Below are 113,170 nucleotides of genomic sequence, written 5' to 3'. Positions count from 1 at the left end.
GGACTTCACTGGCGGCACGCTGATCGAGCTGTCCTACGAGAAGCCGGCCAACCTGGAGCGCATCAAGGAAGAGCTGGGGCAGGCCGGTTACCGCGATGCCGTGGTGCAGAGCTTCGGCGCCACCACCGACGTGCTGGTCCGCCTCGCCGGCGAAGACCCGCAACTGGGTAACCAGGTGGCGGCTTCGCTGCGCAAGATCGACGCCGACACCCAGTTCACCGTCAAGCGCGTCGAGTTTGTCGGCCCGCAAGTAGGTGAGGAGCTGCGTGACCAGGGTGGCCTGGCCATGCTCCTGGCGCTGGGCGGCATCCTGCTGTACCTCGGCTTCCGCTTCCAATGGAAGTTCGGCGTCGGTGCGGTGGCTTCGCTGATCCACGACGTGATCGTCACCCTGGGCATCCTGGCGTTCTTCCAGGTGCCGTTCGACCTGACGGTGCTGGCGGCGGTGCTGGCGATGATCGGTTACTCGCTCAACGACACCATCATCATCTTCGACCGCATCCGCGAGAACTTCCGGGTGCTGCGCAAGGCGGACCTGATCGAGAACATCGACGTGTCCTGCACTCAGACGCTGCTGCGTACTATCGCCACTTCCTCCTCAACGGCGCTTGCCCTGCTGGCGCTGCTGCTGTTCGGTGGTGACAGCCTGCATGGTTTTGCCCTGTCGCTGCTGGTGGGCGTCGTGGTGGGGACTTACTCCTCCATCTACATCAGCGCACCGGTGCTTATTTGGCTGAAACTGACCACTGAGGACCTCATTCCGCCGGCCGCGACTGCCGAAGTGGATGAGCGCCCCTGACAGCAGGTGTGCTTCATCGGAAGGGCCCGCGCAAGCGGGCCTTTCTCGTTTCTGGCTTTGTGAAAGGCATCCCACTGGCTGCTTCGCTGGTTGGTCTGTAGGAACTTGGGTGAATGCGTGTAATCCAAGGCAGGGCATAGGGCGAAAGCCCGGAGTGAAACCAGGAGGTCCATGTGAACAAGTCGATGCTCGTCGGCGCAGTGCTGGGTGCGGTCGGTGTAACCGCCGGTGGTGCCGTCGCAACCTACAGCTTTGTGGGCAATGGCCCGGAATACGCCGAGGTGCTCGCGGTACAGCCTGTCAAGGAGACCATCAAGACCCCGCGCGAAGTCTGCAAGGATGTCGCCGTGACCCGCCAACGGCCCGTCCAGGACCAGCACCAGATCGCTGGCACCGTGCTCGGCGCGGTGGCGGGTGGCCTGCTGGGCAACCAGGTCGGTGGCGGCAACGGCAAGAAGATCGCGACCGTGGCTGGCGCCGTGGGCGGCGGTTATGCGGGTAACAAGGTGCAGGAGCATATACAGAACAGCGACACCTACACCGCCACCGAAACCCGCTGCAACACCGTGCACGAGACCAGCGAGAAGGTGGTCGGCTATGACGTTCAGTACCGGTTGGACGGTCGTGTGAACCAGGTGCGCATGGATCACGATCCGGGGGCTCAGATCCCGGTGGGCAAGGACGGTCGCCTGATCCTGTCGCAACGCCAGCCGCTGCAGCAGCAGGCCGGCGTCAACCAGTAACCGCTGGCTCTAGCCCATGAAAAAGGCGCCTCGAGGCGCCTTTTTCGTTGCGGTCGCGGTTCAGCGCTTCAGCGAAGGCGGCAGGTGCGGCTGAATAGCAGTCAGCACGGCCTTGAAGCACTTGGTGTTGCCTGCCACGACGTGGCCTTTTTCCAGGAAGTCGTGACCGCCGGTGAAGTCGCTCACCAGGCCGCCTGCTTCCTGTACCAGCAGGGCGCCTGCTGCCATGTCCCACTCGGACAGGCCGAACTCCCAGAACGCATCGAAGCGGCCTGCGGCGACATAGGCCAGGTCCAGGCTCGCGGAGCCGGCGCGGCGCAGGCCTGCGGTCTGGCCGACCAGGCTGCGGAACATGTTCAGGTAGTTGTCCAGGTGGTCGAGTTGGCTGTCACGGAAGGGGAAGCCGGTGCCGAGCAGGGCGCCTTCCAGGCTCTTGCGGTTGCTGACGCGCAGGCGGCGGCCGTTCAGGGCGGCGCCACGGCCACGGCTGGCAGTGAACTCTTCCTGGCGAACCGGATCGAGGACCACGGCGTGTTCCAGGCGACCCTTGTACTTGCAGGCGATGCTGACGGCGAAGTGCGGGACGCCGCGGATGAAGTTGGTGGTGCCGTCCAGCGGGTCGATGATCCACTGGTAGTCGGCGCCCTCGCCGGTGCCGGCGATGGAGGTACCTTCCTCGCCCAGGATGCCGTGGGTCGGATACGCCTTGCGCAGGGCCTGGATGATGGTTTCCTCGGCAGCGCGGTCGACTTCGGTGACGTAGTCCTTGGCGTCCTTCTCGTTGATGGCGATCACGTCCAGGCGCTCGATCGAACGGAAGATCAATTCGCCGGCGCTGCGAGCGGCGCGCAGGGCGATGTTCAGCATGGGCTGCATGGGGGCGTATACCTGGGGTCGTTAAAGAAAGCCGCGAATTCTAGCAGAAAAGCCCAGGCCATGTAGATGCGCCCATCGGCCTTCGTGGTGTTTACCCGACTGTTTCTGTAAGATTTCCCACCCTTTTGTAGTTCAGGTGGGAGCAGGCGGGCGTGCTGCAGAATATTCGTGTGGTGCTGGTCGGCACCAGTCATCCCGGCAACATCGGCGGTGCTGCGCGGGCGATGAAAAACATGGGTTTGTCGAAGCTCGTGCTGGTCCAGCCGGAGCAGTTCCCTGACCGCGAGGCCTATGCCCGCGCCTCGGGTGCCGACGATATCCTCGAGTCCGCTCTGGTGGTGGACACCCTGGAGCAGGCGCTGGTGGGTTGCAGCCTGGTCTATGGCACCAGCGCGCGGGATCGCCATATCCCCTGGCCGCTGCTGGACCCTCGCGAGTGCGCGGCCAGTTGCGTCGAGCAGATCAGCGACGGGGCCGAAGTCGCCCTGGTGTTCGGGCGCGAATACGCCGGCCTGACCAATGACGAGCTGCAGCGTTGCCAGTTCCATGTGCATATCCCGTCCGACCCGGCCTTTGGCTCCCTGAACCTGGCGTCCGCCGTGCAGGTGCTGACCTATGAGGTTCGCATGGCCTGGCTGCAGGTCCAGGGTCAGCCGACCAAGATGGAGAAGGTTGAGCTCACGGCCGAGGAGAACGTGCAGCCGGTGACGGTCGACGAGCTGGAGCGCTTCTTCGGCCACCTGGAGCAGACCCTGGTGGACATCGCCTTCCTCGACCCTGAGCGTCCCCGGCATCTGATGACCCGCCTGCGCCGGCTCTACGGTCGCGCCTCCATCAGCAAGCTCGAGATGAACATCCTGCGCGGCATCCTCACCGAGACGCAGAAGGCGGCGCGCGGCGAGATCCAGAAGCGGAGGGAGAGGTGATGCTGGCTCGCATGCGGGAAGACATCCGGGGTGTATTCCACCGTGACCCGGCAGCACGCAACGCCTTCGAGGTGCTCACCTGCTACCCGGGGCTGCACGCCATCTGGCTGCATCGTATCGCGCACGCGCTGTGGGTTGCCGGGTGGAAGTGGGCGGCGCGGCTGGTGTCGAACTTCGGTCGCTGGCTGACCGGCATCGAGATCCACCCCGGAGCACGGATCGGCAGGCGCTTCTTCATCGACCACGGCATGGGCATCGTCATCGGTGAAACTGCCGAGATCGGTGACGACGTCACGCTCTACCAGGGCGTGACCTTGGGTGGCACCAGTTGGAGCAAGGGTAAACGTCACCCGACCCTGGAGGATGGCGTGGTGGTGGGGGCGGGGGCCAAGGTGCTTGGCCCGTTCACGGTCGGGGCGGGGGCCAAGATCGGCTCCAATGCGGTTGTGACCAAGGCGGTCCCGGCCGGTGCCACGGCGGTCGGCATTCCCGCGCGGATCATCGTCAAGGAAGACTCCGAGCAGGCCGCGCGGCGTCAGGCGCTGGCCGAGCGCTTCGGCTTCGATGCCTATGGTGTCGGGCAGGACATGCCGGACCCTGTGGCGCGTGCCATCGGCCAACTGCTTGATCATGTCCAGGCGGTGGATCAGCGCCTCGACGGCATGTGCAAGGCGCTCACCGAGCTGGGCAGTGACTACCGCGCGACGGCCCTGCCCGAGTTGCGTTGCGAGGCCTTCGAGGGTGAAAAGGGCGCCACGGAGCGTCCGACTGTCTGATAGGCGAAGGTGCGAGTTTCTGATATGATTCGCGCCCCTGCCCAGCGCAATACCTGACTTATTTAATCAGGCTTATAGTTGACTTAAATAGTCGGGAATAGCATACTCGCTCGCACTTCAGCGAACCGTGGACTTCCCATGCGACTGACCACCAAAGGCCGCTACGCCGTCACAGCCATGCTCGACCTGGCTTTGCACTCGCAGCAAGGTCCGGTTTCTCTGGCAGATATTTCCGAGCGTCAGGGCATCTCCCTCTCTTATCTTGAACAGCTGTTCGCCAAGTTGCGCCGTGGCAATCTGGTCAGCAGCGTTCGCGGCCCGGGCGGCGGCTACCAGTTGTCCCGCGACGTTTCCAGCATCTACGTGGCGCAGGTCATCGATGCGGTCAACGAGTCCGTCGACGTCACGCGCTGCCAGGGTCAGGGCAACTGCGACTCCTCCGGCGGTGCCTGCCTGACCCACCACCTGTGGGATGACCTCAGCCTCCAGATCCACGACTTCCTCAGCAGCATCAGCCTGAGCGACATCGTCAGTCGCAACGAGGTCCAGGAAGTCGCTCAGCGTCAGAACGAGCGCCATGGCCAGCGTCGTCCCAGTGGACGGAATTCGAGCCCCGAAAAGATTGAAGTGTCCGCCATCGAATGAGCAGGGCACCCGCCTGATAGGAGACAACCGATGAGATTGCCGATTTACCTGGATTACTCCGCAACCACTCCGGTCGACCCCCGCGTTGCTCAGAAGATGAGCGATTGCCTGCTGGCCGACGGCAACTTCGGTAACCCCGCTTCCCGCTCCCACGTGTTCGGCTGGAAGGCCGAGGAGGCAGTGGAGAACGCCCGCCGCCAGGTGGCCGAACTGGTCAATGCCGACCCGCGCGAAATCGTCTGGACTTCCGGTGCCACCGAGTCCGACAACCTCGCCATCAAGGGTGTCGCGCACTTCTACCAGAGCAAGGGCAAGCACCTGATCACTTCCAAGATCGAGCACAAGGCGGTCCTGGATACCACTCGCCAGCTGGAGCGCGAAGGCTTCGAGGTCACCTACCTGGAACCCGGTGAAGACGGCCTGATCACCCCGGCGATGGTCGAGGCGGCCCTGCGCGACGACACCATCCTCGTCTCCGTCATGCACGTGAACAACGAGATCGGCACCGTCAACGACATCGCCGCCATCGGCGAGCTGACCCGTGCTCGCGGCATCCTGTTTCACGTCGACGCGGCCCAGTCCACTGGCAAGGTGGAGATTGATCTGGAGAAGCTCAAGGTCGACCTGATGTCTTTCTCCGCCCACAAGACCTACGGCCCGAAAGGCATCGGCGCTCTCTACGTACGCCGCAAGCCGCGTGTGCGCCTGGAGGCGATGATGCATGGCGGTGGTCACGAGCGCGGCATGCGTTCCGGTACCTTGGCCACCCACCAGATCGTCGGCATGGGCGAAGCCTTCCAGATCGCCAAGCAGGAAATGGCCTCCGAGAGCGAGCGCGTTCGTGGCCTTAGTCAGCGGTTCTGGGCGGCCCTGGAGGGTATGGAGGAGCTGTACCTGAACGGCAGTGCCACCGCCCGTGTTCCGCACAACCTGAACCTCAGCTTCAACTACGTCGAAGGCGAGTCGCTGATCATGGCGCTCAAGGACCTGGCCGTATCCTCGGGTTCGGCCTGCACCTCCGCCTCCCTCGAGCCGTCCTACGTGCTGCGTGCCCTGGGCCGTAACGACGAGTTGGCACACAGCTCCATCCGCTTCACCTTCGGCCGCTTCACCACCGAGGAAGAGGTCGACTACGCGGCCGCCAAGGTGCGCGAGGCGGTGGACAAACTCCGTGAATTGTCCCCCCTGTGGGACATGTACAAAGAGGGCGTCGACCTCTCCAAGGTCGAATGGCAGGCGCACTGACGCCACCCCTGATGAGCGAGGAATAAGCACATGGCATACAGCGAAAAGGTCATCGACCACTACGAGAACCCCCGGAACGTCGGCAAGCTCGACGCCGAGGACCCGAACGTCGGCACCGGCATGGTCGGCGCCCCGGCATGCGGCGACGTGATGCGTCTGCAGATCAAGGTCAACGAGCAGGGCGTGATCGAAGACGCCAAGTTCAAGACCTACGGCTGCGGCTCCGCCATCGCCTCCAGCTCCCTTGCTACCGAGTGGATGAAGGGCAAGACCCTGGACGAGGCTGCTGCCATCAAGAACACCACCATTGCCGAAGAGCTGGCCCTGCCGCCGGTGAAGATCCACTGCTCGGTTCTGGCTGAGGATGCCATCAAGGCGGCCGTCCAGGACTACAAGCAGAAGAAGGGTCTGATCTGATCATCGAGGAGTCGTTATGGCCATCAGCATGACCGAAGCCGCCGCCAGCCATGTCCGTCGCTCCCTTGAGGGGCGCGGCAAGGGTGAGGGAATTCGACTCGGCGTCCGCACCACTGGCTGCTCCGGCCTGGCCTACGTGCTGGAGTTCGTCGATGAGGTGGCTTCCGAGGATCTCGTTTACGAGAGCCACGGGGTCAAGGTGATCATTGATCCCAAGAGCCTGGCCTACCTCGACGGCACCGAGCTGGACTTCGTTCGCGAGGGCCTTAACGAGGGCTTCAAGTTCAATAACCCGAACGTTCGCGGCGAGTGCGGTTGCGGCGAAAGCTTCAACGTCTGAGGTTCGGTGTGGGTAGTCCCTGTCACTTCGCGCTGTTCGATCTCAAGCCCGGCTTCGAGATAGATCCCGAGCGCCTGGCGGTTCGCTATCGCGAGCTTGCCCGTACCGTCCACCCTGACCGCTTCGTCGACGCCTCCGAGCGCGAGCAGCGACTCGCGCTTGAGCATGCCGCCCAGCTCAACGAGGCCTACCAGGTCCTGCGCAGTACCCCGCAGCGCGCGCTTTACCTGTTGGCGCTGAAGGGGCGCGAGCTGCCACTCGAAGCGACCGTCCAGGATCCCGGCTTCCTGCTGCAGCAGATGCAGTGGCGCGAAGAGCTGGAAGACCTCCAGGACTCCGCTGATCTCGATGGCGTGGCCTCCTTCAAGCGCCGCCTGCGCTCGGCCCAGGGCGAGCTCGAGTCGGCGTTCGCCGCCTGTTGGGATGACGAAGCCCGTCGCGATGAGGCCGAGCGCCTTGTGCGCCGCATGCAATTCCTCGACAAGCTCGCTCAGGAAGTGCGCCAACTCGAAGAGCGCCTCGACGACTAACCCTGTCGCCCTCGCCATGGCGGGGGCGCCGCCTGACTAGCAGACCAGCATGGCCCTACTGCAGATCGCCGAACCCGGACTGAGCCCCAAGCCGCACCAGCGTCGCCTGGCCGTGGGTATCGACCTTGGCACCACCAATTCCCTCGTCGCCGCCGTCAGAAGCGGTGTCGCCGAGCCCTTGCCCGATGCCCAGGGCGACGTGATCGTTCCTTCGGCTGTTCGCTACCATCCCGACCGGGTCGAGGTCGGGCGTACCGCCCGTGACGCCGCCCTGGACGACCCGCTGAACACCGTTCTCTCCGTCAAGCGTCTCATGGGGCGTGGCCTTGAGGATGTAAAACATTTGGGCGAGCACCTGCCCTACCGCTTCGTTGCAGGGGAATCCCACATGCCGTTCATCGAGACCGTGCAGGGCGTCCGCAGCCCGGTCGAGGTGTCCGCCGATATCCTTCGCGCATTGCGCCAGCGTGCCGAGTCGAGCCTGGGTGGCGAGCTGGTCGGTGCGGTCATCACCGTGCCGGCCTATTTCGACGACGCCCAGCGGCAGGCCACCAAGGACGCTGCGCGGTTGGCCGGCCTTAATGTGCTGCGCCTGCTCAATGAGCCGACGGCGGCAGCGGTCGCCTACGGCCTGGACAAGCAGGCCCAGGGTGTCGTTGCCATCTATGACCTGGGTGGCGGCACCTTTGACGTGTCCATCCTTCGCCTGACCCGCGGGGTCTTTGAGGTCCTGGCCACGGGTGGCGACAGCGCCCTCGGCGGTGATGACTTCGACCATGCCATCGCTGGTTGGATCGTCGAGCAGGCCGGCCTTTCCGCTGACCTGGACGCCGGTGCCCAGCGCAACCTGCTGCAAGTCGCCTGTGCTGCCAAAGAAGCACTCACCACGGCTGACCATGTGGAGGTTGGCTACCGCGGCTGGGCGTCCATCTTGACTCGCGATCATTTCGAGGCACTGATCGAGCCCATGGTGGCGCGCAGCCTCAAGGCCTGTCGCCGTGCCGTGCGGGACGCCGGCATAGAAGTCGAGGATGTCGAGGCGGTGGTGATGGTCGGCGGTTCGACTCGTGTGCCCCGTGTTCGCGAGGCGGTGGCGGGTCTGTTCGGGCGTGAGCCGCTGACCGACATTGACCCGGACCAGGTGGTGGCCATCGGTGCTGCCATCCAGGCTGACATCCTGGCGGGCAACAAGCGTGGCGAAGAGCTGCTGTTGCTTGACGTGATCCCGCTATCCCTCGGTCTCGAGACCATGGGCGGGCTGATGGAGAAGGTCATCCCGCGCAACACCACCATCCCGGTGGCGCGCGCGCAGGACTTCACCACCTACCGCGATGGCCAGACCGCCATGATGATCCATGTGCTCCAGGGTGAGCGTGAGCTGGTCAAGGACTGCCGTTCCCTGGCGCGCTTCGAGCTTCGTGGCATCCCGCCGATGGTGGCGGGCGCGGCGAAGATCCGCGTCACCTTCCAGGTGGATGCCGACGGTTTGTTGGGCGTGACCGCGCGGGAGTTGGGCTCGGGTATCGAGGCGAGCATCCAGGTCAAGCCGTCCTACGGTCTGACCGATGGCGAGATAGCCCGTATGCTCCAGGACTCCTTCCAGTACGCCAATGACGACAAGCAGGCCCGGGTGCTGCGTGAGCACCAGGTCGAGGCCCGCCGCCTGATCGAAGCCGTCGAGGCGGCTGTCCAGGCGGATGGCGACACCCTGCTGGACGGCGACGAGCGTGCCGCCATCGCCTATCAGCTGGATCAACTGCGCGAGCTGCTCGAAGGCAGCGACGGCCTGGCGATCGAGCAGCAGACCAAACGACTGGTCCAGGTGACCGACGCCTTCGCGGCGCGGCGCATGGATGCCAGTGTCAAGGCAGCCCTGGCCGGGCGCCGACTGAATGAAATCGAGGAATGACCCCATGCCGCAGATCGTATTCCTGCCCCACGCCGAGCACTGCCCCGAAGGGTTGGTGGTAGAGGCCCAGACGGGCGAGACCATCATTGCGGCGGCGCTGCGCAACGGCCTGGAGATCGAGCATGCCTGCGAGATGTCCTGCGCCTGCACCACCTGCCACGTGGTCGTCCGTGAGGGCTTCGCGTCCATGGAGCCCTCAGACGAACTGGAGGACGACATGCTGGACAAGGCCTGGGGGCTGGAGGCCGAATCGCGTCTGTCCTGTCAGGCCGTCGTAGGCGAAGAGGACTTGGTGGTGGAGATTCCGAAGTACACCATCAACCAGGTTTCGGAAAAGCACTGAGGGCCGCGCCATGAGTCTGAAATGGGTTGATGTGCTGGAAATCGCCATCCAGCTTGCCGAAAGCAAGCCAGACGTGGACCCGCGCTACGTCAATTTCGTCGACCTCCACAATTGGGTGACCAGTTTGCCGGATTTTGATGACGACACCCGGCGAGGGGGCGAGAAGGTTCTGGAGGCGATCCAGGCGGCCTGGATCGAAGAGGCTGACTGAGACCCACTCAGCCACCCTACGCATTTAACTGGAACCCGCGTATAATTCGCGGGTTTAATTTTTCGCTTTAATCCATAGTTTCCGGAGTAATTCCATGGCTGTTGAACGTACCCTCTCCATCATCAAGCCGGACGCCGTTTCCAAGAACGTCATCGGCGAGATCGTCACCCGCTTCGAGAAGGCCGGCCTGCGCGTCGTTGCCGCCAAGATGGTCCAACTGTCCGAGCGTGAAGCCGGCGGCTTCTACGCCGAGCACAAAGAGCGTCCCTTCTTCAAGGATCTGGTTTCCTTCATGACCTCCGGTCCGGTCGTTGTCCAGGTACTGGAAGGCGAAGGCGCCATCGCCAAGAACCGTGAACTGATGGGCGCTACCGATCCGAAGAAAGCCGATGCCGGTACCATCCGCGCCGATTTCGCCGTTTCCATTGACGAAAACGCCGTACACGGTTCCGACTCCGAGGCCTCCGCTGCTCGCGAGATCGCCTACTTCTTCGCCGCCACCGAGGTGTGCGCTCGCATCCGCTGATCGCGGCTGGGAGAGGGTGAAGCCATGACTGCATCGACCGGTAAAGTGAACCTGCTGGGTCTGACCCAGCCGCAACTGGAAAGCTTCTTCGAAACCATCGGGGAGAAACGCTTCCGCGCCGGTCAGGTGATGAAGTGGATTCACCACTTCGGCGTCGAGGACTTCGACGCCATGAGCAATATCGGCAAGGCCTTGCGCGAGAAGCTCAAGGCCTCTGCCGAAATCCGTGGCCCGGAAGTGGTCAGCCAGGACATTTCCAGCGATGGCACCCGCAAGTGGGTGGTCCGTGTGGCGTCGGGCAGTTGCGTCGAGACGGTCTACATCCCCCAGGGAGGGCGCGGCACGTTGTGCGTCTCGTCCCAGGCTGGTTGCGCGCTGGACTGCAGCTTCTGCTCCACTGGCAAGCAGGGTTTCAACAGCGACCTCACCGCCGCCGAGATCATCGGCCAGGTCTGGATCGCCAACAAATCCTTCGGAACCGTCCCGGCCAAGATCGACCGCGCCATCACCAACGTGGTGATGATGGGCATGGGCGAGCCGCTGCTGAACTTCGACAACGTCGTGTCCGCCATGACCATCATGATGGACGACCTCGGCTATGGCATTTCCAAGCGCAAGGTGACCCTGTCCACCTCCGGCGTGGCACCGATGATCGACAAGCTCGCTGAAGTCACCGACGTGTCGCTGGCGCTGTCCCTGCACGCGCCCAATGACGAACTGCGTAACGAGCTGGTGCCGATCAACAAGAAGTACCCCCTCGCGGTGGTGCTGGATGCCTGCAATCGCTACATCTCCCGTCTCGGTGAGAAGCGCTTCCTGACCATCGAGTACACGCTGCTCAAGGATGTGAACGATCAGCCTGTCCATGCTGAGCAGATGATCGCACTCCTCAAGGATTTTCCTTGCAAGATCAACCTCATTCCGTTTAATCCCTTCCCCTTCTCCGGGTACGAGCGGCCGAGCAACAACGCCATTCGCCGTTTTCAGGACCTGTTGCACAAGGCCGGTCACAACGTCACCGTTCGCACCACCCGTGGCGACGACATCGACGCCGCTTGTGGGCAACTGGTCGGGCAGGTCATGGACCGTACCCGCCGCAGCCAGCGTTACATCGCCCTGCGTCAGCTCGACAACGACGCGGACGCCGGCCTGAACGCCGCCAACCGAAACTGAAGGGAGAAACTCCATGACCCTGCGCGCTGCGCTCATTCTCGTACTCGCCAGTCTGGCTGGCTGCGTATCCACCGGCTCGGTGGACCCGATGAGGACCGCGGAGGGGCGTGAAAAGGCCCGGGATGCCTATATCCAGCTGGGCCTCGGCTACCTGCAGCAGGGGGCTGCGGAGCGTGCCAAGGTGCCGCTGCGCAAGGCCCTCGAACTCGACTCTTCCAGCGCGGATGCCAACGCCGCGCTGGCCTTGGTTTTCCAGACCGAGATGGAACCCAAGCTGGCCGACGAGCACTACCGCAAGGCCCTCTCCTCACGTCGCGATGCGCGCATCCTCAATAACTATGGCGGTTTCCTGTTCGAGCAGAAGCGCTACGAGGAAGCCCTCGAACGCTTCCAGGAAGCGGCAGAAGACAGCCTCTATCCCGAGCGTTCCCGAGTATTCGAGAACCTCGGCCTGACGGCCCTGCGCATGAAGCGTATCGACCAGGCCAAGCAGTATTTCGACAAGTCCCTGCGCCTGAACATCCAGCAGCCCGTGGCATTGCTGGAAATGGCCAGCCTCTCGTTCGATGAGAAGCAGTACGTTCCCGCCCGTGATTACTACGAGCGTTACACCAAGATCGCCCCCCAGACAGCCCGCAGCCTCCTGCTCGGCGTGCGCATCGCCACGGTCTTCGAGGACCGTGACCAGGCCGCCAGCCTGGGCCTGCAGCTCAAACGCCTCTATCCCGGTACGCCCGAGTACCAGCAATACCTGTCGGAGCAAAGATGAAAGCGTCGCAACCCGAACCTGTCGCTGCGACCCGGGGCAATCCGGGCGAAGTGCTGCGCCAGGCGCGAGAAAACCAGGGCCTGGACCTGGCCGACATCGCCCGCCAGCTGAACCTCACCGAATATGCGTTGCGCCAGCTGGAAGCCGGCTCGTTCGAGCAGCTTCCCGGCCATACTTTCGCGCGTGGCTACATCCGTGCCTACGCCAAGCTCATCGGGCTGGACCAGGCTGAACTGGTTGCCGAGTTCGATCGTTACACCGGTACCGATGCCACCGGCAGCAGCGTCCACAGCCTGGGACGTATCGAGGAGCCGGTCCGTCTGTCCCAGAGTGTGTTGCGTTTCGTCAGCTTCGCGATCCTCGTTGCTTTGGGTGTCATCGGCTTCCTCTGGTGGCAGGACCAGGCCGAGCGCCGCGCCAGCGACAACAGCGAGCTGAACCTGGAGCATGTGGAAGTCGAGAGTGCCGACGGCACTACCCAGATCCACCCGCTGGACGAGCTTGAGGACCAGGCTGTTGCCGGAACCCAGCAGGAGGCCCAGGCTGGAGGCGAGACTGCCGCAACTCCTGAGGCTGCACCGCACCAACCTGCCACGCCAGCCCAGGCACCAGTTGTGGCTGCGGCTTCTCCGGCTACCGCTCAGCCCGTGCAGCCGAACACTGCAGCACCGTCCACGGCGCCAACCCAGACTACCGTTCCGGCCCAGCCTCCCGCTCCTGCTGTGACGCCCGGCGCGCCGGTTGTGGCCGCTGCCGGTCAAGGCGTGGTGCGTGTGCAGTTCACTGCCAACTGCTGGTTCCAGCTCACCGATGCCGGCGGCAGCGTGCTGCAGAGCGGAATCAAGCGCTCCGGCGAAAGCATCGAGGCTGCCGGCAAGCCCCCCCTCGAGTTGCGACTGGGCTACGCCCGAGGCGCTCAGGTCAGTTACAACGGCCAGCCCGTGGATATCGCGCCGTTCATCCATGGCGAGACCGCTCGCCTGAAACTGGGTCAATAAACGATGCATTGCGAATCCCCGATCAAACGTCGCCCTTCCCGCAAGATATGGGTCGGCTCCGTGCCGGTGGGGGGCGATGCCCCCATCGCTGTGCAGAGCATGACCAACACCGACACCTGCGACGTCGCCGCCACCGTCGGCCAGATCCGTCGCCTGGAGGAAGCCGGTGCGGATATCGTCCGTGTGTCCGTGCCGGACATGGAGGCAGCCGAAGCCTTCGGCCTCATCAAGCAGCAGGTCCGTGTCCCGCTGGTGGCCGATATCCACTTCGACTACAAGATCGCCTTGCGCGTGGCCGAACTGGGCGTCGACTGCCTGCGCATCAACCCCGGCAACATCGGCCGCGAAGACCGCGTGAAGGCCGTGGTCGATGCCGCCCGTGACCGCAACATCCCGATCCGTGTCGGCGTGAACGCCGGTTCCCTGGAGAAGGATCTGCAGAAGAAGTATGGCGAGCCCACCCCGGAAGCCCTGCTCGAATCGGCCATGCGCCATGTGGACTACCTCGACAAGCTGGACTTCCAGAACTTCAAGGTCAGCGTGAAGGCCTCCGACGTGTTCATGGCCGTCGCCGCCTATCGCCTGCTGGCCAGGCAGATCGAGCAGCCCCTGCACCTCGGCATCACCGAGGCCGGTGGTCTGCGCTCGGGTACCGTCAAGTCGGCGGTCGGACTGGGTATGCTGCTCGCCGAAGGCATCGGCGACACCATCCGCATTTCCCTGGCCGCCGACCCGGTGGAAGAGATCAAGGTTGGTTTCGATATCCTCAAGTCCCTGCGCCTGCGCTCCCGTGGCATCAACTTCATCGCCTGCCCGAGTTGCTCGCGGCAGAACTTCGATGTGGTCAAGACCATGAACGAACTGGAAGGGCGCCTGGAGGACCTGTTGGTCCCGCTGGACGTTGCCGTCATCGGATGCGTCGTCAACGGCCCCGGCGAAGCCAAGGAGGCCCACATCGGCCTCACCGGCGGTACGCCGAACAACCTGGTCTACATCGACGGCAAGCCGGCGCAGAAACTGCAGAACGAGAACCTGGTGGATGAGCTGGAGAGGCTGATCCGTCGCAAGGCGGCCGAGAAGGCCGAGGCTGACGCGGCCGTCATCGCCCGCAGCTGAATAAGGACACCCCGTGAGCAAGACCCTCCAAGCCATCCGTGGCATGAACGACATCCTGCCGGAGCAGACCCCTGCCTGGCGCTACCTGGAAAACACCTTCGCCACGCTGCTCGACGGCTATGGCTACAAGGAAATCCGCCTGCCCATCCTCGAGTTCACCGAGCTGTTCGCCCGGGGCATCGGCGAGGGCACCGACGTGGTCGACAAGGAGATGTACACCTTCCTCGACCGCAACGAAGAGTCGCTGACCCTGCGTCCCGAAGGCACGGCCGGTTGCGTGCGTGCCGTCCTTGAGCACGGCCTCACCGGCGGTGGCCAGGTGCAGAAGTTGTGGTACGCCGGCCCGATGTTCCGCTACGAGAAGCCGCAGAAAGGCCGCTACCGCCAGTTCCACCAGATCGGCGTGGAAGTGTTCAACCTCCCCGGGCCGGACATCGACGCCGAACTGATCGTGCTTACCTGGCGCCTCTGGCAAAAACTCGGCATTGCCGACGCCGTGACCCTGCAGCTGAACAGCCTGGGTTCCAGCGAAGCCCGTGCGCGCTACCGTGACGCCCTGGTGGCCTACCTGCAGGAGCGTTTCGACCGCCTCGACGAAGACAGCCAGCGTCGCCTCACCACCAACCCGCTGCGCATCCTCGACAGCAAGAACGCCGATACCCAGGCACTGCTGGTGGATGCGCCGACCCTGCACGACTACCTGGACGAAGAGTCCGTCGCGCACTTCGAAGGCCTCAAGGCGCGCCTGGATGCCGTCGGCATCCGCTACGAAATCAACCAGAAGCTGGTGCGCGGCCTCGACTACTACAGCCGCACCGTCTTCGAATGGGTGACCGACAAGCTCGGTGCCCAGGGCACCGTCTGTGCCGGTGGCCGCTATGACGGGCTGGTCAGCCAGTTCGGTGGCAAGCCGACCCCGGGCGTCGGTTTCGCCATGGGCGTCGAGCGCCTGGTGCTGCTGCTGGATACCCTGCAGCAGATCCCCGACACCCTCAACGCCCCGGCCGACGTCTACATCTGCGCCTTTGGCGAGCCGGCCGAGCTGGCTGCCCTGGCCCTGGCCGAGCGCCTGCGCGATGGCCTGCCGGGCCTGCGCCTGCTGGTCAACGCCGCTGCCGGCAGCTTCAAGAGCCAGTTCAAGAAAGCCGACAAGAGCGGCGCACGGTATGCGCTGATCCTGGGTGAGGACGAACTGGCCAAGCGCGTGGTAGGTTTCAAACCCCTGCGCGAAGACCAGGAACAACAGAACATTGCCTGGGATGCTCTGACCGAGCACCTGGCCGCCTGCCTGCAACAGGCTTGAGCTTTGGAACATAGGAGTTGATTGGGGTGAGCACGCGTAGCGAAGACGAAGAACTGGCGGCGATCAAGGATTGGTGGCAACGCAACGGCAAGCCCCTGGTCACTGGTGGCGCACTGGCGCTGGCCGTGGTGTTCGGCTGGCAGGCCTGGCAGAAGTACCAGACCAACCAGTCCCAAGGCGCCTCCATCGTCTACCAGCAATTGCTGGAGACGGCCCTGAACCCCAGCGGCAAGCCCGACGCCGGCAAGGTCGCGGAGCTGGCCAACAAGCTGAAGAGCGATTTCGGCGGCACTCACTACGCCCAGTACGGCAGCCTGTTCGTCGCCAAGGTGGCGGTGGAGTCCGGCAAGCTGGACGACGCGGCCGCCGAGCTCAAGGCCATCGTCGACAAGCCGGCTGACCCGACCCTGGGTGAGCTGGCACGTCAGCGCCTGGCCCGTGTCCTGGCCGCCCAGGGCAAGGTCGATGACGCCCTGAAGCTGCTCGAAGGCGATGCCGCCAAGTCGTTCCTTGCCAGCCGCGAAGAACTCAAGGGCGACCTGCTGGTCCAGCTGGGCCGCGTCGATGATGCCCATGCCGCTTACGAGAAGGCCAAGGCCGCGCTGTCGGATGACGCCGCAGTCGGTGGCCTGCAGATGAAGCTCGACGACCTCGCCAAAGGGGACGCATGACGATGCGCTGGAAATTCGCCGCACTGCTCGCCCTGGCTGTACTGGCCGCCGGTTGCAGCAGCAACAGCAAGAAGGAATTGCCACCGGCCGAACTGCCGAAGATCACCGAAGAAGTCGAGCTCAAGGAGGTTTGGAGCCGCTCCATTGGTGAAGGCCAGGGCGAGACCTACAACATGCTGGTGCCCGCCGTCGACGGCGACGTCATCTACGCAGGTGACGTCGAAGGCCTGGTGGTTGCCATGGACCGCATGACCGGCGACAAGCTGTGGACCAAGGAGCTCGACCTGCCGGTATCCGGCGCGGTCGGTGCCGGCTACGGCCTGGTGCTCGTGGGCACCCTGAAAGGCGAAGTCATCGCCCTTGACTCCAGCAACGGTGAAGAGCGCTGGCGTGCTCGGGTCAACGGCGAAGTGCTGGCACCGCCGGCCACCAACGGTGACGTGGTGGTCGTGCAGACCCAGAACGACACACTGTTCGGCTTCGACGCCTCCACCGGCAACCAGCGCTGGATCTACGAGAACACCCCGGCGGTGCTCACGCTGCGTGGCACCGGTGCGCCGGTTGTGACCAACCGCCTGGCGGTAGCTGGCCTGTCGTCCGGCAAAGTGATCGCCGTCGACGTGCAGCGTGGCCTGCCAGTGTGGGAGCAGCGTGTCGCCGTGCCTCAGGGCCGTTCCGAACTGGATCGTGTCGTGGACATCGACGGCGGCCTGCTGCTGTCCGGTGGCACCCTGTACGTCTCCACCTACCAGGGCCGCGTCGCCGGCCTGGACCTGGAAAGCGGTCGCGTGCTGTGGCAGCGCGAAGCTTCCAGCTACGTGGGCGTCGCCCAGGGCTTCGGCAGCGTCTACGTCAGCCAGGCCAGCGGCACCATCGAAGGCATCGACGAGCGTTCGACTTCTGCCCTGTGGAGCAACGACTCCCTGGCCCGTCGCCAGCTCTCGGCCCCCGAGGTGTTCTCCAGCTACGTGGCGGTCGGTGACTTCGAAGGCTATCTGCACCTGCTGAGCCAGGTGGACGGTCACTTCGTCGGTCGCGAGAAGATCGACGGCGACGGCCTGCGCGCCCGTCCGCTGGTAGTGGGCGACATGCTCTACGCCTTCGGCAATGGTGGGAAGCTGGTCGCCCTGACCATCCGCTAAGCTGGTGTTCAATGTCCGGCCGCTGCCGTTCGACGGCAGCGGCCGTTGTGTTTTCTGAAAAATGCAGTGGAGAGCCTCATGGTTCCCGTAATCGCCCTGGTGGGCCGCCCGAACGTCGGCAAGTCCACCCTGTTCAACCGCCTGACCAAGACCCGCAACGCCATCGTCGCGGAGTACGCCGGTCTGACCCGTGATCGCCAGTACGGCGAGGCGAAGTGGCAGGGACGCACCTACATCGTCATCGACACCGGTGGTATCTCGGGTGACGAGCAAGGCATCGACGCGAAGATGGCCGAGCAGTCCCTCCAGGCGATCGAGGAAGCCGATGCCGTGCTGTTCATGGTGGACTCCCGCGCCGGCATGAGCGCCGCCGACCAGTCCATTGCCGAGCACCTGCGTCGCCGCAACAAGCGCACCTTCCTGGTGGCCAACAAGGTCGACACCGTCGACCCCGACCTGGCCCGTGCCGAGTTCAGCCCCTTGGGCCTGGGTGACGCCTTGCCTATCGCCGCAGCCCACGGTCGTGGCATCAGCCAGATGCTGCAGGCGGCCCTCGGCGAGTTCCCCCGTGATGACGATGCCGACGAGCAGGAAGCCGCCGAGACCGAAGAGGTCGCCGAAGGCGAGGAGGCCACGCGCATCCCCGGCCCGAGCGAGAAGGACGGCATCAAGATCGCCATCATCGGCCGCCCCAATGTCGGCAAGTCCACCCTGGTGAACCGCATGCTTGGTGAGGAGCGGGTGATTGTCTACGACCAGGCCGGCACCACCCGCGACAGCATCTACATCCCCTTCGAGCGCAACGAAGAGAAGTACACCCTGATCGACACCGCTGGCGTGCGTCGCCGCGGCAAGATCTTCGAGGCGGTGGAAAAGTTCTCCGTGGTGAAGACCCTCCAGGCGATCCAGGACGCCAACGTGGTCATCTTCGTCATGGACGCCCGCGAAGGCGTGGTCGAGCACGACCTCAACCTGCTGGGCTTCGTGCTGGAGACCGGCCGTGCCCTGGTCATCGCCCTGAACAAGTGGGACGGTATGGAGTCGGGCGAGCGCGACTACGTGAAGACCGAGCTGGAGCGCCGCCTGTTCTTCGTCGACTTCGCCGACATCCACTTCATCTCCGCCCTGCACGGCACGGGCGTGGGCCACCTGTATAAATCCGTCCAGGCTGCCTTCCGCTCCGCCATCACCCGCTGGCCCACCAGCCGCCTGACCCAGATCCTCGAGGACGCGGTGCAGGAGCATCAGCCACCGCTGGTGAACGGTCGCCGCATCAAGCTGCGCTACGCCCACCTGGGCGGCGCCAACCCGCCGCTGATCGTGATCCACGGCAACCAGGTGGACGCGGTGCCCAAGTCCTACACCCGTTACCTGGAGAACACCTACCGCCGGGTCCTGCGGCTGGTCGGTACGCCGATCCGCATCGAGTACAAGGGTGGTGAAAACCCCTTCGAGGGCAAGAAGAACAAGCTCACCGAGCGCCAGGTGAACAAGAAGCGTCGGCTCATGTCGCACCACAAGAAGGCCGAGAAGAAGCGCCGCGACAAGAAGCGCTGATCCCGCTGCCGGTTGGAAGAAGGGCGCCTGAGGGCGCCCTTTTTCATGGGGCGCGTCGGCTGTGGTCGGCAGCCCGCCCAGCGCTTAAGCTATGGCGCATTTCCCAGTCGCCAACAGCCGGATTGCAATGATCACCAGCAAGCTGCCCAACGTCGGCACCACCATCTTCACCCGCATGTCGCAACTGGCCGCCGAAGTCGGCGCCATCAACCTGTCCCAGGGCTTTCCCGATTTTGCCGCGCCCGCCGCGCTGTGCGATGCCGTAGGCCAGCACATCGCCCAGGGCCACAACCAGTACGCACCGATGACCGGGCTGCCGGCGCTGCGTGAGCAGGTAGCCGCCAAGGTAGCGACCTTCTACGGCCGCACGGTCAGCGCCGACAGCGAAGTGACCATCACCCCCGGCGCCACCGAGGCCATCTTCTGCGCCATCCAGGCGGTGGTCCGCGCCGGTGACGAGGTCATCGTCCTCGACCCCTGCTACGACAGCTACGAGCCCTCGGTGGAACTGGCAGGTGGGCGCTGCGTGCATGTGTCACTGGCTCTGCCGGGTTTCGCCATCGACTGGCAGCGGATGAAGGATGCGCTCAGCCCCCGCACCCGCATGATCATCCTCAACAGCCCGCACAACCCCAGCGGCGCGCTGATCTCCCGTGCCGAACTGGACCAGTTGGCGGCGCTGATCCGCGATCGTGACATCTACCTGGTGTCCGATGAGGTCTACGAACACCTGGTGTTCGACGGCGCCCAGCACGTCAGCGTGCTAGCCCATGACGAGCTCTATGCCCGCGCCTTCGTGGTCAGCTCCTTCGGCAAGACCTACCACGTCACCGGCTGGAAGACCGGCTACGTGGTGGCGCCCCCGGTACTTTCCGCCGAGCTGCGCAAGGTCCACCAGTACGTCAACTTCTGCGGTGTCACCCCGCTGCAGTGGGCGCTGGCCGACTTCATGGCCGCTCACCCCGAGCACCTGGCCGAGCTGCCCCGCTTCTACCAGGCCAAGCGCGACCTCTTCTGCGACCTGCTGGCCGACTCGCGCTTCCGCTTCACCCGCGCCGCCGGCACCTATTTCCAGCTGGTTGACTACAGCGGCATCCGCCCCGACCTGGACGATGTCGCCATGTCCGAGTGGCTCACCCGCGAGCACGGCGTGGCCGCCATTCCCGTCTCGGTGTTCTACCAGCGCGCCCCGGCCGACCTGCGGCTGGTGCGTTTCTGTTTCGCCAAACGTGAGGAGACGCTGCGCCAGGCAGCGGAAAAACTATGCGCGATCTGAGCCTTCTGCCCGACCTGAAGCTGGCCCTGGTTCAGACCACCCTGGCCTGGCACGACCGCGACGCCAACCTGAACCGGTTCGAAGCCCTGCTGGATTCTGCGCAAGGCGCTGACCTGGTGATCCTGCCGGAGATGTTTACCACCGGCTTCTCCATGGACTCCGAAGCACTCGCCGAACCTGAACAGGGCCCCACCCATGCCTGGCTCAAGATCCAGTCCGTCCGGTTGGGTGCCGTGATCACCGGTAGCGTGATCATCCGTGCCGCCGACGGCAGCCACCGCAACCGCTTGCTCTGGGCCCGCCCGGACGGCGAGGTGTTGCACTACGACAAGCGCCACCTGTTCCGCATGGCCGGCGAGCATAAGCACTACAGCCCGGGGGAGGCCCAGGCGCTGTTCGAACTCAAGGGCTGGCGGGTACGTCCGCTGATCTGCTACGACCTGCGCTTCCCGGTCTGGAGCCGTGACCCGCACGACACCGACCTGCTGCTGTACACCGCCAACTGGCCTGCTGCTCGCCGTCATCACTGGAACCGTCTGATCCCCGCCCGTGCCATCGAGAACCTCTGCTACGTCGCCGCCGTCAACCGTGTAGGCAGCGACGGAAAAGGCCACCCCTACAGCGGCGATAGTCAGGTGCTCGATTTCCAGGGGGAGCCCTTGCTGAATGCCGAGGACAGCGATGGCGTTTTCCGCACGACCCTGACGGCCGCCGCACTGGCCGCCTACCGCGAGCGCTTCCCGGCTTACCTCGACGCCGACGGCTTCCAGCTTGCGCCCTGAGCGCCAAGCGACGACGGAAGAGGATCAAGCATGAGCGAACAGAAGCCGCTCCCTGCCTCCGGGCCCCGGCTGGTGCTGGGGGACCGGGTGTTCAACACACCGGTGGAGGTCACCCTGGCGGTGGTCGGGGGCAAGTGGAAAGCGCTGCTGGTCTACCACCTGATGGGGCAGACCCGGCGCTTTTCCGAACTCAAACGCCTGGTACCGGACATCACCGAGAAGATGCTCGCCCAGCAACTGCGAGAGCTGGAGCGCGACGGCGTGGTCACCCGCACCGTGTACGCCGAAGTGCCGCCGCGGGTGGAGTACAGCCTCACCGAGCACGGCCTCAGCCTGCGCCCGGTGCTCGATGCAATGTGCGCCTGGGGCAAGTGCCACTGGCAGCAACAGGGCTGAATCGGCGTGATGGCAATTTGCTAATAATTCCCGGAAAGCCACTGCCTTAGCCCTTACCATGGCTGACGCAGGGATGCGTCGATGACAGGTCACAGGGTGTGCCTGGTGTAGTGTTGCCGCTCCCTGCCCAACATGAACGCAAGGAGCGAATTCAATGCACAAGACACTCATGGCGCTGGGCACCTGCCTGGCGATGGGCCCGGTGATGGCAGCCACCTACTGCGACAGCCGGGGCAACAGCAGCAGCGAGTGGGTGGCTGGGGTCAGCGTCAATGGCGCGGCCCGGGTCTCCGGCAATGATGGTGGCTACCTGGATGCCACCGGCAAACCACCCTTCCAACTCACCGGCAAAGGCGACCGCCTGGAACTGCGTCCCGGCTTCCGAGGCTCCCAGTACAACGAGAACTGGGGCGCCTGGATCGACTTCAACCAGAACGGCACCTTCGAGGCCAGCGAGAAGGTCCTGGCCGCCCAGGGCAGCGCGGTTGTATCTGCCCCCATCGCTATTCCTTCCGGCGCCACCGGTACCACGCGCATGCGCGTGCAGATGCGCTGGGGGTCTGCGGCCCAGCCCTGCGGCAGCATCGGCTACGGTGAGACCGAGGACTACACCGTCAAGCTGCCGGATGGCTCGGCACCCTCCACGTTCCCCTACACCCTTACTCTGGAGCCCGGCTTTTGGGTGACCCGTAGCGGTGAGCTTGGAGACAAGCTGGGCCTGATTGTGGAGATGAATGGCGAGCGCGTTCTCGACCGCAATGCTGCTGGCAATCTCCGTGATCGGTACTGGCGCAACCTCGCTGGCAATCGCTACCGAATCTGGCTCGAAGCCAACAGCGGTGATGGTTACAAGACCGTGTCCAATACCGTCAGCTACCAGCCTGGTGTAACCGATCGCGTGGCACTGACCCGCGATGCCAGCCAGGGCAGCATCAGCCCCTCGGCGGCCTTCCAGGGCAACTGGGTGATCGCTCGCCAGGGGGCCGAGGTGGTGCGCCAGCCGGCCCAGGCAGGCGTGCCGCTGCAGTTCGCCTTCACCTATGGTGAGCGCTACCAGGTCTGGGCCGAGGCCAACGTGAATGGCAAGGACGAGGCGATCTCCGTCCCGCTGGTCTTCCGCGAGGGGTTCCCGTCGCCCTACATCGACCTGGAGGTGGAGGCGGACTTCCAGCTCCGCCACAACGGCCCGAGCGGCAAGCCGCTGAGCTGGGTCATCCGCGAGAACGGCGTCGAAGTACTGCGCCAGCCCACCGGCGGTGCGTCCGAACTGCGCTACCCCTTCCAGAAGGGGCGCCAGTACAAGGTCTGGATCGAACAGACCGTTGGGAGCGAATCGGTGCAGGTCTCCGATGCCGAGTACTTCTCACCGGGGCTCACCGATCTCTTCCAACTGACCATTGGCGCTAACAATCAGGTGACTCGCAGCGGCAGCCTCAACGATCCCCTGACCTGGGTAATCGAAGAGGACGGCAATACCGTGCTGCAGCGCAATGCAGCCAACGAACTGACCTTCACCTACTCACCCTTCTATCCCACCAAGCGCTACCGCGTCTGGCTGACCCGCTTCGAGAACGGCTACTACCAGCGCGTATCCAACGTCGTGCACTATGGTCGGGCCGCGGCACCGGTCGAGGACTACCTGCCGCTCTACCAGTTGTCGGTGGACGGCAGCCAGAACCTGACCCGAACCCAGGGCACGCACAACATGCTGACCTGGGTGATCGAACAGGATGGCCAGATCGTACTGGAGCGCGGTGCAGAGAACGAGCTGAGCTACCGCTACTTCGCCTACACCCCGGGCAAGCGCTACCGCACCTGGCTGAAGGCGTTCATTGACGGCCGCTACCAGCGGGTATCGCCGGTGGTCAGCTACTGAGTTCACTGTCTCCCTGAAACGAAGAACCCCGCCAATCGGCGGGGTTCTTTTTCAGCGCGGCTGCACTCAGGCCGCTTCAGCCTCGGCCTGGCTCAGGGCGCGGTTGAGGGCGCTGAACAGGGCGCGGAAGCTGGCGGTGGTCAGGTTCTCGTCGATGCCGATGCCATGCAGGGCGCGACCGCCGTTCACCCGCAGCTCGATATAGGCAGCGGCCTTGGCGTTCGTGCCTGCCCCGATGGCGTGTTCGGAGTAGTCCATCACTTCCACCTTCACTGGCAGGCTGGCCACCAGCGCTTCCAGCGGGCCCTTGCCCATGCCGCGCAGGTGTTGGGTCTCGCCCTTGACCTGGACCTCGATGTCCACCGCGCTGGTGCCGTTCTCTTCCTGCAGGCGATGGCCTTTCAGGGTGTAGGGCGTGGTGGCCTGCAGGTACTCGGCGTCGAGCAGCTTGTGGATCTGCTCGGCGGTCATTTCCAGGCCGAGGCGGTCGGTTTCCTTCTGCACCACCTGGCTGAATTCGATCTGCATACGGCGCGGCAGGCTGATGCCGTATTCCTGTTCCAGCAGGAAGGTGATGCCGCCCTTGCCGGACTGGCTGTTGACGCGGATGACCGCCTCGTAGCTGCGGCCGATGTCGGCCGGGTCGATCGGCAGGTAGGGCACCTCCCAGATGCCGTCTTCCTTCTGCTGGGCGAAGCCCTTGCGGATGGCGTCCTGGTGGGAGCCGGAGAAGGCGGTGTGCACCAGGTCGCCCACGTAGGGGTGGCGCGGGTGGACCGGCAGTTGGTTGCACTCTTCCACCACCTTGCGCACGGCATCGATGTCGGAGAAGTCCAGCTTCGGGTGCAGGCCCTGGGTGTACATGTTCAGCGCCAGGGTCACCAGGTCGACGTTGCCGGTGCGTTCGCCGTTGCCGAACAGGCAGCCTTCCACGCGGTCGGCGCCAGCCATCAGGCCAAGCTCGGTGGCGGCCACGCCGGTGCCACGGTCGTTATGGGTGTGCAGGCTGATGATCACCGAGTCGCGGCGGCTGATGTGGCGACCGAACCACTCGATCTGGTCGGCGTACACGTTCGGCGTAGCGCATTCCACCGTGGCTGGCAGGTTGAGGATGATCTTCTTCTCGGGGGTGGGCTGCCAGACGTTGATCACGGCGTCGCAGACTTCGACGGCGAACTCCAGCTCGGTGGAGCTGAAGATTTCCGGCGAGTACTGGAAGGTCCAGTCGGTTTCCGGCTGCTTCGCGGCCAGGTCGCGGATCAGGGTGGCGGCCTTGACGGCGATGTCGACCACACCGGCCCTGTCCTGGTTGAAGACGATGCGGCGGAAGGACGGCGCTGTGGCGTTGTAGACGTGGACGATGGCCTTCTTCGCGCCCTTGAGGGATTCGAAGGTGCGGGTGATCAGGTCCTCGCGGGCCTGGGTCAGCACCTGGATGGTCACGTCATCGGGGATATGGCCGCCGTCGATCAGTTCGCGGACGAAGTTGAAGTCGGTGTCGGAGGCGGAGGGGAAGGCCACCTCGATCTCCTTCAGGCCCACCTGCACCAGGGTCTTGAAGAAGCGCATCTTCTTCTGCGCATCCATCGGCTCGATCAGCGACTGGTTGCCGTCGCGCAGGTCGGAGCTGCACCAGATCGGCACTTCGGTGATGGTCTTCGACGGCCAGGTGCGGTCCGGCAGGTTGATGGCGGGGAACGGGCGGTACTTGCTGGACGGGTCTTTGAGCATGCTCATGGCGAAATCCTTGTGTCGGGCCTGGTCGTTGCGGGGCCCTGGGCGAATGAAAAGCCGGGATGAGGCGACGCTGTTCAGCTACGCAGTCGCGGGCTGACCAGGCGGAGGCAGGCATGCTGCCGGAGGAGGATGAGGGTGTGAGCGTTTTGCATGCGGACAACCCTATTGATTCGGGTTGTGGATGGCAAGTCTTGCGGAAAAATTGGTGGAAAGCGTCTTTAATAGGGTTTTTAAGGGTTTTTTATGCTGATGTAGAAGGCGTTGCGCGAGAGGAATTGCGCGTCAACGCAACAAGCTCAGGACCGACTGCGGTATCTGGTTGGCCTGCACCAGCACGCTCTGCGCCGCCTGGCGCAGGATCTGCTGGGAGGCAAGGGTGGCGGTTTCGTTGGCGTAGTCGGCGTCGAGGATGCGCGAGCGGCTGGCGCTGACGTTTTCGCCGATGTTCTGCAGGTTGGAAATGGTCGCCTCCAGGCGGTTCTGGATGGCGCCCATGTAGGCGCGCTGGCTGTCGACGTAGGCCAGTGCATCGTCGATGTCCATCACCGCCATGCCGGGGGTCTTGGTCAGGTCGATGTTGTTCAGTGCCATGGCACCGATGTTGAACGCGTCCAGCCCCACGTCGATGGTTTCAAAGGCCTTGGCGCCCACCTGTAAAGAGATCTGCGTCCCGCCGCCGGTGGCGGTGGCATCGAACAACTTGGGCGGGATGAGCTTGAAACCGATGGACCCCGGCACGCCGATGCCTCGGTTGGGCAGCACGTTTTCGGCGGTCAGCACGTCGCCGCCGTCGGCATCGAAGCCGCCGATGGCGCCGGTGTCGGCGTTGGTCAGGTTCATGGCGGCGATGAAGGCTGCGCCGTCTGCACTGAACTTCGTGGTGAAGTCCGCCGTGCTGGCGAAGGCCCCGCAGCTGGCGTTGGCCAGGGCGTCGTCCAGCGTGGAGTTGGCGTTGCCGGCCAGGTACTGCATCACGTCGCGGATGCCCAGCCCGCCGGCGGCCTTGATCTCGGCGTGCATGTAGCGCACGGCAGCGTAGGAGGCCGAATAGCCGGCACTGCTGGCGATGCTGCCGAAGGCGCCCATCACCCCGCCGATGCCGCTGGCGGCGATGTCGGCGGCCAGGCGCTCGTCGGCGCCCTGGGCGGCTTCCGCCGTGCCTTCCTTGAACCAGTCGGGCAGGGCGTTGAAGTTCATGGTCCGCCCCATCACCGCGTGCACCATCTCGTGGGCCAGCACCCGGTCGGTGTACTGGCCGGGGTTGGTGCCGCCGTTGGGCAGGGTAGAGCTGTCGAAGTAGGCCAGGTTCACGTTCAGCACCTGGTCGTAGTACTTGCCGCCCGCGCCGGGCGTGCCGGCGACAGAAGCCAGCGCGTTGCTCGACGGGTCATTGGTGAGGGTGATGGTCAGCGGGGCGCCGTCCGCCTTCAGTCCGTAGGCATCCAGCACGCGCTTCTCGCCTTCACCGATCCAGAACCCCTGCAGCGAGTTGAGCACGGCGCGTTCGTCGAGCTTGCCCAGTCGGGAGCTGTTGTCCTGGTTGAACACCTGGCGACCGCCGAAGGTGGTGGTCTCGTTGACCCGGTTGATCTCCTGCAGGAGTTGTTGCGCCTCCTGGTTCAGCGCGGCGCGCTCGGTGGCGGTGTTGGAGCCGTTCATCGCCTGCAGCCCGAGCGTACGGATGCGCTGCAGCGCGCCGGTCACGCTTTGCAGCGCGCCTTCGCCCACCTGCAGCATGGACAGGCCGTCATTGGCGTTACGCACGGCAATACCGAGGCCGCGCACCTGGGACGTAAGGGCATTGGAAATCTGCAGGCCAGCCGCATCGTCCTTGGCGCTGTTGATGCGCTGGCCGGTGGAGAGGCGCTGCATAGCCCTTTCGAGCGTCCTGTTGGTGTCGCCCAGTTGCCGTTGCGTGAACGATGAGGCGGTGTTGGTGTTGACCGTCAGCATCAGTCGATCGCTCGGACCATGAGGCCGGGAAATTCCGGCTCGTCAGGGTCATCGGCGGTCGTGCTGGCTTCTTGACGGCGGTGCGTCTCAGGCCGACGAATGGTGTGGATGCGGGCGCTGCAGCTCGCGCAGGTCCGCGCCGCTGGGGTGCTGGAAGACCCGCAGGCCGAACTCCGGGAGAATCGCCAGGAGGTGGTCGAAGATGTCCGACTGGATCGCCTCGTAGCGGGCCCAGGCGGTGGTGCTGGTGAAGCAGTACAGCTCCAGCGGCAGGCCGTCGGCGGTTGGCGCCATCTGCCGCACCAGCAGGGTCATGTCCTGGCGGATCTCCGGGTGGTGGCGCAGGTACTGCTCCACGTAGGCGCGGAAGGTGCCGATGTTGGTCAACTGACGGCTGTTCACCGGCAGGCGTACCGATTCATCCAGTTGGGCGTTCCAGCTCAGCAGCTCGCTTTCCTTGGCCTTGAGGTAGCTGTCCAGCAGGCGGAAGCGGCGCAGGCTCGTCTGCTCGTCGGCGCTGAGGAAGTGCACGCTGTTCTGGTCCAGGTAAAGGCTGCGCTTGATCCGCCGTCCGCCGGACTCCTGCATGCCCCGCCAGTTCTTGAACGAGTCGGTGATGAAGCGCTTGGTGGGGATGGTGGTGATGGTCTTGTCCCAGTTCTGCACCTTCACCGTGTGCAGGGCGATGTCGATCACGTCGCCGTCGGCGTTCAGCTGGGGCATCTCCACCCAGTCGCCGACACGGATGATGTCGTTGGAGGTGATCTGCACGCTGGCCACCAGGGACAGCAGGGTGTCCTGGAAGATCAGCATCAGCACCGCGGCCATGGCACCGAGGCCGGACAGCAGGATCAGCGGCGAGCGGTCGATCAGGCTGGCCACCATGAGGATCGCGGCGATGGCGAACACGGCGATCTTCAGCACCTGCAGGTAGCCCTTGATGGGCCGCAGGTGCGCGTCTGGGCGGCGGTTGTAGAGGCTGTTGACGATGTCCAGCAGGGCGCTGATCGCCAGGGCCAGGGTTAGGATGATGAACGCCGCGCAGACATTGGTGACCACCGTCACCAGCGCAGCGGGCAGGCCGGGCACCAGCTTCACCCCGGCGGTCAGCACCAGCGCGGGGACGACGTTGGCCAGGCGCTTGATCAGCCCCTGGTCCTGGATCTGCCCGCCGACGAGGCGCAGCAGCCCCTTGAGGAGGATGCGCCGGACGATCCAGTTGGACAGCCAGGCCAGCAGGAGGAGGACGGAGGAGGCGACGAGCGTGTGCAGTTCCGGGTGCTGTCGCAGCCACTCCAGGGAATGGTTGAACGTGTCTTGCATGGGCTGCTCCCTTCAGGGTTCCGATGGGTGGGGGTCTGCCCCAAAACCGCCGGACCTTAGCAAAACGCAGCCCGGCGGCCCAAGCCCGGGGGTGTAAGCGCAGGTGTCGCTGCGCCCTGGGCCGTCATGTTCAGGGCGTGTAGGCACCGATGAAGATGGCCGGATCGACCCGCACGTCATTCAGGCTGACGTTCCAGTGCATGTGCGGCCCGGTGGCCCGGCCGGTGGCGCCGACGCGCCCCACCACGCCGCCGCGCGGTAGTGCCTGGCCGAGCTTAACGTCCACCTTGGACAGGTGGCAGAACATGCTGATCAGCCCCTGGCCGTGATCGACGAAGACGGTCTTGCCGTTGAAGAAGTAGTCGCCGATGAGGATGACCTTGCCGGCCGCCGGGGCCTTGATCGGGGTGCCGGCTCCCACCGCGAAGTCCAGGCCGGAGTGCGGGTTGCGCTCCTCGCCGTTGAAGAAGCGGCGCAGGCCGAAGGGGCTGGAGAGCGGGCCGTTCACCGGCTTGTCGAACAGCAGGTTGCTTGGCGTGCCGGGGCTGAAGGTGCGGTAGGCGCGGGTCTGTTCCGCCAGTTCGCGGTCGATGCGCTTCAGGTCCTTGGGCAGCGGGTTCACCTGGCGGGTGTTCTTCAGGGTGATGCGCTGTTCCTTGTAGTGGCGGGTGCCGACCGTGAAGGCCAGGCGGCGACCGTCGCTCACCTCGATGCGCTGTTCGCCAGCGGCGGTGCCCAGCGGAATGCCGACGATGGCGATCCAGTCGCGCCCTTCCTCCTTGACCACCAGCACCGGCTTGCCCTGGTAGCGGGCCGTGGGCGCCTGGGCGCCCTGGCCGAGCTGGACCACGGCGACACCGCCGGGCACCGGCTTGTCCAGCAGGCGGGTGATGAAGCCCTCGGCCTGAGCGGGGAGGGCGACAAGGAGAAGCAGGGCGAGCAACAGGCGCATCGATCAGTCCAGCAGTGAGAGGGTGACGGGGGCCAGGTGGTTGTCCTCGACCCGTACCTCGAGTTCACCTTCGCCGAGGCGCGCCTTGAGGCGTTGGCCGGGTTGGGTCTGGCTGGCGCTGCGGATGGCCTGGCCGCGTTCGTCGAGGAGGATGCTGTAGCCGCGGCCGAGGGTGGCCAGGGGGCTGAAGGCGTGCAACGTCTGCATCTGGCTCTGCAGTTCCAGGCGACGGGTACCGAGGGTTTCGCGTATGGCCCGGGGCAGTCGTGCGGCCAGGGCGTCGAGGCGCTGGCGCAGCAGGCCGAGGGCACGCCCCGGGTGCTGGGCCGCCAGGCGCGTCTCCAGGCGGGCCAGGCGCTCGCGGCGCTGGCTCAATTGACGGTCGAGGGCGCGTTGCAGGCGCATCTCCAGGTCATCCAGGCGCTGGGCCTGCTGGCGCAGCCGCTCGCCCGGGTGGCGCAGGCGTCGGGTCAGCCCGTCCAGGCGCAGGTGCTGGTGGGCGATCAGCTGGCGAATGCGCAGCTGCAGGCGGCGCTCCAGGCCCTCCAGGCGCTGGCGCAGGCCGCTGGAGTCCGGTGCCAGCAGCTCGGCGGCCGCAGAGGGCGTCGGCGCGCGAACGTCGGCGACGAAGTCGCTGATGGAGACATCCGTCTCGTGGCCCACGGCGCTGACGATGGGCGTCTTGCAGGCCGCCACGGCGCGGGCCACGGCCTCTTCGTTGAAGCACCAGAGGTCTTCGAGGGAACCGCCGCCCCGGGCCAGGATCAGCGCGTCGAAGCCCTGGGCATCGGCCAGGGCCAGGGCACGGACGATCTGCGCGGTGGCCTCGCGGCCCTGCACGGCGGTGGGCACCAGGGTCAGGCTGACCTGGGGCGCACGGCGGCGGAACACGCTGATGATGTCGCGGATCACCGCGCCGGTGGGGGAGGTGACGATGCCCACGCGCTGAGGGTGGGCCGGCAGCGGGCGCTTGCGCTCGGTGGCGAACAGGCCCTCGCCGGCGAGCTTCTCCTTGAGCGCTTCGAAGGCCAGGCGCAAGGCGCCGTCACCGGCCGGTTCCACGGCGTCGGCGATCATCTGGTAGTCGCCGCGGCCTTCGAACAGCGAGACCTTGCCCCGCACTTTCACCGCCAGCCCGTCACGCAGGGCCTGGCGCACCTTGAGGGCGTTCTGCCGGAACAGTGCACAGCGCACCTGGGCCTGGCTGTCCTTGAGGGTGAAATAGAGGTGGCCAGATGCGGGCCGGGCGAGGTTGGAGATCTCGCCTTCCACCCAGACCTGGGGGAACACGTCCTCTAGCAGGTGGCGGGCGCGCTGGTTCAGTTGGCTGACGGTCAGCACCTCGCGGTCGAGGCCCAGCCGTTGGAAGGGGTCCTTGTACATGGCGCGGGATGATACGGGCGTGTGGGGGCGGCGCCAATGCGCTCGCGTCAGTCTTCGACGCGCACCACGCGCACGGGGAAACCCAGGCGGTCGGCGAAGCCGTCGAGGAAGGCGCGGGTGAAACCGGCCTCCACCCAGTGGTTGAAGATGAAGGCCAGGTTGGAGAAGCCGCAGGGCTGCAGGTAGAGGAAGCCGTTGATGTCGTCCTCGAAGCCGCATTCGGGGCAGGTGAAGTTGTCCGTCTCGCCCGGCCACCAGGCTTCCAGGCTGTCGAACAGCGGCTCGCCGATCTCCCGGCGGCATTCCGGGCAGCCGGCCTCGTTGAGGAAGCCGCGCACCGGGGTGTAGATGCAGCGCTTGTCGACGATCTCCAGGCCGCAGCCCGGCTGGCCGATGGGCAGGCGCTCGGGGTGTTCCACTACGCGGCGGGCACCGGCAGCAGGGGCGTGCAGTGCGCGGTTGCCGCCCCGGCCGAAGGCGCTCGGGACCGCCTCGACCACGCCGCTCTGCACCAGCCAGCGCAGCAGGCGCCCGGCCAGGACCTGGTGGCCGGGCACGCTGGAGACCTGGGGAACGATGATCAGTTGACGGGTTTCCATGGCCGGCTCCGGTGGACGAGGGCGCGCAGCTTACCTGCCCCGCCGGCCTCGTCAATCGGCGGTGGTCGGGTCGCTGGTGAGGTGCTGGCAGAGGTGCTCCACCAGGCCCCGGTCCAGGGCGCGGGTCTCGCTGCGCCAGGCCAGGGCGACCTCGCTGTCGGCCTCTCGATCGGCCAGTGGCAGGAAGCGCACGCCGGCAGGGGCGATGCGGCTCATGGAGGCCGCCACCAGGGCCACGCCAAGGCCGGCTTCGATCAGGTGCAACTGGCTGGTCTTGCGTGACACCACCCGCGCGGCATGGGGAAAGAAGCCTTCCCGCAGGCACAGCTCAGCGGCGCGGTAGCTCAGCCCGCCCCGTTGCAGGTGGGGGATGGAGACGAAGGCTTCTTCACGCAGGTCGGCCAGGTGTACCGGCCCGTCGCCTCGCGCCAGGGCGTGGTCGACGGCGACCGCCAGCAGCAGGGGCTCGCGGTACAGCGGTCGTAGTGTCAGCCCGGGGTGCTGGCGCAGGACCGGCAGGCGCAGCAGGCAGGCGTCCAGGCGCCCTTCGCGCAGGTCCGCCAGTTGCTGTTCGGAGGATTGCTGGATGAGTTCGAGGCTGACGCCGGGGTGCGCTTCCAGGTAGTTGCGCAGCGCCGCCTGCAGCGGGGCGACCAGCGGTACGGAGCTGGAGTGGCCCAGGCGCAGGCTGCCGTGCTGCCCCTGGCCGACCTGGCGGGCGAGGTCGCTGGCGGCTTCCAGGTCCAGCAGCAGGCGTTGTGCCCGTGGCAGGAAGGCTTGGCCGGCTTCGGTCAGCGTCACCTGGCGCGGGCCGCGTATCAGCAGCTCGGTGCCCAGGTCGTCCTCCAGTTCCCGCAGTTGGCGGCTCAGGGCTGATTGGGCGATGAACAGCCGCTCCGCCGCGCGGCTGAGGCTACTGGCGTCGACGATTTCCACGAAGTAGCGCAGTTGGCGAAGGGAGACCATCGATCCATGCCTTTTCGAGATAGAGAGAGGGCTTGGATTGTATTGGTGAGATGGCAGGCGTGCTCGCTAGAGTCCACCTGTTTTTCGGAGGGAGTCGTTCATGCACCTGTTCGAGCTGTTGGGGGCGCTGCCGTTCACGCCGCTGGAGTGGCTGCTGCTGGAGGGTGTCATCGCGCTGGCCTACGTGGTCTTCGGCATCGCCGGGTTCGGCACGGCGCTGGTGGCCGCGCCCTGGTTGGTGGGGTGGCTGCCGCTGTCCCGGGTGATTCCGTTGCTGGTGCTGCTGGATTTCACCGCCTCGTTCGGCAACTGGCTGCCGGCGCGTCGGTCGGTGTCGGGTAGCGAGTTGCGCCTGCTGCTGCCCTTGATGGCATTGGGTTGCGGGGTAGGCGTGTACGGTCTGGCGACCTTGCGCTCGGAACTGCTGATGCTGCTGCTGGGGGTGTTCGTCTGCCTCTATGCCGTGTATTCGCTGTTCCTCCAGCCGGTGCGCCGTGCGCCGATGGCGGTGGGCTGGGTGGTGCCCTTCGGGCTGTTCGGCGGTGTGTTCGGGGCCTTGTTCGGCAGTGGCGGCTTCCTCTATTCCCTCTACCTGAGCGGACGGCTGGAGGCGAAGGAGCAGATCCGCGCCACCCAGAGCGCACTGATCGGGTGCAGCACCTTCGTCCGCCTGGGGTTGTTCCTGCTGGCGGGCTTCTATGCTGATGCCTCGGTGCTGCTGATCGCCCTGTGCCTGCTGCCGGGGATGGCCGCCGGGTTGTGGGTGGGGCGGCGGGTGACGTTGCGCCTGTCGCGGGAGGCGTTCGTCCGGCTGGTGACCTGGCTGGTGTTGTGCAGTGGCGTGGCGCTGGTGGCGCGTTATCTGACGCAGGCATGAGACCTGTCGTCGGTGTGTGATGGCCAATTGAGCGCCCGTGTGCAGCTGGGATATAATGCCGCGCTTCCAATTTTCCCGCCTGGGAGCCCCCGCCATGCTGCGCATCAGCCAAGAAGCCCTTACCTTCGACGACGTACTCCTGATCCCGGGGTATTCCGAGGTCCTGCCGAAGGACGTCAGTCTCAAGACCCGACTGACCCGTGGCATCGAACTGAACATTCCCCTGGTATCCGCCGCGATGGATACCGTGACCGAAGCCCGGTTGGCCATCGCCATGGCTCAGGAAGGCGGCATCGGCATCGTCCACAAGAACATGACCATCGAGCAGCAGGCTGCCGAGGTCCGCAAGGTCAAGCGTCACGAGACCGCCATCGTCCGTGACCCGGTCACCGTCACCCCCTCCACCAAGATCATCGAGCTGCTGCAGATCGCCCGCGAGTGCGGCTTCTCCGGCTTCCCGGTGGTGGAAGAGGGCGAACTGGTCGGCATCGTCACCGGCCGCGACCTGCGCTTCAAACCGAACGCCGGCGACACCGTGGCGGCGATCATGACCCACAAGGACAAGCTGGTCACCGTTTGTGAAGGCACCCCGCTGGACGACATCAAGGCCAAGCTCTACGAGAACCGCATCGAGAAGATGCTGGTGGTGGACGAGAACTTCTACCTGCGTGGTCTGGTGACCTTCCGTGACATCGAGAAGGCCAAGACCTACCCGCTGGCCTCCAAGGACGAGCAGGGCCGCCTGCGCGTCGGCGCAGCGGTCGGCACCGGCGCCGACACCGGCGAGCGCGTGGCCGCCCTGGTTGCTGCGGGCGTCGACGTGGTGGTGGTGGACACCGCCCACGGCCACTCCAAGGGCGTGATCGACCGCGTTCGCTGGGTCAAGGAAACCTACCCGCAAGTCCAGGTGATCGGCGGCAACATCGCCACCGGCGAAGCCGCCAAGGCCCTGGCCGAGGCCGGCGCCGATGCGGTCAAGGTCGGCATCGGCCCGGGCTCCATCTGTACCACCCGTATCGTCGCCGGCGTCGGCGTACCGCAAATCTCTGCCATCGCCAACGTTGCCGCCGCTCTCGCCGGCACCGGCGTTCCGCTGATCGCCGACGGCGGCATCCGCTTCTCCGGCGACCTGTCCAAGGCCATCGTGGCCGGCGCGTCCTGCGTGATGATGGGCTCGATGTTCGCCGGTACCGAAGAGGCGCCGGGCGAGGTCGAGCTGTTCCAGGGCCGTTCCTACAAGGCCTACCGTGGCATGGGTTCGCTGGGCGCCATGGCGCAGTCCCAGGGCTCGTCCGACCGCTACTTCCAGGATTCTGCCGCCGGTGCCGAGAAGCTGGTGCCGGAAGGCATCGAAGGCCGCGTACCTTACAAGGGCAGCCTGACTGCCATCGTCCACCAGCTGATGGGCGGCCTGCGCGCCTCCATGGGCTACACCGGCTGCGCCACCGTCGAAGAGATGCGCACCAAGCCGCAGTTCGTGCGTATCACCGGTGCCGGCATGGCCGAGTCCCACGTGCATGACGTGCAGATCACCAAGGAAGCTCCGAACTACCGGGTCGGCTAACTGACACTTCACTGGAGCTGGAGGCTGGGGGCTGGACGGACAGGGTTTCGTCCAGCCTTCAGCCTTCAGCGTTTCAGCCACTTTCCCAGGGGAAGCACATGGCTCATCAAGACATTCACGCTCACCGCATCCTGATCCTCGACTTCGGTTCCCAGTACACCCAACTGATCGCCCGCCGCGTTCGCGAGATCGGCGTGTACTGCGAAATCCACCCGTTCGACATGGAAAACGATGCCATCCGCGCCTTCGCGCCCAAGGGCATCATCCTCGCCGGCGGCCCGGAGTCGGTGCATGAGGCCAACAGCCCGCGCGCCCCGCAGGCGGTGTTCGACCTCAACGTTCCGCTGTTCGGCATCTGCTACGGCATGCAGACCATGGCCGAGCAGCTCGGCGGCAAGGTTCAGGGTTCCGACCTGCGCGAATTCGGCTACGCCCGTGTCGACGTGGTCGGCAAGGCACGCCTGCTGGACGGCATCGAAGATCACGTCGACGCTGACGGCGTGTTGGGCCTGGACGTGTGGATGAGCCACGGCGACAAGGTCACCGCCATGCCCGAGGGCTTCCACATCCTCGCCAGCACCCCGAGCTGCCCGATCGCCGCCATGGCCGATGACAGCCGCGCCTACTACGGCGTGCAGTTCCACCCGGAAGTGACCCACACCAAGCAGGGCGGGCGCATCCTTTCCCGCTTCGTGCTGGACATCTGCGGCTGCGCCGCGCTGTGGACCCCGTCGAACATCGTCGAAGACGCCATCGCCACCGTTCGTGCCCAGGTGGGCAGCAACAAGGTGCTGCTGGGCCTGTCCGGCGGCGTCGACTCCTCCGTGGTCGCAGCGCTGCTGCACAAGGCCATCGGCGACCAACTGACCTGCGTCTTCGTCGATAACGGCCTGCTGCGCCTGCACGAAGGTGACCAGGTGATGGCCATGTTCGCCGAGAACATGGGCGTGAAGGTCATCCGCGCCAATGCCGAGGACAAGTTCCTGGGCCGCCTGGCCGGCGTTGCCGACCCGGAAGAGAAGCGCAAGATCATCGGCCGCACCTTCATCGAAGTCTTCGATGAGGAAGCCACCAAGCTGCAGGACGTTAAGTTCCTCGCCCAGGGCACCATCTACCCGGACGTAATCGAGTCGGCTGGCGCCAAGACCGGCAAGGCCCACGTGATCAAGTCCCACCACAACGTCGGTGGCCTGCCTGAAGACATGCAGTTCGAACTGGTCGAGCCGCTGCGCGAGCTGTTCAAGGACGAGGTACGCAAGATCGGCCTCGAACTGGGCCTGCCCTACGACATGGTCTACCGCCACCCGTTCCCGGGCCCGGGCCTGGGCGTGCGCATCCTCGGCGAGGTGAAGAAGGAGTACGCCGACCTGCTGCGTCGCGCGGACCACATCTTCATCGAGGAACTGCGCGCCTTCGACTGGTACCACAAGACCAGCCAGGCCTTCGTGGTGTTCCAGCCGGTGAAATCCGTGGGCGTGGTCGGTGACGGCCGTCGCTACGCCTGGGTCGTCGCCCTGCGCGCCGTGGAAACCATCGACTTCATGACCGCACGCTGGGCGCACCTGCCCTACGAGCTGCTGGAGAAGGTCTCCAACCGCATCATCAACGAGATCGAGGGCATCTCCCGCGTCACCTACGACGTGTCGAGCAAGCCGCCGGCGACCATCGAGTGGGAGTGATCCAGCGCCCCTGATCGCTGGATGAACGAAGGCGCGGACCGCTCATGCGATCCGCGCCTTTTTCGTGTGGTGGCCCTGCGACCGTCCCTCGCCTGATGCCTTGTGTCGCAGACATTTCTTGAGAATGAGCAGCAGTTGATCCGTATAATCATTACAGATCATTGCTGAGTTCAGAGGAGTGGTTACATGTCGGTACGTCTCGCAACTGCGTTGGTCCGCGCCTGTGGCGCCGGCCTGCTGTCCCTCGGCCTCCTGCTGCCGCTGGCGGCCCGCGCCGATGACGCAGTGACCCTGACCCTCTACAACGGGCAGCACGAAGCCACCGGCAAGGCCGTGGCCGAGGCCTTCACCAAGGCCACCGGCATCCAGGTGCGCATCCGCAAGGGCGGTGGTGGCCAGTTGGCCAACCAGATCGCCGAGGAAGGCGAACGCTCGCCCGCCGACATCATCTACACCGAGGAAGCACCGCCGCTGATCAAGCTGGCCAACCAGGGCCTGCTGGCCAAGGTGGACGACGCGCTGCTCAAGCAGGTCGAGCCGCAGTACGCCGACCCCGCCGGCCACTGGATCGGCGTCACCTCCCGGGTCCGCGTGCTGGCCTACAACCCGAAGGAGCTGGGCGACCAACCCCTGCCGCAGAGCGTGCTCGACGTCGCCGATCCGGAGTGGAGCGGCAAGATCGCCTTCGTGCCCAGCAGCGGTGAGTTCCTCGGCCAGGTGGCCGCGATCATCAAGCTGCAGGGCCGCGAGAAGGCCGAGGAGTGGCTGACCGGCCTGAAGGCCTTCGGCTCCACCTACACCAACAACGTCATCGCCATGAAGGCGGTGGAGAACGGCGAGGTCGCCGCCGCCCTGATCAACAGCTACTACTGGATGGCGCTGAAGAAGGAGAAGGGTGAGCTGAACAGCAAGCTGCACTACTTCGCCGATGGTGATGCCGGTGGCCTGGCCAGCGTTTCCGGCGTGGCCGTGGTGAAGGCCAGCAAGCACCCGAAGGAGGCCCAGCAGTTCGTCGCCTTCATGCTCAGCGAAGAAGGCCAGAAGGCCATCCTCAGCCAGTCGGCCGAATACCCGGTGAACCCGAAGGTGCCGGCTGATCCGCTGCTCAAGCCCTATGACCAACTGCGCCCGCCGAAACTCAGCGCCTCCGACATCGGCCTGGCCGAGGACGCCCTGGAACTCGAACGCGAGGTCGGGCTGAACTGATGCACGCCGAAGCCGTCGACCCGGCGCTGCCGGACACACCCTCGCTGGTGCCCAGCCGCCGGCGACGCACGCCGCCGATCTGGCTGCAGGTGCCGGTCATGGCGCTGCTGCTGGTAGCGGCCTTGCCGTTGTTCTACGTGGCGGTGCGCAGTTGGGAGTCCGGCTGGCACACCGCCTGGCAACTGCTGTGGCGGCCCTTCGTGTTCCACCTGCTGGGCAACACCCTGAAGCTGATGGTGGCGGTCACCGCCGGCTGCGCACTGCTCGGCCTGGCGCTGGCCTGGTGTGTGGAGCGCAGCGACCTGCGCGGTCGCCGGCAGTGGAATGTGCTGCTCTGCCTGCCGTTCGCCATCCCGGCCTTCGTCGCCGGCTTCAGTTGGATTTCCCTCAGCCCTGCATTCGAGGGGCTGTGGGGCACGGTGCTGGTGATGGTGCTGTCCAAGTACCCGCTGGTGTACCTGCCGGTGATGGCCACTTTGCGCAACCTCGACCCGGCCCTGGAAGAGTCCGCGCGCATGCTCGGTTACACCCGGCGCCAGGTGTTCTGGCGGGTGACCTTGCCGCTGCTGCGCCCGGTGCTGATGGGCACCAGCCTGCTGGTGGCGCTGCACATGCTGGTGGAGTTCGGCGCGCCGTCGATCATGCGCTACCAGACCTTCACCACCGCCATCTATCAACAGTTCGAACTGGAGTTCAGCAACGCCAACGCGGCGATGCTCTCCGCCCTGCTGCTGGCCCTGTGCATGCTGCTGATGGGCCTGGAGCTGCGCCTGCGTGGCCGTGGCCATGCACGCACCGGGCAGGGCGTGGCGCGGCGCATCGCGCCGGTGCGCCTGGGGCACTGGGACTGGCTGGTGCAAGGGGTACTGGTGGCCCTGGTGGTAGTGGGCTCGCTGGTGCCGCTGGTGACCCTGGGCTTCTGGATTCATGAAGGCAGCTCCGCCGCCTTCCCGCTCGGCGACATCCTCCGCACCCTTGGCTCGTCCCTCTATCTTTCCTTCGGCGGGGCGCTGATCAGTTGCCTGCTGGCCCTGCCGGTGTGCCTGGTGGTGGTGCGCTATCACGGGCGCCTGGCACGCCTGGCGGATCGCCTGCCGTACCTGCTGCATGCGCTGCCGGGGCTGGTCATCGCGCTGTCCCTGGTGTTCTTCGCACTGGGCTATGCACCGTCGCTGTACCAGACCACCCTGCTGTTGCTGGTGGCCTACGCCCTGCTGTTCATGCCCATGGCCCAGTCGCCGTTGCGGGTGGCCCTGGAGAAGGCCTCGCCACAGTTGGAGGAAGCCGCCCGGACCCTGGGGCAGACGCCGTTCCTGGCCTTCCTGCGGGTGACCCTGCCGATCATCTTCCCGGCCATTGGTGCCGGCTTCGTGCTGGTGTTCCTCGATTGCATGAAGGAGCTGACCGCCACGCTGATCCTCGGCCCCACCGGGCTGGACACCCTGGCGACCGCCGTGTGGTCCCACACGGCCAACCTGGAATACGCTGCTGCGGCACCCTATGCGGCGCTGATCGTGCTGGTGTCCGGCCTGCCGGTGTACCTGCTCACCACACGCGCCTACCTCGGCCGTCGTGGCTGAGTCCGCTGTGGCATCGCGCCACGGCGGGCTGCCGCCCCGCAAGGGGAGGGCTGTGCGAAAATGCGCGACCTGCGAGCGGCCCCCGGTCGCGATGATGAGGCCGCCAACAGAGTGGCCGCGTAACGCCTGATGGGCCCGATGCCTTACTCACAGGAGCCTGCACCCGTGTCATTCACCCGCAGACAGATTCTCGGTGGCCTCGTCGGCCTCGGCGTGGTCGGCCTTGGTGCCGGTGGCGCCGCCCGCTACTGGCTGGGCCGTTCCCTCGATGCCAAGACCCATGACTATGAACTGATCGCCGCCCCCTTCGACCTCGAACTGGTCCCCGGCCACACCACCCCGGCCTGGGGCTATGGCGGCCAGGCGCCGGGCGTGGAACTGCGCTCGCGCCAGGGCGACTGGCTGCGGGTGCGCTTCATCAACAAGCTGGACGAGCCCACCACCGTTCATTGGCACGGCATCCGCCTGCCGCTGGAGATGGATGGCGTGCCCTATGTGTCGCAGTTGCCGGTGCTGCCGGGCGAGTACTTCGACTACCGCTTCCGCACCGACGACGCCGGCAGCTTCTGGTACCACCCCCACGAGTCCAGTGCGGTGCAGCTTGGGCGCGGGCTGGTGGGGCCGCTGATCGTCGAGGAGCGCGAGCCGTCCGGCTTCCGCCATGAGCGGGTGCTCTCGCTGAAGACCTGGCACGTCGATCCGGAAGGCGCTTTCACCGCCTTCAGCGTGCCCCGAGAGGCCGCGCGCGAAGGCACCCGGGGACGGCTCACCACCATCAACGGCCAGCCCACGCCGACCCTCGACCTGCCAGCCGGGCAGGTGGTTCGTCTGCGCCTGCTGAACCTGGACAGCACCATCACCTACCGGCTCAACCTGCCAGGCGCCGATGCGCGCATCTACGCCCTGGACGGCAACCCCATCGAGCCGCGCCCACTGGGCAAGGAATACTGGCTGGGCCCGGGCATGCGCATCGAGCTGGGCATCAAGGTGCCGGAGGCGGGGCAGGAGCTGTCCATGCGCAACGGGCCGCTGCGTCTGGCCACCCTGCGCAGCGTGCCGAGCACCGAGCCGGCAGGGGAGTGGCCGCCTGCGTTGCCGCCGAACCCGATTCCCGAGCCCGACCTGGCCAAGGCCGAGACGCTGAGCTTCCGCTTCGAGTGGGCCGCCACCCTGGTCAGCGCCGCCGGCAAGCCCAGCAACTACTGGCAGATCAACGGCAAGGCCTGGGACATCAACGACAAGACCTGTGCGGACCGGCCCATCGCCACCTTGAAGAAGGGCGGCCACTACATCTTCGAGCTGCGCAACATGGCCCAGTACCTGCACCCCATCCACTTGCACGGCATGTCGTTCAAGGTGCTGGGCTCGGACCGCAAGTCGATCATCCCGTACTTCACCGACACCTACCTGCTGGGCAAGAACGAGACCGCGCGCATCGCGCTGGTGGCGGATAACCCTGGTGTCTGGATGTTCCACTGCCACGTGATCGACCACATGGAAACCGGCCTGATGGCCGCCATCGAGGTGGCCTGACCGTGCGCCAGCCGATGTTCATCGACCGCAGCCAGGACGAGCGCTTCATGCAGGAGGCGCTGGCCCTGGCCGCCCAGGGTGCGGCCCTGGGCGAGGTGCCCGTGGGCGCGCTGGTGGTGCACGACGGACAGGTGGTGGGGCGCGGCTTCAACTGTCCCATTTCCCGCCACGATCCCAGTGCCCATGCCGAGATGGTGGCGATCCGCGACGCGGCCCAGGCCCTGGAGAACTACCGGCTGGTGGGGGCCACCCTCTACGTCACCCTGGAGCCCTGCAGCATGTGTGCCGGGCTCATCGTCCACTCGCGCATCGCCCGTGTGGTCTACGGTGCCACCGAGCCGAAGGCCGGGGTGGCGATCAGCCGTGGCCGGTTCTTCGAGCAGGCCTTCCTCAATCACCGGGTGCTGGTGGAGGGCGGGGTACTGGGCGAGGCCTGCAGCGAACTGCTGTCCGGTTTCTTCCAGGCCCGTCGCGCCGCCCGTCGGGAGAGCTGAGGCCCTGCGACCAAGGTCGCAGGCTGCCGGTCTTGTCCTACAGAAATGCTGTGGTAAGGTGCGCGGCCGCCAGAAATGGCGTCCTAGAGCGGTTCTTCCTTGAGCCGGCTGGATGTTGCATTGCCAGGAGGCGCCCGCAGTCCCGTTGTCCCGCAGTGCCCGTTTCGACGATGACGCAAGGCCGTGGCAGTTCGGCGTGGCCCTCCTGATCCGTTGAATGATGTCGAGGGTGCTGTGATGAGTGAAACGCAAGTGCGGTCCCACCTCGGGGTGGCGGAAAAGGGGGCGGTGGATGCCTCCGGGCTGGAGGTCAAGCGTCTGACCTTCCTGGAGGCGGTGGCCATGATCGTGGGCACCAACATCGGCGCTGGCGTTCTGTCCATGGCCTACGCCAGTCGCAAGGCCGGATTCATGCCGCTGCTCATATGGCTGGCAGTGGCCGGTGTGTTCACCACTATCTCCATGCTCTACGTCTCCGAAACGGCCCTGCGCACCCGTACCCACAGCCAGTTGAGCGGCCTGGCTCAGCGCTACGTGGGCTCCTTCGGTTCCTGGGCGATCTTCCTGTCGGTGGCGGTCAACAGCATCGGCGCACTGATCGCCTACATGAGCGGCAGCGGCAAGATCCTCGCGGCTTTCCTCGGCATCAGCCCGGCAGTGGGCAGCCTGGTGTTCTTCATCCCGGCCGCGCTCGTGCTCTATCTGGGCCTGGGTGCCATCGGCAAGGGTGAGAAGTTCATCAGCATCGGTATGCTCAGCATGATCGTGCTGCTGGTGATAGCGACGCTGCTCAACGAGCACACCGACGTGGCGCGCCTGCTGGAAGGTGACTGGGTCTACATGGTGCCGGTGTTCAACATCGCCGTGTTCTGCTTCTCCGCGCAGTACATCGTTCCGGAGATGGCCCGTGGCTTCAGCCACGCGCCAGAGCAACTGCCCAAGGCGGTGATCACCGGCATGGTGCTGACCTTCTGCCTGCTGGCCATCGTGCCGATGTCGGTGATCGCCCTGACCGGCCTGGACGGTCAGACCGAGGTGGCCACCCTGGCCTGGGGCGAGGCGCTGGGCCAGTGGGCGTTCTACACCGCCAACACCTTCGCCCTGTGCGCCATGCTCACCTCCTACTGGGGCCTGGGCGGCAGCTTCCTGACCAACATCTTCGACAAGTTCCATGCCCTCGGCTCCGAGTCCCGGCCCAAGACCCGCCTGGTGGTGCTGGGCATCGTCTGCGTGCCGCCCTTCGTGCTCGCCTACAGCGGCATGGTCGGCTTCGTGAACGCCCTGTACTTCGCCGGTGCCTTCAGTGGCGTGATCCTCTCGATCATGCCGATCCTGATGCTGCGCGCGGCCCGCCGCCAGGGCGACCTGCAGCCGGCCTGGTCCTGTGGCTGGATCGCCCACCCGGCCATCCAGGTGGTGATCGTGATGATCTACCTGGCCAGCGCGGCTTATGCGATCTGCAGCGCGCTGAACCTGTTGCCTTCGGGTTGGTAAGCGCCCAGGTACGAAAAAGCCCGCGGTGATGCGGGCTTTTTCGTGGGGGCTGTTCGAGCTTCAGAGCTTCTCGTTGGCGCCGTCGGCCGGTGGCGTCTTGTCGATGCCCGGTACGTGGAGGCTGCCCGCGGCCACTTCGGTGCCTTCCATCTGCGGCTGGGTCACCCAGGTGAGGATGTCGTAGTAGCGGCGGATGTTCTGCACGAAATGCACCGTCTCGCCACCCCGGGCGTAGCCGTAACGGGTCTTGCGGTACCACTGCTTCTGCGAGAGGCGTGGCAGCATCTGCTTCACGTCGAGCCACTTGTTCGGGTTCAGGCCCTCGGCTTCCGCCAGCTTGCGAGCGTCGCCCAGGTGGGCGATGCCGATGTTGTAGGCGGCCAGGGCGAACCAGGTGCGATCCGGCTCCTTGAGGTCATCCGAGAGGCCGGCCTTGATCATGGCGAAGTACTTGCTGCCGCCGCCGATGCTCTGGCGGGCGTCCAGCCGATTGGACACGCCCATGGCCTTGGCGGTGTCCTGGGTCAGCATCATCAGTCCGCGCACGCCGGTCTTGGAGGTGGCGGTGGGCTGCCAGAGCGACTCCTGGTAGCCGATGGCGGCCAGCAGCCGCCAGTCCACCTGGTGGCTCTGGGAGGCTTGGCGGAAATGCTGTTCGTACTTGGGCAGGCGTTGCTGCAGGTGTTTGGCGAAGGTGTAGGCGCCGACGTAGCCGAGGACGTCGACATGACCGTAGTAACGATCCTTCAGGCGCTGCAGGGTGCCGTTCTGCTTGGCCTTGTCGAGGAAATCGTTGACCTGGTCGAGCAGGCTGCTGTCCTCGCCGGGGGCGACCGCCCAGGCCAGGTTGCTGGCATCGCTCAGGTCGAAGGCGACGCGCACGTTGGGGAAGTAGACCTGGTTCATGGCCAGTTCGTTGGAGTCCACCAGGGTCAGGTCGATCTGGCCTTCGTCCACCATGCGCAGCAGGTCGACGATCTCGACTTCGTCGGACTCCTCGTAGTTCAGCGCCGGGTACTGGGCCTTGAGGGCGGCGAGTTGCTCGGCATGACTGCTGCCCTTGAGCACCAGGATGCGCTGGCCCACCAGATCTTCCGGGCGGGTAGGGCGGCGTGCGCCATTGCGGTAGATGACCTGAGGGGTGACTTCCAGATACGGGTGGGAAAAGCGCACCTGGCGCTGGCGGGCATCGCTGGCCACCAAACCGGCTGCGGCCAGGACCGGCCCCTTGACCTGGCCGAGGCGGCCGAAGAGGTCGTCGATGTTGTCGGCGGTCTCGATTTCCAGGCGCACACCCAGGTCGTCGGCGAAGCGCTTGACCAGTTCGTACTCGAAACCGGTTTCCCCGTTGCGGTCCTGGAAATAGGTGGCCGGGCTGTTGCGGGTGACCACGCGTAGAACGCCCTCCTCCTGGATGCGCTCGAGGGTATTGGGCTGTTTGCAGCCGCCGAGCAACAGGAGGATTCCGGTCGCCATCAGCCACAGGGCACGGCGCGTGCGGAACACGGGTGGGGTGAACATCGGCGCAGTATACGCAAACGCCGTTTCTTGCCATATCTCGACAGCAAGATTCTTCTCTGCTAGCCGAAACGGCTTGAGGCGGCGTGGGACGGGGAATACAGCGTCCTCAGAACCTGCTGTCGTCCCGCTTCGTCGAAGATGCCGAAAAGAGGTCCTTTAGGCTAGAATGCACGGCCTCCCAGTACACCCCTTCCCAGAGGCTGTCCCGACGATGTTGATCCTGCGCGGTGCCCCCGCCCTTTCCGCCTTCCGTCACGGCAAACTGCTCGAGCAACTGATCCAGAAGGTACCCGCCGTCTCCGGTCTGTACGCCGAGTTCGCCCACTTTGCCGAAGTCACCGGCGTGCTCGACGCCGATGAGGAGAAGGTGCTGGCACGGCTGCTCCAGTACGGGCCGAGTGTGCCGGTACAGGAGCCTGCGGGACGCCTGTTCCTGGTGGTCCCGCGTTTCGGCACCATCTCGCCCTGGTCCAGCAAGGCCACCGACATCGCCCGCAACTGCGGCTTGGCGAAGATCCAGCGCATCGAGCGCGGCATCGCCTACTACATCGCCGGTCAGCTCTCGGACGCCGATGCTCAGGTGATCGCCAGTGTCCTGCACGACCGCATGACCCAGCTGGTGCTGGGCGAGCTGGAAGCCGCGTCCGCCCTGTTCAGCCATGCCGAGCCCAAGCCGCTCACCGTGGTGGACGTTCTCGGGGGCGGTCGCGCCGCACTGGAGAAGGCCAACGTCGAGCTGGGCCTGGCCCTGGCCGATGACGAGATCGACTACCTGGTGAAGAGCTTCAACGAGATGGGGCGCAACCCCCATGACGTCGAGCTGATGATGTTCGCCCAGGCCAACTCCGAGCACTGCCGCCACAAGATCTTCAACGCCAGTTGGGACATTGATGGCCAGGCGCAGGAGAAGAGCCTGTTCGGCATGATCAAGAACACCTACGAGATGAACCGCGAAGGCGTGCTGTCTGCCTACAAGGACAACGCGTCGGTCATCGAGGGCTTCACCGCCGGGCGTTTCTTCCCCAACCCGGCCACCCGCCAGTACGGCGCGACCGAAGAGCCCGTGCACATCCTGATGAAGGTGGAGACCCATAACCACCCGACCGCCATCGCCCCGTTCCCCGGCGCCTCCACTGGCTCCGGCGGCGAGATCCGCGACGAGGGCGCCACCGGCCGCGGTGCCAAGCCCAAGGCCGGCCTGACCGGCTTCACCGTTTCCAACCTGCAGATCCCCGGCTTCGAACAGCCCTGGGAGAAGCCCTACGGCAAGCCCGAGCGCATCGTCACCGCGCTGGACATCATGATCGAAGGCCCGCTGGGCGGTGCTGCGTTCAACAACGAGTTCGGCCGCCCTGCGCTGAACGGCTACTTCCGCACCTTCGAGCAGGCGGTCCAGTCGCCCCGTGGCGAAGAAGTGCGTGGCTACCACAAGCCGATCATGCTCGCTGGCGGCATGGGCAACATCCGCGCGGACCATGTGCAGAAGGCCGAAATTTCCATCGGCGCCAAGCTGATCGTCCTCGGTGGCCCGGCCATGCTCATCGGCCTGGGTGGTGGCGCCGCGTCCTCCATGGCCACGGGCGCCAGCTCCGCCGACCTGGACTTCGCCTCCGTGCAGCGCGACAACCCCGAGATGGAGCGTCGCTGCCAGGAAGTGATCGACCGCTGCTGGCAGCTGGGCGCCGAGAACCCCATCAAGTTCATCCACGACGTGGGTGCCGGCGGCATCTCCAACGCCCTGCCGGAGCTGATCAACGACGGCGGCCGCGGTGGTCGCTTCGAACTGCGCGCCGTGCCCAACGACGAGCCGGGCATGAGCCCGCTGGAAATCTGGTGCAACGAGTCCCAGGAGCGCTATGTGCTCTCGGTTGACGCCGCTGACTTCGAGCGCTTCAAGGCCATCTGTGAACGCGAGCGCTGCCCCTTCGCGGTGGTCGGCGAGGCCATCGAAGAGCCGCACCTCACTGTGGCCGACAGCCACTTCGGCAACAAGCCGGTGGACATGCCGCTCAACGTGCTGCTGGGCAAGCCGCCGCGCATGCACCGCAGCGTCACCCGTGAAGCCGAGCAGGGCGATGATTTCGACGCCACCACCGTTGCGCTGGAAGACGCCGTGTCCCGCGTGCTGCGCCACCCGGCCGTGGCCAGCAAGAGCTTCCTGATCACCATCGGCGACCGCACCATCACCGGCCTTGTGGCTCGCGACCAGATGGTCGGCCCCTGGCAGGTGCCGGTGGCCGACTGTGCCGTGACCGCCACCAGCTTCGACGTCTACACCGGCGAAGCCATGGCCATGGGCGAGCGCACCCCGCTGGCCCTGCTGGACGCCCCGGCGTCCGGCCGCATGGCTGTCGGCGAGGCCATCACCAACCTGGCGGCAGCGCGCATCGAGAAGCTTTCCGACATCAAGCTGTCCGCCAACTGGATGGCCGCTGCCGGCCACCCAGGCGAAGACGCCCGTCTGTACGACACGGTCAAGGCCGTGGGCATGGAGCTGTGCCCGGCGCTGGGCATCACCATCCCGGTGGGCAAGGACTCCATGTCCATGAAGACCCGCTGGCAGGACGAGGGTGTGGACAAGTCCGTCACCTCGCCGCTGTCCCTGGTCATCTCCGGCTTCGCTCCGGTGCAAGACGTGCGCCGCACCCTGACCCCGCAACTGCGCCTGGACAAGGGTGACACCGACCTGATCCTCATCGACCTGGGTCGTGGCCAGAACCGCATGGGTGGCTCGATCCTCGCCCAGACCTACGCCAAGCTCGGCCAGGCCGCACCGGACGTGGATGATGCCGAGGACCTGAAGGCCTTCTTCGCAGTGATCCAGGGCCTGAACCAGGACGGCCTGCTGCTGGCCTACCACGACCGCTCCGACGGTGGCCTGATGACCACCGTGCTGGAAATGGCCTTCGCCGGCCATTGCGGCCTGGACCTGCAACTGGACGCCCTCGCCGATGCTGCCGCCGAGCTGCCGGCCGTGCTGTTCAACGAGGAGCTGGGTGCCGTCATCCAGGTCCAGCAGGGCGCCACCGCCGAGGTGCTGGCCCAGTTCAGCGCCGCCGGCCTGGGCGACTGCGTGGCGGTGATCGGCCGTCCGCTCAACAGTGCCAGCGTTGCCATCGCCTTCAATGGCGAGGCGGTCTTCACCGGCGAGCGCCGCATGCTGCAGCGCCAGTGGGCCGAGACCAGCTACCAGATCCAGCGCCTGCGCGACAACGCCGTGTGTGCCGACCAGGAGTTCGACGTTCTCCTCGACGAAGAGAACCCGGGCCTGAGCGCCAAGCTGTCCTTCGACGTCAACCAGGACATCGCCGCGCCCTACATCAAGAAGGGTGTGCGTCCCCAGGTGGCGATCCTGCGCGAGCAGGGCGTCAACGGCCAGGTGGAGATGGCGGCGGCGTTCGACCGCGCCGGCTTCTCGGCCATCGACGTGCACATGAGCGACATCCTCGCCGGTCGCATCAGCCTGGAAGACTTCAAGGGCCTGGTGGCCTGCGGTGGCTTCTCCTACGGCGACGTGCTCGGCGCTGGCGAGGGCTGGGCCAAGTCCATCCTCTTCAACGCCCGTGCACGCGATGGCTTCCAGGCCTTCTTCGAGCGCAAGGACAGCTTCGCCCTGGGCGTGTGCAACGGTTGCCAGATGATGTCCAACCTGCACGAGCTGATCCCCGGCACCGAGTTCTGGCCGCACTTCGTGCGCAACCGCTCGGAGCAGTTCGAGGCGCGCGTCGCCATGGTGCAGGTGCAGGAGTCGGCCTCGATCTTCCTGCGCGGCATGGCCGGTTCGCGCATGCCCATCGCCATCGCCCACGGTGAAGGCCATGCCGAGTTCGAGAGCGAGGAAGCCCTGCTGGAAGCAGACCTGTCCGGTTGCGTGTCCCTGCGCTTCGTCGACAACCACGGCAAGGTCACCGAGAGCTACCCGGCCAACCCCAACGGTTCGCCCCGTGGCATCACCGGCCTCACCAGCCGCGATGGCCGCGTGACCATCATGATGCCGCACCCGGAGCGCGTGTTCCGCGCCGTGCAGAACTCCTGGCGCCCCGACGAGTGGCAGGAAGACGCCGGCTGGATGCGCATGTTCCGCAACGCGCGTGTCTGGGTCGACTGACGACCCTGCCGGTCCTCCTCTCCCGGCTCCGGGGGAGGAGGGCGGGCTGCCTGAAGTGCGCCAGGTCGAGCCTGGCGTGCGCCTCCTGCTCTGCCGCTGTGGGCATTCGCCCCGGCTTCCCGACTGCCCTCTCGATTGTCGACAAGGGCTCGCCTTCCAGGCCGAACGTCCCCGTATCCTGCTGCTCTGTCGTTGTGGTCGATCCCGTCGCCTGCCCTGGTGTGATGGCAGCCATGCGCCCGAAACCGTCGGTTTCAAGGCGCGTTGGCGGCGCTTCTGGACCGGTGGGTGACCCGTCGTTTTTCTCCAGCCCTGGCTGAACACGGCGTGTTTCCGCCAGTCGAATGGCGGGTCGATCCAGCGGTTTCATAAAGTCTTGGCGGACGGTCAGTGTTCGGTGGCATCATCCTGCCATCATCGTCCAGCCGGTTATTTCCTGACGGAGCTATTGATGTACAAGCTGTGCTTCTACGTGCCGGAATCCCATGCCGAACCCGTCAAGCAGGCGGTCTTCGCAGCGGGTGGTGGGCGCATTGGCGCCTATGACAGTTGCTGCTGGCAGTCCCTAGGCCAGGGACAGTTCAGGCCCCTTGACGGTGCTGATCCATTCATCGGCCAGGTGGGGCAGGTCGAGCACCTGCCCGAGTGGAAGGTGGAGATGGTGGTGGCCGATGAGCTGATCCACGACGCTGTGCGGGCTTTGAAGAAGGCCCATCCCTACGAGACCCCGGCCTTCGAGGTGTGGCGGTTGTCGGACCTGGTGTTCTGAGTTGATCAGCCAGGTATGAAAAAGGCGCCTTCAAGGCGCCTTTTCTATTGGGGCTGGGCTCAGGGGCGGATCTCGATCAGCGTGCCGTCCTTCACCAGGCTCCAGATTTCGCGCATGTCGGCGTTCTTCATGGCGATGCAGCCTTCGGTCCAGTCGAGGGTGTGGAAGTACCACTCGGGATACTCCTCGTCCAGTGGGGTGCCGTGGATCATGATCATGCCGCCCGGGGGCACGCCCTTCTCGCGGGCCAGTTTGGCGTCGCGGGCGTTGGGGTAGGAAATGTGCATGGCCAGGTTGAACTTGTCGCTGGTCTTGCGCCAGTCGATCCAGTAGAAGCCCTCGGGGGTGCGCTGGTCGCCCTCGCGCAGCTTCGGCCCGTTGGGTTGCTTGCCCAGGGAGATGCGGTAGCTCTTGAGGATGTCACCGCGGTTCATGAGCAGCAGCTTGCGCTCGGACTTCACCACCAGCACCTTGTCGATGGGCTTGCCGCCCAGGGCGGGTGCAGCGCTGGCGTGGGAAAGGGTGGTGAACAGGAAAACAAAGGCTAGGAGCATCCAGCGCATCTACAGCATCCCCGGGAACACGTGTTGGCAGCGATCAGGCTTTCTTGTGATGGGCCACCAGAGGGGCCAGCGGTTCGTTGCGTACCGGGTAGACCTGCTGCACCCGGTCGGCGAAGAAGCATTCTAAGGTACGGCCCACAGTGGGAAAAGCCAGCTCGGACCAAGGGATCTCGTGCTCGTGGAACAGCCGCACCTCGAGGCTTTCCTCGCCGGCGGCGAAGTCCAGGTCGGTGAGGTCGGCGAGGAACAGGGTGTAGACCTGGCTGATGTGCGGCAGGTCGAACAGCGTGTACAGGCGCAGGTTGTGGACCCGGGCGCAAGCCTCCTCGGCGGTTTCCCGGGCGGCGGCCTGTTCCATGGTCTCGCCGTTCTCCATGAAGCCGGCCGGCAGCGTCCAGTAGCCACGGCGGGGCTCGATGGCGCGGCGGCACAGCAGCACCTGCTGGCCCCAGACCGGCAGGCAGCCGGCGACGATGCGAGGGTTCTGGTAGTGCACCGTGTCGCAGGCATCGCAGACATGGCGCAGGCGGTTGTCGCCCTGGGGGATGCGTTGCACCACGGGGGTGCCGCACTGGCTGCAGAACTTCATCGGGTGCCCTCGGTTGGAGATCGTCATCTTGGCGCGCCGGTCGGGGACTCGGCAAGCGTGGCGGGGGCCGGATCGGTGGGCGGAACGGGGCTTGGGGGCCCCTGGCGGTTCGTGCCATGATGCCCGGCACAACAAAAGACCGAGACCTTTCATGCTGGATGAGCTTCTCCGCCGGGTGCGGAGCCATTCCCCGTCCGATCTGCCCATCGAGCGCAGCTTTCCCGAGGCAGCGGTGCTGGTGCCGGTGACCCGCAGCGACGAACCCGAACTGATCCTGACCCTGCGTGCCAGTGGCTTGTCCACCCATGGCGGCGAAGTGGCTTTCCCCGGTGGGCGACGTGACCCCGAGGATCGCGACCTGATCCATACCGCCTTGCGCGAGGCGGAAGAGGAGATCGGCCTGCCGCCTGGGCTGGTGGAGGTGGTCGGGCCGTTGAGCACGCTGGTATCCCGCCACGGCATCAAGGTCACGCCCTACGTCGGGTTGGTGCCCGATTACGTCGAGTACCGTGCCAACCGGGGCGAGATCGACTCGGTGTTCAGCGTACCGCTGTCGTTCTTTCGCGACGACCCTCGCGAGGTCACCCACCGCATCGACTACCTCGGGCAGAGCTGGTACGTGCCCAGCTATCACTACGACGGGTACAAGATCTGGGGCCTCACCGCGATCATGGTGGTGGAGCTGGTCAACCTCATCTTCGATGCCGGCATCGAGCTGCGCGAGCCGCCGGAATCCTTCGTCAAACTCACCTGAGTCCTGCATACAGGAGCGCCTGATGAAATACCGCCTGGGCAACGCCCGTGTCGAAACCCATCCCGACAGCTGGATCGCCCCCGACGCCTCGGTGATCGGCAAGGTGCGCCTGGATGCGGGTGCCAGCGTCTGGTTCGGCGCCGTGCTGCGCGGGGACAACGAACTTATCCACATCGGCGAGAACAGCAACGTGCAGGACGGCACTGTCATGCACACCGACATGGGCTACCCGCTGACCCTCGGCAAGGGCGTCACCGTTGGCCACAACGCCATGCTCCACGGCTGCACGGTCGGCGACTACAGCCTGGTTGGCATCAACGCGGTGATCCTCAACGGGGCGAAGATCGGCAAGCACTGCATCATCGGCGCCAATGCGCTGATCGCCGAGGGCAAGGAAATACCCGATGGCTCGCTGGTGATGGGCTCTCCCGGTAAAATCGTCCGCGAGCTGACCGAGCCGCAGAAGAAAATGCTCGAAGCCAGTGCCGCCCACTACGTACACAACGCCCAGCGTTACGCCCGCGAGCTGGTCGAACAGGAAGACTGATGGAAATCGAACGCCCCGTACCGTCCCCTTGCGTACACGTCTGTGCGCTGGACGATGACGATACCTGCCTCGGGTGCCAGCGCAGCATTGATGAAATCAGCCGCTGGGGGCGCATGGACAACACCGAGCGCCGCGAGGTCCTGGCCCGTTGCCTGGAGCGCGCGCGCGACAAGGGCCAGTTGATGGCCTGACCCTTCCGGGCGCCGGTCGCGCCGGCGCCTCACCGACTCTTCATCCTTCGAGGAAACACCGATGCCCCGTATTGGAACCCCGCTGTCGCCGAGCGCGACCCGTGTACTGCTCTGCGGCTCTGGCGAGCTGGGCAAGGAAGTGGTGATCGAACTGCAACGCCTGGGCGTTGAAGTCATCGCCGTGGACCGCTACGAGAACGCACCGGCCATGCAGGTCGCCCACCGCAGCCACGTCATCAGCATGCTGGACGGCGAGGCCCTGCGCCGTGTCATCGAGCTGGAAAAGCCGCACTACATCGTGCCGGAGATCGAAGCCATCGCCACCGCCACCCTGGTGGAGCTGGAGGCCGAGGGCTACACCGTCATTCCCACTGCCCGCGCCGCGCAGCTGACCATGAACCGCGAGGGCATCCGCCGCCTGGCGGCCGAGGAACTGGGCCTGCCCACCTCGCCCTACCACTTCGCCGATACTTTCGAGGACTACCGCGCCGCCGTGGCCAGCGTCGGCTACCCCTGCGTGGTCAAGCCGATCATGAGTTCCTCCGGCAAGGGCCAGTCCGTGCTGAAGAGCGATGCCGACCTACAGACCGCCTGGGACTACGCCCAGGAAGGCGGCCGGGCCGGCAAGGGCCGGGTCATCGTCGAGGGCTTCATTGACTTCGACTACGAGATCACCCTGCTCACCGTGCGCCACATCGGCGGCACCACCTTCTGCGCGCCCATCGGCCACCGCCAGGTGAAGGGCGACTACCACGAGTCCTGGCAACCCCAGGCGATGAGTCCGAAGGCGCTGGCCGAGTCCGAGCGCGTGGCCCAGGCCGTGACCGAGGCACTGGGCGGCCGTGGCCTGTTCGGCGTGGAACTGTTCGTCAAGGGCGACCAGGTTTGGTTCAGTGAAGTCTCGCCGCGCCCCCATGACACCGGGCTGGTGACCCTGATCTCCCAGGACCTCTCCGAGTTCGCCCTGCACGCCCGCGCCATCCTCGGCCTGCCGATCCCAGCCATCCGCCAGCAGGGGCCGTCGGCTTCCGCCGTCATCCTGGTGGAAGGCAAGTCCGGCGAAGTCAGCTTCGGCAACCTCGCCGCCGCACTGAACGAGCCGGACACCGCGCTGCGCCTGTTCGGCAAGCCTGAAGTCGATGGCCAGCGCCGCATGGGCGTGGCCCTGGCGCGTGACGAGTCCACCGACCTGGCCCGCGCCAAGGCGACCCGTTCCGCCCAGGCGGTCGACGTCAAACTGTGAGCCGCTGGGCTGGGGCACTCTGGTGGGCATCGGCGGTCACGCTGATGCCCCTCATGCTGCCCCTCGCCCTGCATACCCGCCGCACCGCCCTGCGCCTGCCGCCGGCAGCCGGCCCCGAGCGGGGGCTGGCGGGCGCGGGGTTCGCCGGTGAGCCGCTGCGGCTGCTGGTGATTGGCGAGTCCACCGTCGCGGGGGTGGGAGTCGACCTGCTCGAACGGGCACTGCCGGGACAGTTGGCCCGTGCGCTGTCCGACCGTCTGGAGCGCCCGGTGGCCTGGCGGGCCTGTGGGGAGAACGGCATCACCGCCGTGGAGGCCTGCCAGCGCCTGCTGCCGCAAGTGCTCGACGAGACACCTGACCTGGTGGTGATGGCCTTCGGTGTCAACGACACCACCCATTTCACTTCGCGATCCCGTTGGCGCCAAGCGCTGGAAGGGCTGGGCAGGCCCTTCCTCCAGCGTGGCGCCTGCGTGGCTTTTTCCGCCGTGCCGCCGCTCGGTCACTTCCGCGCCTTGCCCTGGCCGCTGCGCCTGCTGCTCGGCTGGCGTGCGCGCCTGATGGACCGGGTGCTGGCGGAGACGGCCAGCCCCATGGGAGCGCTTCACTGCACCGCTACCCTGGCCATGCGCCCCGACTACCTGGCGATCGATGGCTACCACCCATCCGAGCTGGGCTGCGAGGTTTGGGCCGGCCTGCTGGCCGACCGCCTGTGGCTTGAGATGGTGCCGCAACCGCCCTTGGCTGCGGCAGCCGGTTAACGCGGGTCAGACAGGTCCCGGTCCCGCGTCTCCTTCAGGCAGAGCACGGCCAGCAGGCTGAGCAGCGCCGCTGCCGATACATAGCCCCCCACCCATGACAGGCCGCCGAGGCTGACCAGCTTCTGGGCGAAGAACGGCGCTACCGAAGCGCCCACGATGCCCCCCAGGTTGTAGGCCGCCGACGCGCCGGTGTAGCGCACCGGGGTGGGGAACAGCTCGGGCAGCAGCGCGCCCATGGGGGCGAAGGTCACCCCCATCAGGAACAGCTCCAGGCTGAGGAACAGGGTCACCGAGAGGGGGGAGCCCTGGGTCAGCAGTGGCTCCATGGTGAAGCCGGAGAGTATCGCCAGCACGCAGCCGCCGATCAGCACCGGCTTGCGCCCGAAGCGGTCGCTGAGCCAGGCCGAGAGCGGGGTGGCCGCCGCCATGAACAGCACCGCGAAGCACAACATGCCGAGGAAGCTCTCGCGGCTGTAGCCGAGGCTCGCCACGCCGTGGCTTAGGGAAAACACCGTGGAGATGTAGAACAGCGCGTAGCACACCACCATCGCCAGGGCGCCCAGCAGGATCGGACGCCAGTGGCTGGCAAAGGCTTCCACCACCGGCAGCTTCACCTGGCGATGCTGGGCCAGGGCTTGGGCGAAGACCGGGGTTTCCTCCAGCTTCAGGCGCACATAGAGGCCGACCATCACCAGCACCGCGCTGAGCAGGAACGGAATGCGCCAGCCCCAGGCCCGGAACTGCTCGTCACTGAGCAGCAGCGCCAGGGAGAGGAACAGGCCGTTGGCGGCGAGGAAGCCGATGGAGGGGCCGAGCTGGGGGAACATGCCGAACCAGGCGCGCTTGCCCGGCGGCGCGTTCTCGGTGGCCAGCAGGGCCGCACCGCCCCATTCGCCCCCCAGCCCCAGGCCCTGGCCGAAGCGCAGCAGGCACAGCAGGATCGGTGCCCAGGCGCCGATGCTGTCGTAGCCGGGCAGCACGCCGATCAGGGTGGTGGAAACCCCCATCAGCAGAAGCGAGGCCACCAGGGTCGATTTGCGCCCGATACGGTCGCCGAAGTGCCCGAACAGGGCCGAGCCCAGCGGTCGGGCAAGGAAGGCGATGCCGAAGGTGAGGAAGGCCGAAAGCATCTGCGCCGTCGGCGAGCCCTGGGGGAAGAACACCGGGCCGATCACCAGAGCGGCGGCGGTGGCGTAGATATAGAAGTCGTAGAACTCGATGGCAGTGCCGATGAAGCTGGCTGTGGCGACGCGGGCGGGCGAGTTCGCGGGGGAGGTGGTGGCCGGAGCCTCGGTGCAGGCGGTGGAAGTCATGCAGGTGTCCCCTGGCGGGCGTCGGAACGGTGCGACGCCTCTGTTTTTGGCGTGTGGGCTGAGGGGGCGGGGCGGCGGATAGCCGGCCTCGGGGCCTTGCGACTGCTCCATTGTGGCGGGTGGCGATGGGGCAGTGTGGTCTCAGTGGGCCGGATCTGGCCGTGGCGGGGCGGGTAGCCGATGCGCGAGAGGGGCTGGATGAGCCGGGGGCGATTATAGAAAGGCCGGGAAAAAACCGGCAAGGCGGTCAGGTTCGCCAGGCACGCACGCGCTGAATCCGGTTCTCGCCGGATTCGAGGATTTCCAGGCGGTAGCGGCCGATCTTCAGGCAGGCGCTGGCATCGGGCAGTTGCTCCAGGGATTCGGTGATCAGGCCGTTGAGGGTCTTGGGGCCGTCGCACGGCAGGTGCCAGCCGAGCAGGCGGTTGAGTTCGCGCAGGTGCAGGCTGCCATCGAGTTCGTAGCTGCCGTCCTCGGCCGGGATGATGGTGCGGGTGGGGGCGAAGTCCTCCAGGCTGCCGAATTCGCCGATCAGCTCCTGGAAGATGTCCTCCAGGCTCACCAGGCCGACCACGTCGCCGTACTCGTCGACCACGATGGCAACGCGGCGCTTCTCCTTCTGGAAGTTCACCAACTGGGTCAGCAGTGGTGTGCTCTCGGGGATGAAGTAGGTTTCCCGGCACACGGCGAGCAACTCGTCGGCGGTGATCCCGGTCTTGGGCAGCAGTCGCGCTACCTGACGCATGTGCAGCATGCCTTCCACCTGGTTGATGTCCTCGCGGTACATCGGCAGGCGGGTGTGAGTGGCGGCCCGCAGTTGTTCCAGGATGCGCTCCGGCGACTGGGCGATGTCGATGCCCTGGATCTCGCTGCGCGGAACCATGATCTCGCTGATGGTGACCCGCTGTAGGGCGCGGGTCAGCTCGTGGGGTAGGCGTTGCTGGGGGCTCTCGTCTTCCTGGATGCGCTCGGGAGCCGGCTTGCGGCGCGCCAGCACCCAGGCGACTGCCGAGGCGATCAGCAGGCCGAGGATCAGGCCAAGGAGAAGGCCGGGGGCGGGCATCTCAGATGTGCAGAATGAATTCGCGGACCAGCTTGCTGCCGAAGTAGGCCAGCATCAGCAGGCAGAAGCCCGCCAGGGTCCAGCGGATCGCCTTGTGGCCACGCCAACCCAGCTGGTGGCGGCCCCAGAGCAGCACGGCGAACACCACCCAGGCGAAGCAGGAGAGGACGGTCTTGTGCGCCAGGTGCTGGGCGAAAAGGTTCTCGACGAACAGCCAGCCCGAGATCAGCGACAGCGACAGCAGGCACCAGCCGGCCCAGAGGAAGCCGAACAGCAGGCTCTCCATGGTCTGCAGGGCGGGGAAGTTGCGGATCAGTCCGGACGGGTGCTTGTGCTTGAGCTGGTAGTCCTGGAGCAGCAGCAGCAGGGACTGGAACACGGCGATGGTCAGCATGCCGTAGGCCAGGATAGACAGCAGGATGTGGGCGAGGATGCCGGGCTCCTCGTCGATCGGTTGCACCGTGCCCGAGGGTACGAAGATCGCCAGCAGCACTGTGAGCGCGCCGAGCGGATACAGCAGCAGGAGCAGGTTCTCCACCGGCATGCGGCTGCAGGCGAGCAGTGTGAGGCCGATCACGGCAGCGGCGATGAGGCTCGCGGCATTGAAGAAGTCGAGTGTCAGGCCGGCCGGTGCGATGAGCTGGAAGAACAACGCAGTAGCGTGACTGGTCAGGGCCAGCAGACCGAGCACGGTCAGCATGCGCTTGTTCGGCGTCTTGCGCTCGCGCAGGCGAAGGCCCTGGTGGATGGCGGCGCCTCCATAGAGGAAGGCAGCCAGGAGGCTGGGCAGCAGAGGGTGCATAAGTCCTTGTAAGGCAAGCCCGAAAGGCGCTGAGTGTGGCACAGAACGGCGTGCTCACGAAAGACCGCTGGCGGTGTCGGCGCCGCCCGCTCTTCGCTATACTCCGCCGCCTGCCGCAAGCTCACCCGGGGCCTCCAGGGCCTGAAAGGATCGCGCATGTTCGAAAATCTAACAGACCGCCTCTCGCAGACGCTGCGCCACGTCACCGGCAAGGCCAAGCTGACCGAGGACAACATCAAGGACACCCTGCGCGAAGTGCGCATGGCGCTGCTCGAAGCCGACGTGGCACTGCCCGTCGTCAAGGACTTCGTCAACAAGGTCAAGGAGCGCGCGGTCGGGACCGAGGTCTCCAAGAGCCTGACCCCGGGCCAGGCCTTCGTGAAGATCGTCCAGGCCGAACTGGTCGACCTGATGGGCGCCGCCAACGAAGACCTGGCGCTGAATGCCGCGCCACCGGCAGTCATCCTCATGGCCGGCCTGCAGGGCGCGGGCAAGACCACCACCGTCGGCAAGCTCGCGCGCTTCCTTAAAGAGCGCAAGAAAAAGTCGGTCCTGGTGGTGTCCGCCGACGTCTACCGCCCGGCAGCGATCAAGCAGCTGGAAACCCTGGCCAACGACCTGGAGGTGACCTTCTTCCCCTCCGATACCAGCCAGAAGCCGGTGGACATCGCCCAGGCGGCGATCCGCGAAGCCAAGCTGAAGTTCATCGACGTGGTCATCGTCGACACCGCCGGTCGCCTGCATGTCGACGGCGAGATGATGGAGGAGATCAAGCAGGTCCACGCGGCGATCAAGCCTGTGGAGACCCTGTTCGTGGTCGACGCCATGACCGGCCAGGACGCGGCCAACACCGCCAAGGCCTTCAACGACGCGCTGCCGCTGACCGGCGTGGTGCTGACCAAGGTCGACGGTGACGCCCGTGGCGGTGCTGCGCTTTCGGTTCGCGCCATCACCGGCAAGCCGATCAAGTTCCTCGGCATGGGCGAGAAGAGCGAAGCGCTCGATCCGTTCCACCCCGATCGCGTGGCGTCGCGCATCCTTGGCATGGGCGACGTGCTCAGCCTGATCGAGCAGGCTGAACAGGGCCTCGACCGCGAGAAGGCCGAAAAGCTCGCCAAGAAGATCAAGAAGGGCAAGGGCTTCGACCTCGAAGACTTCCGTGACCAGTTGCAGCAAATGAAGAACATGGGCGGCCTCGGCAGCCTCATGGACAAGCTGCCCATGCTCGGTGGCGTCAACCTGTCCCAGATGGGCGGGGCGCAGAATGCCGCCGAGAAGCAGTTCAAGCAGATGGAAGCCATCATCAATTCCATGACGCCTGCCGAGCGCCGTGATCCCGAGATGATCAGCGGCTCGCGCAAGCGCCGCATCGCCCTCGGCTCCGGCACCCAGGTGCAGGACGTCGGCCGACTCATCAAGCAGCACAAGCAGATGCAGAAGATGATGAAGAAGGTCACCGCCAAGGGCGGCCTGTCGCGCATGATGCGTGGCATGGGCGGCATGTTCCCCGGCGGCATGCCGAAGATGTAAGACCGCGCGCCAGCGGTCCTTTCCGTAAGCCGTTGTGAGGCGCCAGCGCCTCCCCGTCCCGCCCGGGGCGCGGCTTTCGGGGCCACCGACAGGTGGCGTGTACAAACAGATTTGCATTCGGCCGGATAATCCTTAGAATATGCGGCCTTTCGGGCCCATGGCCCATGTGTGCACACACGCTTGAAAAGCACCGACCTACAGGAACGAAGTTCAATGGTAACCATCCGTCTTGCCCGTGGCGGCTCCAAGAAGCGCCCCTTCTACCACCTGACCGTGACCAACAGCCGCAACGCGCGCGATGGCCGCTTTGTTGAGCGCATCGGTTTCTTCAACCCGGTTGCCCAGGGTTCCGAAGTCAAGCTGTCCGTCAACCAGGAGCGCGTCAGCTACTGGCTGAGCCAAGGCGCCCAGCCGTCTGAGCGCGTTGCTCAGCTGCTGAAGGAAGCTGCCAAGGCTGCTGCCTAAGCAACTCCCATGAGCGCGACGCCTGCCGCCGCCGATGAGCTGATCGTTCTCGGCAAGATTTTCTCGGTGCACGGCGTACGTGGCGAGGTGAAGGTGTATTCCTTCACGGACCCACTGGATAACGTGCTCGATTACCCCCGCTGGACGCTCACGCGTGACGGCGAGGTCAAGCAAGTTGAAGTTGCCAGCGGACGTGTCCAAGGCAAGTTCCTGGTAGTGAAGCTGAAAGGGCTGGACGACCGCGATGTCGCCAGGACCTACGCGGGTTTCGAGATCCGTGTTCCCGAAAGCGAGCTGCCTGAACTTGAGGAAGACGAGTTCTACTGGCACCAGTTGGAAGGTCTCTCCGTGATCAACCAGGACGGGCAACTGCTCGGCAAGGTCGATCATCTGCTGGAGACCGGCGCCAACGACGTGATGGTGGTCAAGCCCTGCACCGGCAGTCTGGATGACCGCGAGCGCCTGTTGCCCTACACGGAGCAATGCGTGCAAGCGATCGATCTGGATGCAGGTGAAATGAGGGTGGACTGGGACGCCGACTTCTGAGCCGCATGACATGAAAAGCATGCAGGTCGAAGTCATCAGCATCTTCCCGGAGATGTTCGCCGCCATCAGCGAGTACGGCATCACCAGCCGCGCGGTCAAGCAGGGGCTCCTGAAGCTCAACTGCTGGAACCCACGGAGCTTCACCGAGGATCGCCACCAGACGGTGGATGATCGGCCTTTCGGTGGTGGCCCCGGGATGGTGATGAAGATCGAACCGCTGGAACGGGCACTGGCAGCCGCCAAGACCGCAGCGGGAGATCGGGCGAAGGTGATCTACCTTTCGCCGCAGGGGCGCCAGTTGAAGCAGGCGGCCGTGCGCGAACTGGCGCAGGAGGAAGCCCTCATCCTCATCGCCGGTCGCTACGAAGGCATTGACGAGCGTTTCATCGAGACGCATGTCGACGAGGAATGGTCGATTGGCGATTACGTCCTGTCCGGCGGTGAGCTGCCGGCCATGGTGCTGATCGACGCGGTAACGCGATTGCTGCCCGGCGCGCTGGGCCACGCGGATTCCGCCGAGGAGGACTCCTTCACGGATGGACTGCTCGATTGTCCTCACTACACCCGACCTGAGGTGTACGCGGATAGACGTGTTCCTGAAGTGCTGCTCAGCGGCAACCACGAACACATCCGGCGATGGCGTTTGCAGCAGGCGCTTGGGCGCACCTGGGAACGTCGGGCCGATCTTCTGGATTGCCGCTCGCTTTCTGGAGAAGAGAAAAAGCTGCTGGAGGAGTACATCCGCCAGCGGGACGATAGTTAACGTATCGATGGCACGCCCGAAAAGCCTGCCTTAGGAGCACAGCGATGACCAACAAGATCATTCAGCAGATCGAAGCTGAACAAATGAACAAAGAGATTCCGGCGTTCGCCCCTGGCGACACCGTGATCGTGCAAGTGAAGGTGAAGGAAGGCGAGCGTTCCCGTCTGCAGGCCTTCGAAGGTGTGGTCATCGGCAAGCGTAACCGCGGCCTGAACAGTGCCTTTACCGTTCGCAAGATCTCCAACGGCGTTGGCGTTGAGCGTACCTTCCAGACCTACTCCCCCCTGGTTGACAGCCTGATCGTCAAGCGCCGCGGCGACGTACGCAAGGCCAAGCTGTACTACCTCCGCGAGCTGTCCGGCAAGGCTGCTCGTATCAAGGAGAAGCTGGTCTAAGACCTCGCTTCCACAGAAAAGCCCGCCCTGGGAGACCGCGGCGGGCTTTTTGTTGCTTCGCAGCAACCGCTCTTAACCGTCGCTCGAGCGAACAGGGCGTCGAGCGCATGCGCTGGTGTTGCGGTGGGCGAAGCGTCCATCTCCTGGCCAGGTTGCCAGTGGCTGCCGATACCTGGAGAGCCGCTTAACCGATGTCCCGAGGCGGCCTGAGGCACGCCCCGGGCGGGGTTCATACCGGTTCGGCGCAGAACTCCAGCAGTGCCTGCTCCAGGCGTTCGACCTCCTGGGCAACGGCGAGGGCAAGGGGCTCCAATACCTCTTCGGGTTGCTGCGCTGTCCAGGCTTCTTCAAGGGCTTCGCAGCAGCCGACGAGGGGGGCGGCATGGACGATCCGTGCGGCTCCCTTGATCTTGTGAGCGGCGGCGGAGACTTCCTCCCAGTCCCTCTCTGCCAGGCTGTGATGCAACTGGCCGAGGTCCTCGCGATTGGCGGTGAGCAGGGTGTCCAGCAGTCGCTGGCGCAGTGCCGGGTCACTGCCGGCCAACTGCAGGAACTCCTGCATGCCGAAGAGGCCTTCCGGGTGCGTCGTCGGTATTTTCGGGAGCGACGGCATGTCCGGCAACTCCCGCTCCGGTGTGGGGTGCAGGGTGGCCAACTGCCGGGCCAACTGGCGAAGGCTGATGGGCTTGAAGAGACAGGCGTCCATACCTGCCTTGCGGCAGCGCTCGTGTTCTTCGTTCTGGGCGTTGGCGGTGTAGCCGATGAAATGTACCCGGCCGCTTTCGCGGCGGACTTCCTCCTCCCGGACCGCGCGGGCCAGGGCGTAACCGTTCATCACCGGCATGTTGCAGTCACTGATCACCAGATCGAAGTGCTCCTTGCTCCAGCGTTCCAGGCCGTCACGACCGTCCACTGCCTCGACGACGCGGTGACCGAGGAAGGCCAGTTGCTGCTTGAGCAATTCGCGGTTCGCGGGGTTGTCGTCCACCACCAGCACATCCAGTGGCACTTGCCGTGCCACGGGAGCGTCCTCTTCCTCCTGTCTTGCCTGGCGCGGAAGTGGGTCCAGCTCCAGCAGGTCCAGTTCTACCCAGATGCGGGTGCCCCGGCCCAGTTCGCTTTCGAGGCGAATGGTGCCGCCCATCATTTCGCAGAGCACACGGCAGATCACCAGGCCCAGTCCGGTTCCCCGGCGCGCCTCGTCGGCGCCGACGCTGCCCTGGCTGAAAGCCTGGAACAGCTGGCTCTGGTCTTCGTCTGAAATGCCCCTGCCGCTGTCCTCCACCTTGAGCAGAATGCCCAGGCGTCTGTCCGGTCGCGGCTTGGCCTGGATCTCGATGGAGACGCCGCCGGTGTCGGTGAATTTGATGGCGTTGCCCACCAGGTTGGTAAGAATCTGGCGGAAGCGCACCGGGTCCACCAGCACGTCGACGCCTGCGCGGTGATCGAACTCCAGGGTCAGGCGCAGATTCTTCTGCCGAGCCAAGCCGTCGAACACCCGGATCACGGCTTCGGTCTGCTCCCGCAGGTTGCTGCGTACCGGAGACAGGCTGAGGCGCCCGGATTCGATACGGGCGATGTCGAGGATGTTGCCGATGAGCTCCAGCAGGTCTCGCGCTGAGCCGTGGGCGATCTCGATGGCGGCCCGGTCCCACTGGCCCTGGTCAGCTCGTTCGAGGGCCAGTTCAAGCATGCCGATCACCGCGTTCATCGGTGTGCGGATCTCATGGCTCATGGTGGCGAGGAAGGTGCTCTTGGCCCGGTTGGCGTCATCGGCCCGCTCCTTGGCGGCTTGCAGGTCTTCCACCAGTTGAAGGCGCTCGCTGATGTCGATCCACCCACTGACCACGCCCTTGATCTCCCCACGGAAGTCCCGGTATGGCTCGATCCAGTGGTAGATGCTGAACGGGCCGGACTGACTATAGAGCTCCCGGTCGCAGCGCAGCGGTTCGCCAGACTCGGTCACCTTGCGGTAGTCATCCAGCAACGTCTGGCGTTGGGCCTCGCTGCCCAGCTTGGCGACTGGCGGTGGCTGCCCGATCACTTCATCGCGCCTGAGGGCCAGTGCCTGCAGGTAGTTGTCGTTGCACATCAGCAGGCGGCCGTCGCGATCGCGGACGTAGATCGGGTGCGGTGTACCATTGATCAGTGCCTCCATCAGGTGGAACTGGTCGTTGAGGGCCTGTTCAGCCTGCTTCCGCCGCCCAATCTGGCGCCTGAGATAGAAAATCCAGCCCAGTGACACCAGCAACAACAGCGCCGAGATGGAGAGGATCTGCAGGATCAGTTCGCGGTTCACGGTGCTGCGGGTGCCGCTTATCTCGACGTTCGAGCGCCAGCGCTGCTTGACCAGCACCGCCAGCTCATCCGGGGGGATGGCTGCAGTTGCCTTGTCGAGGATCGATTGCAGCAGGCTGTCTTCCTTGCGCATGGCGAAGGTAATGCTCTCCTGGGGCACATCGATGAGTTCGGAAATGCGCAACTGCTCCGAGAACATCCGGCGGATGTAGTACTCGGCAACGATGGTGGACATCACTGCGCCCTCCGCGTCGCCGTTGGCGACCGCCACGAGGCCGTCCAGTAGGGTATTGGTTTCCACCAGGCGAATGCCGGGGTAGCGGTTACGGATGTAATCGCTGAGGAAGTAACCGCGGACCACCGCCAGACGCTGGCCGTGTAACTCACGGAGTCGGGAGGGGGATTGCGCGTTATTGAGGGTGATGGTGGCGAACGGCACATGCATGTAAGGGCGCGAGTAGGCCAGGTCCCGCTGGCGGATGCGCGCCATGCCGTCGGCGCCGACGATGTCGGCTTCACCATTCAGCACGGCATTCATCATGTCTTCGTGCTGCAGGGTGCGGACTATCTCGAAACGCAAGCCGGTACGGACGCGGATTTCGTCGAGGATGTCGGCTGTGATGCCGTGGTAGTTGCCCTCACTGTCGAAGAACGACACCGGCGCGTAGTTGCCATAGGTAGCCACGCGCACGACGGGGTGTGTCGCCAGCCAGGCACGCTCCTCTTTTGTGAGTGGCAGTTCCGGGTCCAGCAGGCTTGGGCTGGCGCCGCCGCTCCAGCGCTTGAGCAGCGGGGTGCGGTTACCTGCGGGCAAACGCTGCAGAACCTTGTCCACAAGCGCTAGCAGTCGGGTGTTGTCGCGGGCACTGGCGAAGCTGATGCCGCTGGCCTTCAGGTCCGCCAGGCGGACGATGTGCAGGTGGTCGTCATAGACCTGGTTGATTTGATAGTTCGCGCTGATCAGGTCCCCCATGTACAACTCGTTGTCGCCATCGATCACAGAGTTGAGGGCCGCACTGGTGGAGGGGTAGAGCGTCAGGATGGCGTCCGGATAGCGGTTCTGCACCATGTCCAGAGGCAGGTAGTTGCCGACGATGGCGATCCGCATGCCGGCGAGATCCTGTGGCCAGTCGCGCTTGTCCTGCTGCCGGGCGACGAGGCTGGGTTGGTCGGGTGCGTAGGGCAGGCTCAGGGCCAGCGCCTGCTCACGCTCCTCGAAGTCGTTGGACGTACTGAGCAGGTCGGCTTCGCCATTGATCACGGCGCGTAAGGCGGCACCCCGACTGGGGTAGCGCTCGACGCGGACCGGCACTTGCAACTGGCGGGACAGCAGGCCGGCTACGTCTGCCGTGATCCCTTCGAAGTCCCGGCCGCTGGAGGTGATGTCGAAAGGGGGGAGGTCATCGGCGATGGCCAGCCGCAGTTCCCCGCGCTCGGCAAGCCAGGTTCGCTCCTCGGGGTTCAGGACAATGTCCTCTTCCAGTACGAGGGGGCGGGCACCGAGTGGAATCGACTGGGAAGCGGCTTGCGCCAGCAGGGGCACGGTGAGTGCGAGGAGCACGAGGGGCTTGAGCAGACTGAGGCACATGGTCGTTTCCTAGTGGTGGCAGGCGATCTGAACTGCAGACCGGGGCGCCGCGCAAAGAAAATATCCCAGTGCTCCGGTCGGGCCTATGCAGGGGGAGGGGTAATGAGCATGTTTCAGGTTTTTCCCGCTTTTTGATCGGATGTTGCCTACCTGAAGTCGGAAGTTCTGGTTATTCCGAGCGTGTCCCACGCAACTGCCTGCAAGGGGCGAAAGACCAGGCTGATACTGGAGTGGATTTCGGGAAAGCCTGTTGTCAGTTGCCGGAACCGGACGCTCTCCTGGGAGGGACACCCCCGCCGGGGCCCTCACCACATCGTGGGGGCGTGGCTGTGGAATAATCCGCACCCCGCGGCCTGGCCGTCGGGGAGGGTGTTCCTGTCGAACATCGACAGGGGCGTGGAGGCCCTGCGTGCATCGCAGGGTGTGTATGCAAGGCCCGCCGTCACCGAAACGTGGCCGCCACAGTGGGATTCACCGAGGTAGTCGTGGCATGACCCCGAGAGAACGAGAGATAGAACGGCGCATCGCCCTGTCCGAGAGCCGTGTGACCAAGGCGGTGTTCCCGCCGACCACCAACCACCACAACACCCTGTTCGGCGGTACGGCGCTGGCCTGGATGGATGAGGTGTCCTTCATCTGCGCCACCCGTTTCTGCCGGCTGCCGCTGGTGACGGTTTCCACCGATCGCATCGACTTCAAGCACCCGATCCCCGCCGGCTCCATCGTCGAGCTGATCGGGCGTGTGGTGAAGGTGGGCAACACCAGCCTCAAGGTGGAGGTCGAGGTGTTCGTCGAAGGGATGTACGAGGCCGGACGCGAGCGCGCCATCAGTGGCGTGTTCAGCTTCGTCGCCATCGACGATGACAAGCGCCCGGTGCCGGTGCTACCGGAAACGGCGATCCCCGCCGACTGAGTCAGCGGGTGCCTCAGGGGCGCATGGCGATTTTCAGGGACGCCTGGGAGAGGTCGATGTCGTGCAGCGTCAGGCTGCCGAAGCTCCCGGCGTTCGGGCCGCTGCCGGCCACGCGGATGTTGTCGAAGCGCAGCTCGCCGATGGAGCTGGGCAGGCGCACGTTGATGGAACCGTCGGCGTTCATCGTCGAGGTCAGTCGCGAGGTGTCGTAGACCACGCCCTTCATCGAGGTTTCCGCCTCCAGGCTGTTCAGCACCGGCATCACCAGGCGCGCCAGGCTCTGCACCGTGGCGATGCCGTCGCCTGCCTCCGCCTGCACGAACAACCCCTGCAGCACATCGTCCAGGCCCTGGGCACTCACGCTACTCATCTCTGCCTCGCTCAGCGGCTGCATGCCGGGCGGCACGTAGTCCTGGCTTATGGCGCTGGGCAATTGCTGGGCCTGGGCGCTGACCATCTGGAAGGGGCTCAGCAGCGCCGCCACCAGCGTCGCCGCCAGTCGCAGGTTGTTCTGGCGCTTGAGCGCCTTCTCCAGTTGTCGCTTGCTGAGCAGGCCCTGCTCGATGAGCACCTCGCCCAGGCGTTTGTCGCTGGTGAGCTGGACCTTGACGGCAGCATCCAGCTGCTGGGTGGTGATCAGTCCCTTGTTGACCAGGATCTGGCCAAGACGCGAGTTCTGATGGTTGGACATGGGGGCGGGACCAAGGCAGGGATAGTGGCAAGGTGAAATCATCCTCCTGTGGGAAGAGGCTGTCACCCAACGAAGGATAGGCTTACATCGCCGCTGGTCTATGAGCCCGCACCGTTAGTGCCGTCGGCATCCACCAGGGCCACCAGACTCCAACCAGGTTGGGGTTCCAGGGCTTGCGAAGGACCTGCGATATGCACCCAGCCTCGGGTGTCGCGGGCCAGCAGCAGCGTGGCGCGAGTGCCGTGCAGGGCTTGGTAGGCCGGCCAGTCGAAGGCCTCCGTCAGCGTGGTGATGCGGACCTCCGCTCCACGACCGAGGCGGCTGGCGAACTGTGGATAGGTGATTGCCGGCAGGCCCAGTTCACGGCCGCGGACGTTCTCGCTGCTGCGGTGCTTGTCGCTGCGGCGGCTTTCTGCCCCGCTGGGCAGTGTGAAGCGGCGGGGCTCGGCAAAGTCGTGGCGAAAGCGCATGCAGGCCAAGGCATTCATCTCGCTGGATGGAGACAGCGCCAGCAGGTGCCCGAGCCCGACCAGGTCCAGATGAGCGTCCGCATGCTGGGAGGTGGGGTTACCGAAGTAGGTGGGCAGGCCGTCCATGCGCGCCGCGCGGATGTTCTCCCAACTGGAGTCGGTGAGCAGCACCCGGCTGCCGAGCTGGTGCAGGGCGTTGCCCAGCGCCCGTGCCACCGGGTTGGCGCCGATGATCAGGAAACCTGCCGGTGCGGGCTCGGCTACCCCCAGCAGGCGCGCGAGGGGGCGGGCGGTGGCGCTCTGCAGCACCACCGTGCCGATGATCACCAGGAAGGTCAGTGGCACCAGCAACTGCGCGTTCGTGTCGCCCTGCTCCTGCAGGCGCAGGGCGAAGATGGCGGACACTGCCGCTGCCACGATGCCCCGTGGTGCTATCCACGCCAGCAGTGCCCGCTCGCGCCAACCCAGTGGCGAGCCCAGGGTGCTCAGGCCGATATTGAGTGGCCGGGCGATGAACTGGATCACCGCCAGCAGCACCAGCGTCGCCGGCCCCAGGGCCAGCAGGGCCTTCAGGTCGAGCCGCGCCGCGAGCAGGATGAACAGCCCCGATATCAGCAGCACGCTGAGGTTTTCCTTGAAGTGCAGGATCGGCTTCACATCGACCCCGCGCATGTTCGCCAGCCACATCCCCATCAGTGTCACCGCCAGCAGGCCCGACTCGTGCATCAGCAGGTTGGAGGCGATGAACACGCCCAGCACCGCCGCCAACGCCGCCAGGTTGTGCAGGTACTCCGGCAGCCAGTGGCGGCGCAGCACCACGCCGAGCGCCCAGCCGCCCAGCACACCCAGCAGCGTGCCGCAGCCGATCACTCCGGCGAAGGTCGCCAGGCTCTGGCTCCAGCCGCCCTGGTCGCGGCTGACGATGAAGCTGAAGGTCACCACCGCCGCCAGTGCGCCGATGGGGTCGATGACGATGCCTTCCCAGCGCAGGATGTTCGCCACCGAGGCCCGGGGCCGCACCACCCGCAGCATCGGCACGATTACCGTTGGTCCGGTCACCAGCGTCAGCGAGCCGAACAGCACCGCCAGTTCCCACGAGAAGCCCAGCAACAGGTGCGTGGCTGCGGCGATCACCACCCAGGTCGTCAGCGCCCCCAGAGTCACCATGCGGCGGACCACTGAGCCGATCTCGCGCCACTCCGACAGGTGCAGCGTCAGGCTGCCTTCGAAGAGGATCAGCGCCACTGCCAGGGAGGTCAGCGGGAAGAGCAGGGGGCCGAACAGCGCGCCCGGGTCCAGCACCCCGAGCACCGGCCCGGCGAGGATGCCGGACAGCAACAGAAAGAGAATCGCCGGCAGGCGCAGGCGCCAGGCCAGCCACTGGCTGCACAGCGCGGCCAGGCCGATGCCGCCGAGGTCCAGGAGGATGCGGGTTTCGTCCATCAGGACTCCTTGTCGCTGGTGAGGGGCGGGAACCTTGTGGAAGACTAGACGCCGTTCATCCCACCAGCGTTCCCCATGCCTGCACTCGACCACCCCCTGATCGACCGCTTTCTCGACGCCCTCTGGCTGGAGAAAGGCCTTTCGCCCCACACCCGCTCCGCCTATCGCAGCGACCTGGCGCATTTCAACGGCTGGTTGCACGAGCGCGGCTGCAACCTGGCGGAGGCCGGGCGCGACGTATTGCTGGATCACCTCGCCTGGCGCCTGGAGCAGGGCTACAAGGCCCGCTCCACGGCACGCTTCCTGTCCGGCGCGCGAGGCTTCTACCGCTTCCTGCTGGCCGAGGGCGAGATCGCCGAGGACCCGACCCTGCAGGTGGAGATGCCCCTGCTGGGCCGGCCGCTGCCCAAGTCGCTGTCCGAAGCTGATGTGGAGGCCCTGCTGGAGGCGCCGGACCTGGAGGACCCCATCGGCCTGCGCGACCGCGCCATGCTGGAGGTGCTCTATGCGTGCGGCCTGCGGGTCAGCGAACTGGTGGGGCTGACCCTGGAACAGGTGAACCTGCGCCAGGGCGTGGTCAAGGTCTTCGGCAAGGGCAGCAAGGAGCGCCTGGTGCCGCTGGGCGAGGAAGCCATCGCCTGGATCGAGCGCTACGTCCGCGAAGCGCGGCCTTTCTTGCTGGATGGCAAGCCCAGCGACGTACTCTTCCCCAGCCTGCGCGGCGAGCGGATGACCCGCCAGACCTTCTGGCACCGCATCAAGCACCAGGCGAAGGTGGCCGGCATCCTCAAGCCCCTGTCGCCCCACACCCTGCGACACGCCTTCGCCACCCACCTGCTCAACCACGGTGCCGACCTGCGGGTGGTGCAGATGCTGCTCGGCCATGCCGACCTGTCCACCACGCAGATCTACACCCACATCGCCCAGGCCCGCCTCAAGGACCTCCACGCCCGCCACCACCCGAGGGGGTGAGCCGGAAAAGGCGACGCATGCGTCGCCCCGGCGAACGACCGGCCATGGATGGCCGGGCCGGGGTTCAACTGAGCGATGCGGCTTCGACAGGGATGTCTTGCACTGCGCTTTACTTCGCTCCGCGTCGCCCCGCTTTTTGCCTACACCCCCCAAGGCAGCCGCCTGCATCCTCCGAGGCCTGCACCAGGGAACCTGGCCGCCCGCACCGGTTCCAACCTCCGCGCAGCCTTCACAGCACCGCCCAGCCGTCCCCGACGGGCCACCGTTCGGCTCCTCCGCACGGCCCTGCAGGCCTTCTGTGTTAGGCTTTCGCACCTATCCGACAGTCGCCGCTCCACAGGAGTAACCATGCGTGTGACCCGCCTTTTCGCAGCCATGGCCCTCGGCCTGGTCAGCTCCATCAGCCTTGCCGACGATCCGGACCAGGCCATCCGCAAGACCCTCGCCAGCCTTGACCTTGGCCTGCCTGTCGAGTCCATCGGCGAAAGCCCGCTGGACGGCATCTACCAGGTCCAGCTCAAGGGCGGCCGCATGCTCTACACCAGCGCCGATGGCCAGTACCTGATGCAGGGTTACCTGTATCACGTGCAGAACGGCAAGCCGGTGAACCTCACCGAGCAGTCCGAAAGCCGCTCCATCGCCAAGGAGATCAACGCGATCCCCGCCGGGGAAATGGTGGTCTTCGCGCCTAAGGACCAGCCGGCCAAGGCCCACATCACCGTCTTCACCGACACCGATTGCGGCTACTGCCAGAAGCTGCACAGCGAAGTACCCGAACTGAACCGTCGCGGCGTCGAAGTGCGCTATGTCGCCTTCCCGCGCCAGGGCATCGGTAGCCACGGCTACAACACCTTGGTCAATGTCTGGTGTGCCAAGGACCGCCAGGCCGCCATGAACCAGGCCAAGTCCCGCCTCGACGTGCCTGCCGCCAAGTGTGATAACCCGGTGGCCAAGCAGTTCGAACTGGGCCAGATGATCGGCGTGAACGGCACCCCCGCCATCGTTCTCGGCAACGGCCAACTGATTCCGGGCTACCAGCCCGCGCCGCAACTGGCCAAGCTCGCGCTCGACGCCAAGTAAGGCGAGGGCGCCGGCTCGATTGACCAACAATCGGGCGCTTCGTAAAGTGCGGTTCTTTTATACGGCCGGCGATTCGCCGGCCGTTTTTCGCAGTGAAATGGGGAGTTCAGCGTGAAGCCGGTAAAAGTAGGCATCTGTGGCCTGGGGACCGTCGGTGGCGGCACTTTCAACGTACTCAAACGCAACGCCGAGGAGATTGCCCGCCGTGCCGGGCGTGGAATCGAGGTTGCCCAGATCGCTGCCCGTCGCCCCAACCCGAAGTGCGAAACCGGTGCCACCCCCATCACCGCCGACATCTTCGACGTGGCCAACAACCCTGAGATCGACATCGTCATCGAACTGATCGGGGGCTACACCCTTGCCCGCGACCTGGTACTCAAGGCGATCGAGAACGGCAAGCACGTGGTCACCGCCAACAAGGCGCTGATCGCCGTTCACGGCAACGAGATCTTCGCCAAGGCCCGCGAGAAGGGCGTCATCGTCGCCTTCGAAGCCGCCGTTGCCGGTGGCATCCCGGTGATCAAGGCGATCCGCGAGGGCCTGGCCGCCAACCGCATCAACTGGCTGGCCGGCATCATCAACGGCACCGGCAACTTCATCCTCACCGAGATGCGCGAGAAGGGCCGTGCCTTCGAGGACGTCCTCAAGGAAGCCCAGGCCCTGGGCTACGCCGAAGCCGACCCGACCTTCGACGTCGAAGGCATCGACGCCGCTCACAAGCTGACCATCCTCGCCTCCATCGCCTTCGGCATCCCGCTGCAGTTCGACAAGGCCTACACCGAGGGCATCTCCAGGCTCACCAGCGCCGACGTCAACTACGCCGAAGCCCTGGGCTACCGCATCAAGCACCTGGGCGTGGCCCGCCGCACCAGCAGCGGCATCGAGTTGCGCGTGCACCCGACCCTGATCCCGGCCGACCGCCTGATCGCCAACGTCAACGGCGTGATGAACGCCGTGATGGTCAACGGCGATGCCGCCGGCAGCACCCTCTACTACGGCGCCGGTGCCGGCATGGAGGCCACTGCCTCCGCCGTGGTCGCCGACGTGGTGGACGTGGTCCGCGCCCTGACTGCCGACCCGGAGAACCACGTACCGCACCTGGCCTTCCAGCCGGATGCGCTGTCCGATCACCCGATCCTGCCGATCGAAGCCTGCGAGAGCGCCTACTACCTGCGCATCCAGGCCAAGGACCACCCGGGCGTACTTGCCCAGGTGGCCACCATCCTGTCCGAACGTGGCATCAACATCGAATCCATCATGCAGAAGGAAGTCGAAGAGCAGGATGGCCTGGTGCCGATGATTCTGGTTACCCACCGGGTCGTCGAAGCGCGCGTTAACGACGCCATCGCCGCACTGGAAGCCCTCGACGACGTGGTGGGCAGCGTAGTCCGCATCCGCGTCGAACAGCTCAATTAACTCGGAGCCGCCCGCGCGCAGGCCCGCCCGGTGCTCAGACGCCGCCGGGCACCGCGCTGCCGGCGGCTCGAACCGAAGGTTTGAAGAAATGCGCTATATCAGCACCCGCGGCCAAGCCCCGGCCCTGAACTTCGAAGACGTCCTGCTGGCCGGCCTCGCCAGCGACGGCGGCCTCTACGTCCCGGAAAACCTGCCGCGCTTCACCCTGGAAGAAATCGCCTCCTGGGCCGGCCTGCCCTACCACGAATTGGCCTTCCAGGTGATGCGCCCCTTCGTGACCGGCAGCATCCCGGACGCCGACTTCAAGAAGATCCTCGAGGAAACCTACGGCGTCTTTGCCCACAACGCCGTCGCGCCGCTGCGCCAGCTCAACGGCAACGAGTGGGTGCTGGAGCTGTTCCACGGCCCGACCCTGGCCTTCAAGGACTTCGCCCTGCAACTGCTCGGCCGCCTGCTGGACTACGTCCTGGCCAAGCGCGGCGAGCGCGTGGTGATCATGGGCGCCACCTCCGGCGATACCGGCTCGGCCGCCATCGAAGGCTGCCGCCGCTGCGACAACGTCGACATCTTCATCATGCACCCGCACAACCGCGTGTCCGAGGTGCAGCGCCGGCAGATGACCACCATCCTCGGCGAGAACATCCACAACATCGCCATCGAAGGCAACTTCGACGACTGCCAGGAAATGGTGAAGGCCAGCTTCGCCGACCAGGGCTTCCTCAAGGGCACCCGCCTGGTGGCCGTGAACTCGATCAACTGGGCGCGGATCATGGCCCAGATCGTCTACTACTTCCACGCCGCCCTGCAGCTCGGCGGCCCGGCGCGTTCCATGGCCTTCTCGGTGCCCACCGGTAACTTCGGCGACATCTTCGCCGGCTACCTGGCGCGCAACATGGGCCTGCCGATCAGCCAGCTGATCGTCGCCACCAACCGCAACGACATCCTGCACCGCTTCATGAGCGGCAATCAGTACGTCAAGGAAACCCTGCACCCGACCCTGTCGCCGTCCATGGACATCATGGTCTCGTCCAACTTCGAGCGCCTGCTGTTCGACCTGCATGGCCGCAACGGCGCCGCCATCGCCCAGTTGATGGACACCTTCAAGCAGGGGGGCGGCTTCAGCGTCGAGCAGGACCGCTGGACCGAAGCGCGCAAGCTGTTCGACTCCCTCGCCGTTACCGACGAGCAGACCTGCGAGACCATCGCCGATGTCTACAAGGAGTGCGGCGAGCTGCTGGACCCGCACACCGCCATCGGCGTACGTGCCGCCCGCGAATGCCGCCGCAGCCTGTCCACTCCCATGGTCACCCTGGGCACCGCGCACCCGGTCAAGTTCCCCGAAGCGGTGGAGAAGGCCGGCGTTGGCCAGGCCCCGGCGCTGCCGGCGCACCTGTCCGACCTGTTCCAACGCGAAGAGCGTTGCACCGTGCTGGCCAACGACCTCAAGCAGGTCCAGGCCTTCGTTGCGGCGCACGGCAACCGCGGCAAGCCGCTCTGAGCTGACAACGGCCATGAAAAAGCCCCTGGCGAGTGATCGCCAGGGGCTTTTTGTTGTTCCGGGGCGGATCAGTCCGTGCTCTCTTTCCCCTGCGCGTCCTGTTCCGTCACTGCAGGCACGCTGTTCTCCAACTCCAGTGGCGCTCCCCAGTCTGTCATGTCCACCGGCGTGGAGACGGCGCGCTGTCCGGGCACATAGACGTCATAGTCGATGCTGTAATTGATCTTCATGTCCGGTTCCCTGATGTCGCGTATCACCTGCCAGGCCAGGGGCCGAGGGGCGTTCGGCAGCTGGGGCGGTTTCTGGAAAATCACATAATCGCTGCCCTGCTGGCTCTGATTGAGGATCTTGATTTCATATTTCATGTCCTTTCTCCCTGTATCCGTCAGGCCCCGGACGCAATGGGGCAGACACCGATCATGGGCCAGTCCCCACCCCGTTGCCGGTTGATGGCTGTTCACAGATGCAACCTGAAAAAGGCCGGCACCTCTCAGGGAGCCGGCCTTGTCCAGATACGTGCAACGGTTGATGACGGCCTCAGTCGTTGGCCAGGTTCCAGCGATGCAGCAGACGGTGGGCGAACGGGGTGACCACCACGCCGAGCGCCACCAGGAAGACGCTGTCCAGGAACAACCCATACAGCGCCGCGAAGTATTTGCCGGCCAGGCTGCTCGGTGGGTGGGCGAGGCTGACCGAGCCCAGCATGGAGAGGGCGTTCAGCGTGGCCTCATGCCAACCCAGACCCTCCAGCATGTAGAAGCCCACGATTCCCGGTAGCAGGCCCAGCATCAGAAAGGCCAGGGCCATCGCCTGGAAGCGCAGTGCGCGCAGTATGAAGTGATCCAGTCGGGCCAGATCCTCGGTAAAACGTTCCATTTTTCACCTCTCCTGGCGCCCGTGCGGCGCAGTGCTGACGTCGGCCCCTGATCCTAGCCCAGGTGCTGCGGGCTTCGGCGCCGCGCGCCCTCTGTTCCGAGCCATCCCACGTCATGCAGGGTGAATGCCGCAGGAAGCCAGACGCGAAGAAGCCCCCGGCGATCACTCGCCGGGGGCTTCTTCATTCGGGACGCCAGGGCTTCAGCGGGCGATGAAGTCGAAGGTCCACAGGCCGCTCGGGCGGGTCAGGGTCACGTCCACTTCGGTGGCGGTGATGGGCGCCACGTAGCGGGTCATGTCCGAGAAGTTCTGCACGATGTAGGTCTGCCCGATCATGGGCGGCGTGGCGACCATGAAGTAGAAGTTGGGCTCGTACTCGAAACTCACGGTCATGCGCGAGTCCACCTTGGGCATGGTCACCACCGGGCGGCCGTTGACGTACCAGTTGCTGTCGAACTGGGTGTAGGGGTTGGTCTTGTTGATCACCCCGCACTGCTGGGGCGTCAGCTTCTCCAGCGCCAGCGACGTGGAGGCCGGCTCCAGTTGCGGCGACAGGCCGCTCGGGCTGACCGCCTGCAGCAGTTGGCCGGGCAGGATGGGGCGACGCCCAGAGATGATCTGGTTGCCGGCCTTCTCGCCGAGGCTGCTCACGTCGGTTTCGATCACCGCCTCGTAGTCGAAGGACTCCGTGGCACCGGCCGAGCCGGTGAGCACCTGCCAGGCGTGGACGCGGTAGTCGCGCTGCGGGTTTTGCGGCTTGAGGAAGACCAGCACGGTCTTGCCTTCCATGTCGTCCACATTGAAGTTCACGTTGAAAGTCGTCATGTCCTTTTCTCCTTGGTTCCGTTGTGACCCCGGCGAATGCCCGGGTCTGTGTTCCTGACGGCCGGCAAGGGCGGCTGTGAAGTGCCATTTCGTTGCGTGCGGGATGTCGGTGCCGCCTTCACGGATGCAGCCGCATTGCGTCTTGCCTGCTGGGCACTTTTCGCCCAGTCCAGTCAAGGAGAAATGCCATGGATCGCTTCGTTAACGTACTGCCGCTCGGCCTGCTGGCCGCCTGCTGCAGCCTCCCGGCCCTCGCCCAGATCGACTGCTCGGCCGGTGCTGCCGGGGTCAACCCGGTGCCGGTGCAGATCGGCGGAGGCCTCGCCAACAGCCGTATGAACCCGCAGATCAACCAGCGCCACGTCTTCTGTGGCGAGGTCAATGCCGGGGGGGCGGCGACGGGTTTCCACTCCCGGCCCAACAGTCATGACCCGCGGTTAGGTACCGGAGCGGCGGCCGCTCTCGCCGCCCAGATCACGGGGGGCGTGCAGTACATCGTCCAGCCCGGCCCCTATCGCTACCTGGGCGGTGGTATCCAGGTCGCCAATGCCGCCGGTGTGATGGTGCCCAAGGGCGGTGCGGGTTCTTCAACTTTCTTTCCGGACAGCTGCAGTCAGGTGCAGGTAGTCGCCTCGATCCGCTATGCCTACACCCATCCCTTCAGTGTCATCGGGGGGGCTGGCGGTGCCTTCACCGGGCCTTCCGCCCCATCGGTGGGGGCAGTCGGCTATTGCACCGGCGAGGCGGGCAACCCTTTCACCATTGGGGGCTTCGTCAACCAGATCGGTGGGGCCTGGACCCTGAATACGGCCTATCCCATCGGTAACTTCTGACCCTTGGCCCACCTCGCGTGCGAGGTGGGCTCTCCAGGGCGCCCCCCTCAGGGCTGCAGCCCCTGGCACAACCCGCCGACCTGTTGCCTCAGCTGATCGCGGGCCAGTTGCACCCGCTTGCGCAGGTTGGGCTCCTTGATCTGCAGGTGGCGCGCCAGCTCGCCGTAGGCCATGCCGTCCACGCAGTGCTGCCAGAGTGCATCGCCGAGGTTGGGCGGCAGTTGGTGGAGCGCCTTGCCGAGGGTCTCCATCGCCTCCCGCAGGCAGGCCTGGCGTTCGGGTTCGTTGCCGGCGCTGTCGGCCGGGTGCAGGTCCAGCCAGTCGAGGCTGCAGGTGCTCGGGGCGCTGCGCAGCCGGTCGATGCAGTGGTTGCTGGCCACCCGTCGCAACCACGCCGGGAGGTTCTCGATGTGCTCCAGGCGCTGGGGCTCGCGCAGCAGCAGGGTGAAGAGCCGCAGGCGCAGTTCGCTGAGGGCGTCCTCGGCATCCTGGCGGTTGGCGGTGAGTTGCTGGCAGCGTCTGCGCAGCACGGGTTCATGATCGATCAGCAGTTTCCACACGTGATGCGGCGTGCCTGTCTCGAGGCTCGCGTCCGGGTTGCTCGCCATGCTCGTACCTTTCCTTGTTGGTGCCGGTGGCGGTACTGCAGGGGCAGCCCTTGCCAGGCCGGCTGGAGCAAGCAGGACGAAAGGTTTCCCGGGTTTGTGAAGGGGACGAAGGGGACGTACGAGGGGGCGGATGGCGCCCCGATGGGCAGGGCGCGCGGAGAGAACGCTAGGGGAAGGGCAGGGGCGTCAGATCGCCCCGGCGGCACGCAGGGCGTCGATGCGGGCCGCGTCGTAGCCCAGCTCGCCGAGCACCTCGGCGTTGTGCTGGCCCAGCTCCGGGCCGATCCAGTCCGCCGAGCCGGGCGTGTCCGAGAGCTTGGGCACGATGCCCGGCATGCGGAACGGCTGGCCGTCCGGCAGGCGGGCCTGCAGCAGCATCTCCCGGGCGAGGAACTGCGGGTCGCTGAACATGTCCTCGGCGGAGTAGATGCGGCTGGCCGGCACCTCGGCGCGGTTCAGCGTCTCCAGCACCTGCTCCAGCGGCAGTGCCGCCACCCAGCGGTCGATCACCCCGTAGAGCTCGTCGCGGCGCGCATCGCGGCCGTCGTTGCTGGCCAGTTGTGGGTCGTTGGCCAGGTCCTCGCGGCCGATAGCGAGCATGAAGCGCTTGAAGATCGCATCACCGTTGGCGCCGATCTGCACATGCCGGCCGTCCGCGCTGGTGTGGATGGAGGAGGGGGTGATGCCGGGCATGATGTTGCCGGTGCGTTCGCGGATGAAGCCGAATACGTCGAACTCCGGGACCATCGACTCCATCATCGCGAACACCGCCTCGTAGAGCGCCACGTCCACCACCTGGCCGAGCCCGCCGTTCACCTCCCGGTGTCGCAGGGCCATCAGCGCGCCGATCACCGCCCACAGCGCGGCGATGGAGTCGCCGATGGAGATGCCGGTGCGCACTGGCGGGCGGTCCTCGAAGCCGGTGATGTAGCGCAGCCCGCCCATGGACTCGCCCACCGCGCCGAAACCCGGCTGGTCCTTCATCGGCCCGGTCTGACCGAAGCCGGACAGGCGCACCATCACCAGCTTCGGGTTCAGCGCGTGGATTACCTCCCAGCTCAGCCCCAGTTTCTCCAGTACGCCGGGGCGGAAGTTCTCGATGAGGATGTCCGCCTCCGCCAGCAGGCGCTTGAGCACCTCCAGGCCCTCGGCGTGCTTGAGGTTGAGGGTGATGGACTTCTTGTTGCGCGCCTGCACGAACCACCACAGCGAAGTGCCTTCGTAGAGCTTGCGCCACTTGCGCAGCGGGTCGCCGCCGTCGGGCGACTCCACCTTGATCACCTCGGCACCGAACTCGGCGCACAGGCGGGAGGCGAAGGGGCCGGCGATCAGCGTGCCGAGTTCGATCACTTTCAGGCCGGCGAGGGGCTTGCGGGAGGTGTCCATGGTCGTCCGGGAGGGCAGTGGAAAAGGTCGCGCTAGCCTAGACGATCCCTTCGCCCCTGGCAGCCACCGGCGTAACGCGAACCCGGTCGCGCCCCGGGACATCCGTGCTGTCCCTGGCCGGCGTCGACAGGTCTAATCGGGGTCCGTCAATCGGGGGGAAATCGTCTCGTCTATTACATGTGAGTTGTTGCGAGATCACATGTGATGGTCTAGGCTCCGTCCCCATGCAGAAATCATCCGCCCACTACCAGCGACTTTTCCGCCAGCGCCTGCGTGACCAGGGGCTGGTCAAGAAAGAGGTCTGGATCCTCCCCGAGAACGCCCGCGCGCTGCTCGCGGTGGAGCGGACGCTGCGCCAGCCCCAGCCGGGGCCGGTTCACCTGGAACAGGAGAATGCGATGGAGATGCCGCAGATCTGGAACGCCCGCGCGCTGTGCGACGCCCTGGCCGCCACCGAGCTGTTCCGCCAGGGCGAGGCCCAGGTGGAGCTGATCGAAGGCGCCGAACCGAGCCTGCTGGTGACCATGCGCGAGTTCGGCGACCTGCCCCTGTTCCTCGCCGTGCAGGGTGAGCAGATCCTCGTCGAGTCGCTGCTCTGGCCGCAGTCCGAAGTCCGTGACGTGGCGCGCTTCAACGAAGAAATCCTGCTCAGCCGCCAGCTCTTTCCGCTATCCAGCATCGGTTTGGAGACGCGACCAGGCGGCGAGCGTTGCTACATCATGTTCGGCGCTTTGAGCGCCCGTTCGATCCTGTCCAACGTGCTGTTCGAGATCGAGACCCTGGCCAGCAACGTCATCCGCGCCACGGAAGCCTACGAAGGCTACCTGGCGCCCCAGGCCTGACCCCGGAGAAACCCATGAACGTATGGAGCAAGCTGATCGACGCCCTGCGCGGCGGCCTCGGCGAAGCCGGCGAGGCGCTGGTGGACAGCCAGGCCCTGCGCATCCTCGACCAGGAGATCCGCGACGCCGACCAGGCCCTGCGTCAGGCCCGCGAAGCCCTGGCCGGCGTCATGGCCCGGCAGAAGCTCGCCGACGAGCGCGCCGCCCAGTGCCAGGCCAAGGTCGACGAATACGAAGGCTATGCCCTCAAGGCCCTGGAAAGCGGCAACGAGGCCCTGGCCCGTGAAGTGGCAGAGAAGATCGCCGATCTGGAAACGCAGCGCCGGAGCGAGCGCGACCAGGCCGAAGGCTTCGGCACCCAGGTCGCCCAGCTGCGCAAGGCCGTGGCCCAGGCCGAGGCAAACATCCGCCACCTCAAGCAACAGGTGGACACGGTCAAGGCCACCGAAAGCGTGCAGCGTGCCCAGCAGGCCGTGGCCCAGCGCCAGGGCGATACCCACAGCCGCCTGGGCACCGCCCTGGACTCGCTGGAGCGCCTCAAGCGCCAGCAGGCCGAGCGTGCTGCGCGGCTGGAGGCGGCCGACGAACTGGCCAGCGCCGAGCGCGGCGACGACCTGGAGGCACGCCTGCGTGCCGCCGGCATCGCCACCGGCCCCAGCAGCGCCGACAGCGTCCTGGCGAGGCTCCGGGACCGGCGCTGATCCGCCCGACTGCGGCCCGCCCGCCCTGTTTCAAGGACTGGAAACGAACGATGGACCTCTTCCTGATCACCGCCCTCTCATTCCCCACCGTGGTGTTCAGCTTCCTGCTGCTCATCGCGGTCATCTACTGGACCGTGGTCGCCTTCGGCCTGCTGGAGGTGGACCTGCTGGACGTCGAGGCCGACTCCCTGCTCGAAGGCAACGGCAACGCCGAAGGACTCGCCGGCCTGCTGTCGAAGCTCAAGCTCAACGGCGTGCCGGTCACCCTGGTGCTGACCCTGCTGTTCTTCTTCGGCTGGTTCATCAGCTACTTCGTCGAACTCTGGCTGCTCGGTCAACTGCCCCTCGGCTGGCTGCGCTACCCGCTCGGGCTGGTGGTGATGATCGGCGCCCTGGTACTGGCCGTGCCCATCGCCGCCACCCTGTGCCGCCCCCTGCGCCCGCTGTTCCTCAAGGCCGAGGCCACCAGCACCCGCAGCGTCATCGGCCAGACGGCCGTGGTGCGCAGTGGCCGCGTCACCCACGAGCAGGGTGAGGCCGTGCTGGAGGACGGTGGCGCCGGGCTGATCCTCAAGGTCCGTGCCGACGAAGCCCTCGGGCTCAAACGCGGCGATCGCGTCGTGTTACTGGAATACCTGGAGGCGCAGCACGCCTATCGGGTCATCACCGAGGACGAATTCCGGGGCCTCTGACCCCCGGTGTGCCTCAGCATCAAAGGAGAATGATTGCAATGAACCTAGCCTCGCTGCTGCCCATCCTGATCGGCGCCGGTCTCGTCGTCCTCGTGGTCGTCGGGCTCCTGGCCCTGTTCAAGGCCTTCTACATCAAGGTCCCGCAGGGCACCGCACTGATCGTCAACGACATGTCCTCCACCCCCAAGGTGCACTTCACCGGCGCCCTGGTGTACCCGGTCATCCACCTCAAGGAGTTCATGCGCATCTCGCTGATCACCCTGGAAGTGGACCGCCGTGGCAAGGACGGCCTCATCTGCCGTGACAACATGCGCGCCGACATCACCGTCGCCTTTTACCTGCGCGTCAACGAAACCCAGCAGGACGTGCTCAAGGTGGCCAAGGCCATCGGCGTAGACCGCGCCTCCGACCGGGCAGCGGTGAACGAACTGTTCAACGCCAAGTTCTCCGAAGCGCTGAAGACCGTCGGCAAGCAGTTCGACTTCGTCGAGCTGTTCGAGAACCGCCAGGACTTCCGCGACCGCATCATCGAAGTGATTGGCAACGACCTGAACGGCTACGTGCTGGAAGACGTCGCCATCGACTACCTGGAACAGACCGCCAAGCACTCCCTCGACCCGAGCAACATCCTCGACGCCGAAGGCATTCGCAAGATCACCGAGCTGACCGCCAACCAGAACGTCATCACCAACGAACTGGAGCGCAACCAGGAACTGGCGATCCAGAAGAAGAACGTCGAGACCCGCGAAGCCGCCCTGGCCCTCGAACGCCAGCAGGCCGATGCCGAGGCCCGGCAGAAGCGCGAGATCGAAACCATCCGCGCCCGCGAGGAGGCCGAGACCGCCAAGGTCAAGGAAGAGGAGCGCCTCAAGGCCGAGCAGGCCCGTATCCAGGCCCAGCAGGAAATCGACATCCGCGTCGAGAACCACCAGCGCGAAGTGGAAGTGGCCCAGCAGAACCGCCAGCGCGCCGTGGTCATCGAAGTGGAGAAGGTCACCCGTGCCAAGGACCTGGAAGTGGTCGCCCGCGAGCGCGAAGTCGAGCTGCAGCGCATCGAAAAGGAAAAGGCGCTGGAAGAACAGCGCAAGAACATCGCCAACGTGATCCGCGAGCGCGTCGCCGTCGAGAAGACCGTCGCCCAGGAAGAAGAGCGCATCAAGGAAGTGCGTGAGGTCTCCGAGGCCGAGCGCGCCAAGCAGGTCATCGTGCTCCAGGCACAGGCCGAAGCCGAGCAGGAGCTGGTGCGCCAGGTCAAGCAGGCCGAAGCCGACGAAACCCGCTCCAAGCACAAGGCCGTCGAGATCAACAACCTCGCCCAGGCTGAACTGGAAGCCGCGGCCAAGCAGGCCGAAGCCAAGAAGCGCATGGCCGAAGGCATCGAGGCCGAGCGTGCCGCCCCCGGCCTGGCCGATGCCCGTGTGCTGGAAGCGACCGCCGCCGCGAAGGAGAAGGACGGCCTCGCCGATGCCCGCGTACGCGCCGAACAGTTGATTGCCGAAGCCCGTGGCGAGCAGGAGAAGGGCCTCGCCGAAGCCCGCATCCTCGAAGCCCAGGCCGCCGCCAAGGAGAAGGACGGTCTTGCCGAGGCCAAGGTGCTGGAAGAGAAGCTCGGTGCCCAGGCCCGTGGTGAAGAACAGCTCGGTGCCGCCAAGGCCAAGGCCACCCACGACCAGGGCAGCGCTGAAGCCGACATCCTGCTGCAGCGCCTGAGTGCCGAGGCCGAAGGCCTGGGCAAGAAGTTCAGCGCCCTCGACGCCCTCAGCGACAGCGCCCGCCAGCACGAAGAGTTCCGCATGCAGCTGGAGAAGAGCTTCGAGGAAGCCATGGCCGCCATCGCCGCCAACAAGGACATCGCCAAGGACCAGGCCGAAGTGCTCGCCACCGCCATGGCCCAGGCGAAGATCGAGATCGTCGGTGGCGAAGGCGACTTCTTCAACTCCTTCGCCAAATCGCTCTCCGTGGGCAAGGCCATCGAAGGCGTGGTGGGCAAGAGCCCCGTGGTACAGGACGTGCTCGCCCGCCTGCTCAACGGTCGCACCCCGGCCGTCGCAGCCAAGGCTGACGCCGTACCGGCGGCCGAAGCCTGATCGAGCGGGCCCCGGAACCCCCGGGGCCCTACACCGCGCACAGGGTCCGCCCCGCCTTGCGAAAGGGGCCGGGCCCGCCTACCCGCCAAGAGGAATCCCGCCATGGCCGAATCCCGTGATTACCTTGAGCTGTCCTTCCGCTCCATCCACTGCTTCGCCAACGACGGTCGTCTGGACGTGCACGAACTGGCCGCCCTGCTGGCCATCGCCGAGCGCGACGGCGTCATCGACGACAACGAGAAGCGCGTGCTGAAGAAGATCCTCGCCCACGTCAGGCCCGAGGAAGTCGACCCCACCCTGCGCGAGCAGATGGCCGAGGTCGCCCGCAAGATCGGCGCCTGAGCCCAGGCCCCGCGCCCCCGCGTACCCGGCCCCTCCACCCGAGGGGCCCTGTTCGCAGACCCAGCAGATTCAGGAAGAACATGATGTCGGATGTCACCGCCGCAACCCCCGCACAGGATGTATTGGACAAGGCCGTCGCCGAAGGCGGCGCCTACGAGGTGCTGCACAAGCGCCTGCAGGACCAGGGGCAGCGCCTGCGGCAGACCACCGACAGCCTCAACCAGCGCCGCCTCGAAGCCTTCGGCGACAGCCGCATGGACGTCATCGGTCGGGTACGCATCCGCACCGAGAACAACTGCATCGCCCGCGACATCGTCCAGGTCGGCGACTGCCTGCTGTTCGGCTACAACGTCTTCATCGGCCTGAGGAAGGAAACCGGCATCGCCGACGTCTTCTCCCTCTACCGCCTGGTGGAAGGGGAGGAGGGCCATGACGCCGAGCCGGTGCCGCTGGAAGGCACCTTCCTCGCCGCCCAGGGCTTCCTCAACGACTTCAACGAGCTCTACACCTACTACAAGAACACCCGCCTGCTGCAGTTGGCCATCCGCGACGGCAAGCTGCTGGCGAGCTTCCAGATCGGCGAGCGCATCACCGACATCCGCGTGTTCCGCTGGTCCCTCTCCAGCGACGGGCGCGACGTGCGCTACATCGACAACCGTGGCGAGCGCGACATCGCCCTGCCGTCGCCCTTCGACTTCGAATGGAAAAAGGCCACCCGCGAGATGGTGGTCCAGGGCCGCCACCCGCACCTGAACATCCTCGACACCGTGTTCGTCGAGACCATCGGCGGCGACCTCACCCTCAAGATCGAGAACAACACCGAGGACGGCCTCGGCATCTACCGCGAAGAGGTGCTGGACAAGACCCAGTCCCTCGACGACGCCCAGATCGAATTCGCCCGCCTCGGCAGCCTGGTGCTGCTCAAGGTGCTGCCCTACCGCGAGGAGCAGTGGCGCTACCTGGTCTACAACAGCCTGACACGCCAGGTGGAGCGCATCGACGCCATCGGCCAGGCCTGCGTCCAGCTACCCGAAGACCACGGCATCATCTTCCCCGGCGGCTGCTACCTGCAGAACGGCGAATACAAGACCTTCGACGCCTCCATGGCCGGCATGCGCTTCAAGCGCAGCGTGCGCTCGCCAAACGGCGAAGACGTGCAGTACATCTTCTACCACCCCGAGGAGGGCCGTTCGGTCCTGCTCACCTACAACCTCATCAGCCGCCAGTTGCAGAACCCGCTGTTCGGCCACGGCTACGCGCGCCTGGAAGACGGGCGCATGGTGATCTTCGCCGCCGAGGGCGACGAGCCGACCCGCATCCACCCCATGCAGATCTGGCAGACCCCGTTTTTCACCGAGGAGTACGCCGCTCGCCAGCCGGCCCGCAGCGGCTTCTTCGGGCGCATCGGCAACGCCGAGCTGGTGCGCGGCGTCTCCGACCTCTACGGCCTGTGCCGCGAGATCGAAACCCCCTCCGTCTCGGTGCAGCGCTACACCCAGCTGTGCCAGGGCACCCGCCGCCTGTTCGACGTCTACCACTGGCTCGGCAGCGACGAACTCGACGGGCTCGCCCCGCTGCTGCGGGAAGTGGCCGCCACCGCCGAACGGGTGCTGGACGAATACGAGAAGGTCGAAAGCATCCGCCGCCAGTCCGACCAGGCCATGGCCGGTGCCGAAGCGCAGCAGAAGGCCCTGCTCGGGCGCCTCCAGGCCGCCGGCTGGGAACAGGCCCAGGACTACGTCGACGCCCTCAACGGCATCACCGCCCAGCGCGGCCTGCTGCTGACCATCCGTGACTACCGCTACATCGACGTCGCCCGCATCGACGCCATGGAAGCCGAGCTGCAGGAGGCCCAGGCGCGCACCGCTGCCGCCACCGCCACCTTCCTCGCCAGCGACCAGGCCCTGCAGCCCTTCGTCATCCGCCTGGAAGCGCTGGACGTCGAGGCGCAGAAGGCCGAGACCGTCGCCCTCCTGGCCCCGCCGCTGGAGGCCCTGCAGGCCATGGCCGGCGACCTGGACATGCTGTCCAACCTGATGGGCTCGCTGCAGATCGACGACGCCACCCAGCGCACCCGCATCATCGAGTCCATCTCCGAGATCTACGCCCGCCTCAACCAGGCCAAGGCCCGCGCCGAGCAGCGCCGCAAGGCCCTCGGCTCCACCGAATCGGTGGCCCAGTTCGGTGCCCAGTTCAAGCTGTTCGGCCAGGGCATCGTCAACGCCCTGGCCCAGGCCCAGGACCCCGAACGCTGCGACGAGCAACTGTCGCGCCTGCTGGTGCAACTGGAGGAACTGGAAAGCCGCTTCGGCGACCACGAGCAGTTCCTCGGCGACATCCTCAGCAAGCGCGAGGAGCTGCTGGAAACCTTCGAGGCCCACAAGCAATCCCTGCTCGACGAGCGCCAGCGCAAGGCCCAGGGCCTGCAGGACGCCGCCCGGCGCATCCTCGACAGCCTCGGCCGGCGCACCGCCAGGTTCACCCAGGCCGAGGAGCTCAACGCCTTCTTCGCCGCCGACCCGCTGATCCTCAAGCTGCGCGAACTGGCCCAGCGCCTGCGCGAGCTCAACGACAGCGTCAAGGCCGACGACGTCGAGGCCCGCCTCAAGGGGGCCCGCGACCAGGCCGTGCGTGCCCTGCGCGACAAGAGCGAACTGTTCGAAGCCGGCGGCAACGTCATCAAGCTCGGCCCGCGCCACCGCTTCAGCGTCAACACCCAGGAACTGGACCTGACCCTGCTGCCCCGTGGCGACGGGCTCTACCTGCACCTCACCGGCACCGACTTCCTCGAACCCCTGCACGACCCCGAACTGGACGCCCTCAAGGCCTTCTGGCAGGTGGCGCTGGAGTCCGAGTCCGAGCGCCTCTATCGCGCCGAGTACCTGGCCGGCGAAGTGCTCGACGCCGCCGACGGCCAGCGCGAAGGCCTCAGCCTGGACGGCCTCAAGGCCCTGCTGGCGCAGCCCGAGGAACTGGCGCGGGTGGTGCGCGACTTCGCCGCCCCGCGCTACCGCGACGGCTACGAGAAGGGCATCCACGACCACGACGCCGCCGCCATCCTCCAGCACCTGCTGCCCCTGCGCGAAAGCGCCGGGCTGCTGCGCTTCGGCGCCGTGCCCCGAGCCTTCGCCACGCTGTTCTGGGATGCCGCGCGGCAGGGTGAGAGCGGCACCGCCTGGCCCGAGCGTGCCCGCACCAGCCGGCACATCCAGCAACTGTTCGGCCGCGCCGATGGCCTGCTGGCGCTGCGGGCCGAAGTGACCGACGCCCTGCAGGCCTTCCTCGCCGAGCACCCGCTACCGCTGCAGCCGGGCCAGGTCGCCGAGGCCGCCGAATACCTGGTGCAGGAGCTGGCCGCCGAGCGCATCGAATTCACCTTCAGCAAGTACGCCCGCCAGTTGTACGAAGGGCTCAAGCTGCGCCTGCAAGGCGCGCGCATGTGGGACGACTACCAGGCCGCCGTGGGTCGCCTTGACGGGCGCCCGGCGGCCCAGTGGGCGCTGGTCGGCCACTGGCTCGACGGCCTCTGCGGCGAAGAGGGCTTTGCCGGCCTCGCCGATTACCGCGCCGAAGCCGTCGCCCTGGCGTTGCTGCGCGCCGACTTCCCGCAGCGCTTCACCGAAGTGGACCTGCGCTTCAGCGTGAGCGGCCTGATGGGCGAGCACCCGCGCATCCAGGACCACAGCCTGGCGCTGGCGGTGGACGACTTCTTCGGCCGCCTGCGCGAGCACCGCGAGCACGTATTGCCTGGCCTGCGCCAGTACCAGGCGCTGCGCCAGGCACTGGTCACCCGCCAGCGCGAGGCCCTGCGCCTGGCCGAGTTCAAGCCGCGCCCGCTGACCTCCTTCGTGCGCAACAAACTGATCAACGACGTCTACCTCGGCATCATCGGCGACAACCTGGCCAAGCAGATGGGCACCGTCGGCGAGAACAAGCGCACCGACCTGATGGGCCTGTTGATGCTCATCTCGCCCCCCGGCTACGGCAAGACGACGCTGATGGAGTATGTCGCCCACCGCCTGGGGCTGATCTTCATGAAGATCAACGGCCCGGCCCTGGGCCATGAGGTGCGCTCCCTCGACCCGGCCCAGGCGCCCGACGCCACCTCGCGCCAGGAGCTGGAGAAGCTCAACCTGGCCCTGGAGATGGGCAACAACGTGATGCTCTACGTCGACGACATCCAGCACACCCACCCGGAATTCCTGCAGAAGTTCATCTCCCTCTGCGACGGCACCCGGCGCATCGAGGGCGTGTGGAAGGGCCGCACCAAGACCTACGACATGCGCGGCAAGAAGTTCTGCGTGGTGATGTCCGGCAACCCCTACACCGAGTCCGGCGAGGTGTTCAAGATCCCCGACATGCTCGCCAACCGCGCCGACATCTATAACCTCGGCGACACCCTGGGCGGCATGCAGGACGCCTTCGCCCTCAGCTACATCGAGAACGCCCTGACCTCCAACCCGGTGCTGGCACCCCTGGCCACCCGCGACATGGCCGACGTCTATCGCTTCGTCGCCAAGGCCGAGGGCAAGCCCTTCTCCGCCAACGAACTGAGCCACAGTTACAGCGGCGCCGAGATCAACGAGATCACCACCACCCTGCAACGCCTCATGCAGGTGCGCGACGTGGTGCTCAAGGTCAACCAGCAGTACATCGCCAGCGCCGCCCAGGCCGACACCTACCGCACCGAGCCGCCGTTCAAGCTGCAGGGCAGCTACCGCAACATGAACAAGATGGCGGAGAAGGTCTCGGCCGTGATGAACGACGCCGAACTGATGCAACTGCTGGCCGACCACTACCAGGGCGAATCCCAGTTGCTCACCACCGGCGCCGAGGAGAACCTGCTCAAGCTCGCCGAACTGCGCGGCAACCAGAGCGCCGAACAGGCCGAGCGCTGGGCCCGGATCAAGCGCGACTTCATGCGCAACAAATCCATGGGCGGCAGCGACAGCGACGTCGGCACCCGCGTGGTGGCCCAGCTCAACGACCTGGTGGAGAGCGTGCGCGGGCTGGCCCACCGCGACGTCCCCGCCGCCGCCGCCGAGGTGCCATGGGAGACCCTGCTGGAGCGCCTGGAGACGCTGGTGCAACCGCCCGCCGCGCTCAAGGTGGACGTCACCGCCCCGGCTCAGGAAGGCGTGCGCGAAGTCCTGCTGAGCCTGGCCGATAGCCTGGAGAACAGCTTCATGCCGCTGATCCGCATCATGGACAAGAAGATCGACGTCGACCTGCGCACCCACCACCGCATCACCGACATCGCCAACCGCCTCAACGAACTGGGTGGCGCCCTGCCGACGCCCGGCACCGACGGCACGCCCACCTGACCCGGAGGTCGCCATGGATTTCGCAGGACTCGACCAGCAGCTGCGTGACAGCCTGCAGGACCTGAAACTGAGCAACGAGGAGCGCGACGAACTACGCGAACTGGGCAGCGAGCTGGGCCCGGATCAGGTGCGCTACCTGCGCAACCGCGCCTTCGACCTGGTGCGCGAGCTGTGCCGGGCCGACCCGGCCAACCTGCAGCCGGCGCTCAAGTGGCTGGAACAGGTGGTGCGCACCCTCGATCTGGCCAGTACCGTCGCCCCGACCCTGGCCAGTGCCCACTTCAGCCCCGGCGAGGAGTGCCGGCGCAAGATCCGCGAGCTGTGCCGCCAGGCCCGGCATAGCGTGGACATCTGCGTCTACACCATCTCCGACGACCAACTGAGCAGCGAGATCGTCGCCTGCCACGGGCGCGGTGTGCGTGTAAGGGTGATCAGCGACAACGAAAAACAGCACGACGAGGGCAGCGACATCCAGGCCCTGCGCCACGCCGGGGTCGACGTGCGCATCGACGACAGCCCCTTCCACATGCACCACAAGTTCGCCCTGTTCGACGGCCGTCTGCTGCTCAACGGCAGCTTCAACTGGACCCGCAGCGCCAGCACCAGCAACGAGGAGAACCTGCTGGTGATCGACAACGCCCACCTGGTGGCGCGCTACCTGGCGGAATTCGAGAGCCTTTGGGGTCGCTACGCCCCCCGCTGAAACGCCGCGCGTGACGCTGTCACATGCGGGGAGTAAAGTGCGACGCCGTTCGCATTACGGCTGACCACTCCTTTCCCGTGCGCCGCCTTCACCAGGCCGGTCGCCGGTTGCTCCCCGTCCCTGGACAGTGCAGATGGACCTTCACATCCCCACCCTGGTGCTGGTGGACGTCTACATTCTCGCCCTGCTCGGCATCCTCGCCGGGCGGGCCTGGCGTCGCGGCACCCCTGAGCCGACCCTCGGCTACCTGAGCCTGACCCTGCTGCTCGGCGCCTTCTGCACCGTGCTCGGCAGCCTGCGCGGCCTGGGCATCGACTGGGTGCCGATCATCATCGGCAACCTGCTGCTGCAACTCAGTTGCGCCGCCAGTTGGACCTCCATGCGGGTGTTCGCCGGTCGGCCCATTCATTTCGCCGGTTTCCTTGCCGGGCCGCTGCTGTGGCTGGCGCTTTGCGCCGTGCCGGCGTTCTACGCTTCGCTGCCGGCGCGGATCATGCTCAGTTGCGTGCTGATGATCACCTACACCGCGCTCGCCGCTTTCGAGCTGTGGCGCGCCCGGCGCAGCCTGCAGGTGTCCATCGCCCCGGCCATGGCGCTGCACCTGATGCACGTAGCGACCTACGGCGTGCGCCTGGTGGTGGATCGTGGTGAGCCGTTCCAGCGGCTGGCCAACGGGCAGGCCAGCCCCTTCTTTGCGATTCTGGTGTTCGAGACGCTGCTGTACGCCATCGGCGTCGCCTTCGTCACCCTGGCCATGGTCCGTGAGCGGGCCGAGCTGCAGTACAAGCACGCCGCCTACAGCGACCCGCTGACCGGCGTCGGCAACCGCCGCGCCTTCATGGACTCCGGCCAGGCCCTGCTGGAGCGTTGCGCACGGCGTGGGGAGGGCGTGATGCTGCTGCTCTGCGACCTGGACAACTTCAAACGCCTCAACGACTCCTTCGGCCACGCCAGCGGCGACGCCGCCCTGGTGGGCTTCACCCGCATCGCCGCCGCACGCATGCGCCGGCACGACGTGTTCGGGCGCATCGGTGGGGAAGAGTTCGCCTGCCTGCTGGCCGATGCCGATGGCGCCACCGCCATGCGGGTGGCCGAACGCATCCGCCACGAGTTCGCCGAGAGCTGCCCCGAGGCGCCGGGGCCACTCAGCGTCAGCATCGGCGTGACCGGCAGCGGCGAAGCGGGGTACGACTTGTCGCGGCTGCTGTCCCTGGCGGACAAGGCCCTCTACCGGGCCAAGGCCCAGGGGCGCAACCGCGTGGAGTGCTACCGCGAGGTCGTGGCCACGCCAAGCGGCGAGTCGGCGGCCTGAGCCGCCGGCCTCTATTGATGGGCGGCCTTCAGGCTGCCACTGGAAGGGGTTGGACCAGGCCGTTGTTCAGCGTCGCCATCAACTGCTGGTGCAGGGTGGCGGCCCGTTGCGGGTCGTCCGTCTGCAGCCGGTCGATGGCCTGGTGCAATTGGGCCAGGGGGTTCTCCTCCCGCATCAGGTTGGTCAGCGACAGGCTGGCGATGGCGTCCTCGAAGCGCCCGTGCCGGATGTGGTCCAGCAGCAGGGCTTCTTCCAGCCTGCGTTCGAGGCTCTGCATCGCCTGCAGTCGACCCTGCAAGGCCTGGGCCTTGGCGGTGTCGCCCAGGGCCAGGTAGGCCAGGCCGATGGCCTCCAGACTGGGGGTGAGGCCCTCTTCGTACTCCAGGGCTTCGGTCTGCTGCGGATCGTCCACATCGAGCAGGCAGGCCTCCACCCAATGCTGGGCGCGGGGCACTTCGCCCAGGTCGCGCAGCAGCGGGGCCTGCTCGGCCAGCTTGGTCACGCGGCCGTCCAGGTCCAGCGCGGCATTCAGTTGTTCGATCTCCTCCAGGTGCGTGCGCACCCCGTAGGCGTCGCGCTGGTGTACCGGCAGGGCGGCCTGCTGGCGCAGCCAGCCTTCCAGGGCGAACAGGCGCAGCCAGCCCCAGTTGTCCTCGCCACGGATCCGCTCCAGCTCGGCCAGCGCCTGGCGTCGCAGCTCGTCGGCCCAGGCCGGGTGCCGGCTGAGGTTGTGTTCCCACAGGGTGAGCAGCAGCCAGATGCGCTGGCCCGGCTCGTGGGCGCGGGAGTCCAGCAGGGCGTTGGCCTGGGCCAGGTCGCCCTGCTCGGCGTGCCAGTCCACCAGGCGCATCAGCAACTCGTCGTAGTGATGCACCGGCGCACAGTCCACCACCCGCAGCGCGGTATCCGGCTGCGCCGTGGCCAGGGCGTGGTCCATCAGCTCGGTGTGGGTGAAGTAGCCGGTCTGCTCGCCCAGGTCGGCCAGCAGTTCGAAGGCGGCCTCGGTCTGGCCACCCTCCATCAGCGCCAGCACGGCCTGGCCCTGTTCCTCCATCGGCAGTTGCCTGGCCAGCGCCAGGGCGCGGGGCACCTCGCCCAGTTCGGCTAGGCCAGTGAGCACCGTCTTCAGGTCCTGGGTGGGCAGGCTGGTGTCCGGCTCCGGGTGGGCCAGCAGCTCCCAGGCCCGCTCCAGGCTGCGCAGGGCCGCCTGGGGTTGCTGCAGGCGACGCTGCAGCCCGGCGAGGATGAGGTTCTGCGGGCCGGACAGACTCTGGCCGGTGCCCTGTTCCTGTTGCTGGGTGAGGGTGTCGAGCTGGGCTCGGGCCTGGGCGTCCTGGCCGCAGGCGAGCAGCAGCGGGATCTGCAGCAGCGGCGACTCCGGCAGCGGGCGCTCCAGGCGCTCCAGCAGGGACAGGGCCGCGTGCGGGTCCTGGGCCTCCAGGTAGTGTTCCAGCATGTTGTCCAGGGCGCTCTGCTGGTAGCCGTCGCGCAGTTCGGCCAGGGCGGCGAGGGCGGCCTGCTCCTCACCGGCACGCAGCAGCGCCGGGGCCACCTGGTGCAACGCCAACTGGCGAGCCTCGCCCTGCAGGCCCTGGGCCATCTCCAGCGCCAGGCGCGGCTCGAACAGGCTCAGCAGGGCCGTGCGGTTCACCTGGCCAGCCTCCTGCAGATAGGCTTCCAGGCTGCCGTCGTCGCGGTTGACGAAGTACAGCATGGCGGCGATGCCCACGATGACGACCAGGACAATGAGTAGTTCCATAGGCTTCCTTTTCCCGTGTTCCACACGCCCGGCCGGGCGCGGCGTCGGTCTTATAAAGGCCGTCGCCGGGCCTGGCAACCCGCGCCGCGCATACCTGGGACTGATTGCCCATTTCCGCTTCGCGGGCCGCTGTACGGGCCGGGCACGGGGGGCGCTTTCAAGGTAGACTTGCCGCCTTTTTTCGCCAACCAGGAAGCCCTTAATGGCCCTCCAAGCGACGCCTTACAAAGTCGAACTCAACCTCACCGACCTGGACCGTGGCGTCTACGAGACCCTGCGCTTCACCGTGGCCCGGCACCCCTCCGAGACGGAGGAGCGCCTGGCGGTCCGCCTGATCGCCTACGGCCTCTGGTACCACGAGCAACTGGCCTTCGGCCGTGGCCTGTCGGACGTGGACGAGCCGGCGCTGTGGGAGAAGAGCCTGGACGACCGCGTGCTGCACTGGATCGAAGTCGGCCAACCCGATGCCGAGCGCATCACCTGGTGCTCGCGCCGCTGTGAGCGCTTCAGCCTGCTGGCCTACGGCAGCCTGCGAGTGTGGCAGACCAAGGTGTTGGACAGCGTGCGCAACCTGAAGAACATCAACGTCGTCGCCGTCGGTCAGGAAGCTCTGGAAGAACTGGCCCGCGACCTGCCGCGCTCCATCGGCTGGACCCTGATGATCAGCGACGGTTCGCTGTTCATCACCGACGAGCGCGGCCAGCACGACGTGCCGCTGGAATGGCTGGCCGGCGAACGGGGTTGAGCATGTCCGCCGAGCCGCCGGCCTCGTGCTCAGGCCTGCCAGAAGCTCAGCAGTGAGTTGAACGACAGGCCCACGCCAATGGCCGTTGCGACGATCGCCAGGACGCCGAAGGCCAGCATCCAGCCCGGGTGCCGGTAGTCCTGGCCGACGATGGCCGGTTTCTTCGCCGCCCACAGGATGCAGCCGAGCGCCAGGGGCAGCACCAGTGCGTTGAGTGCGCCCGCCACCACCAGCACCTTCACCGGCTGCCCGACCAGGCAGTAGATCAGCGTGGAGCAGGCGATGAAGGCGATCACCATGCGCTGGTTGTGCGTGCGGATGCCGGGGTGCAGCGAATACATGAAACTGACGCTGGTGTAGGCCGCTCCGATGACCGACGACAGCGCCGCCGCCAACAGCACCACGCCGAACACCTTGTAGCCGATGGTTCCCATGACGTGGCCGAACACCGAAGCTGCGGGGTTGCCCGGGTCCAGTTTCAGGCCCTGGCTGACCACGCCGAGCGTGGCAAGGAACAGGCAGATGCGCACGATCCCGGTGGTCAGGATGCCGGCGACGGCCGCCCGGGTTACCGCGCCGACATGCTCGATGCCGGTGATGCCGGCTTCCACCAGACGATGGCCGCCTGAAAACGAGATGTAGCCGCCGACCGTGCCGCCAACCAGGGTGATGATCGGCAGCAGCAGGATCAGTGGATCGTCGGGCTGGACGCTGTGCAGCAGGGCGTCTTGCAGGGGCGGACTGGATTGCAGCATGGCGTAGCCGATCATCCCCAGCATCACCAGGCCGAAGAACTGCATCAGTCCGTCCATCACCTGCTTGGCGTTGCGCAGCAGGAAGAGGGCGATGATCGCGGCAGCGGCCAGCAGGGAACCGATGAGGGGGGGCGTTCCGAAGATGACGTTCATGGCCAGCCCGGCGCCAGCGATGTTGCCGATGTTGAAGGCGATGCCACCGAGCACGATCAGGGCCGAGATCAGATGGCCGGTGCCTGGCAGTACGCGGTTGGCGATGTCCTGGCCACGCAGGTTGGCGACGGTGATGACCCGCCAGATGTTGAGTTGGGCGCCGATGTCGATCAGCAGCGAGAGGACGATGGCGAAGGCGAAACTGGCCAGGTACTTCTCGGTGAACAGCGAGGTCTGGGTCAGGAAGGCAGGGCCGATGGATGAGGTCGCCATGATGAACACGGCGCCGCGAAGGACATGGCGCTGACTGCCGGAAGCATTCCCGGCGGAGGGCGGGGTCGATTGCATGGATTACCTTCTCGTTGTTGTTGTTCTGGAGGTGGGCAGGTCAGTGAAGCGCCCATCTGGTGGTTCAAGCCGCTCGGTCACCGCCGATCAGCAGGTTGGCCTGGGCATAGCCATTGGCCAGGCCAATGGCCGGGCCTTTGAAGTCACCCGTGCGAATCCGTTGGCGCAATTGCGCGGGTGGCAGGTCCGCGAGGCTCATGGCGTGGCCCTCGTGGGGCAGCGTTGCCATTCGGCCAGCAACTGGCGCTGCTGGCCCTGTGCTTCATAGAGGGCGATGGGGCGCAGGCGCACCTGGCTGCCGGGCAGGCATTGCGCCAGACGCGCCACTGCCAGCGGGGTCAGGGCGCCCAGGCGCGGGTAGCCGCCGATGGTCTGGCGGTCGTTGAGCAGGATGATGGGCTGGCCGTCGCTGGGCACCTGGATCGCCCCCAGCGGTACGCCCTCGGACACCATCGCCTGGTGCGCCCCAACGAGTGCCGGCCCAGTCAGGCGGACGCCCATGCGGTCGGCCCGCGCGTCCACCTGCCATTCATGGTTGAAGGCATCGAAGAGGCTCTGACCGCTGAAGTCGCCGATCTGGGCGCCGAGTACCACGTCCAGGCGCGGCGTCCCGTCGAGCGAGGGAATCCGCACCGATGGCATGGAGCGTCGGCACGCTGGCGCTGCTCGCCAATGCAGGGTGTCACCGGGGGCCAAGGGGCGACCGTCACCCCGCAGGCCACCGAGGCCCTCGCGAGCCACGGTGGCGCAGCTACCGAGAACCGTTTCGACGGCGAAGCCGCCGGACGCCGCCAGGTAGGCCCTGACCCCCTGGCGTGGCTGGGCGAAGCGCAGGCGTTGCCCCTTGGCGATGCAAAAGCTCCGCCACGGCATCAGGGGCTCGCCATCGAGGCTGGCCCCCAGGTCTGCGCCGGCCAGTGCCAGGCAGCCATCCTGCTGGGCGAGCAGGGCGAAGTTGCCCAGCACGATTTCGATCACCGGTGCTGCCAGTTCGTTGCCCAGCAGCCAATTGGCCCAGTAGTGGGAGTACCAGTCGGCACTGCCGCCCTGGGTCACGCCGAGGTGCCGCACGCCGAAGCGCCCGCTGTCCTGCAGCGTGGCAAGGGCTCCACAACGCTCTATCAACAGGCTCATGGGGTGACCTCGAACGGGCTGTCGTCGCCGCCCAGACGTATGAACTCGTCCCGCTCGACCGGTACGAAACGCACCCGGTCGCCTGGGCGCAAGAGGCTGTAGCCTTCCAGTCGGCGGTCGAACAGCAGGGCCGGGCTACGCCCTATCAGGTTCCAGCCGCCGGGGGACTCCACCGGATAGATGGCGGTCTGTCGGTCGGCGATGCCCAGGCTACCGGCGGCGACACGCTGGCGCGGCGTCTCCAGGCGTGGGCTGGCCAGGCAGGCGTCGACCAGCCCCATGAAGGCGAAGCCCGGCGCGAACCCCAGGGCGAACACCGGGTAGGTGCGGGCGCTATGGCGTGCGATCACACCACTGATACCCAGCCCGCTGCGCTCCGCGATTCGCGTCAGTTCGGGGCCGACACTGGGGTGATACCAGACCGGCACTTGCTGTTCGCGCCCCCTCGCCTCGGCCATCGGGTGCACGTCCTCGAACGCCTGGGCGATGCGTTCGCGGGCCTGCCGGTCATCCAGTTGCACAAGGTCGTATTGCAGCAACAGCGTGGTGTAGGAGGGCACCAGGTCCACCAGGGCGGCGCCGAACGTCTCGCGCAGGCGCGCGGTTGCCGCCAGCAACCAGGGCATGTTGCCTTCATCGATCCGCTCGAACAGCCGCAGGATCAGGCTGTCGACACCGGCCACTTCGATGCGTGGCGTCATGCTTCCAGGTTCCGCAATGCCTCGCGGATGCGCTGTACGGCGGCCACCGAGCCGGCATTGTCGCCATGCACGCACAGGGTGTCGGCGCGCAGGTAAAGGGCGCTGCCGTCGCTGGCGCGCAACGCTTCGCCGCGCGCCAGGGCCAGCGCCTGTGCCACCACGCGATCGGCATCCTCATGCACCGCATCCGGCTGGCTGCGTGACAGCAGCCGCCCGTCGGCGTCGTAGGCGCGGTCGGCGAATGCTTCGAGCCACAGTTGCAGGCCCATTTCGTCGGCCATGGTCTGCGCCGCCCGGTCATCGCGCGTGGCCATCAGCATCAGCGGCAGGCTGGCGTCGTAGGCGACGACGGCGCGCATCACTGCACGCAGTTTGGCCGGCTCCCGCATCATGTCGTTGTACAGCGCGCCGTGGGGCTTCACATAGCTGACCCACGTGCCCTGGGCACGGCAGATGCCATCCAGCGCTCCGATCTGGTACAGCAACATCGCTTCGATCTCGTCGGGGCTGCAGGCCATCGAGCGGCGCCCGAACCCGGCCAGGTCCGGGTAGGCGGGATGAGCACCGATGCGCACGTCGTGCTTCACGGCCAGCGCGACAGTTCGGCGCATGGTGAGCGGCTCCGAGGCGTGAAAGCCGCAGGCGATGTTGGCGCAGTCGATATGGGGCATCACTTCGGCGTCAAGGCCCATGGTCCAGGCGCCATAGCTTTCGCCGATGTCACAGTTCAGGAGTAGGCGGCTCATCGGGTTCCTCTGGTTGTCTTCACATGGCCCGACAGGTCGGGTGGGAATCTCGCCGGCATTACGATGATAAAACGCAGATAAAATATCAATATATTTTTATTGTTTCGCCGGCGCGCCATTCCGACGCGACGTCACCTTTGCTGTATGCTTGCCCACCCAATTCACCCGCGGCCAGGCGGGCACCTCTAAAGACGACCTGCGTTGTCATTGCGGCGTTGAAAACAGGCTCATGCACGAGTCCGGTCAAATGCTCACTTACCCTGCGTAACTGCGCTTTTTCGCCTGTTTCTGCCTTGCACTGACGGCCTCGCCGACGTTTCAGAGGCACCCAAGTGGCCGTCCGCAGCCATGGATCGCAAGATGGTCGACGCCAAATCCGTCCGCTCTCAACGCTCCTCCATCGTGGCCTCGGCCCACCTGGCCGAGCAGTCCGAAGAGCTCTCCGAACTCGAGTACGCCATCATCATTTCCAGCAACGCGTTCTCACGCTGGATGGGACGTTGCATGCGCGCTGCCGGCGAACTGGAGATGAGTGCCCTGGATGTGATGGTGCTGCACAGCCTCACCAGTCGAGACCGCGCAAAGCGCCAGGCGGATATCTGCCTGCTGCTGAATATCGAAGACACCCACACGGTGACCTACGCCCTGAAGAAGCTGGCCAGGCTGGCACTGGTCGAGGGCGAGAAGCAGGGCAAGGAAGTGTTCTACCGCACCACCGAGAAGGGGCGGGCCCTTTGCAAGGAGTACGCCGAGATTCGGCGTGAATGCCTGATCGCCTCGTTCGAGAACCTCAACATCGATCCTGAGGAGATCCACCGCCTGGCCGGCATGCTGCGAGCGCTTTCCGGTCTCTACGACCAGGCCGCCCGTGCCGCCACTTCCCTCTGACCCGATGGCCGCCCACCTCGCAAGCCTCTGCTGAACACTGGACTCCCATGCGCATCGAGCCCCGCCCCCTGCCCACCACACTGCCCGACCTGGGCAACCTGCCGCCCCTGCTGACCCGCCTCTACGCCGCCCGTGGCGTGAGCTGCGCGGAGGAGCTGGACAAGGGCTTGGCGCGGCTCATCCCCTACGCCCAGATGAAGGGCATCGACGCCGCGGTGACGCTGCTGGTGGAGGCCCTGGAGCAACGCCAGCGTATCCTCTTCGTCGGTGACTTCGACGCCGACGGCGCCACCGCCAGTTGTGTCGGCGTGCTCGGCCTGCGCATGCTCGGCGCCGCCCACGTCGACTACCTGGTGCCCAACCGCTTCGAGTACGGCTACGGGCTGACCCCGGAGATCGTCGCCGTCGCCCTGCAGCGCGAGCCGCAGCTGCTGGTGACCGTGGACAACGGCATCTCCAGTGTCGACGGCGTGGCCGCCGCCAAGGCCGCCGGGCTCAAGGTGCTGGTCACCGACCACCACCTGCCGGGCCCGGAACTGCCGGCGGCGGACGCCATCGTCAACCCCAACCAGCCGGGCTGCGAGTTCCCCAGCAAGTCCATGGCCGGGGTCGGGGTGATCTTCTACGTGCTGCTGGCCCTGCGTGCGCGCCTGCGCGAGCTGGACTGGTTCGCCCGGCGCGGCATGGCCGAGCCTAACCTCGCCGAGCTGCTGGACCTGGTGGCCCTGGGCAGCGTCGCCGACGTGGTGCCGCTGGATGCCAACAACCGCATCCTGGTGCACCAGGGCCTGGCGCGCATCCGCGCCGGCCGTGCCCGTCCCGGCCTCAAGGCACTGCTGGAGGTGGCCGGCCGCCCGGCGGCGCGCATCACCTCCACCGACCTCGGCTTCATCCTCGGCCCGCGCCTCAACGCCGCCGGCCGCCTGGATGACATGAGCCTGGGCATCGAATGCCTGCTCTGCGAGGACCAGGCCCTGGCCCAGGACATGGCCGTGGAGCTGGACCAGCTCAACCAGGACCGCAAGCAGATCGAGCAGGGCATGCAGCGCGAGGCCCTGGCCCAGCTCAAGGACCTGCCCCTGGAAGACCTGCCGTTCGGCCTTTGCCTGTTCGAGCCGGACTGGCACCAGGGCGTCATCGGCATCCTCGCCTCGCGCCTCAAGGAGCGTTACCACCGCCCGACCATCGCCTTCGCCGATGCCGGCGACGGCCTGCTCAAGGGCTCGGCGCGCTCGGTGCCGGGGTTCCACATCCGCGATGCGCTGGACGCCGTCGCCGCCCGCCATCCGGGGCTGATCAGCAAGTTCGGCGGCCATGCCATGGCCGCCGGCCTGTCGCTGCCGGTGGAGCATTTCGGCGCCTTCGCCAGCGCCTTCGACGCCGAGGTGCGCCGCCAGCTCACCGAGGACGACCTCACCGGTCGCCTGCTCTCCGATGGCCAGCTCAGCCTGCAGGAATTCCACCTCGAACTGGCCCGCGCCCTGCGCCAGGCCGGTCCCTGGGGCCAGCACTTCCCCGAGCCGCTGTTCCACGGCGTGTTCCAGATCGCCCAGCAGCGCCTGGTGGGCGAGCGCCACCTGAAGCTGGTGCTCAAGAGCGAGTGCGGCTCGCTGCAGTTGGACGGCATCGCCTTCAACATCGACCGCGACGTCTGGCCGAACCCCACCGTGCGCTGGGCCGAGCTGGCCTACCGCCTGGACGTGAACGAGTTTCGCGGGCAGGAGAGCGTGCAACTGATGGTGGTGCACATCGCTCCGCGCTAGCACCCTGTTCCCGCCCGCGCGCTCAGCGCGGGCGGATCGCCTCGGGCTCCACTTCCGCCGTGTGCCCGGGGCCCAGTTCCAGCAGGACGTGGAACGCCCCGGTCGGGCGTTCGAAGGTGAAGCTGGAGTCCTCGCCCAGGGTGCCGTGGATGAGCACCTGCCCGTCATCGTCGAGCACGTCCAGGGTCGCCCCCGGCGTGGCGGTGCCGTCCGAGAGACCGCCCACGCAGCGCACCTGCGTGGCGTCCAGGGCCTGGCATTGGCAATAGATCCCGTGGCCCCAGGCGTTGCCGCCGGCCAGCAGGAGCAGGGCACCGAGCCAGCGCTTCATCGGCCACCTCCGCGTTTGCCGAGCCAGGCCACCACGTCGGGGGAGGCCTGGGCGAGGGGCAGGGCGGCCTGGTGCACCGAGCCATCCCAGCCTTCCACCGTCAGCCACAGCTCGGCATCCGCCGGGGCGTCCTCCGGGATGCGCACTTCCGCCAGGCGCCGGTAGGGGCTGCCCGAGGCGAGGGCGCCGGCCGCGCGCAGGTAGCGCGGCTTGCCCACCCGCAGGTAGGCCGCCTTGATCGCGGCGTCGCACTCGCGGCAGAACGCCAGGCTGAAGTCCTTCATGTAGCCGGCCTTGCCTTCACGCACCGGCTCGCCCCGTTCCCATTCCGCCAGGCGCACGCGCCAGGGGCCGACCGCCAGCTCGCCGATGGGGCGCTCGCCCAGGCCCTGGAGGCCGCGCTCCAGGCTGGCCTCGTGGAAGTAGGCGGGCATGTAGCCGAGGGGGATGAGCACCAGCAGGGCACTCAGGTGGAAGCGCCAGCGCAGCCAGAGGCGGGCAGGGCGGGAGCGGACGGGGGCGGTCATTCGGTCACCTCGGTGGCGGGGCGCGGGGCGGGCCGTGGGCGGGGCGGGCGTTTCATCGCCTTGGCGGTGGCCAGCACGGTGCGTTTGCTCCAGATCAGCAGGCCGCTGAGCACCATCATCGTCAGCAGCAGGCCGAACACGAACCACACCAGCTTGACCCAGATGCCGCCGAAATCGCCGGTGTGCAGCGGGCGCATGGACTCGGTGACGAACTCCAGGGCGTTGCGGTCGCCGAGCAGGTGCGAGCCCAGCAGGGTGCCGTCGTAGGGGTTCACCTCGGCGGTCTGGAACATCAGCGGGTACCAGCCCCGACCGCCCACCTCCAGCGGGGTGAAGGCGTCCGCCGGGAAGGTCACGAAGCTCACGTCGAAGCCGGGGATGGTGCGTGTCGCCACCTCCACCGCCTGGTCCACGCCGATGCGCGGCACCGGCTGGCCGGGCTCGGGGCGCGGCAGTGCCTCGCGGGCGATCAGCGTGGGCGGGCCTTCGCTGGAGATGGAGATGTGGTTGTCGTAGAGCACCGCGCGGATCAGGAACCAGGTGCCGGTGACGGCGATCACCGCGATGAACCAGATGGACCAGATGCCCACCAGGCGGTGGAAGTCGCCCCAGAAGATCCGCGCGCCCTGGCGGATGCGCAGGGTCGGCCGCAGGAAGCCGCGCCAGAAGCGCTTGTACACCACCAGCCCGGTGACCAGCGAGGCGAGCATCGGCAGGGCCAGCAGCGACACCAGGTACCAGCCCCAGCTGTAGCCGTTGGTGAAGGGCACCAGCCACCAGCCGTGCAGGGCGCGGGTGAACTGGCGGAAGTCGAACAGCGGGCTGCTGCCCTGGATCACCCCGGTGTACGGGTTGACGTAGAGCGTAGCGGTGCGGGTGTCGGGGTAGCTGACCGCCGCCGTGAGGGCGAAGTGGTCTTCCTCCGGCTTGGCCAGCCATTCGATGGCGGCATCCGGCTGCTGGCGGGCGATGGCGGCGACGACCTGGTCGAAGCCGAGGGGCTGGGCGTCATCGGCGGGGCGGGTGGCGCGCACGTCGGGGTTGGCCAGCCAGATGATCTCCTCACTGAGCACCGCCAGGGTTCCGGTGGCGCAGACGAGGAAGACGAAGAACCAGATCGGCAGGGCCAGCCAGCTGTGGACCAGGAACCAGGTTCGCGAGCGGGACTTCTTGGACATGGCGGGGCGCGGTCCTGACTGTTCGGGGCGATGAAAAAGACCGCCCGCCAGGGTGGCGGGCGGCGGATCGACCAAAGGGGCGCTCGGCACCGGCCCGCCCCGGCAAGGGCGCGGCAGATGCATGGAGAGGAGTGCCTAACAGTAAGGACGGATGAGCGCGGAAAAACCGACAGGGTCAGGTGAAAGAAAATGTTTCCGCGCCGGCCGGGCTCAGCCCATGTGGGAGCTGGAGCGGCGCACGAACTTGATGGAGTGCTTCAGGGTGGGCTTGCGGGTGACGCTGATGGCGCGGCGGGTCACCGTGTCGATGGTGATGTTCCAGAAGCCGGTGCTGGGCACCGTGATGCGCGCCGGGAAGCGGTCGAAGGCGCCGCCGTGGTAGGTGTGGCGGCCGCCGTTCTTGAAGCTGCGGAAGTTGGCATCGCTCATCAGGCGGATGTTGCAGACCTGCGAGCACTCGATGACGACCAGGTCGCCTTCGTTGAGGTGTTCGCGTTGATGGATGAACTTCATGGCAAGGCTCCGGAGCAGGGGTGACGCGGGGGCGCAACGATAGCACGGCCGGCCCGCGTCCCGCTGCCCCGGGCGCGGCGTGCGCGACGGAATGCGGGGCCTGCATGGGGCGAGTGGCCGGTGCCATGAGGCATGATCCTCTGCTCCTGTGCTCACATACGGGCCCTACCCCTGCTGTGTCGCGATAGTTTGCAGAATCCGCAACTGAGTATTTGTCCTGTCCGATGTATCCCGAGCAACCGCTTGGCTAGAGTCCGGCGCACAACCATTACAACAACGCCGAGCACCGCCATGCCTGACGCCTCGTTCGCCCTGCGCCCCGTCCCCTCGTCCTGATCCGCGCCTGTCGCTGCGCCTTCAACTTCCCTGCCCGACGAGGACTTCCCATGACTCAACACCGCGACGCGCGCCCGATGATCGAGGTGCGCTCCATCGACTACGTGCCCCGCCACGAACGCCACGGCAAGGTGTGGCACCAGGGGCCGTTCTGGTTCACCGGCAACTTCGTGCTCACCACCCTGGTCACTGGCTTCACCGGGCCGGCCCTGGGGCTGGGGGCGCTGGGTTCGATCCTGGCGATCCTCATCGGCGTGTGCATCGGCACCTTCTTCATGGCCTTCCACGCCAATCAGGGGCCGCGCATGGGCCTGCCGCAGATGATCCAGTCGCGCCCGCAGTTCGGCGTGCGCGGCGCGGTGGTGCCGTTCCTCGCCGTGGTGTTCGTGTACATCGGCTTCAACGTGTTCAACGTCATCCTCGCCACCGACGCTATCAACACCGTGCTGCCCGGCGCGCGCACCCCCTGGTACGTGCTGCTGGTGGGGCTGGCGGTGCTGCTGGCCATCGTCGGCCATGACCTGCTGCACGCCGTGCAGCGCTGGCTGACCTGGCTGATGATCGCGGTGTTCGGTGCCCTGACCCTGTTCGCCGTGACCCGGCTCAGCGCTGATGCCGCGTTGCAGGGCAGCGGCTTCAGTTGGAGCGCCTTCCTCGTGCAGCTCTCGGCGGCCGCCGGCTACCAGATCAGCTACTCGGTGTACGTCTCCGACTACTCGCGCTACCTGCCGGAGGAAACCCCCGCCGGCAAGGTCATCTTCTGGACCTACCTGGGGGCCGGTGCCTCGGCACTGTGGCTGATGTCCCTCGGCGCCTTCCTCGCCTCGGCCCTGCCGGCGCCGGACGCCATCGGCAGCGTGCGCGAGCTGGGCAACCAACTGCACGACGGCTTCGGCACCCTCATCGTGCTGGTGGCGGTGCCCTCGCTGGTGGGCATCATGGCGGTCAACTGCTACGGCGCCATGCTCACCGGGCTCAGCGCGCTGGATGCCTTCTCCCGCGTGCGCCCGACCCTCGGCGTGCGAGTGGCCGGCATCAGCATGGTGGCGCTGGTGATCCTGCTGGTGGCACGGATGATCCCGGAGAGCTACCTGGGCAGCTTCAACACCTTCGTGCTGCTGATGCTCTACTTCCTCGTGCCGTGGACGGCGGTGAACCTGGTGGACTTCTACCTGGTGCGCAAGGGCCGCTACGCCATCGCCGAGATCTTCAACCCCGAGGGCGTCTACCGCGGCTGGTCGCGCCCCGGCCTGGTGGCCTACGGCCTGGGCCTGCTGGCCATGGTGCCGTTCATGTCCCTGAACTTCTGGAGCGGCCCCTTCGCCACCGCCCTGGGCGGTGCCGACATCGCCTTCGCCATCGGCCTGCCGGTGGCCGGCCTGGCCTACTGGCTGCAATGCCGCCACCAGGACCGCAGCGAGGAAGAACGCCTCGCCGCCCTCGACCCGCAACGTCTGGAGGACCCCTGCCCATGAACACCCGCCCCGTCGCCCCGGTGAAGGTCGCCTGCTGCCAGGTGGCGCCGCGCATCGGCGAACTGGCCCACAACCGCGCCCTGGCCGAGGGCGCCATCCGCCGTGCGGCCCTGGAGGGCGCACACATCATCGTCCTGCCGGAGCTGGTGCAGAGCGGCTACCTGTTCCGCGACAAGGCCGAGGCCCTGGCGCTTTCCGAGCCCCTGGAGGGCCCGGCGGTCAGCCACTGGCAGGCCCTGGCGCGGGAGCTGGGGGTGGTCATCGCTGCCGGCTTCTGCGAGCGCCGTGACGACGGCGAGCTGGCCAACAGCGCCGTGCTGGTGGACCCGGACGGCCTGCGCGCGCATTACCGCAAGGCCCACCTGTGGGATGCCGAGAAGGCCCTGTTCATCCCCGGCGACGCGCCGCCGCCGGTGGTGGACACCGTCCACGGCCGCCTGGGGCTGATGATCTGCTACGACCTGGAGTTCCCCGAATGGGTGCGCCTGCCGGCCCTGGCCGGCGCCCAGTTGCTCTGTGCCCCGGTGAACTGGCCCCTGGGCCCGCGTCCCCAGGGCGAACGCCCGGCGGAAGTGGTGCGGGTGCAGGCCAACGCCGCAGTGAACCGCATGTTCATCGCCGCCTGCGACCGCCATGGCCACGAACGCGGGCAGGACTGGGTGCAGGGCTCGGTGATCGTCGATGCCGACGGCTTTCCCCTGGCCGGCCCGGTGGAGGGCGGCGAGCGCCTGCTGCTGGCGACCCTCGACCTGGCCCAGGCCGACGACAAGCGCATCAGCAGCCGCAACGACGTCCACGGCGACCGCCGCCCAGCGCTCTACCAGGCCCTCTGAGGGGCCTGCCTCCCTTTCTGCGTAAAACGTGAAACAGGCACGCCAGGGCCTGTGAAGCAGTCGTCACTGTGACGGAGTGCATACCCTTCGGTGAGCGATGGGTTCAGACTACAGGCCCCCGTTTCACAACGGCGACAAGGGTGCCGAGGGTGGCTTCGCTGCGCGACGCCAGGCATCCGGTCCGTCATCACAAACACAATAAAGGGGCGACCGGTCACAGCGCCGTGCCCCGCGAACCAACAGCAAAAGAGGGAGTTTTCCATGGTTGTTGCGGTAAGACGCGCCCTGGGCCTGGCGCTGGCAGTCACCTGCCTGCCGGCCTCGGCGGATTTCGTCACGGTCATCACCTTCGGCGGTGCCAACAAGGACGTGCAGAAGGAAGCCTTCTTCAAGCCGTTCAAGGCCAGCACCGGCGACGCCGTGGTCCACGGCTCGTACAACGGCGATCTCGACAAGCTCAAGCACATGATCGACATCAGCCACGTGACCTGGGACGTGGTGGAGGTGGAAGCCCCCGAATTGGCACGCGGCTGTGAAGAGGGCCTGTTCGAGAAGATCGACCCGGCCCTGGTGGGCAACCCCAGCGACTTCGTTCCCGGCACCCTGCAACCCTGCGGCGTGGGCATCTTCGTCTGGTCCACCGTGCTCGCCTACGACGCCGCCCGCATCAAGGACGCCCCGCGCGGCTGGGCCGACTTCTGGGACCTGCGCAAGTACCCCGGCAAGCGCGGCCTGCGCCATGGCGCCAAGTACAACCTGGAATTCGCCCTGATGGCCGACGGCGTCGCGCCGAACGAGGTCTACCAGGTGCTCGACACCCCCGCCGGTGTCGACCGCGCCTTCCGCAAGCTCGACGAGATCAAGTCCAGCGTCGTCTGGTGGAAGTCCGGCGCCGAGCCGGTGCGTGCCCTGCAGGACGGCAAGGTGGCCATGAGCTCCGCCTACAACGGCCGCATCGCCACCGCCCAGAAGGAGACCCGCAGCCTGGCCATGGCCTGGAACGGCAACATCTACGACTTCGACTACTGGGCCCTGCCCAAGGGCTCGTGGAAAGGCGAGCTGGCGAAGAAGTTCGTCCACTTCGTCAGCCAGCCGGACCAGCAGAAGGCCTTCGCCGAAGGCATCTCCTACAGCCCGGTGAACAACAAGGCGATCGCCATGATCAACCCGGCCATCGCCGCCACCCTGCCCACCGCCCCGCAGAACATCAGCGATGCCCTGCCGATGAACGTCACGTTCTGGGCGGCCCATGCCGACCTCGAAGCGCGTTTCGAGAACTGGGTGAAGAACTGACCCCGCCCCACCATGAAGCGGCCGTCCAGGCCGCTTCGTTTTTCCGGCAGCGTCTTCCGCTGCGGTCGACGTCGGGCCCGCGCCTCTGGCACGCTGCGCCAGCCCCGGTACCGCGTTGCCGGGCAGCCGCCTGACAGGGAGCGAAGCGATGGCAGTGGATATCGAATGCGTGGTGGTGGGGGCCGGCGTGGTCGGCCTGGCCGTGGCCCGCGCACTGGCCCAGGCAGGGCGCGAAGTGGTGATCGTCGAAGCGGCCGACGCCATCGGCACCGGCATCAGCTCGCGCAATTCCGAAGTGATCCACGCCGGCATCTACTACCCGCCAGGCAGCCTCAAGGCGCGCCTGTGCGTCGACGGCCGCCATCGGCTCCTGGCCTTCTGCCGCAGCCACGGTGTGGCGGTGCAACCGCTCGGCAAGCTGATCGTCGCCACCGATGATGCCCAGGTGGCGCCGCTCCAGGCCCTGCTGGCGCGGGGGCTGGCCAACGGCGTGGATGACCTGCGCCTGCTGAGCCGCGACCAGGCCCTGGCGCTGGAACCCGACCTGCACTGCGTGGCCGCGCTGCATTCACCGTCCACCGGCATCGTCGATTCCCACGGCCTGATGCTGGCGCTGCTCGGCGACGCCGAGGCCGCCGGCGCCGCCCTGGCCCTGGGTTCGCCGCTGCTGTCGGCGCAGGTGCAGGGCGACGGCTTCCGGCTGACGGTGGGCGGCGACAGCCCGACCACCCTCGGTTGCCGCCTGCTGGTCAACGCCGCCGGCCTCGGCGCCCCAGGCCTGGCCGGCCGCATCGACGGGCTGCCGGCCGCCCATGTCCCGCGTGGCTACCTGTGCAAGGGCCATTACTTCAGCCTTGCCGGACGGGCGCCGTTCAGCCGCCTGGTCTACCCCGCGCCGGAAGCCGCCGGCCTGGGCGTACACATGACCCTCGACCTGGGCGGCCAGGCCCGCTTCGGTCCCGACGTGCAATGGACGGACACCGAGGACTACCGGGTCGACCCACGTCGCGCCGACGGCTTCTACGCCGCCATCCGCCGCTACTGGCCGGGCCTGCCCGACGGCGCGTTGCAGCCGGACTACGCCGGCATCCGCCCGAAGATCAGCCGCCCCGACGAGCCCGCAGCGGACTTCCGCATCAGCGGCCCCGAGGACCACGGCATCCCCGGCCTGGTGAACCTGTTCGGCATCGAATCTCCCGGCCTCACCTCCAGCCTGGCTATCGCCGACGTGGTGCGGCAGGCGTTGGCGCGTTAGGGGCGAGGTGCTGCCCGTAGCCCGGACTTCAGTCCGGGGATGTCCTGCACCATTTCCCTGGGCTGAAGCCCAGGCACGGGGGCGAGTGCTGCCTGTAGCCCGGACTTCAGTCCGGGGATGCCCCGCACCATTTCCCTGGGCTGAAGCCCAGGCTACGGGGGCGAGTGCTGCCTGTAGCCCGGACTTCAGTCCGGGAGTGCCCCACACCGTTTTCCCTGGGCTGAAGCCCAGGCTACGGGGGCGAGTGCTGCCTGTAGCCCGGACTTCAGTCCGGGGATGCCCCACACCATTTCCCTGGGCTGAAGCCCAGGCTGCGAATTGCCGTCGGGCCATCACATTGCTGAAACCTTGCCGCCGAGGTGTTGCCTGATTCTGGGAGGCGGCGATGAGCAGGCGCTTATCTGGATGCGCCAAGGCGTGGGTTCGATCTTGCATTTTGCAAGGCGATCAACGTGCCATCGTGCAGGCTGCATATATCAAACTGCCTTCATCGCAAATAAATTACTTTTAAATCAAATAGATAGATTTGACGTTCGGCTGGCATGTGCCCTGCAAATGCCTGGGTCAAAAAGCCCAATCCACTGACAGGGAGCCGAACAATGCAGATCGCCATCAAGGAATTCTTCGACGCTTTTCCCGGTTACGAAGTGTCCATCCGCCCGCGTCCGGACGGCATGTTGCTGCTGACCCTGGGCAAGGACGGCGATGAGCCGTTGCGCAAGGCCATCCCGAGCGATGCGGTGTTCTGCACCGAGCGGGTGCGCAGGGTGATCCGTGAGATGCAGCGGGAAATGAAGCTGGCCTCCGGCGAAGTGACCTGGAAGGGCGAGGGCGACACCTGGCTCGACCGCGAGCTGCCCACCTTCAGCGGTGGCCCGATCCACATCACCGCCGCCAAGACCCTGGTCGAACGCCGCCGCCTGGAACTGCTCAACCGTCGCGCTGTGGCCAACTGAGGCCCGGCGCAGCGGATCGGTGATGACGCCGGTCCGCTGAGGGGGAATTTTTCGCGATTTCCGTACTCCACCATTCCGAAGCCCGTCGGAAGAATCGTTTGCCAGCAACGACTGCTGGTAGAGGTTCTGATAGTTTGTGCCCTCGTTCACGTCAGATCCGGTCTATTCCCCGGTGATTCGTATGGGTTTCCCCCGCCGCGAGAGCACGAAAGGAGATCGCGTTGTGACACCCATCGACAGCACCGAGGACCTGGCGACTGCGAGCGAAGCCTGTGCCAAAGAGCCCATCCACATCCCGGGCAGCATCCAGCCCCACGGTTTCATGCTGGTCTTCGACGAGGGCCGTGGCTGCGTGGTGCAGGCCAGCGAGAACGTCCAGGACTGGCTCGGCCTGCCCGCCGGAGAACTGATCGGGCTCCCGTTCGAGCGCCTCTTCGAACACGCCGCCGTCTTCCAGGGCCGCCTGCAGGGGCTGGCCCTGGAAGACCCCAATCCCTTCCACCTCGGGGACGTGCGCTTCGCCATCGGCCAGGAGTGCTCGCTCCCGGTGGCGATGATGGTGCACCGCCACGATCAGGTGCTGATCGCCGAATTCGAGCCGGCCAGCGACGCCATCGCCGCCTACGGCAATTTCTACCCGTTGGTGCGCAGTTTCATCGCCCGCCTGCAGGACGCCGACAACGTCGACGAGCTGTGCCGCCACGCAGTGCAGGAGATGAAGCGCATCACCGGCTTCGGCCGGGTCAAGGCCTACCGCTTCGACACCGAGGGCAACGGCCTGGTGCTGGCCGAAGAGGCCGACGAGGGCTACCCGCGCTACCTCGGCCTGTGCTTCCCGGCCTCCGACATCCCGGCCCAGGCCCGTGCGCTGTACCGGGCCAACCGCATCCGCGTGATCGAGGACGCCCACTACACGCCCTCGCCGCTGTACCCGGCGCAGAACCCGCTCACCGGGCGCCCGCTGGACCTCAGCTTCGCCGCCCTGCGCAGCGTCTCGCCGGTGCACCTGCAGTACATGCGCAACATGGGCACCCAGGCTTCCATGTCCGTCTCCATCGTGGTGCGTGGCGAGCTGTGGGGGCTGATCTCCTGCCACGACCTGCACCCCCGGGGCGTGGGCTTCCAGACCCGCACCGCCTGCGAAATGCTCGGCAGCGTGCTCTCGCTGCAGATCGAGAGCCGCGAGGCCCACGACCGCACCGAACACCTGCTGGGCCTGCGCCAGCACATCGTCCAGATGCTCTCGGCCATGGCCGACCGCGACAGCATCAGCGGCGGCCTGTTGGCCCAGCCGGAGACCTTCCTCGGCTTCGCAAAGGCCAGCGGCGCAGCGATCATCTCCGCCGCCCGTTGCGACCTGGTGGGCGAGACCCCGCCCCAGGCCCAGGTGACGGCGCTGGTGCACTGGCTGGCCCAGCGCCCTGGCATCACCGTGTTCCACAGCGACAACGTCGGCCGCGACATCGACGAGCTGCCCGAACTCGCCCGACATGCCGCGGGCGTGCTGGCCGTGGCCATCTCGCAGATCCATTCCCACTACCTGGTGTGGTTCAGGCCCGAGCGGGCGCGCACCGTCGAATGGGCCGGGCGCCCTGAAAAGGCCATCGACCCCAGCGGTGGCCTCAGCCCGCGGCACAGCTTCGAACGCTGGCAGCAGACCGTGCGCGGCTACTCGAGTCCCTGGGACCCGCTGGAGATCGAGGGCGTCTGGGAGCTGCGCACCGCCGTGCTCGGCATCGTCCTGCGCAAGGCCGAGGAGATGGCTGCGCTGGCCAGCGAGCTGAAGAAATCCAACAAGGAACTGGAAGCCTTCTCCTACAGCGTGTCCCACGACCTGCGCGCACCGTTGCGGCACATCGCGGGTTACGCCGAGCTGCTGGGGGAATTCGAAGGCAGTCGCCTGTCCGAACGGGGGCTGCGCTTCCTTGACCACATCGGCGAGTCCGCCCGCTTCGCCGGCACCCTGGTGGACAACCTGCTGAGCTTCTCTCAGATGGGCCGCGCGGCCCTGCGCTTCTCCGACGTGGACCTGCAGGCCCTGGTGGACGCCATCCTCAAGGAGATGGAGCCGGACCTGGTGGGCCGCACCATCCAATGGCGCATCGCCGGTCTGCCCACGCTCATCGCCGACGCCGCCTTCCTCCACCTCGCCATGCGCAACCTGCTGGCCAACGCCGTGAAGTACAGCCGCGACCGCGACCCGGCGGTGATCGAGGTCAGTGCCCGCACCGAGGGCGACGAAGTGGTGGTGACGGTGAGCGACAACGGCGTGGGCTTCGACATGGCCTACGCCGGCAAGCTGTTCGGCGTGTTCCAGCGCCTGCATCGCATGGAAGAGTTCGAGGGCACCGGCATCGGCCTGGCCAGTGTGCGCCGCATCATCGAACGCCACGACGGCCGCGTATGGGCCGAGGGCCGCGTGGGCGAGGGCGCCCGATTTCATTTCGCACTGCCCCTGAGGGCGCAGCACAGTCACCTACCCACTGAGTGATTACCCATGCTCAAACCCATCCTGCTGGTCGAGGACAACCCCCACGACCTGGAACTCACGCTGGTCGCTTTGGAGCGCAGCCAGCTGGCCAACGACGTCGTCGTCATGCGTGACGGCGCCGACGCCCTCGATTACCTGTTGCGTCGCAACCACTACGCCCAGCGTGACGACGGCAACCCCGCCGTGCTGCTGCTGGACCTGAAGCTGCCCAAGGTCGACGGCCTGGAAGTGCTCAAGGTGGTGCGCGAGACCCCCGAACTGCGCAGCATCCCCACCGTGATGCTGACCTCCTCCCGCGAGGAGCCGGACCTGCAGCGCGCCTACGAGCTGGGCGTGAACGCCTACGTGGTCAAGCCGGTCGAATTCAAGGAATTCGTCGCTGCCATCTCCGACCTCGGCGTGTTCTGGGCCGTGCTCAACGAGCCGCCGCCGGGCTCGCTGCGACTGCAGCGCCGCCCCGGAAGCTGATACGGCCCGCCGCCCCACAGGAAGCCCCCACACCCCATGCCGCAAACGCCACTCAAACTGCTGCTGGTCGAAGACAGCCCGCGGGACGCCGAACTGGCCCTGCTGACCCTGGAGCGCAGCGGCCTCGAGGTCGACTCGACCCTGGTCTACCACCACGCCGGGGTCGAGCAGGCCCTGGCAGCCGCCCCCTTCGACCTGATCCTCTGCGATTTCATCCTGCCCGGCTCGTCCGGCGCCCAGGCCCTGGAAGTGGCCCGGCGCCTGGCGCCGAAGACGCCCTTCATCTTTCTCTCCGGCGTGTTCGGCGAAGAACACGCGGTGGAGATGATGCGCCAGGGCGCCGTCGACTACGTGCTCAAGCAGAACCTCAGCCTGCTGCCCAAGGCCGTCGGCCGGGCCCTGGCCGAGGTGCGCGAGCGTGAGCGGCGGCGCCGCGCCGAAGAGGCGCTGATGGAGGTGGAAGTGCGCGCGCGCCTGGCCATCGACGCCGCGCGCATGGGCATGTGGGACTACGACCCGCAGACCGACCGGCTGCTCTGGGACGAACGCTGCAAGGCCCTCTACGAACTGCCCCGGGACGCCGAGGTGGACCTGGTCACCTTCTTCGACCGCTGCCACCCCAAGGACCGCCCCCTGCTGGAGCGCAAGGTCCAGGAGGCGCTGGCCGTGGACAGCGGCAACGAGTACCAGGCCGAGTACCGCGTGCAGTTGCCGGGCGGGCGCGAGCGCTGGGTGCTCACCAGTGGCCGGGCCTTCTTCGAGGCGGGGCGCTGCGTGCGCTTCATCGGCGTGCTGCAGGACATCAGCGAGCAGAAGTACGCCACCGAGGCCCTGCAGCGGCTCAACGAAATGCTCGGCGAGCGCGTCGAACGGCGCACCCGCGAGCGCGACCGCACCTGGGAGCTCTCCCGCGAGTTGTTGGCAGTGATGCGCTTCGACATGACCCCCATCGCCCTCAACCCCGCCTGGGAAGACACCCTCGGCCTCACCCGCGCGCAGCTCAACCGGGTGCAGTTGTGGCAACTGATCCACCCCGACGACATCGAGGCGACCCTGCGCGAGACCGAGAGCGTGGCCGACGGCAACGTCTCCACCCGCTTCGTCAACCGCATGCGCCACCCCGACGGCGACTACCGCTGGCTGTCCTGGACCATCGTCCCCGACGAGGGGCTGATGTACGCCGCCGTGCGCGACATCACCGGCGAGCGCGCGGTGCTCGACGAACTGGCCGCCACCAACCAGCGCCTGCGTGAGCAGATCCGCGAACGCGAACGCATAGAAGCGACCCTGCAGCAGATGCAGCGCCTGGAAGCTATCGGCCAGCTCACCGCCGGGGTCGCCCACGACTTCAACAACCTGCTCACCGTCATCCTCACCAGCGCCACCTTCCTCGAACGCGACGTCGAGCGTGGCAGCCACGAGCGCATCCTCGGCCGCCTGCACAACATCCGCGAGGCCGGCGAGCGCGGCGCCAAGCTCACCGGGCAGTTGCTGGCCTTCTCCCGCCGGCAGCGCCTGGAGCCGGTGCCGGTCAACCTCAACGACACCCTGCAGGGCCTGCTGGAGCTGCTGCAGCGCACCCTCGGCGGCGGCATCTGGGTGGAAACCCACACCGCCCCCGACCTCTGGCGGGCACTGGTGGACCCGACCCAGACCGAGATGATCATCCTCAACCTCGCCATCAACGCCCGCGACGCCATGCCCCAGGGCGGCACCCTGCGCCTGGTGACCGCCAACGAGGTGGTGCAGGCCGTCGCGCAGCGCCCCGAAGACCCGGAGCCGGGCCCCTATGTGGTGCTGAGCATCGAGGACACCGGCGTGGGCATGACCGAGGAGGTGCTGGCCAAGGCCTTCGAGCCGTTCTTCACCACCAAGGAGGTGGGCAAGGGCTCCGGGCTCGGCCTGGCCCAGGTGTTCGGCTTCGCCAAGCAGTCCGGCGGCGGCGTCAGCATCCACACCGAGCCGGAGCGCGGCACGCGGGTCAAGGTCTACCTGCCGTGCATCCACGACGACTCCGGCGAGGTTGGCGTCGAGCGTTCGGCTGTGTTGCCGGCGCCGGGGCCGAGCAGCAGCGCGCGGACCATCCTGCTGGTGGACGACGACCCCCGCGTGCGCGAGGTGACTGCCGCGCTGCTGAACGCGCTGGGCTACCGGGTGCTGGAGGTCGGCAGCGGCAGCGAAGCGTTGCAGCGCCTGGAACAGGGCGTCGACCTGCTGCTCACCGACTACGCCATGCCCGGCATGAACGGCGCCGAGCTGGCCAGCCTGGCGCAGCAGCAGCAGCCTGGGCTGCCGGTGATCTTCATCACCGGCTATGCCGAACTGGGCGGGCTCGACCTGCCCGACCAGGTGGTGGTGCAGAAGCCCTTCCGTGAAGCGGACATCGCCGCCAAGCTGCGCGCCGCCCTGGAGGAGCGCCCATGAGGGTGCGCGAGCACCTGCGCCAGGCCGGTGCCCCGTGGCACGAGGCCGTGGACGCCGCCTTCTCCCGCTTCGACCTGGGCCAGGCGGACGGCTACCGCGCCTTCCTGCGCGCCCATGCCCGTGCCTTGCCGGGGCTGGAGCAGGCCCTGGAGCAGGCCGGCATCGCCCGACTGGTGCCCGACTGGCCGGCACGTCGTCGCCGCCACGCCCTGCTGGCGGACCTGGCCGACCTGGGGTTGCCGCCGCCACCGACAGCCGCCTCCAGCCTGGACGCCAGACCGGGCCTGCTCTGGGGCCTGGCCTACGTGCTGGAAGGCTCGCGCCTGGGCGGTCGTCTGCTGGCCCGGCGAGTCACCGGCGCCCAGGCTGACCTGCCTGTGCGCTACCTAGGCCACGGCCAGGACCAACCCCTCTGGCCCGACTTCCTCCGCCAGCTGGAAGCCCACGCCCACGACCTGCCCCAAGCCGACCTGGAGCAGGGCGTGATCCTCGGCTTCCGCCACTTCCTGAATGCCGCAGAGCAGTCCGTAGGATGCGGTGAGTTCGGCGAACCGCATCGAATCCCTGCATGAGGCCGCCACGATGGGCTTCGC

103 protein-coding genes and 1 pseudogene (1 of these 104 cut by a window edge) are annotated in these 113,170 nt (G+C 66.5%); 72 read left to right on the top strand and 32 right to left on the bottom strand.

From position 1 onward, the window contains the following. Together secF and A9G05_RS01730 are read left to right on the top strand one after the other, a co-directional pair. Positions 1-799: the 3' portion of a protein translocase subunit SecF gene (gene secF, locus A9G05_RS01735; RefSeq protein ID WP_069559336.1), read on the top strand. The gene continues 116 nt to the left of window position 1, outside the view; 799 of the gene's 915 nt are visible here — the last part of the coding sequence; the start codon falls outside the window, past its left edge; it ends in the stop codon at positions 797-799. 173 nt (positions 800-972) lie between these two features. Next, entirely contained in the window at positions 973-1,542 is a 570-nt protein-coding gene (locus A9G05_RS01730; protein WP_069559335.1) for a glycine zipper 2TM domain-containing protein, read from the top strand. 60 nt (positions 1,543-1,602) lie between these two features. Here A9G05_RS01730 and suhB read toward each other — a convergent pair whose 3' ends face one another. Further along, the gene (gene suhB / locus A9G05_RS01725; protein WP_044406015.1) at positions 1,603-2,418 is read right to left on the bottom strand and encodes an inositol-phosphate phosphatase; all 816 of its coding nucleotides are present in this window, start codon (positions 2,416-2,418) and stop codon (positions 1,603-1,605) included. Between the two features lie 152 nt (positions 2,419-2,570). On the opposite strand from suhB, the gene trmJ reads away from it, so the two are divergent. The 23 genes from trmJ to A9G05_RS01610 all read left to right on the top strand — a co-directional run bounded on the left by trmJ (position 2,571) and on the right by A9G05_RS01610 (position 23,345). Further along, entirely contained in the window at positions 2,571-3,344 is a 774-nt protein-coding gene (trmJ, locus tag A9G05_RS01720) for a tRNA (cytosine(32)/uridine(32)-2'-O)-methyltransferase TrmJ (RefSeq protein ID WP_069559334.1), read from the top strand. After that, positions 3,344-4,120 (top strand): serine O-acetyltransferase, encoded by a 777-nt coding sequence (gene cysE / locus A9G05_RS01715; RefSeq protein ID WP_069559333.1) that lies wholly within the window; start codon positions 3,344-3,346, stop codon positions 4,118-4,120. The genes trmJ and cysE overlap by 1 nt, the downstream gene beginning before the upstream one ends. Positions 4,121-4,258: 138 nt before the next feature. Continuing rightward, positions 4,259-4,765 carry a Fe-S cluster assembly transcriptional regulator IscR gene (gene iscR, locus A9G05_RS01710; protein WP_044406009.1) on the top strand — a complete coding sequence of 169 codons (507 nt, stop codon included), beginning with the start codon at positions 4,259-4,261 and terminating at the stop codon, positions 4,763-4,765. A gap of 30 nt (positions 4,766-4,795) precedes the next feature. After that, positions 4,796-6,010 (top strand): IscS subfamily cysteine desulfurase, encoded by a 1,215-nt coding sequence (locus A9G05_RS01705; protein WP_069559332.1) that lies wholly within the window; start codon positions 4,796-4,798, stop codon positions 6,008-6,010. 30 nt (positions 6,011-6,040) lie between these two features. Next, positions 6,041-6,427 carry a Fe-S cluster assembly scaffold IscU gene (iscU, locus tag A9G05_RS01700; protein ID WP_044406005.1) on the top strand — a complete coding sequence of 129 codons (387 nt, stop codon included), beginning with the start codon at positions 6,041-6,043 and terminating at the stop codon, positions 6,425-6,427. Between the two features lie 16 nt (positions 6,428-6,443). Further along, positions 6,444-6,767 carry an iron-sulfur cluster assembly protein IscA gene (gene iscA / locus A9G05_RS01695; RefSeq protein ID WP_044406003.1) on the top strand — a complete coding sequence of 108 codons (324 nt, stop codon included), beginning with the start codon at positions 6,444-6,446 and terminating at the stop codon, positions 6,765-6,767. Positions 6,768-6,775: 8 nt separating this feature from the next. Then, on the top strand, positions 6,776-7,297 hold the full coding sequence (hscB, locus tag A9G05_RS01690; RefSeq protein ID WP_069559331.1) for a co-chaperone HscB: 522 nt from the start codon (positions 6,776-6,778) through the stop codon (positions 7,295-7,297). 49 nt (positions 7,298-7,346) lie between these two features. After that, positions 7,347-9,206 carry a Fe-S protein assembly chaperone HscA gene (gene hscA, locus A9G05_RS01685; RefSeq protein ID WP_069559330.1) on the top strand — a complete coding sequence of 620 codons (1,860 nt, stop codon included), beginning with the start codon at positions 7,347-7,349 and terminating at the stop codon, positions 9,204-9,206. 4 nt (positions 9,207-9,210) lie between these two features. Next, on the top strand, positions 9,211-9,549 hold the full coding sequence (fdx, locus tag A9G05_RS01680) for an ISC system 2Fe-2S type ferredoxin (RefSeq protein ID WP_069559329.1): 339 nt from the start codon (positions 9,211-9,213) through the stop codon (positions 9,547-9,549). 10 nt (positions 9,550-9,559) lie between these two features. Continuing rightward, complete coding sequence (gene iscX, locus A9G05_RS01675; RefSeq protein ID WP_069559328.1) at positions 9,560-9,760, top strand: Fe-S cluster assembly protein IscX; 201 nt, start codon at positions 9,560-9,562, stop codon at positions 9,758-9,760. Positions 9,761-9,854: 94 nt separating this feature from the next. Next, positions 9,855-10,286, top strand: a complete 432-nt coding sequence (ndk, locus tag A9G05_RS01670) for a nucleoside-diphosphate kinase (RefSeq protein ID WP_044405994.1) — start codon at positions 9,855-9,857, stop codon at positions 10,284-10,286. Positions 10,287-10,310: 24 nt separating this feature from the next. Next, positions 10,311-11,459 carry a 23S rRNA (adenine(2503)-C(2))-methyltransferase RlmN gene (gene rlmN, locus A9G05_RS01665; protein WP_069559327.1) on the top strand — a complete coding sequence of 383 codons (1,149 nt, stop codon included), beginning with the start codon at positions 10,311-10,313 and terminating at the stop codon, positions 11,457-11,459. Between the two features lie 13 nt (positions 11,460-11,472). After that, positions 11,473-12,228, top strand: a complete 756-nt coding sequence (pilW, locus tag A9G05_RS01660) for a type IV pilus biogenesis/stability protein PilW (RefSeq protein ID WP_069559326.1) — start codon at positions 11,473-11,475, stop codon at positions 12,226-12,228. After that, entirely contained in the window at positions 12,225-13,226 is a 1,002-nt protein-coding gene (locus tag A9G05_RS01655; RefSeq protein ID WP_069559325.1) for a RodZ family helix-turn-helix domain-containing protein, read from the top strand. The genes pilW and A9G05_RS01655 overlap by 4 nt, the downstream gene beginning before the upstream one ends. Before the next feature lie 3 nt (positions 13,227-13,229). Continuing rightward, positions 13,230-14,342, top strand: a complete 1,113-nt coding sequence (ispG, locus tag A9G05_RS01650) for a flavodoxin-dependent (E)-4-hydroxy-3-methylbut-2-enyl-diphosphate synthase (RefSeq protein WP_069559324.1) — start codon at positions 13,230-13,232, stop codon at positions 14,340-14,342. A 13-nt stretch (positions 14,343-14,355) separates the two neighbouring features. After that, the gene (hisS, locus tag A9G05_RS01645) at positions 14,356-15,645 is read left to right on the top strand and encodes a histidine--tRNA ligase (protein ID WP_069559323.1); all 1,290 of its coding nucleotides are present in this window, start codon (positions 14,356-14,358) and stop codon (positions 15,643-15,645) included. A 26-nt stretch (positions 15,646-15,671) separates the two neighbouring features. Beyond that, positions 15,672-16,316, top strand: coding sequence for a YfgM family protein (locus A9G05_RS01640; RefSeq protein WP_069559322.1), 645 nt, complete (start codon positions 15,672-15,674; stop codon positions 16,314-16,316). Between the two features lie 2 nt (positions 16,317-16,318). Next, the gene (gene bamB / locus A9G05_RS01635; RefSeq protein ID WP_069559321.1) at positions 16,319-17,458 is read left to right on the top strand and encodes an outer membrane protein assembly factor BamB; all 1,140 of its coding nucleotides are present in this window, start codon (positions 16,319-16,321) and stop codon (positions 17,456-17,458) included. Positions 17,459-17,536: 78 nt separating this feature from the next. Next, positions 17,537-19,015, top strand: a complete 1,479-nt coding sequence (der, locus tag A9G05_RS01630) for a ribosome biogenesis GTPase Der (protein WP_069559320.1) — start codon at positions 17,537-17,539, stop codon at positions 19,013-19,015. 127 nt (positions 19,016-19,142) lie between these two features. Next, positions 19,143-20,291 (top strand): pyridoxal phosphate-dependent aminotransferase, encoded by a 1,149-nt coding sequence (locus A9G05_RS01625; protein WP_069559319.1) that lies wholly within the window; start codon positions 19,143-19,145, stop codon positions 20,289-20,291. Beyond that, the gene (locus A9G05_RS01620) at positions 20,279-21,073 is read left to right on the top strand and encodes an amidohydrolase (protein WP_069559318.1); all 795 of its coding nucleotides are present in this window, start codon (positions 20,279-20,281) and stop codon (positions 21,071-21,073) included. The genes A9G05_RS01625 and A9G05_RS01620 overlap by 13 nt, the downstream gene beginning before the upstream one ends. 30 nt (positions 21,074-21,103) lie before the next feature. Beyond that, the gene (locus A9G05_RS01615) at positions 21,104-21,469 is read left to right on the top strand and encodes a helix-turn-helix domain-containing protein (RefSeq protein ID WP_044405973.1); all 366 of its coding nucleotides are present in this window, start codon (positions 21,104-21,106) and stop codon (positions 21,467-21,469) included. 154 nt (positions 21,470-21,623) lie between these two features. Further along, positions 21,624-23,345, top strand: a complete 1,722-nt coding sequence (locus A9G05_RS01610; protein ID WP_069559317.1) for a GEVED domain-containing protein — start codon at positions 21,624-21,626, stop codon at positions 23,343-23,345. A gap of 66 nt (positions 23,346-23,411) precedes the next feature. On the opposite strand, the gene leuA is transcribed toward A9G05_RS01610, so the two are convergent. The 7 genes from leuA to A9G05_RS01575 form a co-directional block, all read right to left on the bottom strand. Beyond that, positions 23,412-25,082: a 2-isopropylmalate synthase gene (gene leuA / locus A9G05_RS01605; protein ID WP_069559316.1), complete on the bottom strand. Its 1,671-nt coding sequence runs from the start codon at positions 25,080-25,082 to the stop codon at positions 23,412-23,414. A 282-nt stretch (positions 25,083-25,364) separates the two neighbouring features. Continuing rightward, complete coding sequence (locus tag A9G05_RS01600) at positions 25,365-27,035, bottom strand: flagellinolysin (protein WP_083272481.1); 1,671 nt, start codon at positions 27,033-27,035, stop codon at positions 25,365-25,367. A gap of 87 nt (positions 27,036-27,122) precedes the next feature. Then, positions 27,123-28,358, bottom strand: coding sequence for a mechanosensitive ion channel family protein (locus A9G05_RS01595; protein ID WP_069559314.1), 1,236 nt, complete (start codon positions 28,356-28,358; stop codon positions 27,123-27,125). A gap of 130 nt (positions 28,359-28,488) precedes the next feature. After that, positions 28,489-29,310 (bottom strand): peptidoglycan DD-metalloendopeptidase family protein, encoded by an 822-nt coding sequence (locus tag A9G05_RS01590; protein ID WP_069559313.1) that lies wholly within the window; start codon positions 29,308-29,310, stop codon positions 28,489-28,491. A gap of 3 nt (positions 29,311-29,313) precedes the next feature. Further along, positions 29,314-30,693 (bottom strand): exodeoxyribonuclease VII large subunit, encoded by a 1,380-nt coding sequence (gene xseA, locus A9G05_RS01585; RefSeq protein WP_069559312.1) that lies wholly within the window; start codon positions 30,691-30,693, stop codon positions 29,314-29,316. 47 nt (positions 30,694-30,740) lie between these two features. After that, the gene (locus tag A9G05_RS01580) at positions 30,741-31,292 is read right to left on the bottom strand and encodes a sugar ABC transporter ATPase (protein WP_069559311.1); all 552 of its coding nucleotides are present in this window, start codon (positions 31,290-31,292) and stop codon (positions 30,741-30,743) included. Positions 31,293-31,343: 51 nt separating this feature from the next. Then, positions 31,344-32,258, bottom strand: coding sequence for a LysR family transcriptional regulator (locus A9G05_RS01575; RefSeq protein WP_069559310.1), 915 nt, complete (start codon positions 32,256-32,258; stop codon positions 31,344-31,346). A gap of 100 nt (positions 32,259-32,358) precedes the next feature. Here A9G05_RS01575 and A9G05_RS01570 point away from each other — a divergent pair, with 100 nt between their 5' ends. From A9G05_RS01570 to A9G05_RS01535, 8 genes are all read left to right on the top strand, one after another. Beyond that, positions 32,359-33,135: a sulfite exporter TauE/SafE family protein gene (locus tag A9G05_RS01570; protein ID WP_069559309.1), complete on the top strand. Its 777-nt coding sequence runs from the start codon at positions 32,359-32,361 to the stop codon at positions 33,133-33,135. A gap of 94 nt (positions 33,136-33,229) precedes the next feature. Then, positions 33,230-34,699, top strand: a complete 1,470-nt coding sequence (guaB, locus tag A9G05_RS01565) for an IMP dehydrogenase (RefSeq protein ID WP_069559308.1) — start codon at positions 33,230-33,232, stop codon at positions 34,697-34,699. Positions 34,700-34,797: 98 nt separating this feature from the next. After that, positions 34,798-36,378: a glutamine-hydrolyzing GMP synthase gene (guaA, locus tag A9G05_RS01560; RefSeq protein WP_069559307.1), complete on the top strand. Its 1,581-nt coding sequence runs from the start codon at positions 34,798-34,800 to the stop codon at positions 36,376-36,378. 186 nt (positions 36,379-36,564) lie between these two features. Further along, positions 36,565-37,584, top strand: a complete 1,020-nt coding sequence (locus tag A9G05_RS01555) for an iron ABC transporter substrate-binding protein (protein ID WP_069559306.1) — start codon at positions 36,565-36,567, stop codon at positions 37,582-37,584. A 98-nt stretch (positions 37,585-37,682) separates the two neighbouring features. Continuing rightward, complete coding sequence (locus A9G05_RS01550) at positions 37,683-39,164, top strand: ABC transporter permease (RefSeq protein ID WP_371850547.1); 1,482 nt, start codon at positions 37,683-37,685, stop codon at positions 39,162-39,164. Positions 39,165-39,329: 165 nt separating this feature from the next. After that, positions 39,330-40,697: a multicopper oxidase family protein gene (locus tag A9G05_RS01545; RefSeq protein ID WP_069559304.1), complete on the top strand. Its 1,368-nt coding sequence runs from the start codon at positions 39,330-39,332 to the stop codon at positions 40,695-40,697. Between the two features lie 2 nt (positions 40,698-40,699). Further along, the gene (gene tadA, locus A9G05_RS01540) at positions 40,700-41,191 is read left to right on the top strand and encodes a tRNA adenosine(34) deaminase TadA (RefSeq protein WP_069559303.1); all 492 of its coding nucleotides are present in this window, start codon (positions 40,700-40,702) and stop codon (positions 41,189-41,191) included. A gap of 237 nt (positions 41,192-41,428) precedes the next feature. Beyond that, complete coding sequence (locus A9G05_RS01535; protein ID WP_069559302.1) at positions 41,429-42,685, top strand: amino acid permease; 1,257 nt, start codon at positions 41,429-41,431, stop codon at positions 42,683-42,685. A gap of 60 nt (positions 42,686-42,745) precedes the next feature. Here A9G05_RS01535 and mltF read toward each other — a convergent pair whose 3' ends face one another. Next, a complete protein-coding gene (mltF, locus tag A9G05_RS01530; protein ID WP_069559301.1) occupies positions 42,746-44,206 on the bottom strand; it encodes a membrane-bound lytic murein transglycosylase MltF in 1,461 nt (486 codons plus the stop codon). 211 nt (positions 44,207-44,417) lie between these two features. Between mltF and purL the strand changes: the two genes are divergently transcribed. From purL to A9G05_RS01520, 3 genes are all read left to right on the top strand, one after another. After that, positions 44,418-48,314 (top strand): phosphoribosylformylglycinamidine synthase, encoded by a 3,897-nt coding sequence (gene purL / locus A9G05_RS01525; protein ID WP_069559300.1) that lies wholly within the window; start codon positions 44,418-44,420, stop codon positions 48,312-48,314. Then, positions 48,298-48,606, top strand: a complete 309-nt coding sequence (locus A9G05_RS26330) for a CDGSH iron-sulfur domain-containing protein (protein WP_338135410.1) — start codon at positions 48,298-48,300, stop codon at positions 48,604-48,606. Before purL ends, A9G05_RS26330 begins: the two co-directional genes overlap by 17 nt. A 159-nt stretch (positions 48,607-48,765) precedes the next feature. Continuing rightward, a complete protein-coding gene (locus A9G05_RS01520; protein WP_069559299.1) occupies positions 48,766-49,083 on the top strand; it encodes a YqfO family protein in 318 nt (105 codons plus the stop codon). 59 nt (positions 49,084-49,142) lie between these two features. On the opposite strand, the gene A9G05_RS01515 is transcribed toward A9G05_RS01520, so the two are convergent. Together A9G05_RS01515 and A9G05_RS01510 are read right to left on the bottom strand one after the other, a co-directional pair. Further along, on the bottom strand, positions 49,143-49,646 hold the full coding sequence (locus tag A9G05_RS01515) for a murein L,D-transpeptidase family protein (RefSeq protein ID WP_069559298.1): 504 nt from the start codon (positions 49,644-49,646) through the stop codon (positions 49,143-49,145). A 34-nt stretch (positions 49,647-49,680) separates the two neighbouring features. Further along, the gene (locus A9G05_RS01510) at positions 49,681-50,235 is read right to left on the bottom strand and encodes an NUDIX hydrolase (RefSeq protein ID WP_069559297.1); all 555 of its coding nucleotides are present in this window, start codon (positions 50,233-50,235) and stop codon (positions 49,681-49,683) included. A 151-nt stretch (positions 50,236-50,386) separates the two neighbouring features. On the opposite strand from A9G05_RS01510, the gene A9G05_RS01505 reads away from it, so the two are divergent. The 5 genes from A9G05_RS01505 (at position 50,387) to A9G05_RS01485 (ending at position 53,728) form a co-directional block, all read left to right on the top strand. Beyond that, positions 50,387-50,989 (top strand): CoA pyrophosphatase, encoded by a 603-nt coding sequence (locus A9G05_RS01505; protein ID WP_069559296.1) that lies wholly within the window; start codon positions 50,387-50,389, stop codon positions 50,987-50,989. A gap of 22 nt (positions 50,990-51,011) precedes the next feature. Next, complete coding sequence (locus A9G05_RS01500; RefSeq protein ID WP_069559295.1) at positions 51,012-51,536, top strand: gamma carbonic anhydrase family protein; 525 nt, start codon at positions 51,012-51,014, stop codon at positions 51,534-51,536. Beyond that, the gene (locus A9G05_RS01495; RefSeq protein ID WP_170832296.1) at positions 51,536-51,727 is read left to right on the top strand and encodes a DUF1289 domain-containing protein; all 192 of its coding nucleotides are present in this window, start codon (positions 51,536-51,538) and stop codon (positions 51,725-51,727) included. The genes A9G05_RS01500 and A9G05_RS01495 overlap by 1 nt, the downstream gene beginning before the upstream one ends. A 61-nt stretch (positions 51,728-51,788) precedes the next feature. Then, positions 51,789-52,970: a formate-dependent phosphoribosylglycinamide formyltransferase gene (gene purT / locus A9G05_RS01490; RefSeq protein ID WP_069559294.1), complete on the top strand. Its 1,182-nt coding sequence runs from the start codon at positions 51,789-51,791 to the stop codon at positions 52,968-52,970. 44 nt (positions 52,971-53,014) lie between these two features. Then, positions 53,015-53,728, top strand: a complete 714-nt coding sequence (locus A9G05_RS01485) for an SGNH/GDSL hydrolase family protein (RefSeq protein ID WP_371850545.1) — start codon at positions 53,015-53,017, stop codon at positions 53,726-53,728. Here A9G05_RS01485 and A9G05_RS01480 read toward each other — a convergent pair. The 3 genes from A9G05_RS01480 to A9G05_RS01470 all read right to left on the bottom strand — a co-directional run bounded on the left by A9G05_RS01480 (position 53,725) and on the right by A9G05_RS01470 (position 56,906). Then, entirely contained in the window at positions 53,725-55,041 is a 1,317-nt protein-coding gene (locus tag A9G05_RS01480) for an MFS transporter (RefSeq protein ID WP_069559292.1), read from the bottom strand. The two genes, A9G05_RS01485 and A9G05_RS01480, sit on opposite strands and share 4 nt — an antisense overlap. Before the next feature lie 247 nt (positions 55,042-55,288). Continuing rightward, entirely contained in the window at positions 55,289-56,104 is an 816-nt protein-coding gene (locus tag A9G05_RS01475) for a transporter associated domain-containing protein (RefSeq protein ID WP_069559291.1), read from the bottom strand. 1 nt (position 56,105) lies between these two features. Then, positions 56,106-56,906: an inner membrane protein YpjD gene (locus tag A9G05_RS01470; protein ID WP_069559290.1), complete on the bottom strand. Its 801-nt coding sequence runs from the start codon at positions 56,904-56,906 to the stop codon at positions 56,106-56,108. Between the two features lie 156 nt (positions 56,907-57,062). On the opposite strand from A9G05_RS01470, the gene ffh reads away from it, so the two are divergent. From ffh to rplS, 5 genes are all read left to right on the top strand, one after another. Then, on the top strand, positions 57,063-58,436 hold the full coding sequence (gene ffh, locus A9G05_RS01465) for a signal recognition particle protein (RefSeq protein ID WP_044405912.1): 1,374 nt from the start codon (positions 57,063-57,065) through the stop codon (positions 58,434-58,436). A 213-nt stretch (positions 58,437-58,649) separates the two neighbouring features. Beyond that, positions 58,650-58,901 carry a 30S ribosomal protein S16 gene (gene rpsP, locus A9G05_RS01460; RefSeq protein ID WP_044405910.1) on the top strand — a complete coding sequence of 84 codons (252 nt, stop codon included), beginning with the start codon at positions 58,650-58,652 and terminating at the stop codon, positions 58,899-58,901. Between the two features lie 9 nt (positions 58,902-58,910). After that, positions 58,911-59,447, top strand: a complete 537-nt coding sequence (gene rimM, locus A9G05_RS01455; RefSeq protein WP_044405908.1) for a ribosome maturation factor RimM — start codon at positions 58,911-58,913, stop codon at positions 59,445-59,447. A 10-nt stretch (positions 59,448-59,457) separates the two neighbouring features. Further along, positions 59,458-60,210 (top strand): tRNA (guanosine(37)-N1)-methyltransferase TrmD, encoded by a 753-nt coding sequence (trmD, locus tag A9G05_RS01450; protein WP_069559289.1) that lies wholly within the window; start codon positions 59,458-59,460, stop codon positions 60,208-60,210. A gap of 44 nt (positions 60,211-60,254) precedes the next feature. Continuing rightward, on the top strand, positions 60,255-60,605 hold the full coding sequence (gene rplS, locus A9G05_RS01445) for a 50S ribosomal protein L19 (protein WP_069559288.1): 351 nt from the start codon (positions 60,255-60,257) through the stop codon (positions 60,603-60,605). A gap of 229 nt (positions 60,606-60,834) precedes the next feature. Here the strand turns inward: rplS and A9G05_RS01440 are convergent, their stop codons facing one another. After that, positions 60,835-64,491: a transporter substrate-binding domain-containing protein gene (locus A9G05_RS01440; protein WP_069559287.1), complete on the bottom strand. Its 3,657-nt coding sequence runs from the start codon at positions 64,489-64,491 to the stop codon at positions 60,835-60,837. Between the two features lie 490 nt (positions 64,492-64,981). Between A9G05_RS01440 and A9G05_RS01435 the strand changes: the two genes are divergently transcribed. Further along, positions 64,982-65,404 carry an acyl-CoA thioesterase gene (locus A9G05_RS01435; RefSeq protein ID WP_069559286.1) on the top strand — a complete coding sequence of 141 codons (423 nt, stop codon included), beginning with the start codon at positions 64,982-64,984 and terminating at the stop codon, positions 65,402-65,404. A 13-nt stretch (positions 65,405-65,417) separates the two neighbouring features. Here the strand turns inward: A9G05_RS01435 and A9G05_RS01430 are convergent, their stop codons facing one another. Together A9G05_RS01430 and A9G05_RS01425 are read right to left on the bottom strand one after the other, a co-directional pair. Continuing rightward, complete coding sequence (locus A9G05_RS01430) at positions 65,418-66,095, bottom strand: hypothetical protein (RefSeq protein ID WP_069559285.1); 678 nt, start codon at positions 66,093-66,095, stop codon at positions 65,418-65,420. Positions 66,096-66,193: 98 nt separating this feature from the next. Continuing rightward, positions 66,194-68,008 carry a sodium:proton antiporter gene (locus A9G05_RS01425; RefSeq protein ID WP_069559284.1) on the bottom strand — a complete coding sequence of 605 codons (1,815 nt, stop codon included), beginning with the start codon at positions 68,006-68,008 and terminating at the stop codon, positions 66,194-66,196. A 75-nt stretch (positions 68,009-68,083) separates the two neighbouring features. Here A9G05_RS01425 and xerD point away from each other — a divergent pair, with 75 nt between their 5' ends. The 4 genes from xerD (at position 68,084) to thrC (ending at position 72,974) form a co-directional block, all read left to right on the top strand. Beyond that, entirely contained in the window at positions 68,084-68,980 is an 897-nt protein-coding gene (gene xerD / locus A9G05_RS01420; protein ID WP_069559283.1) for a site-specific tyrosine recombinase XerD, read from the top strand. A 348-nt stretch (positions 68,981-69,328) separates the two neighbouring features. Continuing rightward, positions 69,329-70,060, top strand: coding sequence for a DsbC family protein (locus tag A9G05_RS01415; RefSeq protein WP_069559282.1), 732 nt, complete (start codon positions 69,329-69,331; stop codon positions 70,058-70,060). A gap of 111 nt (positions 70,061-70,171) precedes the next feature. Beyond that, positions 70,172-71,476 (top strand): homoserine dehydrogenase, encoded by a 1,305-nt coding sequence (locus A9G05_RS01410; RefSeq protein ID WP_069559281.1) that lies wholly within the window; start codon positions 70,172-70,174, stop codon positions 71,474-71,476. Positions 71,477-71,564: 88 nt separating this feature from the next. Next, entirely contained in the window at positions 71,565-72,974 is a 1,410-nt protein-coding gene (gene thrC, locus A9G05_RS01405; protein ID WP_069559280.1) for a threonine synthase, read from the top strand. Between the two features lie 68 nt (positions 72,975-73,042). Here thrC and A9G05_RS01400 read toward each other — a convergent pair whose 3' ends face one another. From A9G05_RS01400 to A9G05_RS01390, 3 genes are all read right to left on the bottom strand, one after another. After that, a complete protein-coding gene (locus A9G05_RS01400) occupies positions 73,043-73,339 on the bottom strand; it encodes a hypothetical protein (protein ID WP_069559279.1) in 297 nt (98 codons plus the stop codon). A 172-nt stretch (positions 73,340-73,511) separates the two neighbouring features. Continuing rightward, complete coding sequence (locus A9G05_RS01395; RefSeq protein WP_069559278.1) at positions 73,512-73,850, bottom strand: hypothetical protein; 339 nt, start codon at positions 73,848-73,850, stop codon at positions 73,512-73,514. Positions 73,851-74,051: 201 nt separating this feature from the next. Further along, entirely contained in the window at positions 74,052-74,675 is a 624-nt protein-coding gene (locus tag A9G05_RS01390) for a hypothetical protein (protein ID WP_044405879.1), read from the bottom strand. A gap of 188 nt (positions 74,676-74,863) precedes the next feature. On the opposite strand from A9G05_RS01390, the gene A9G05_RS01385 reads away from it, so the two are divergent. After that, a complete protein-coding gene (locus A9G05_RS01385; RefSeq protein WP_069559277.1) occupies positions 74,864-75,508 on the top strand; it encodes an EndoU domain-containing protein in 645 nt (214 codons plus the stop codon). A 47-nt stretch (positions 75,509-75,555) separates the two neighbouring features. Here A9G05_RS01385 and A9G05_RS01380 read toward each other — a convergent pair whose 3' ends face one another. Continuing rightward, on the bottom strand, positions 75,556-76,116 hold the full coding sequence (locus A9G05_RS01380; RefSeq protein ID WP_069559276.1) for an RNA polymerase sigma factor: 561 nt from the start codon (positions 76,114-76,116) through the stop codon (positions 75,556-75,558). 186 nt (positions 76,117-76,302) lie between these two features. Next, on the bottom strand, positions 76,303-77,502 hold the full coding sequence (locus A9G05_RS01375; RefSeq protein WP_069559275.1) for a CaiB/BaiF CoA-transferase family protein: 1,200 nt from the start codon (positions 77,500-77,502) through the stop codon (positions 76,303-76,305). A gap of 224 nt (positions 77,503-77,726) precedes the next feature. On the opposite strand from A9G05_RS01375, the gene A9G05_RS01370 reads away from it, so the two are divergent. The 8 genes from A9G05_RS01370 to A9G05_RS01335 all read left to right on the top strand — a co-directional run bounded on the left by A9G05_RS01370 (position 77,727) and on the right by A9G05_RS01335 (position 89,505). Further along, on the top strand, positions 77,727-78,344 hold the full coding sequence (locus A9G05_RS01370; RefSeq protein WP_069559274.1) for a YjfI family protein: 618 nt from the start codon (positions 77,727-77,729) through the stop codon (positions 78,342-78,344). A 14-nt stretch (positions 78,345-78,358) separates the two neighbouring features. Continuing rightward, positions 78,359-79,045, top strand: a complete 687-nt coding sequence (locus A9G05_RS01365; RefSeq protein WP_069559273.1) for a PspA/IM30 family protein — start codon at positions 78,359-78,361, stop codon at positions 79,043-79,045. A gap of 50 nt (positions 79,046-79,095) precedes the next feature. Further along, positions 79,096-79,737 (top strand): OB-fold-containig protein, encoded by a 642-nt coding sequence (locus A9G05_RS01360; protein ID WP_069559272.1) that lies wholly within the window; start codon positions 79,096-79,098, stop codon positions 79,735-79,737. Positions 79,738-79,775: 38 nt separating this feature from the next. Then, complete coding sequence (locus A9G05_RS01355; RefSeq protein WP_069559271.1) at positions 79,776-81,824, top strand: flotillin family protein; 2,049 nt, start codon at positions 79,776-79,778, stop codon at positions 81,822-81,824. A gap of 102 nt (positions 81,825-81,926) precedes the next feature. Further along, positions 81,927-82,166, top strand: coding sequence for a hypothetical protein (locus tag A9G05_RS01350; protein ID WP_069559270.1), 240 nt, complete (start codon positions 81,927-81,929; stop codon positions 82,164-82,166). Between the two features lie 83 nt (positions 82,167-82,249). Beyond that, on the top strand, positions 82,250-87,490 hold the full coding sequence (locus A9G05_RS01345; protein WP_069559269.1) for a DNA repair ATPase: 5,241 nt from the start codon (positions 82,250-82,252) through the stop codon (positions 87,488-87,490). A gap of 13 nt (positions 87,491-87,503) precedes the next feature. Continuing rightward, complete coding sequence (locus tag A9G05_RS01340; RefSeq protein WP_069559268.1) at positions 87,504-88,193, top strand: phospholipase D-like domain-containing protein; 690 nt, start codon at positions 87,504-87,506, stop codon at positions 88,191-88,193. A 133-nt stretch (positions 88,194-88,326) separates the two neighbouring features. Next, on the top strand, positions 88,327-89,505 hold the full coding sequence (locus A9G05_RS01335) for a GGDEF domain-containing protein (RefSeq protein ID WP_069559267.1): 1,179 nt from the start codon (positions 88,327-88,329) through the stop codon (positions 89,503-89,505). A gap of 28 nt (positions 89,506-89,533) precedes the next feature. Here A9G05_RS01335 and A9G05_RS01330 read toward each other — a convergent pair whose 3' ends face one another. Beyond that, on the bottom strand, positions 89,534-91,264 hold the full coding sequence (locus A9G05_RS01330; RefSeq protein WP_069559266.1) for a hypothetical protein: 1,731 nt from the start codon (positions 91,262-91,264) through the stop codon (positions 89,534-89,536). 202 nt (positions 91,265-91,466) lie between these two features. On the opposite strand from A9G05_RS01330, the gene A9G05_RS01325 reads away from it, so the two are divergent. Further along, entirely contained in the window at positions 91,467-92,009 is a 543-nt protein-coding gene (locus A9G05_RS01325; RefSeq protein ID WP_069559265.1) for a YaeQ family protein, read from the top strand. Positions 92,010-92,038: 29 nt separating this feature from the next. Here A9G05_RS01325 and A9G05_RS01320 read toward each other — a convergent pair whose 3' ends face one another. The 5 genes and pseudogenes from A9G05_RS01320 to A9G05_RS01305 all read right to left on the bottom strand — a co-directional run bounded on the left by A9G05_RS01320 (position 92,039) and on the right by A9G05_RS01305 (position 95,846). Continuing rightward, complete coding sequence (locus tag A9G05_RS01320; protein WP_069559264.1) at positions 92,039-93,265, bottom strand: NRAMP family divalent metal transporter; 1,227 nt, start codon at positions 93,263-93,265, stop codon at positions 92,039-92,041. 85 nt (positions 93,266-93,350) lie between these two features. Continuing rightward, positions 93,351-93,464, bottom strand: a pseudogene (locus A9G05_RS27015) (DUF1445 domain-containing protein); the annotation flags it as partial. Further along, on the bottom strand, positions 93,461-94,399 hold the full coding sequence (locus A9G05_RS01315; protein WP_069559263.1) for a biotin-dependent carboxyltransferase family protein: 939 nt from the start codon (positions 94,397-94,399) through the stop codon (positions 93,461-93,463). The pseudogene A9G05_RS27015 and the gene A9G05_RS01315, both read right to left, overlap by 4 nt. Beyond that, positions 94,396-95,100, bottom strand: a complete 705-nt coding sequence (locus A9G05_RS01310; RefSeq protein ID WP_069559262.1) for an allophanate hydrolase subunit 1 — start codon at positions 95,098-95,100, stop codon at positions 94,396-94,398. Before A9G05_RS01310 ends, A9G05_RS01315 begins: the two co-directional genes overlap by 4 nt. After that, on the bottom strand, positions 95,097-95,846 hold the full coding sequence (locus A9G05_RS01305) for a 5-oxoprolinase subunit PxpA (RefSeq protein ID WP_069559261.1): 750 nt from the start codon (positions 95,844-95,846) through the stop codon (positions 95,097-95,099). Before A9G05_RS01305 ends, A9G05_RS01310 begins: the two co-directional genes overlap by 4 nt. 360 nt (positions 95,847-96,206) lie before the next feature. On the opposite strand from A9G05_RS01305, the gene A9G05_RS01300 reads away from it, so the two are divergent. Together A9G05_RS01300 and recJ are read left to right on the top strand one after the other, a co-directional pair. Continuing rightward, the gene (locus A9G05_RS01300) at positions 96,207-96,734 is read left to right on the top strand and encodes a winged helix DNA-binding protein (RefSeq protein WP_069559260.1); all 528 of its coding nucleotides are present in this window, start codon (positions 96,207-96,209) and stop codon (positions 96,732-96,734) included. A gap of 47 nt (positions 96,735-96,781) precedes the next feature. Beyond that, a complete protein-coding gene (recJ, locus tag A9G05_RS01295) occupies positions 96,782-98,497 on the top strand; it encodes a single-stranded-DNA-specific exonuclease RecJ (protein ID WP_069559259.1) in 1,716 nt (571 codons plus the stop codon). A gap of 22 nt (positions 98,498-98,519) precedes the next feature. Here recJ and A9G05_RS01290 read toward each other — a convergent pair whose 3' ends face one another. The 4 genes from A9G05_RS01290 to A9G05_RS01275 all read right to left on the bottom strand — a co-directional run bounded on the left by A9G05_RS01290 (position 98,520) and on the right by A9G05_RS01275 (position 101,046). Beyond that, complete coding sequence (locus A9G05_RS01290; protein WP_069559258.1) at positions 98,520-98,828, bottom strand: hypothetical protein; 309 nt, start codon at positions 98,826-98,828, stop codon at positions 98,520-98,522. Then, a complete protein-coding gene (locus tag A9G05_RS01285) occupies positions 98,825-99,355 on the bottom strand; it encodes a thiamine pyrophosphate-binding protein (protein ID WP_069559257.1) in 531 nt (176 codons plus the stop codon). The genes A9G05_RS01290 and A9G05_RS01285 overlap by 4 nt, the downstream gene beginning before the upstream one ends. After that, positions 99,352-100,533 (bottom strand): PepSY domain-containing protein, encoded by a 1,182-nt coding sequence (locus A9G05_RS01280; protein WP_069559256.1) that lies wholly within the window; start codon positions 100,531-100,533, stop codon positions 99,352-99,354. The genes A9G05_RS01285 and A9G05_RS01280 overlap by 4 nt, the downstream gene beginning before the upstream one ends. A 210-nt stretch (positions 100,534-100,743) precedes the next feature. After that, positions 100,744-101,046, bottom strand: a complete 303-nt coding sequence (locus tag A9G05_RS01275; RefSeq protein ID WP_044400048.1) for a DUF1883 domain-containing protein — start codon at positions 101,044-101,046, stop codon at positions 100,744-100,746. 386 nt (positions 101,047-101,432) lie between these two features. Here A9G05_RS01275 and A9G05_RS01270 point away from each other — a divergent pair, with 386 nt between their 5' ends. The 9 genes from A9G05_RS01270 (at position 101,433) to A9G05_RS01230 (ending at position 113,149) form a co-directional block, all read left to right on the top strand. Beyond that, positions 101,433-102,857 carry a cytosine permease gene (locus A9G05_RS01270; RefSeq protein WP_069559255.1) on the top strand — a complete coding sequence of 475 codons (1,425 nt, stop codon included), beginning with the start codon at positions 101,433-101,435 and terminating at the stop codon, positions 102,855-102,857. Continuing rightward, positions 102,854-103,690 carry a nitrilase family protein gene (locus A9G05_RS01265; protein ID WP_069559254.1) on the top strand — a complete coding sequence of 279 codons (837 nt, stop codon included), beginning with the start codon at positions 102,854-102,856 and terminating at the stop codon, positions 103,688-103,690. Before A9G05_RS01270 ends, A9G05_RS01265 begins: the two co-directional genes overlap by 4 nt. A 261-nt stretch (positions 103,691-103,951) precedes the next feature. Beyond that, positions 103,952-104,983 (top strand): ABC transporter substrate-binding protein, encoded by a 1,032-nt coding sequence (locus tag A9G05_RS01260; RefSeq protein ID WP_139131052.1) that lies wholly within the window; start codon positions 103,952-103,954, stop codon positions 104,981-104,983. Between the two features lie 148 nt (positions 104,984-105,131). Next, complete coding sequence (locus A9G05_RS01255) at positions 105,132-106,238, top strand: NAD(P)/FAD-dependent oxidoreductase (protein ID WP_069559253.1); 1,107 nt, start codon at positions 105,132-105,134, stop codon at positions 106,236-106,238. 599 nt (positions 106,239-106,837) lie between these two features. Further along, positions 106,838-107,194 (top strand): DUF3509 domain-containing protein, encoded by a 357-nt coding sequence (locus A9G05_RS01250; protein WP_069559252.1) that lies wholly within the window; start codon positions 106,838-106,840, stop codon positions 107,192-107,194. A 232-nt stretch (positions 107,195-107,426) separates the two neighbouring features. Beyond that, the gene (locus A9G05_RS01245; protein WP_371850546.1) at positions 107,427-109,685 is read left to right on the top strand and encodes an ATP-binding protein; all 2,259 of its coding nucleotides are present in this window, start codon (positions 107,427-107,429) and stop codon (positions 109,683-109,685) included. A 6-nt stretch (positions 109,686-109,691) separates the two neighbouring features. Then, a complete protein-coding gene (locus tag A9G05_RS01240; protein ID WP_069559250.1) occupies positions 109,692-110,153 on the top strand; it encodes a response regulator in 462 nt (153 codons plus the stop codon). A gap of 36 nt (positions 110,154-110,189) precedes the next feature. Further along, on the top strand, positions 110,190-112,577 hold the full coding sequence (locus A9G05_RS01235; protein WP_069559249.1) for a response regulator: 2,388 nt from the start codon (positions 110,190-110,192) through the stop codon (positions 112,575-112,577). After that, positions 112,574-113,149, top strand: coding sequence for a biliverdin-producing heme oxygenase (locus tag A9G05_RS01230; RefSeq protein WP_069559248.1), 576 nt, complete (start codon positions 112,574-112,576; stop codon positions 113,147-113,149). Before A9G05_RS01235 ends, A9G05_RS01230 begins: the two co-directional genes overlap by 4 nt. Positions 113,150-113,170: the final 21 nt, after the last annotated feature.

Origin of the sequence: Pseudomonas sp. ENNP23 (genome assembly GCF_001728945.1) — a bacterium.
Taxonomy (GTDB): Bacteria; Pseudomonadota; Gammaproteobacteria; order Pseudomonadales; family Pseudomonadaceae; genus Metapseudomonas; species Metapseudomonas otitidis.
Note: the sequence above shows the minus strand (reverse complement) of the source record. Positions and strands in the feature narration are given on the sequence as shown.

Bases quoted from the DNA above. Each gene is read 5' to 3' on its own strand.
- suhB (WP_044406015.1), bottom strand. From the start codon at position 2,418: ATGCAGCCCATGCTGAACATCGCCCTGCGCGCCGCTCGCAGCGCCGGC.
- cysE (WP_069559333.1), top strand. From the start codon at position 3,344: ATGCTGGCTCGCATGCGGGAAGACATCCGGGGTGTATTCCACCGTGAC.
- iscR (WP_044406009.1), top strand. From the start codon at position 4,259: ATGCGACTGACCACCAAAGGCCGCTACGCCGTCACAGCCATGCTCGAC.
- A9G05_RS01705 (WP_069559332.1), top strand. From the start codon at position 4,796: ATGAGATTGCCGATTTACCTGGATTACTCCGCAACCACTCCGGTCGAC.
- iscU (WP_044406005.1), top strand. From the start codon at position 6,041: ATGGCATACAGCGAAAAGGTCATCGACCACTACGAGAACCCCCGGAAC.
- iscA (WP_044406003.1), top strand. From the start codon at position 6,444: ATGGCCATCAGCATGACCGAAGCCGCCGCCAGCCATGTCCGTCGCTCC.
- hscA (WP_069559330.1), top strand. From the start codon at position 7,347: ATGGCCCTACTGCAGATCGCCGAACCCGGACTGAGCCCCAAGCCGCAC.
- fdx (WP_069559329.1), top strand. From the start codon at position 9,211: ATGCCGCAGATCGTATTCCTGCCCCACGCCGAGCACTGCCCCGAAGGG.
- iscX (WP_069559328.1), top strand. From the start codon at position 9,560: ATGAGTCTGAAATGGGTTGATGTGCTGGAAATCGCCATCCAGCTTGCC.
- ndk (WP_044405994.1), top strand. From the start codon at position 9,855: ATGGCTGTTGAACGTACCCTCTCCATCATCAAGCCGGACGCCGTTTCC.
- rlmN (WP_069559327.1), top strand. From the start codon at position 10,311: ATGACTGCATCGACCGGTAAAGTGAACCTGCTGGGTCTGACCCAGCCG.
- pilW (WP_069559326.1), top strand. From the start codon at position 11,473: ATGACCCTGCGCGCTGCGCTCATTCTCGTACTCGCCAGTCTGGCTGGC.
- A9G05_RS01655 (WP_069559325.1), top strand. From the start codon at position 12,225: ATGAAAGCGTCGCAACCCGAACCTGTCGCTGCGACCCGGGGCAATCCG.
- ispG (WP_069559324.1), top strand. From the start codon at position 13,230: ATGCATTGCGAATCCCCGATCAAACGTCGCCCTTCCCGCAAGATATGG.
- bamB (WP_069559321.1), top strand. From the start codon at position 16,319: ATGCGCTGGAAATTCGCCGCACTGCTCGCCCTGGCTGTACTGGCCGCC.
- der (WP_069559320.1), top strand. From the start codon at position 17,537: ATGGTTCCCGTAATCGCCCTGGTGGGCCGCCCGAACGTCGGCAAGTCC.
- A9G05_RS01625 (WP_069559319.1), top strand. From the start codon at position 19,143: ATGATCACCAGCAAGCTGCCCAACGTCGGCACCACCATCTTCACCCGC.
- A9G05_RS01620 (WP_069559318.1), top strand. From the start codon at position 20,279: ATGCGCGATCTGAGCCTTCTGCCCGACCTGAAGCTGGCCCTGGTTCAG.
- A9G05_RS01615 (WP_044405973.1), top strand. From the start codon at position 21,104: ATGAGCGAACAGAAGCCGCTCCCTGCCTCCGGGCCCCGGCTGGTGCTG.
- A9G05_RS01610 (WP_069559317.1), top strand. From the start codon at position 21,624: ATGCACAAGACACTCATGGCGCTGGGCACCTGCCTGGCGATGGGCCCG.
- leuA (WP_069559316.1), bottom strand. From the start codon at position 25,082: ATGAGCATGCTCAAAGACCCGTCCAGCAAGTACCGCCCGTTCCCCGCC.
- A9G05_RS01600 (WP_083272481.1), bottom strand. From the start codon at position 27,035: ATGCTGACGGTCAACACCAACACCGCCTCATCGTTCACGCAACGGCAA.
- A9G05_RS01595 (WP_069559314.1), bottom strand. From the start codon at position 28,358: ATGCAAGACACGTTCAACCATTCCCTGGAGTGGCTGCGACAGCACCCG.
- A9G05_RS01590 (WP_069559313.1), bottom strand. From the start codon at position 29,310: ATGCGCCTGTTGCTCGCCCTGCTTCTCCTTGTCGCCCTCCCCGCTCAG.
- xseA (WP_069559312.1), bottom strand. From the start codon at position 30,693: ATGTACAAGGACCCCTTCCAACGGCTGGGCCTCGACCGCGAGGTGCTG.
- A9G05_RS01580 (WP_069559311.1), bottom strand. From the start codon at position 31,292: ATGGAAACCCGTCAACTGATCATCGTTCCCCAGGTCTCCAGCGTGCCC.
- A9G05_RS01575 (WP_069559310.1), bottom strand. From the start codon at position 32,258: ATGGTCTCCCTTCGCCAACTGCGCTACTTCGTGGAAATCGTCGACGCC.
- A9G05_RS01570 (WP_069559309.1), top strand. From the start codon at position 32,359: ATGCACCTGTTCGAGCTGTTGGGGGCGCTGCCGTTCACGCCGCTGGAG.
- guaB (WP_069559308.1), top strand. From the start codon at position 33,230: ATGCTGCGCATCAGCCAAGAAGCCCTTACCTTCGACGACGTACTCCTG.
- guaA (WP_069559307.1), top strand. From the start codon at position 34,798: ATGGCTCATCAAGACATTCACGCTCACCGCATCCTGATCCTCGACTTC.
- A9G05_RS01555 (WP_069559306.1), top strand. From the start codon at position 36,565: ATGTCGGTACGTCTCGCAACTGCGTTGGTCCGCGCCTGTGGCGCCGGC.
- A9G05_RS01550 (WP_371850547.1), top strand. From the start codon at position 37,683: ATGGCGCTGCTGCTGGTAGCGGCCTTGCCGTTGTTCTACGTGGCGGTG.
- A9G05_RS01535 (WP_069559302.1), top strand. From the start codon at position 41,429: ATGAGTGAAACGCAAGTGCGGTCCCACCTCGGGGTGGCGGAAAAGGGG.
- mltF (WP_069559301.1), bottom strand. From the start codon at position 44,206: ATGTTCACCCCACCCGTGTTCCGCACGCGCCGTGCCCTGTGGCTGATG.
- purL (WP_069559300.1), top strand. From the start codon at position 44,418: ATGTTGATCCTGCGCGGTGCCCCCGCCCTTTCCGCCTTCCGTCACGGC.
- A9G05_RS01520 (WP_069559299.1), top strand. From the start codon at position 48,766: ATGTACAAGCTGTGCTTCTACGTGCCGGAATCCCATGCCGAACCCGTC.
- A9G05_RS01515 (WP_069559298.1), bottom strand. From the start codon at position 49,646: ATGCGCTGGATGCTCCTAGCCTTTGTTTTCCTGTTCACCACCCTTTCC.
- A9G05_RS01510 (WP_069559297.1), bottom strand. From the start codon at position 50,235: ATGAAGTTCTGCAGCCAGTGCGGCACCCCCGTGGTGCAACGCATCCCC.
- A9G05_RS01505 (WP_069559296.1), top strand. From the start codon at position 50,387: ATGCTGGATGAGCTTCTCCGCCGGGTGCGGAGCCATTCCCCGTCCGAT.
- A9G05_RS01500 (WP_069559295.1), top strand. From the start codon at position 51,012: ATGAAATACCGCCTGGGCAACGCCCGTGTCGAAACCCATCCCGACAGC.
- A9G05_RS01495 (WP_170832296.1), top strand. From the start codon at position 51,536: ATGGAAATCGAACGCCCCGTACCGTCCCCTTGCGTACACGTCTGTGCG.
- purT (WP_069559294.1), top strand. From the start codon at position 51,789: ATGCCCCGTATTGGAACCCCGCTGTCGCCGAGCGCGACCCGTGTACTG.
- A9G05_RS01485 (WP_371850545.1), top strand. From the start codon at position 53,015: ATGCCCCTCATGCTGCCCCTCGCCCTGCATACCCGCCGCACCGCCCTG.
- A9G05_RS01480 (WP_069559292.1), bottom strand. From the start codon at position 55,041: ATGACTTCCACCGCCTGCACCGAGGCTCCGGCCACCACCTCCCCCGCG.
- A9G05_RS01475 (WP_069559291.1), bottom strand. From the start codon at position 56,104: ATGCCCGCCCCCGGCCTTCTCCTTGGCCTGATCCTCGGCCTGCTGATC.
- A9G05_RS01470 (WP_069559290.1), bottom strand. From the start codon at position 56,906: ATGCACCCTCTGCTGCCCAGCCTCCTGGCTGCCTTCCTCTATGGAGGC.
- ffh (WP_044405912.1), top strand. From the start codon at position 57,063: ATGTTCGAAAATCTAACAGACCGCCTCTCGCAGACGCTGCGCCACGTC.
- rpsP (WP_044405910.1), top strand. From the start codon at position 58,650: ATGGTAACCATCCGTCTTGCCCGTGGCGGCTCCAAGAAGCGCCCCTTC.
- rimM (WP_044405908.1), top strand. From the start codon at position 58,911: ATGAGCGCGACGCCTGCCGCCGCCGATGAGCTGATCGTTCTCGGCAAG.
- trmD (WP_069559289.1), top strand. From the start codon at position 59,458: ATGAAAAGCATGCAGGTCGAAGTCATCAGCATCTTCCCGGAGATGTTC.
- rplS (WP_069559288.1), top strand. From the start codon at position 60,255: ATGACCAACAAGATCATTCAGCAGATCGAAGCTGAACAAATGAACAAA.
- A9G05_RS01440 (WP_069559287.1), bottom strand. From the start codon at position 64,491: ATGTGCCTCAGTCTGCTCAAGCCCCTCGTGCTCCTCGCACTCACCGTG.
- A9G05_RS01435 (WP_069559286.1), top strand. From the start codon at position 64,982: ATGACCCCGAGAGAACGAGAGATAGAACGGCGCATCGCCCTGTCCGAG.
- A9G05_RS01430 (WP_069559285.1), bottom strand. From the start codon at position 66,095: ATGTCCAACCATCAGAACTCGCGTCTTGGCCAGATCCTGGTCAACAAG.
- A9G05_RS01425 (WP_069559284.1), bottom strand. From the start codon at position 68,008: ATGGACGAAACCCGCATCCTCCTGGACCTCGGCGGCATCGGCCTGGCC.
- xerD (WP_069559283.1), top strand. From the start codon at position 68,084: ATGCCTGCACTCGACCACCCCCTGATCGACCGCTTTCTCGACGCCCTC.
- A9G05_RS01415 (WP_069559282.1), top strand. From the start codon at position 69,329: ATGCGTGTGACCCGCCTTTTCGCAGCCATGGCCCTCGGCCTGGTCAGC.
- thrC (WP_069559280.1), top strand. From the start codon at position 71,565: ATGCGCTATATCAGCACCCGCGGCCAAGCCCCGGCCCTGAACTTCGAA.
- A9G05_RS01400 (WP_069559279.1), bottom strand. From the start codon at position 73,339: ATGAAATATGAAATCAAGATCCTCAATCAGAGCCAGCAGGGCAGCGAT.
- A9G05_RS01395 (WP_069559278.1), bottom strand. From the start codon at position 73,850: ATGGAACGTTTTACCGAGGATCTGGCCCGACTGGATCACTTCATACTG.
- A9G05_RS01390 (WP_044405879.1), bottom strand. From the start codon at position 74,675: ATGACGACTTTCAACGTGAACTTCAATGTGGACGACATGGAAGGCAAG.
- A9G05_RS01385 (WP_069559277.1), top strand. From the start codon at position 74,864: ATGGATCGCTTCGTTAACGTACTGCCGCTCGGCCTGCTGGCCGCCTGC.
- A9G05_RS01380 (WP_069559276.1), bottom strand. From the start codon at position 76,116: ATGGCGAGCAACCCGGACGCGAGCCTCGAGACAGGCACGCCGCATCAC.
- A9G05_RS01375 (WP_069559275.1), bottom strand. From the start codon at position 77,502: ATGGACACCTCCCGCAAGCCCCTCGCCGGCCTGAAAGTGATCGAACTC.
- A9G05_RS01370 (WP_069559274.1), top strand. From the start codon at position 77,727: ATGCAGAAATCATCCGCCCACTACCAGCGACTTTTCCGCCAGCGCCTG.
- A9G05_RS01365 (WP_069559273.1), top strand. From the start codon at position 78,359: ATGAACGTATGGAGCAAGCTGATCGACGCCCTGCGCGGCGGCCTCGGC.
- A9G05_RS01360 (WP_069559272.1), top strand. From the start codon at position 79,096: ATGGACCTCTTCCTGATCACCGCCCTCTCATTCCCCACCGTGGTGTTC.
- A9G05_RS01355 (WP_069559271.1), top strand. From the start codon at position 79,776: ATGAACCTAGCCTCGCTGCTGCCCATCCTGATCGGCGCCGGTCTCGTC.
- A9G05_RS01350 (WP_069559270.1), top strand. From the start codon at position 81,927: ATGGCCGAATCCCGTGATTACCTTGAGCTGTCCTTCCGCTCCATCCAC.
- A9G05_RS01345 (WP_069559269.1), top strand. From the start codon at position 82,250: ATGTCGGATGTCACCGCCGCAACCCCCGCACAGGATGTATTGGACAAG.
- A9G05_RS01340 (WP_069559268.1), top strand. From the start codon at position 87,504: ATGGATTTCGCAGGACTCGACCAGCAGCTGCGTGACAGCCTGCAGGAC.
- A9G05_RS01335 (WP_069559267.1), top strand. From the start codon at position 88,327: ATGGACCTTCACATCCCCACCCTGGTGCTGGTGGACGTCTACATTCTC.
- A9G05_RS01330 (WP_069559266.1), bottom strand. From the start codon at position 91,264: ATGGAACTACTCATTGTCCTGGTCGTCATCGTGGGCATCGCCGCCATG.
- A9G05_RS01325 (WP_069559265.1), top strand. From the start codon at position 91,467: ATGGCCCTCCAAGCGACGCCTTACAAAGTCGAACTCAACCTCACCGAC.
- A9G05_RS01320 (WP_069559264.1), bottom strand. From the start codon at position 93,265: ATGCAATCGACCCCGCCCTCCGCCGGGAATGCTTCCGGCAGTCAGCGC.
- A9G05_RS01315 (WP_069559263.1), bottom strand. From the start codon at position 94,399: ATGAGCCTGTTGATAGAGCGTTGTGGAGCCCTTGCCACGCTGCAGGAC.
- A9G05_RS01310 (WP_069559262.1), bottom strand. From the start codon at position 95,100: ATGACGCCACGCATCGAAGTGGCCGGTGTCGACAGCCTGATCCTGCGG.
- A9G05_RS01305 (WP_069559261.1), bottom strand. From the start codon at position 95,846: ATGAGCCGCCTACTCCTGAACTGTGACATCGGCGAAAGCTATGGCGCC.
- A9G05_RS01300 (WP_069559260.1), top strand. From the start codon at position 96,207: ATGGTCGACGCCAAATCCGTCCGCTCTCAACGCTCCTCCATCGTGGCC.
- recJ (WP_069559259.1), top strand. From the start codon at position 96,782: ATGCGCATCGAGCCCCGCCCCCTGCCCACCACACTGCCCGACCTGGGC.
- A9G05_RS01290 (WP_069559258.1), bottom strand. From the start codon at position 98,828: ATGAAGCGCTGGCTCGGTGCCCTGCTCCTGCTGGCCGGCGGCAACGCC.
- A9G05_RS01285 (WP_069559257.1), bottom strand. From the start codon at position 99,355: ATGACCGCCCCCGTCCGCTCCCGCCCTGCCCGCCTCTGGCTGCGCTGG.
- A9G05_RS01280 (WP_069559256.1), bottom strand. From the start codon at position 100,533: ATGTCCAAGAAGTCCCGCTCGCGAACCTGGTTCCTGGTCCACAGCTGG.
- A9G05_RS01275 (WP_044400048.1), bottom strand. From the start codon at position 101,046: ATGAAGTTCATCCATCAACGCGAACACCTCAACGAAGGCGACCTGGTC.
- A9G05_RS01270 (WP_069559255.1), top strand. From the start codon at position 101,433: ATGACTCAACACCGCGACGCGCGCCCGATGATCGAGGTGCGCTCCATC.
- A9G05_RS01265 (WP_069559254.1), top strand. From the start codon at position 102,854: ATGAACACCCGCCCCGTCGCCCCGGTGAAGGTCGCCTGCTGCCAGGTG.
- A9G05_RS01260 (WP_139131052.1), top strand. From the start codon at position 103,952: ATGGTTGTTGCGGTAAGACGCGCCCTGGGCCTGGCGCTGGCAGTCACC.
- A9G05_RS01255 (WP_069559253.1), top strand. From the start codon at position 105,132: ATGGCAGTGGATATCGAATGCGTGGTGGTGGGGGCCGGCGTGGTCGGC.
- A9G05_RS01250 (WP_069559252.1), top strand. From the start codon at position 106,838: ATGCAGATCGCCATCAAGGAATTCTTCGACGCTTTTCCCGGTTACGAA.
- A9G05_RS01240 (WP_069559250.1), top strand. From the start codon at position 109,692: ATGCTCAAACCCATCCTGCTGGTCGAGGACAACCCCCACGACCTGGAA.
- A9G05_RS01235 (WP_069559249.1), top strand. From the start codon at position 110,190: ATGCCGCAAACGCCACTCAAACTGCTGCTGGTCGAAGACAGCCCGCGG.
- A9G05_RS01230 (WP_069559248.1), top strand. From the start codon at position 112,574: ATGAGGGTGCGCGAGCACCTGCGCCAGGCCGGTGCCCCGTGGCACGAG.